The sequence below is a fragment of the Georgenia sp. Z1491 genome (assembly GCF_049856175.1).
Classification (GTDB): Bacteria; Actinomycetota; Actinomycetes; order Actinomycetales; family Actinomycetaceae; genus JB111.
This window is the reverse complement of record NZ_JBNDNA010000007.1, coordinates 114,491-205,283: the sequence shown is the minus strand read 5'-3', so window position 1 is coordinate 205,283 and position 90,793 is coordinate 114,491. Positions and strand designations below refer to the sequence as shown.

Sequence of the window (90,793 nt, the reverse complement as noted above, 5' to 3'; positions counted from 1 at the left end):
CATCCCGCCTGCGTAGAGGCTGATGATCATGCCGTCCAGGCCATCGAGACGGCGCTGCCCCTTGGGCACCAGCATCGGCGTGAACGTCCCGTCCCGGTCCCGGGGGACGGCCAGATCGACGTCCCCGATCTGGGTCGCCACGGTCTTCGGGCTGGTCCCGTTACGCGAGTTCGGGTGCTCGGCAGCGTCCGCGTCGCCACGGTCGTAGCCCACGTGCTCGGTCAGCTCGGCACCCAGACCCCGCTCGAGCGCGGCCTTGAGCATCCCGCCGAGCAGGCCCTGCTCACCCGTGAGCGGCTCGCCGGCATCGATCTTGGCGAAGATGTCGTCCAACGCTCCAGAGCCCTTCAGACCGTCCGCGATCTCCTTCTGCCGCCGTCTGCGTTCCGCACGCTCCGGACTCTCCTTGGTCATGGTCACAGCATGTTCTCCTTCGAACGCTGACCCCACCCCTTACACAAACCATCTGACACGCCCGCGGGCCTGGAGGCAAAGATCGCGGCCCTGACCGAACAACGCGATCGGCTGGCCCGGGCACGCGCCGGACACCACGTCGGGCTCTCGAGGACAGCAGCAGCTCTGAGCCTGACGCCCGCCGACATCCCGGTGACCGTCGTGGTCGCCCATCTCCTCCGGGAGCATCCGCAGACCGAGGTTCTCACCGATGCACTGCTCGACCCGCAGGTGCGGTCGGAGCTGGTGGCCCTGCAGGAGCGCTTCGACGCCATCGACGAGGCCACCTCCGACGGCGAGCTCCGCGAGCTCATGTCGCAGGCACAGTCACTGGTCGGCGAGGTCGCCGCCGGACTGCCGTCGCTGACCGAGGAGCAGCTGCAGGTCATCCTCGACCTGGCCGAACGCGACCTGAACGACCGGCAGAAGGACTTCCTGCGCAGTGAGATCAGGCCGCCGTCATAGCGGCGGAGGTCGGGTCGCCCACGACCCCTCCGGGAGATCCGGCGTCGGCCCCTCCCGCGGAGGCTACGGATCAGCGCCGACACCGTTGTGCCGCGGGCGCGACGGGTGGAGGCTGACCGCATGAGCATCCCGGCCAACTTCGTCATCGTCACCCTCGGTGTCGCCGACCTCGCGCGGAGCATCGCGTTCTACCGCGCACTCGGGTGGGAGCAGCGCGGGGACAACGATGCGGTCATCACCTGGTTCCGTACATCGGGCACGTGGGTGGGCCTGTTCGGCTACGAGGACCTCGCCGCCGACGTCGGCATCCCCGCCGGTCCGCCCCCGCCCTACCGCGGTGTCACCCTCGCGATCAACGTCAACTCTGCCGAGGAGGTGGACGCCGCGCTCGCGCACGCGACCGGCGTCGGCGCCCGCCTCGTCAAGGAGCCCGAGCTGGTGGAGTGGGGCGGCTACTCGGGCTACTTCGCGGACCCGGACGGGCACCTGTGGGAGGTCGCGTTCAACCCGTTCTTCCCGGTGACGGACGACGGCACGATCGAGGTTCCGGCCCGACGGTGAGGCGTCGGGTCCGGTCTGCCAGACATGCGTAGACAAGTACGGACATGAGGCGATACGGTCCACCCACGATTCGCTGACGAATCAGCACTCACCGTGGAGGGCACATGTCCAGATACCTGCTCGGCATCGATGCCGGGACGTCTGTCATCAAGGCTGCCGTGTTCAACGAGACCGGGACGGAGATGAGCCGAGGTGCGGGCAACGTCCCGATCATCTCGCCGGACCCGGACAGGGCCGAGGAGGACATGGACACGGTCTGGGCGGCCGCCGCCAAGGCCATCCGGGACGCCATCACCGGCTCGTCCGTCCGTCCGCAGGAGATCGTGGCCGTGTCGGTCACCGGTCAGGGGGACGGCAGCTGGCTGATCGGCAAGGACGGCAGGCCGGCCGGCAACGCCATCCTCTGGACGGACGGGCGCACGGGCAAGGTCATCGACACCTGGTACGAGGACGGCACGGTCAGCAGGCAGTTCGACACGAGCGGGCTCGGCCCGTACGCCGGTACCGCATCGGCGATCCTGCGCTGGCGACTGGAGAACGAGCCGGAGATCCTCGAGGGAGCCACGCAGCTGTGGTGCAAGGACTGGGTCGAGTACAACCTCACGGGAGACGTGTCGACCGACGCCTCCGACGCGAGCCTCGCCGGCATCGACGTCCGCACGCGGACGTGGTCCGACCACGTGCTGCGGACGTGGGGCATCGACGGCATCAAGGACGTCCTGCCCCCGATCAAGGCCGCGACCGACCTCGCGGGTGAGGTGACGACGCAGGCCGCCGGCCAGACCGGGCTCGTCGCGGGCACCCCCGTCTACAAGGGCCAGATGGACATCACCGCCTCGTCGCTCGGGGTCGGCGTGGCCCGGCCCGGTGACTGCATGGCCGTCATCGGGACCGCCGGCATCGTCACCGTCGCCACCGACTCCCTCGAGAACGGGTTCGCACCGGCCGACTCCGGCTGGGTGATCCCGCACAGCCCGGACACGTGGATCCGGTCGATGGGCATGAACTTCTGCACCCCGAACCTCGACTGGTTCCTCGACGAGCCCGGCAACGTCCTCCGGCTCGAGGCGCGCACCCGCGGCATGGAGCTGTTCGAGTACCTCGACGACGTCCTCGCCGACACCCCCGTCGGGGCGCGCGGCCTCATCTTCCACGGGTACCTCGCGCCGGGCGGTGAGCGGGCGCCGTTCGTCAAGCCCAGCGCACGCGGCTCCTTCTTCGGGCTGCGCGGCTCGCACACCCGGCACGACATGCTCCGTGCCGTCTACGAGGGCGTCGCCTACGGCATCCGCGACTGTCTTGACTCGATCCCCACCACCGTCGAGACGGTGCGGATGGCCGGAGGCGGGGCGAACTCCGAGTCCTGGTGCCAGATCTTCGCCGACGTCCTCGGTCGCCGGATCGTGGTCCCCGCGGGCACGGAGTTCGGCGCCAAGGGGGCGGCGATCGTCGCCGGCGTCGGGTCCGGTGTCTTCGAGAGCTATGCGGCGGGAGTCGACGCCACGGTGACGATCGTCCGGACCTACGAGCCCGACCGCGCGAAGACCGCGGTGTACGACCGGTACTTCGCCCTCTACCGGCGCACCCGCGAGGCGCTCCAGCCACTGTGGGACGACCTGCAGGACGTCACCGCCCTCGAGGTCTCGTGACGGCACAGCACAGGCGAGAGGTCGCGGCCGCCGCCTCGGGCGGCGAGCTCGAGCACCTCGAGTACGGGGTCGACGCGGGTGCCCGGGCCGGCGAGGTGCTCGCCGCGCTCGGGGCCCGGGGCACGGTGGCGGTGCTGGCCGACACGGTGCCCAAACCCACCGGCGACGGCGACCTCCTGGAGATCGCGGTGGCAGCCGTCCGCCGCGCCGGGTACGACGTCGCGCGGGCGACGCCGTGCACGGGGCCGCACGGCGTCGTCCTCGACGAGTCCACCGTCGACGAGGCGGCTGCCGCGCTCGCCGGTGCCGGCGCCGTGGTGTCGGTCGGCTCCGGCACCGTCACCGATCTCGCGAAGGCCGCGACGCCGACCGGGGTCCCGCTCGTCGCCGTGCAGTCGGCGCCGTCCGTCAACGGATACGCCGACCCGCTGAGCGTGCTCGTGCGCGGCGGGGCGAAGTCGACGGTGCCGACCCGGTGGCCGAACGCGCTGCTCGTCGATGCCGGCGCGCTCGAACACTCGCCCGACCTGCTCGTCGGGGCCGGCGTCGGCGACGCCGTGGCCGTGGCCTCCTCGGTCGCCGACTGGGTGCTCGCCGCCCGGCTCGGCGCCGGCGGGCCCGCCGACCCGGCGGTGCTCGCGGACCTGCTCGGCGCCGTCGCGGACCTCCGCACGGGCCGGTCGGCCGACGGGTCGATGACCGCGCTCGTCGACGCCCTGACCTACGGGGGCCTGTCGATCGGGGTCGTCGGCAGCACCGCACCGCTCTCGGGCTGCGAGCACCTGACGAGCCACATCCTCGACATGGCGGCGATGGCCGCCGACGCCCCGCACGACCTGCACGGCCGGCAGGTCGGTGTCGCCACGGTCCTGTCCACGGCCCTGTGGCAGGAGGCCCTCGAGCGCGACCTCGTGCGGATCGACGACGCGACGGCCTTCCCCGACGACGTCGAGCACCGGGTCGAGCGCACGTGGCGCGTGGTCGACCCGACGGGCCGCCTGGGTGCGACCTGCCGGGCCTCGGTGGGGGAGAAGGTCGCGGCCTGGGAGCAGGGCCGGGCGACGCGACGCCCGCTCGACGACGCGTTCCTCGATCGGCTCCGCGCGCTGCTGCGACCGCCGGAGGAGGTGGCGGCCACACTGCGCGCGTGGGGCGCGCCCACCCGGTTCGGCGAGCTCGAGCCGGCCGTCGCGCCCGAGCGCGCCCGCTGGGTCCTCTCCGCCCTGCCGTTCATGCGCAACCGCGTCACGCTCGCGGACCTGCTCGTCATGAACGACGCGTGGGACGACGACCTTCTCGACGCCGTCCTCGACCGCGCCGCACGGGCCGGGGGTGGTGCGTAGCCCGACCGTCCGTTCCCACCCGCTGCACCGCGCCCCCGCCGCGCAGCCTCCAGGACCCAGCTTCCACGACCCGGCCCTCGGGCATCGACGCCCGGCCACCCCTCACCGAAGGACTGACGATGACGAAGCTTGTGAACAACCCCGACGACTTCCCCCGCGAGCTGGTCTCCGGGTTCGTCTCCGCGAACAGCCGCCACGTGCGCGCGGTCCCCGGCGGCGTCGCCCGCGCCACGCGGTCGACCCCCGGCAAGGTCTCCGTGCTCGTCGGCGGCGGCACCGGCCACTACCCGGCCTTCATGGGCTGGGTCGGCCCGGGCATGGCCGACGGTGCCGTGACCGGCAACATCTTCTCCTCCCCGTCCGCCTCCCAGGCCGTGAGCGTCGCCAAGGCCGCCGACCACGGCGGCGGGACGGTGATCTGCTTCGGCAACTACGCCGGCGACGTCCTGCACTTCGGGGCGGCCGTCGAGCAGCTCAAGGCCGAGGGGCACCAGGCCAGCGTGCTCGTGCTCACCGACGACGTCGCCTCGGCCGGGCCCGACGAGAAGTCCAGGCGCCGGGGCATCTCCGGCTTCGTCCCCGTCTTCAAGATCACCGGAGCCGCGGCCGAGGCGGGCCTGGACTTCGACGGCGTGTGCCGCGTGTTCGACAAGGCCAACGAGGCGACGCGCACGCTCGGCGTCGCCTACTCGGGCTGCACCCTGCCCGGCTCGAAGGAACCCCTGTTCAGCGTCCCCGAGGGGCGCCTGTCCCTCGGCCTCGGCGTCCACGGCGAGCCCGGCATCGACGAGATGGACATGGGCACCGCCGACGAGGTCGCCCGCCTGCTCGTCACCGAGCTGCTCAAGGAACGCCCCGAGGGGGCGGACGGCCGGGTCGTCGCCCTGCTCAACGGGCTCGGGACGGCGAAGTACGAGGAGCTGTTCGTCACCTACAACGGGGTGCGCGACGCCCTGGAGGAGGCCGGCGTGACGATCGTCGACCAGGTGGTCGGCGAGCTCGTCACCTCGCTGGACATGGGCGGCGTCTCGCTCACCCTCGTCTGGCTCGACGACGAGCTCGAGAAGTTCTGGCTCGCCCCCGTCGACACCCCCGCGCTCAAGCTCGGGTCGATGGCGCAGCACGAGGTGCTCAGCGAGGAGGAGCGCGCCGTCGCCGAGGACGAGGTGGCCGCGATCCCCGAGTCCGACGACGCCTCCCGCGCCGCCGGGGCGGTCGCCGTCGACGCCATCTCGGCCATCGCCGATCGCCTGCGACGGGAGTCCGACGAGCTCGGCCGTCTCGACGCCGTCGCCGGGGACGGCGACCACGGCATCGGCATGTCGCGCGGCGCGACCTCGGCCCTCGCCGCCGCCCGGGCCGCGTCCGAGGCCGGCGCCGGCCTGAGCACGGTGATCACCCGCGCCGGGCAGGCGTGGTCCGACGACGCGGGCGGCACCTCCGGCGCCCTGTGGGGTGCGATGATCCTCGCCGCCGGCGGCAGCCTGAGCGACACCGGCGCGCCCGCCTCGGACGACGCCGTCGCCGCCCTGCGCGCCGCCTCCGACGCGCTCCTGCGGGTCGGCGGGGCCGAGCTCGGCGACAAGACGATGGTCGACGTCGTCGTGCCCGTCGTCGATGCCTTCGAGAAGGCCGTCGCCGACGGCGCCAACCCGGGATCCGCCTGGTCCCGGGCCGCCGTCCAGGCCCGGCAGCTCGCCGAGCAGACCGCGCCGATGCGGCCGAGGATCGGCCGCGCACGCCCGCTCGCCGACCGCTCCGTGGGCACGCCGGACCCCGGCGCCGTCTCCGCGGGCATCGTCGTCGACGTCATCGCCGAGGCGCTCGTCAGCTGACCGAGGCCCCTTCCTCCCACCCGTCGTCCCGCCCGAAAGGACCCGACCCGTGCTTCCCGAGAGACTGACCGGTTTCAGCTCGAAGAGCTACCTCACGCTCGAGCAGGCCGAGGCATGGATCGAGACCGTGGCACGGGGCCTGGGGATACGTCGGGGTGCGGGGGAGGGGACCTACATCTGCGTGCCGTTCCCGCTCGTCGAGCGTTTCCGGGACGCGCTCGGACCGCTGGGCACCGAGATCGGCACCCAGGACGTCTCGGCCTTCCCCGCCGGGCCGTACACGGGCGAGGTCACTGCGGAGCTCCTCGCGGCGCTCGGTTCGCGCTACACGATGGTCGGCCACCCCGAACGGCGCCGTCACCTGGGGGAGTCCGAGCAGGTCGTGCGGGCGAAGATCGAGGCGGCCGTCGACGCCGGCATCGTCCCGATCCTCGTGTGCGGGGAGACCACCCGCGACGACGACCCGGTCCCCGCACTCACCGAGCAGGTCGCCACCTACTTCGGCGGCCTGCCCGACGGCGCCGAGGTGATCGCCGCCTACGAGCCCACGTGGGCGATCGGCCAGCCCGAGCCGGCCCCCGCGCAGCACGTCGCCGCCACGGTCGAGGCGCTGCGCGGGGTCCTGGAGGCGACCGTGTCCTCGTTCCGGATCGTCTACGGGGGTTCGGCCGTGCCCGGGACGTACGCCGACATCGTCGCCGCGGCCCGGAACCGCGCGCAGGAGCCGGACGGGATCTTCCTGGGGCGCGGGGGGCTCGACCCCGCCCAGTTCCTCGCGAGCGTGGACGAGGTGCGGGCGAGCGCCCCGAGCCCCTGACCCGGCGGTGCGAAACGGTGCCACAGAGTTGTATGGACATGTATAGTCCAAGAGGTCGGGCAACGTTCGGGTCGGCTCGACGCCGCGCCGGCACCGGCGCCATCGGGAAGGAACTCCAATGACCATCGCCAAGACGCTCGATCTCGTGCGGGCCGCCCGCGAGGGCGGGTACGCGGTCCCCGCGGTCAACATCGTCGACGACCACTCGATCCGCGCCGTGGTCGACGCGGCCGAGTCCGTCGGCTCGCCCGTCATCCTCCAGACGTCGGTGAAGACCGTGAAGCTCATCGGCGCCGAGCAGCTCGCCTTCGCCGCGCACGCCGCGGCGCGCAACGTGTCGGTCCCGGTCTCCCTGCACCTCGATCACTGCCCGGACCGCGCGGTCATCACCGAGTGCATCCGGCACGGCTGGGACTCCGTCCTGTTCGACGCCTCGGACCGCCCCCTGGAGACCGCCTGGGCGGAGACGACGGAGGTCGTCGCCGAGGCGCACGCGGCCGGCGTCGCCGTCGAGTCGGAGATCGAGAACATCATCGGGGTCGAGGACGGCGTCGGCTCCGACGAGGCCGTGCACGCCTACACGGTCGACCAGCTGATCGAGGTCGCCGAGGACACCGGGGTCGACACCCTGGCCCCGCAGCTCGGCACCGCCCACGGCCTGTACACGGCGTCCCCGGAGCTGCGCGTCGACCGGGCCGCCGAGCTCGTCTCGAAGACCGAGGTGCCGATCGTCCTGCACGGCGGCACGGGCCTGACCGAGGCGGACTTCCACGCGTTCATCGACGCCGGCGTGGCCAAGATCAACATCTCCACGGCGCTCAAGCTCGCCTACATGAAGGGCGCGCAGGCGCACCTCGCCGAGTGCGAGCGCACGGGCAAGTGGGAGCCGGTCAAGCTCTTCGCCGCGATCGCCGAGGACGTGGCGAAGGTCCTCACCGAGCACGCCGAGATCTTCCGCTCCGCGGGGAGGGCCGCGTGATGGCCCGCGCGCTGATCCTGGACTGCGACGGCGTCCTCGCCGACACCGAGCTCGACGGTCACCTCGTCGCCTTCAACCAGACCTTCGAGGAGCTGGGCCTGCCCTTCCGCTGGAGCGCCGAGGAGTACGCGCGGCTGCTCAAGGTCGGCGGCGGCAAGGAGCGCATGCGCGCCTACCTCGCCGAGCACCCCGAGCTGGACGTCGCGTCCGCGCCGGACGTCGACGAGACGGTCGCCGCCGCGCACCGGCGCAAGAGCGAGATCTACGTCGAGCTCGTCGAGGCCGGGGCGCTGCCCGGCCGGCCGGGCGTGCGCCGCCTCATCGGGGAGGCGCTCGACGCCGGTTGGAAGGTCGCCGTCGCCTCGACCTCGGCCGAGAAGAGCGTGCGCGCCGTCCTGCGGTCCGTCGTCGGGGAGGACCTCTACGCGCGCGTCGACGGCGTGTGGGCCGGGGACGTCGTGCCCGCGAAGAAGCCCGCGCCGGACATCTACGAGCTCGCCGTGCGCGAGCTCGGGGTCGAGCGCGGCGAGGCCGTCGTCGTCGAGGACTCCGAGGCGGGCGCCAAGGCCGCCGCAGCCGCGGGACTCACCCACGTCGTCACGCTCAGCCACTTCACGCGCGACGACGACTTCCCCGCGGCCTCTGTCGTCGTCGACCACCTGGGCGAGCCGGACGACGCGACCGCCGTGCGTGCGGGCGCGGACGTGCTCAACCTCGGGGTCGTCGACGTCGCCTCCCTCGAGGCGCTGCTCCTCGCCCCCTGAGGCGGTCGGGCGAGATGGGGGTCAGATCTCGTACTCGAAGGTGAGCCGCACCTTGTCGCCGCGGAACGTGACCTTGGAGTACTCGAACCGCTGGCCCGACGGCGTGGAGATCTCCTGGCGCAGCACGAGCAGGGGAGCGTTGCGCCCCACGCCGAGCAGCTTCGCGTCGGCCGGGCTCGGCGTCCCGGACTCCAGCGTCTCGACGATGCGCCCCATGACCAGGTCGTAGTGCTGCTCGAGGATGACGCACAGCTGCTGCTGGGCGGCGTCGTGCTCGAGGAGGTCCTCGGCCAGGCGCTGGGGGATGTAGGACTCGTGGAGGCTGATGGGCTCGTCGTCGACCGTGCGCAGCCGGCGGATCTTGTGCACCGGGGCGCCGTCGGGCAGGGCGAGCCGCTCGGCGAGGTGGCGGTCGGCGACGACGAGCTCCTCGCTGAGCAGGCGGGTGCTGGTCGTGTACCCCATCTGCTCGAGCTGTTCGCGGATGCCCTTGTAGGACGGCGAGCGCGTGGCGATCTTGCTCGGCGCCACGAACGTCCCCTTGCCCTGGACGCGGAAGAGCAGGCCCTCGTTGACGAGCTGGGCGAGCACCTGGCGGGCCGTCATCCGGGAGATCCCGTACAGCCTGTTGAGCTCGTTCTCCGACGGGATCTTCTCGTTGGACTGCCACTCGCCGGCCTCGATCTTCTCGCGCAGGATGTTCGTCAGCTGCACGTACATCGGGATGGGGCCGGTACGGCTGAGGGTCTCGGTCATCTCTCGGTTCCAGTTCTACGGCCCACGACGGCCGGGCAGGACGTGTCCTTACAGGTCAAGCGTCACGCACTCCTTACAACTTGTCTAGAGATGTATAGTGAAGGTAATGTCGCGCTCGCGACCGAGGCGGCCGCGGTGCCGGGGCGACCCGGTTCCACGGGCCTCCTCGGAACGCCATGCTACGGCCAGGCGGCGGCGTGCGACCGGCCAACGACGGCACCACGAGCAGATCGAGAAGAGTGCACCATGCCAAAGAAGACAGCTCTCGAGCCTTCGGTCGACTGGGTCGAGCTGACCAGCACGGACGACGACTGGGACGCGATCGACCCGGACGTCCTGGTCGCGATGGCGACCCAGCTCCACCTCGTGCGGGCCTTCGAGGAGGAGGTGCTGGACCTCGCGGGGCAGAAGCTCATCAACGGTCCGGCGCACTCCAGCATCGGCCAGGAGGGCGGGGCCGTCGGCTCGATCTTCCCGCTCGTGGGCGCCGACCACATCAACGGCTCGCACCGGGGCCACCACCAGTTCCTCGCCAAGGCGTTCGGTTTCGTGCGTCCCGACGGGTTCGACCTGCGCGACGGCGTCCCGGACGACATCCGCACCGTGCTGCGCCGCAGCCTCGCCGAGATCGCCGGCCTCGCGCAGGGCTACTGCCGCGGGCGCGGCGGGTCGATGCACCTGCAGTGGAAGGAGGCCGGCGCGATGGGCACCAACGCCATCGTCGGCGGCGCCGTCCCCTTCGCCTCCGGGTTCGCCTGGGCGAACAAGCACGCGGGCTCCGACAACGTGTCCGTCACCTACTTCGGCGACGGCGCAGTCAACATCGGCTCCGTGCTCGAGACGCTCAACCTGGCCGCCGCGTGGAAGCTCCCGGTGTGCTTCTTCATCGAGAACAACCAGTACGCCGTCTCGACCACGGCCGAGGAGGCCACCGGCGAGCCCCGGCTCTCCGGGCGCGGCCCCGGCTTCGGCATCCCCAGCTGGAAGGTCGACGGCATGGACACCGTCGCCGTCTACCTGGCCATGCAGGAGGCCCTCGAGGTCATGCGCTCCGGCGGCGGCCCCACGGTCATCGAGGTCGACACCTACCGGCACTTCCACCAGAACGGCCCGTTCCCGGGCAGCGCCTTCGGGTATCGCTCGAAGGAGGAGGAGACCCACTGGAAGGACCGCGACCCGATCCGGCAGATGGACGCCCAGCTGCTGCGCCGCGGCATCCTCACCGAGGACGAGACCGCGGCCCTCCGGTCGAGCGCCAAGAGCACGATGGCCGAGATCTCCGCCGAGCTCGTCGAGCCCGACCCGGACGGCAAGCCGGGCACGCAGCGCATCCGGCCCGAGCTGTGGCCGGACACGGACTTCATCGACGTCGGCATCCGCGGCCCGGAGGACCTCGGGTCGGCCAAGGTGCGCGAGACCGCCGACTTCGGCCCCGACGAGGTCGAGGACCGCAAGTTCGTCGAGGTCGTCGCCGAGGTCATGCACCGGCGGATGTCCGAGGACGAGTCGATCATGGTGCTCGGCGAGGACGTCCACAAGCTCAACGGAGGGTCCCGCGGCGCCACGAAGGGCCTGGCCACCGACTTCCCCGACCGCGTGCTCGGGACCCCGATCAGCGAGGCCGCCTTCACGGGCCTCGGCGGCGGCGTTGCGCTGGACGGTCGCTACTACCCGGTCGTCGAGCTCATGTACGCCGACTTCATCTGGGTCGCGGCCGACCAGATCTTCAACCAGATCGGCAAGGCCCGCCACATGTTCGGCGGCGACCACGACATGCCGCTGCTCATGCGCATCAAGATCGGCACGGGCACCGGCTACGGGTCGCAGCACTCGATGGACCCCGCCGGCATTCTCGCCACGTCGGTCGGCTGGCGGATCATCGCGCCGTCGACTCCGCTGGAGTACGTCGGGCTGCTCAACAGCGCGATGCGCCTCAAGGATCCGGTCGCGGTGCTCGAGCACGACGCCGACCTGTACAAGACCGAGGGGCCCGCGCCCGTCGACGACCTCGACTTCTGCCTCCCGGTGGGCCAGGCCGCCGTGCGGCGCACCGGGTCCGACGTCACGGTCATCAGCTACCTGTCGATGGTCCGCCGGGCGCTCGAGGCCGTCGAGACCGCCGGGGTCGACGGCGAGGTCATCGACCTGCGCTGGCTCGACATGGCGAGCATCGACTGGAGCACGATCGGCGAGTCGATCCGCAAGACCAACCGCGTCGTCATCGTGGAGCAGGGGCCGATCGGCACCTCCTACGGGGGCTGGCTGAGCGACGAGATCCAGCGCCGCTTCTTCGACTGGCTCGACGCCCCGGTCACCCGCGTGCACGGCAGCGAGTCCTCGCCGAGCATCTCCAAGATCCTCGAGCGGGCCGCGCTGGCGTCCACGGACGCCATCGTGTCCGCACTCAGGTCCGTCTGACCCGCCACCGACGAGAGAGGGCGAGAACTCATGGCGAAGTTCCTCCGGATGCCCGGCGTCTCCGCCGACGCCGACGCCGCGATACTCAGTCAGTGGTCGATCGAGGCCGGGGCCACCGTCGCCGCCGGCGACGTCGTGGCCGAGGTCGAGACCGAGAAGGCCGTGGTCGACATCGAGGCCGACGACGCCGCGGTCGTCCACACGCTCCTGGTCGACGGCGGTGCCACGGTCGGGGTCAGCGACCCCATCGCGGTCCTCCTCGACGTCGGCGAGGACGCCTCCGCGGCCGAGGACCTGCTCGCGCAGCTCGGCGGCGCGCCGGCCGGTGGCGCAGCGCAGGGCGACGACGCGAGCCCGGGGGCCGCGAACGAGGCCGCCCCGAGCGGTTCCGCCCCGACGGACGTCGAGGTGCCCGCCGAGGCGATCGCCCCCGAGACCGACGCCGACGGGGCCGAGCCCGCCGCGCTGCCCGCGGCGGCGGACGCGCAGGCCGCGTCGGGGCAACCGGCGCCGGCCGAGGCGGCTCCCACGGCCCCGGCCACTGGGCGGGGGACCGGCGGCAACGAGCACGGGCGGATCTTCTCCAGCCCGATCGCCCGGAAGATCGCCCGGGAGAACGACCTGGACATCCGTGCGCTCACCGGGACCGGTCCGGGCGGCCGTATCGTCCGCAAGGACGTCGAGGCCGCGCTGTCGCAGGCGAGACAGCAGGCGGAGGCACCCGCCGCCGCAGCTCCGTCGGCAGCAGCGGCACCGGCGGGACCCGCCGCGGCGGGTGCGCAGGGGTACACGGATGTCCCGCACAGCCGGCTGCGCCGGTTCGTGGCCGCCCGCCTGCAGGAGAGCAAGCAGGTCGCCCCGCACTTCTACCTGCGCGGCGACGTGCGCGTGGACCGGCTGCTCGCGCTCCGCGCGGAGATCAACGAGGGCGCACCGGTGCGGGTCTCGGTCAACGACTTCTTCGTCAAGGCCGTCGCCCGCGCGCTGCAGGACGTCCCGGACGTCAACGTCACGTGGGCGGACGACTACGTCCGGTCCTACGAGCGCTCCGACGTCGGCGTCGCGATCGCGAGCGACAAGGGCCTCGTCACCCCGGTGATCCGCGGGGCCGACCAGCTCCCGCTCACGACCGTCTCCGCCCGGGTCAAGGACTTCGCGCAGCGGGCGAACGAGGGTCGTCTCAAGCAGGACGAGCTCGAGGGCGGGTCGTTCACCGTGACGAACCTCGGGATGTTCGGCGTCGACGAGTTCTCCGCGATCATCAACCCGCCCCAGGCGGGGATCCTCGCGGTCGGCGCCGCGCGGAAGATCGCGGCCGTCACCGACGAGGGTGGGCTCGAGCCGGCGACCGTCGTCGGACTCACCCTGTCGGTCGACCACCGGCCCGTGGACGGGGCGTTGGCCGCCACCTGGTTCGCCCGGCTCCGCGAGCTCCTCGAGAATCCGCTGACCATGCTGGTGTGACGGGTGGACATGGCGAGGGGCCCGACCGACCGGTCGGGCCCCTCGCCATGCTGCCGTGTGCCGGGCGGTCCGCTCAGCGGACCTGGAGCACCACCTTGGCTCCCCGTCCGACGAGCTCCATCCCGCGCTCCCACTCCTCGAGCGGGAGCACCTCCTCGACGACCGCACCCGGGTCGACCGCGCCTGAGGCCATGAGGCGGAGCGCCGTGCGGAAGCTCGAGGCGCGCTTGCCGCGGGACCCCACGACCTCCAGCTCGTGGTTGGTCACCCGGTCGATGTCGAGCGTCGGCGGGGTCCGGTAGAAGGCGAGCAGGACGATCCGGCCCCCGCGGCGCAGCAGCGGCGGCAACGACTCGATCACGCCCTCGCCGCCGCTGCACTCGAAGACGCTGTGCGCGCCGTAGCCGCCGGTGAGCCGGGAGACGAGCTCCGGGAGGTCGGTGGTGTCGGCGTCGACGGCGTGCTGGATACCCGTCCGACTCGCCGCGGCGAGCTTGTCCGCGTGCCGCGCTCGGCCCACGAGGACGACCGTGGCGCCGACCGCCCGGGCCACCTGGGCGGTGAGCATGCCGACCGCCCCCGGGCCGACGACGACCACCACCTCGCCGGCCAGGGAGGGGCTCTGCTCGACGACCCCGTGCACGGCGACCGCCGTCGGCTCGGTGAGCGCCCCCACGACCTGCGAGACGTTCTCGGGCAGCGCATGCAGCGCCCGGGACGGCATGACGAGCTGCTCGGCGAGCCCGCCGTCGGTGGTGGTGCCGATACCGAGCCGGTGCGGGCACCGGTTGTACTGCTCGGCCCGGCAGTACGCGCAGCGCATGCACAGGTATGCGTCGGTCTCGACCGTCACCCGGTCGCCCACCGCGAGGTCCGGACGGTCCGCGCCGGCACCGATCTCCGCGACGGTGCCGGCGACCTCGTGGCCGAGGATGCGCGGCACACGGAAGTCGTGACCGCCCTCGATCGCCGCCCGGTCGGTGCCGCAGACCGCGACGGCGTCGACGTCGAGCAGGACCGTGCCCGGGGCGAGGGTCGGTGCTGGCACGTCGCGCAGCTCGACGTTCCCGGGGCCGGACGCGTACTTGACCAGTGCGCGCATCTGAGTGCCTTCCTGCTGAGTGCCTTCCTGGTCAGGACCGGGGGCGGTTCCAGCCCTTGGTGAGCTCGACCGCCCGCTGCCAGCCTTCGTAGAGCGAGTCGGCCTGGTCGCGGGACATGGTCGGCTCGAAGACCTGGTCGACCTCCCACTTCGACTCCAGCTCCTCGAGGTCGGCGTAGATGCCCGTCGAGAGGCCGGCGAGGAGCATGGCGCCGAAGATCGTCGCCTCGGCGTTCTTCGGGCGCACCACCGGGATGCCGAGGATGTTCGCCTGCATCTGGCACAGCAGGTTGTTGCGTACCGCGCCGCCGTCGACGCGCAGCTCGGAGATGCTCACCCCGAGCTCGCCCTTGGCGGCCGCCTCGACGACGTCGCGGGTCTGGAAGACCATCGACTCCACGGCGGCGCGGATGACGTGCAGCCGCGTGGTTGCGTTGCTCATGCCGATGATCGCGGCGCGGGCGTGCGGGTCCCAGTTGGGGGCGGCGAGTCCGGTGAACGCCGGGACCAGGTAGACGCCCTCGGTGCTCTGCACCTGGCCGGCGTACCACTCCGAGTCCGGTGCCGAGTGGATGAGCTGCAGGTCGTCGCGCAGCCACTGCATCGTCTTGCCCATGGCGAACAGGACGCCCTCGATCTCGTAGGTCGTCTCCCCGCCGATCGTCCAGCCCACGGACGGGGTGAGCCCCTCGATCGGGCGCGGCTTCGAGCCGGAGTTGATGTTGAGCACGCCGGCCGTGCCGTAGGTCATCTTCGACAGGCCCTCGCGGTAGGCGGCCTGACCGAACAGTCCGGCCTGCTGGTCGCCGAGGTTGGAGCCGATCGGCACCGGCGCGCCGAAGGTGGCGCTGATGTCGCCGAAGACCTCGCCGCTGGAGGCGATGCGGGCGAGCATGTGGCGGGGGATCCCGTAGTGGCCGAGGAGCTCGTCGTCCCAGTCGAGCGTCTCGAGGTTCATCATCATGGTCCGCGACGCGTTCGACGTCTCGGTGACGAACTCCTTGCGGCCGGTGAGGTTCCAGATCAGCCAGGTGTCGACCGTTCCGGCGAGCAGCTCGCCCGCCTCGGCGCGCGCCTGGGCGCCGGGCACCTGGTCGAGGATCCAGCGGATCTTCGACGCCGTGTAGTAGGCGTCCGGGATGAGGCCGGTGCGCTGCTGGATGAGGTCGCCGAGGCCGTCGGCGACCCACCTCTCCACGACCTCCACCGAGTGGCGGGAGGCCCACACGATGGCGTTGTAGATCGGCTCCCCGGTCTCCTTGTCCCAGACGATGCCGGTCTCGCGCTGGTTGGTCAGCCCGACCGCGCTGAGGTCGGAGGGCTGCAGGTTCGCGTCCCGGAGCGCCGCACGGATCGACTCGAGCTGCGTACTGAGGATCTCCTTGGGGTTGTGCTCGATCCAGCCCGGTCGTGGGTACTGCTGGGTGATCTCCGCCTGGGCGAATCCCACCACGTTGGTGTCGTCGTCGATGACGAACGCCCGTGCACTGGTGGTGCCCTCGTCGATCCCGAGAATGTACCTGGCCATGCTCACTCACCTCATTGTCGATGGCGGTCGCCTCGTTGCGTCCGAACGCAAGGTAGGTGCGTCCGACCTGGCATGTCAACGCCTGTCTATGGTTGTCTAGGCGCAGGAGCGACGGCCTAGCCTGTCGTCGTGGGAGTGACCAAGGAGGTTCACATGCTCGCCCCAGAGACCCTGGCCGGCGTCCGCGCCGTCGGGCTCGACGTCGACGGCACGATCTCGCGGGACGACCACACCGTCTCGGCCCGGACCGCGGCGGCGATCTCCCGGGTCGCCGAGCTGGGCGTGCCGGTGTTCCTGCTGACCGGTCGCGCGCGGCGCAACACCCTCGAGCTCGCCACGCGGCTGGGCCTGACCAACCTCGTGGCGAGCAACAACGGCTCCATCACGTTCGACCCGGTCACCAACGCCGACGTCGCGCTGCGCCCCATGGACCGCGGCGAGGTGCGCGACCTGCTCGACCTCGGCACCGAGCTCGGCCTCGAGGTCACGTGGTGGACGACGACGGACATCTACGTCAGCCGCGAGGGCGACTGCGCGGACATGCTCCGGATGCTCGGGGAGGACGGCGTCGTCGTCGGTGACACGAGCTCGGTCCCGCCGGTGGTCACCAAGACGATGCTCTTCGGCACCGCCGCGCAGCTCGACGCCGCGACCCCCGTGATCCTTGCCAGGAACCCCCGCGGCACACGATCGATGGACGAGTTCTTCGAGTTCGTCGCCGAGGACGCGAACAAGTGGCACGCCCTCGAGGACCTGCTCGGGCGGTACGGCATCGCGGCCGGGGCGGTCCTCGGCATGGGCGACGGCGGCAACGACGTCCCCTGGCTCACGCGCATCGGCATCCCGGTCGCGGTCGGCAACGCCCGCGAGGAGGTCAAGGTAGTAGCGTCCGCGGTCGCCCCCGCCAACAGCGAGGACGGGGTGGCCGTGGTGCTCGAGGCGCTCGCGGACCAGCTGAGCGGCGAGCTGACGGCGAGGAGCCCGCGATGAGCGACGTCGGCGCGTCCTACGTCCTGTGGATCGACGCCGGCACGGACCCGTACGAGGTGGTGCGTCGGTTCGCCGTCGGGCAGTCCACCGGCACCTGGCTGCCGGTGCCCGGCCTGACCGACGAGCTCCGAGCGGCGCACGAGGCCCGCGTGCTCGACCTTCAGCCGGTCCCCGCCGCCGACCTCGTCGACAACGGGTCGGCCGGCAGCTGGTACCTGGCCACCATCGCCGTGCCGTCGGTCAACGTCGGCGACTCGATCCCGCAGCTGCTCACCACGGTCATCGGCAACGACGCGTCGACGTCGGTCCAGGCCAAGCTCGTCGGGCTCGACCTGCCGCCCGACCTGCTCGCCCGGTTCGCCGGCCCGCGCCACGGGATCGACGGTCTGCGCGAGCGCGTCGGCATCCACGACCGCCCGCTCCTGCTCAACATGGTCAAGCCGTGCACCGGGCTGACCCCGGAGGCCGGGGCGGAGATCGTCCACCGCACCGCGCTCGGCGGCGTCGACCTCATCAAGGACGACGAGCTGCTCGGGAACACCGAGTTCTCCCCGGTCGTCGACCGCGTCCGCGCCTACACCGCGGCCATCGACCGGGCCGCCGACGAGACCGGTCGGCGCGCCCTGTACTTCGTCAACGTCACCGACCGGCCCGACCGGATGCTCGACACCGCCCGGCGGGCCGTCGACGCCGGCGCCGAGGGCGTGATGGTGGCCTACGCGAACGCCGGCTACGGCTCGATGCAGGCGCTCGCCGAGGCCGTCGAGGTCCCGGTGCTGGGCCACTTCGCCGGCTCTGCGCCGTACTACGAGAACCCGACGACGGGCATGTCCTCGGACCTCGCCAACGGCCTGCTGCCACGACTGGCCGGGGCCGACCTCTCGCTCGTCAACACCCCGTACGGCGGCTACCCGATCTCACCCGTGGCCTACCGGCGCACCGCGGCCGAGCTGACGTCCGACCGCCCGGGACTGCGCCGCACCGCGCCGATCATCGGCGGTGGCGTTCACCCGGGGACGGTCCGACGCTACGTCGACGAGGTCGGCGCCGACGTGGTTCTCGGCGTCGGGGGTGCCATCCAGGGCCACCCCGGCGGAGCGGCGGCCGGGGTGCGGGCGATGCACGCCGCGATCGAGGCCGCCGTCGCCGGGCTGGACGTCCACGAGGCGGCGGCCGAGGACGACGACCTGCGGGTCGCGATCGAGCGCTGGGGCACGCTCGAGCCGTAACCCCTTGCCGCTTCCGCTGCCCAAACTGCGAGTACGGGCTGCGGCGGGAGAGCCGCCGAGGACCTGCCGCTGGTCAGTGCGTGACGGTCGTCTGCTGGTAGAGCGCCAGCCGCGTCTCACCGTCGACCACGCAGTAGTGGCTCGCCATGAGGGCGACGAAGGGCGTCTCGTCGCCCTGACGGGACGCCGTCGCCGTGTAGACCAGGGCGGCCGACCGCTCGCCCGTCGGCACGACGCGCGCCCCCGTGAGGGAGTAGGAGGACCACGGAGGTGACTCGTCGAGGGACCGCGCGACGGTCGCCCGGTCGAGCACCATGCCGTTGACGAGGATCATCACGGCCTCGGGAGTCATCAGCTCGCCGTAGAAGCTCCCGCCGGTCGAGCTGCACAGGGCGTCCCAGCCCCGATGCTCGAGGGCGAGCAGGTGGTCTGTCGTGAGAGTGCTCATGGTCAAGGTTAGGCCTGTACGAGACCACATCCACCCCTGAGGTGCCGTTCAAGACGACGGGAAAGCAGGAGTGCGCGTGTCCTCCACCCGGCGCCGGCGTGGCCAGAGATACCTCGGCCGGCACGTCGTCGAGCCGACGCCCTCCGGAAGGGGGCGCGACGTAGTCGTGCAGCACGTTCCAGGAGGTCAGGCCCGCGATGTCGGTCCGGTGAAGGTTCGAGAGAACCCCGAGAGCTCGCGCGTCGAGATCGTAGGCAAGGTTCGCACAGTGCTCGACCTCCGACGGGTCTGGCTTCTGAAGCATCGTCGACCGGATGCTGCGCGATCAGCGCCATTACGCTCGGCGAGAGCACGGCGGCCCGCTGTGCCGAATACGCAAGGGAGACAGATGACGCCGAACGACGGGGTGGACGGTGTGCGCAGCGGTTCGCGTGCCTCGACGGGTTCGGTCGGTAGCGCGCTGCGCCTTCTCGAGATGTTCCGGGGCCAGCAGGTCGTACGGGTGACTGATGCCGCGGCCGAGCTCGGCGTCGCGCGGTCGACCGCCCATCGGCTCCTTCAGGTGCTCAGCGCACACGACTTCGCCGTCCAGGACGAGGGACGCGCATACCGCCCGGGGCCCGCCCTTGTCGGTCTTGCCGTCACGCTCGTGGACGGTCTCGACCTGCGGTCCGTAGCAGCCCCGATCATGGTCGACCTCGCTCAAGAGCTGGGCGAGACCGTGCACCTCTCGGTGCTGCAGGGCACGCAGATCCTCTTCGTCCACTCCGTGGAGAGCTCGCGCACCCTCCGAGTCGGCATACGCACGGGCGGCACCCTGCCGGCCTACGCGACGGCCGCCGGACGCGTCGCGCTTGCGTTCCTTCCCGACGACGACGATCGACGTCGTCCGCCCCGATCCGGTTGGACGGCTGTGACGAGCCGGACCATCACCGACGCTACACGTATCGAGCACCTGCTCGACGAGGCTCGCGACCGTGGTTACGCGACGAGCTTCGGAGAGACGGAGGAGGACGTCGCGTCCGTGGCGGTCCCGGTGCTGGACGCTGCTGGCGCTCCGCTCGCTGCCCTTGCCCTGTCGGCGCCGCCCGCGCGTCTCCGCGAGGACATGGCGCCCACTCGAGCCGCAGTCCTCGCAACAGCCGCCCGGCGCATCGGCGAGTTGCTGCCCGCCGGACGCTGACCTACACCCGGAACGTTTCCAGTAGCGACGCCGGGAACAGGTCCTCCACCGCGAGCCGCCGTTCCGTCAGCCGCTGCTCGTGGGTGTATGAGAGAAAGGCCTCGAGAGTGGTGCGGTTGGCTGCCACGCCGTAGGGCCAGAAGTCATCCCCGACGACGGAGGCAGCCTGTCTCGCCCTGTCGGCGCCCCACGGCAGCGGGAACTGCGGTGCGGTCGGGTCGAGCAGCCGAGCGAGGCTGTTGTTCTTCGCCCTCGTGAAGGCCGACACGAGGTTGCCCGCCACCCATGGGTGGCGCTCGTGGACGGTGGCGTCGAGGACTGCCACGTGCATGATCGGGAAGATCCCGGTGCGAGTGAAGTACTCGGCCTCCACGGTCGCGCTGTCGCTGAACAGCTGCACGAGCTTCCCACTTCCGTCGGTGGCGCCCTCCGGCGGGTGCGGCACGATGATCGCGTCGAGCTCGCCGTCGATCAGTAGGTCGTTGAGCGTGCGTTCCCGCTCCGGGCGGATGCGGATTCCCTCGGGCACCTGGACCGGAAGGGTCTCGATCCGTCCAGGTGCGTTGATCCCGCCCTGCACCCAGTCGATCACCGTGAGGTCCAGGCCGAACTCGTGCTGGAGCAGCGCGCGCTGATAGATCGTGGCGGTGACGGTCCACTCGGGGAACCCGATCCTCGCGCCGGCAAGCCGTTCGGGCGCGTCCACCGGGCCGTCGGCTGCCACGAAGATGCCCGAGTGGCGGAACGCGCGCGACGGAAACACGGGCAGCCCGACGAGCGAGTCGTCCCCGCGACTGCGTAGGGCGACGAACTTACCCATCGAGAGCTCGGAGACGTCCCATTCCCGATGCCGGGTGTGCCGGAAGAAGATCTCCTCGACGGGGTGGTGGACCGTGCGCAGCGAGACGCCCTCGACGCGCACCCGTCCGGTCGCCAGGTCGCGGATCTGGTCGGAGTCGTTGATGGCCAGGGTGAGCTCGACCGGCCCGGCGACGGCGCTCACACGAAGCTCGATCCTGCGTCGAGGACGAGGCTCTGGCCGGTCATGGCGCGAGCCGCGTCGCTCGCGAGGAAGACCGCAGTGCCGGTGATGTCGTCCGGTCCAAGCCGCCACTTGAGCGACTGTGCGGCGAGGATCCCCTCGTTCGGGCCCGGCGGGGCGGAGGCGCGTTCGATCCCGGTGTCGACCGAGCCCGGCAAGATCGAGTTGACCGTCACGCCGTGGGTCCCGAGCTCGCGGGCGAGCGACCGGGTCATGCCGATGACGCCGGCCTTCGACGTCACGTAGTGCAGGTAGAGCGGCCGTCCGTTCAGCACGGTCCCGGACGACACGTTGATGATCGATCCGCGCCGCTGCGCGCGCATGACCGGTGCGACCGCGCGGGTCGTGAGGAACATTCCGGTGAGGTTGACGTCGAGCACCCGACGCCACTCGTCGGCGGCAATCTCCTCGAACGGCTTCATCGTCAGGCTCGAGAACACCGCGGCGTTGTTGATGAGGGTGTCGATCCGGCCGAACTCATCGAGCACCCGGCGAAGGGCGATCGCGACGGCCTCCTCGTCGGTGACGTCGACCTGTATGGCGAGGGAGCCGTTCCCGAGGCCGGCGAGCTCCGCGGCCACGGAACGCGCCGCCCGCTCGTCGACGTCCGCCACGGCCACGGCTGAGCCGGCGTTCGCGAGCGCATGGGCGAACGCGCGGCCGATGCCCTGCCCGCCACCGGTGACGATCGCTGCCTGCCCCTCGAGGGGCAAGGGCGGTGGCGCGCCCGTGCGAGCGTCGCCGCCCGATGCGGCGTCGTGCGTCGTCGCGGTCATGGTGTCTCCCGTCGTTGAGCGGTGCTGTGGCGGCGTCGCTCAGATGTGGTTGACGTCGCTGTTCTCGATGCGTACGGTAACGCATGTTCGTTCAAGCGGTACAAGGTTCGGTCTAGCCGAACAGATCGCGTTCGATGAACCGGAGGTGGGTCGATGACGACCCTGGAGGAAGCGCGGGCACTGGTGCGGCGCCGTTGGGGGATGGTGATCGACGGGCGTGTGACGCCGTCGGAGTCCGGGCGAGAGCTCGACGTCGTCGCGCCGGCGACCGGCGAGATCGTCGCGACGTTCCCCCACGGGACGAGCATCGACGTCGACCGCGCCGTCGAGTCTGCGCACGCGTCCTTCGCCGCGTGGCGCAGGGTGCCCGCGATCGAACGCGGCCGGCTGGTCTCCAGGCTGGCCGACGCCGTCGAGGCCGCGGGGGAGGAGCTCGCGGCGATCGACGCCCTGGAGAACGGCACCCCGCTCCACCTCCTACGCAAGGACGTCGGTCTCGCCGTCCAGCGCCTGCGCTACTACGCGGGACTCGCCCTCCAGCTGCGTGGCGAGTCCATCCCCGCCGACGGCGGGATCGACTTCACCCGGATGGAGCCGTACGGCGTCGTCGCCCGACTCGTCCCCTTCAACCACCCGCTGATGTTCGCGGCGAGCGGCGTCGGTGCCCCGCTCGTAGCCGGCAACACCGTCGTGCTCAAGCCGTCGGAGCACACCTCGCTCTCCGCGCTCCGGATCGGCGAGCTGGCCGCGGAGATCCTGCCCGCGGGCGTGGTCAACGTCGTCACCGGTCTTGGCGCCGACGTCGGTGCCCGCCTCACCGCGCATCCGCGCGTACCGCGTGTGGCCTTCACCGGCAGCGTCGAGACGGGCCTGCAGATCCAGCGGCAGGCGGCGTCGGAGGTCGTCAAGGTCGTCACCCTTGAACTCGGCGGCAAGAACCCGCTCATCGTCTTCCCCGATGCCGACGTCCACGAGGCCGTCCGCGGCGCGATCAATGGCATGAACTTCACCTGGCAGGGCCAGTCCTGCGGCTCGACCTCCCGCCTGTTCGTCCACCGCTCTCTGGTGGAGCAGGTCGAGGCGGGGCTCAGCGAGGCGCTCAACAGTTTCGTAGTCGGCGACCCGTTCGACCCGAACTCGCAGATGGGTGCCCTTGTCAGTCGGTCGCACCACGAGCGCGTGAGCCGGTTCATCTCGGAGGGGCGGGAGGACCCCGCCGCCAGGGTCATCGCCGGAGACGGGGAACTGCCGGAGTCCGGTCTGTTCGTCCGACCCACGGTGCTCTCGTTCCCGGATGCGGCCCACGACTCCCGCATCCTCGACACGGAGATCTTCGGCCCCGTCCTCGCCGTCGTCCCCTTCGACACCTACGAAGACGTGATCGCCCACGCCAACGCGCTCCCGCTCGGACTGACCGCCAGCGTATGGACGTCCTCGCTGGACATCGCGACCGCGGCAGTGCGCGACCTCGAGGCCGGCTACGTGTGGGTGAACGCGAGCTCGCAGCACATCCCCGGTGCGCCGTTCGGGGGCGCCAAGAACAGCGGCGTGGGGCGCGAGGAGGACCTCGGCGAGCTCTACTCCTACGCCCAGACCAAGAACATCTTCATCCGGACGGAGAACTGACCGACATGACGGACATGTACGACGGACTCATCATCGGCTCGGGTCAGCACGGCCTCATCTTAGGGACCTACATGGCCAGGCTCGGGCTCAAGGTCGCTGTGCTCGAGCGGCGCAACATGTTCGGCGGCGGCCTGAGCACGGTCGAGCCGGGGCCGCCGGGCTTCTACCAGAATCCGCACTCGATCAACCACTTCAACATCACGGACAGCCCCTGGTTCACGGACCTCGGACTTGCGGACACGGTCCGCTACGTGACGCCGCGCTACGAGTTCGCCCAACCCCACCTCGACGGCACATCGCTCGTCATCTCCCGCGACGCCGAGGAGACCATCGCGTCCCTAGCCCAGATGTCCAAGAAGGACGCCGAGACCTTCCGCGACTGGAACCGACGCGCCGACGCCATCAGTAACATGGTGTTCCTCGCTGAACGCTACTCCGAGCCGCTGGCCGAGGCGGAGCGCAACGAGCTCCTCTCCCGCACCGCGATCGGCCGGGACTTCCTCGAGATCATCGACCACCAGCCGCTCGACCTCGTCAAGGAGCTGTTCGACAACGAGCGGATCCAGCTCCTCATGCTGTTCAAGCTCTCTCTGTTCGGCACCGTGCTCTACGACGCCGTCTCGGAGAAGAGCCCGATGGGCTCGGCTGTCCGAGGGTTCGACCTCAGCGCCGGCTACCAGGTGTGCGTCGGCGGGAGCTGGAACCTCGCGCGCGGCCTGCACGAGCGATTCCTCCAGGCCGGCGGCACGTTCATCAACCACGCCGAGGTCTCGCGCATCGTGGTCGATGGCGGACGCGCGACCGGCGTCGAGCTCTCGGACGGGCGCTCCTTCAAGGCCCGCCAGTTCGTGGCCAGCACGATCGACGTCCCCCAGACGTTCACGAAGCTCGTCGGCCAGGACCAGCTTCCGCAGGCGTACCGCACCAAGGTCGACAATTTCAAGCAGACCGCCTGGACCTTGTTCGGCGTTCACCTCGCGCTCAAGGAGGCTCCGCAGTACGTCGGAGCAGACTTCAACCCCAACATCAACAAGTCGCTGAAGTACAACGTGGGCGCCGAGACGATGGAGGACCTGTTCGGCCTGCACAGTCAGGTGGCCGCCGGCCAGATCCCAGACCTGGTCTCGTTCGGAACCGGGCACATCACCCAGTTCGACCCGAGCCAGGCACCCCCCGGCAATCACACTGCCTACGCCTGGTACCCGATGCCGTTCGCACCCGGCGGGGACCCGAACAACATCGAGGCCGTCAAGGCAGACATCGCGCAGAAGGTGCTCGACGAATGGCGGAAGTACGCGCCAAACCTGACGCCTGACAACATCCTGCACGTTTACACCTACACCGCGAACGACTACCACCGCGAGTTCACGAACATGGTGAACGGCGACATCTTCGTCGGCTCCTTCGCCGGCGAGCAGTCCATGTGGAACCACTTCGGCTACCGCACGCCCATCGAGAACCTCTATATGGCCGGGTCTCCCACCCACCCCGGTGGCGGTATCTCCGGAGGTGGTGGCTACATCGCCTCGCGCGTCATCGCCGAGGACCTCGGCCTCACGCCCTGGTGGACCCCGATGGACGTCCGATCCGTCCTCAAGGCCGCCACCGACTGAACTCAAGCCACTCTTTCTCCCGTTCATCTCCCCCTGACAAGGAAGTCACTCCATGAACACACGAATGCGTATGCGAATCCTCCCCGTCGCGACGGCCGCCGCCCTGCTGCTCGGGGCCTGCGGGGGAGGCGATGACGACGCCACGACTGACGACGCCGACGAAGGCGGCGGCGAGGGCGAGGGTGGCAGCGAGGGTGGCGACGGCGCCTCGGAGGCGCTCACCGAGATCACCGTGGGAGTCCTGCCGATCGTCGACGTCGCCCCGATCTACCTCGGGGTCGAGCAGGGGTTCTTCGAGGAGCAAGGGCTCGACGTCGAGCTCGTCACCGGGCAGGGAGGCGCGGCACTCATCCCGGCAGTGATCTCGGGCGAGAACGAGTTCGGATTCTCCAACTTCACCTCGCAGGTGAACGCCGTCAGCCAGGATCTCCCGCTGCTCTCCGTCAGTCCGGGCGTCTTCACCACGGGCGAGCAGGGCGACGACGCAGCCGGGGTCGTCGCCCTGCCCGAAGCCAACATTGAACGTGCCGCCGACCTGGAGGGCCTGACGATCGCCACCAACACTTTGGCGAACAACTTCGTCATGACGATCAGCCACGCGGTCGAGGAGGACGGGGGCGATCCGGACCTTATCGAGTGGGTCGAGATCCCGTGGCCCGAGATGCCGGCAGCCGTGGCGAACGGGCAGGTCGATGCAGGCGTCGTCGTCGAGCCATTCGTCACCTTCGCCGAGGACGAGGGTGCCGAGGTCGTCCTATGGCACTGGGTCGAGACCGACCCGAACTTCCTCGTCGCGGGCTACTTCACCACGGAGCAGTACCAGGCAGACAACCCCGAGACCGTCGAGGCGTTCGTCGCCGCGCTCGACGAGTCCCGGACCTACGCCGACGAGAACCCCGACGAGGTTCGACGCATAACTGGCACCTACACGGAGATCGATGAGGACGTGCTCAACCGGATGCACCTACCCCGGTTCGGCGGCGAGTTCGTCATCGAGGAGCTGCAGTGGCAGGCCGACCTGGCCAACGACTTCGGCATCACCAACGGTGCGGTCGACGTGGCGGAAATGCTGTTCAACGAGTGAGAACCGGGTCCGGGTGCCCACGTCCGCGATGAGCGCGGGTGTGGGCACCCGCAACCTCGGTCACGCTCGTCCCGCAGCGGGCGGCACGAGATCGCGCGATGCGGCGACGATCACGGTGCGCAGCCAGTCGATCCCCGGTGGCACCAAGAAGTGGGTGAGAACAGTCTCGGCACGGCGTGTCGTCATTATCCGGCGACGCGCGCCTTGTCCCGCGGAGCCCGGTCTTGGACCCTGGCGTCATGACCACTCCAGCCCAGTTCGCAATCGTCACGCTCGGAGTCGCCGACCTCGACCTGAGTGTCGACTTCTACAGGGCGCTCGGCTGGGAGCAGCGCGGCGACAAGTCCGCGGGCATCACCTGGTTCCGCACGTCGGGCACGTGGATCGGCCTGCTCGACCACGACGCACTGGCCGATGACGTCGGCCTCCCCGCGGATCCGCCGACCACCTACCGCGGCATCACGCTGGCGATCAACGTCGACTCGGTCGACGAGGCGGCCGCGGCGTTCGCCCATGCAGTCGGCGTCGGCGCACGACCCGTCAAGGTGCCCGAGCCCACGGAGTGGGGCGGATACTCCGGCTACTTCGCCGACCCGGACGGCCACCTCTGGGAGGTCGCGCACAACCCGTTCTTTCCAATACCCGACGACGGGACCATTGACATCCCCGTCTGACAACGGGCTCCCTACGGCGTCGGCGACTTCCGTGGCCGGAAGGCACCCGTCGAGCTCGACGCTCGCACCGCGCGTCAGCAGGGGATCCGCCTCGTCGACGTAACGCCAGATCGCGACCCGGTGCTTCGGCGACTGGCGGTAGGTGTTGGCGGTCACCTCACAACCACCGTGGGTCGTGTCCACCATGCGGTGCCCTCGCCGCGACATCTCGGCCAAGTGAGTCGACTTCCCGGCGCCGGACATCCCGGTGAGCAGGATCCGCACCATCAGTCGTCCGTTCAGGCGTACACGGCGGCGAGCCAGTCCTCCCACTTCTTCGTCTCTGCCTCCGCGTCGGCGTCCGTGAAGAGGTAGTGCCCGAACGCGACCGGCATGCCCATCACCGTGTTGTTGTGGAAGCGGTAGAGGCCGTCCGCGGCGCGGACGCCGACGAAGTCGTCGGTGGGGACGACCCAGTCGACGACGCCCACGATCGGCTCGAGACCCGCGGGCGTGAGTGTCACCTCGTCACCGACGGCGAGGGTGCCGGTGACACCGAGCGCGGCCGCGACCGGCGCCCAGGCCGCGGGGGAGGTCTGCGACTGCGGGCCCTGCCCGGTGACGAACGTGCCGTCCCGGCCGGCGAAGTGGGTGAGGTACTGGGCGAGGTTGACCATGTACAGGTCCCACCCGTACCCGGTCATCGTCTCGAAGTCGTACTCGCCGCCCCAGTCGTCGCCGAGGAAGCCGCTGTGCACGAACGTGAGGACCGTCGTCGCGTCGTCGCGCGCCTCGATGAGGTACTCGTAGGCATGGAACGCCCCGTCGGGGCCGTCGGGCGTACGGACGAAGAGACGCTCGTTCTCCTGCCGCTCGACCTGCATCCCCTCGGCCTCCATGGCGTCGGGGTCGGGGGACCAGGAGCGTTGCCCTTCGCGCGTGGCGACGGCGTGCCACACCTGGGCCGGGGTCGCCGGGAGGACGACCTCCTTGCGGATCTCGAACCGGTCGGACATGACGTTCTCCTCAGGTGGTGGGGACGTGGGGGTGGACGGCGACGACGAGGCGGTGGGTGCGCGCCCCGTCGGAGTCGGGACAGTGGTAGCGCCGCACGAGGTCGGTGACGGCGTGCTCGAGCTCGCGGGAGAACGCGGCCCGGTCGGCGGCCGAGGCGAACCGGACCTCGCCGTCGACGGCCCAGGTCGCCACCCGGGTGCCCGTCCGGCGCGCACCGGTGACCAGCGCGCCGACGTCGCGGACCAGCCGGGCGGCCAGCGCGAGCAGCCACGCGGCCGAGACCCGGTCCGGGTGCCGGTCGGGGTTGGGCTGCACCTCGGCCAGCGTCTCGGGCGAGATGACGAACGACCCGGCCCGCGAGCGCACGACGCGCTCGGTGAAGTTGCCGCGTCGGCGCTCCTCGACGAGCTCGACGAGGCCGCGCTCCTCGAGCACGCGCAGGTGGTAGTTGACCTTCTGGCGCGGCAGGCCGAGGTGGGCGGCGAGCGTCGTCGCCGATCCGGGCTCCACCAGGGCGGCAAGGACCCGGGAGCGCACCGGGTCCAGGGCGGCCGCGGCGGTGGCCGCGTCGTCGATGAGGTCGATGTCGAGCACGGGAGCGATCGTGCGCTTGACAAAAAGATCTGTCAAGAGCGACGTCGACGAGGTTGTCCATCCGTGGAACCGGGCGTCCCGGTACCGGGGGCGCTGCCTAGACTGACGCCGCCCGCCATCTTCGAGGAGGCCCCATGGTCGCGCCCGCGATCCTTCGTACCGTCCGCGCCGTCAGTCTCGACGTCGACGGCACGATCTCCGGCGACGACCACGCCGTCGCGCCCCGCACCGCGGCCGCCGTCACCCGCATCGTCGAGCTCGGCCTGCCGGTCTTCCTCCTCACCGGGCGGGCGCGCGCCAACACCCTCGGCCTGGCGCGGGACCTGAGGATCCCCAACATCGTCACCAGTGACAACGGCGCAGTCCTGCTCGACCCCGTGCGCGGCGAGGACGTCGCCGTGCGACCGATGGCCCGCGAGCACGTCCGCAGCCTCGTCGAGCTTGCCGCCGAGCTCGACCTCGACATCACGTGGTGGACGACGGAGGCGATCTACGTCGAGCACGAGGGCGCCGCGGCCGACCTCCTGCGCCGGCTCAACGGCGACCTCGTCGAGGTCGGCGACACGCAGGACCTCCCGGAGAAGGTCACGAAGGTCATGCTGTTCGGCACACGCGAGCAGCTTGACGACGCGGCGGACACGATTCGTTCCCGCTTCCCCGACGCGACCCGGTCGATGGACACCTTCTTCGAGTTCGTCGACGACGCGGCCACCAAGTGGAACGCGCTGACGGAGATGCTCGCCCGCCACGGCGTCGACCCGGAGCACTGCCTCGGGATGGGCGACGGCGGCAACGACGTCGAGTGGCTCGGCCGCATCGGCGTCCCGATCGCCATGGGCAACGCGCGTCCCGAGGTCAAGGAGGTGGCCGTCGACGAGACGGCGACGAACGTCGAGCACGGCGTCGCGCTCGTCCTCGAGGCGCTGGCCGACGAGCTCACCCGCACGAACGAGCCGGATACCGCGACGACGGACGACTGACCTCGGCGTCCGTCTCGTCGTCCGCCCCGGTCCCCGAGCTCGCCAGCAGCGCGGCGATCGCCGTCGTCACGGGGATGGCCAGGACGAGGCCGATCGACGACACGAGCGTGCGCACGACCTCCTCGGCGATCTCGCCGGACAGCAGGGTGTCGGCCACGGGCCGTTCGACGAGCGACGCGAGCATGATGAGCGGCAGCGCCGTCCCCACGTAGGCGAACGCGAGCGTGTAGACCGTCGAGGCGATGTGGTCCCGCCCGATGCGCATCGTCCGGACGAACAGGCGACGCCGGGAGACCCCCGGGTCGGCCGCCGCGATCTCCCACGCGGCCGACGCCTGCGTGATCGTCACGTCGTTGAGCGCGCCGAGCCCCGCGATGACGATGCCGCACATGAGCAGGTCGCCCAGGGAGATCCCGGGGAACTGCTGGAACAGCATGAGACCCGTCTCGGCGGCCCCCGTGAGGTTCGCCGCCCCGGTGCCCCACATCGCGAGCAGCACCGTGACGGCGAGCCCGACGAACGTGCCGAGCAGCGCCGTCGTCGTGCGGATCGATACCCCGTGCGCGAGGTAGACGGCGAGGAACATCATCGCCGAGGAGCCCACCAGCGCGGTGAGGACCGGCGAGGACCCGAGCATGAGCACGGGCAGGATGAACAGCGCCACGACGGCGAGGGAGCCGAGCAGGCCGACGACGGCGGCGAGCCCCTTCCAGCGCGCCACGGCGAGGACCGCGGCGAGGTAGAGCACCGTCAGCCAGGCCACGGGGACCGTGCGCTCGAACTCCCAGAACGAGTACAGCGTTCCCGTCCCGATGTTGCTCGGGACGTAGAGCAGCTGGACCCGGTCGCCGACGTCGATGTGCGCGGCCACCGACGGGTGCGGCGGGGCCACGGCGGTCTCGTGCCCGTCGTGTCCGCCCTCCGTGACCCGGGCGAGCATCTCGCTCGCGGGGTCGTCCGGGTCGGGCGCCTCGATCACCTCGGCCGAGACGATCTGCGTCCCGTCCTGGAGCAACGGGAGCGAACCCATCGGGCTCTCGCCGCGCGGCCACAGCGCGACCAGCCCCACGATCGTTGCCACCAGCAGGGGCAGGACGAGTGCGGCGAGCAGCCTGCGTACGCGCCTGCGGCGGCCCTCGGGCAGCTCCGACGTGACAGTGGAGTGGGAGTGCGACACGTGGGACATGGTCGTACAGGCCAGGCGCACGCCTCGACGGGCGCGCCGCGTCAGGCGTGGTCGCGCGGGTCACCGCTCCGGGTCGAGGGGGATCCGGGTCGAGGGGGAGCCGAGCGACCGTGCGCTATCTGGGGCCGCGAGCCACGCGCACGGCCTGTGCGACGAGGACCGCCTGCAGCGGAAGGCGCCCGTCGGCGACGGCGCGCCACGGCGGGGACCGGCGCCGCCAGTCCGCGGCCATCTGGACGTTCGCCGGAAAGACCGCGACGAACAGGGCGGCGGCCGCGGCGCCGCCGAGCCGGCGTGTCCGGGGGAGCGTGATCAGCCCGGCGACGGCCAGCTCGGCCACGCCGGAGGCATAGGTGTAGGCCCGGGGGCTGCCCGGCAGCCGGGGCGGAACGATCTGGTCGAACGTGCCGGGAACCGCGAAGTGCATCGTCCCCGCTCCGGCGAGGAGCACCGTGAGGAAGCGGGCGGTCCGGCGACTCATCCGGACACGCTACCCGCGCCGCGGCACGGACGAACCGTGCCGCGGCTGCGTGCGTGCTCAGATCGAGTAACGGGCCTCGGTGGACATGTCGAACAGGTCCTCCACCGTGAGTCTCCCGCTGACCAGTCCCTGTTCGCTGGAGTATCGCAGGAAGGTCTCCAGCACGTGCCGGTTCGCCTCGACGCCGTAGCTCCAGTAGTTCTCGCCGAGCAGTGCGACCGTCCGGTCGAGCTCGGCGGCGAGCCAGGGGAGCGCGACGAGCAGGGCGGATCGGTAGCGCAGGTCGTCCATCGCGGCGTCGCGGGAAGCGAGGCACGCGTCGACGAGCGAGGTGGCCACCCACGGGTTCCGCTCCAGGATCTCCCGGCGCACGACGAGCACGTGCATGATCGGGAAGATCCCGGTGGCGCGGAAGTAGGCGACCTCGACGTCCCGGTGGCCAGGGAACAGCGGCTCGACGAGGCCGTCCGCGAGCGCCCCGGGGGAGTGCGCCGTGATCAGCCCGTCGAGCTCCCCGGTGGCGAGCAGGTCGGTCAGCGAACGGTCGGGCGGAGCCGTCTCCAGCTGCACCCGGTCCGGGAGGTCGAGCGCGATCTTCTCCGTGCGGCCGGGGCTCTCGGCCCCACCGGTGACCCAGGTGATCGAGTCGAGGTCGACCCCATGGTGCTCGCCGAGGATCCCGCGTTGCCACACGGGTGCGGTCATCTGATATTCGGGGACCCCGACCCGCCGGCCGTCGAGCTGCTCCGGCCGAGTGATCCCTGATCCCGTGCGCACGTAGATGTTCTGGTGCCGGAAGTACCTCGACGGGTAGACCGGCAGCGCGACGAACCGGTCGTCGCCCCCGTCCCGCCCGAGGGTGTAGGAGGACAGCGACATCTCGCTCACATCGAACTCGGCGTGCCCGAGCTGGCGGAAGAAGACCTCCTCGACCGGCATGGACAGCATCGTGAGCTCGATGCCCTCGGGTCGGACTCGTTCGTCGCGCAGCGCGGCGAACCGGTCGCAGCGCGTGGCGGCGAAGGACAGGTGCAGCCGGCTCACGGCAGCAGCAGGTCGAGGTCGGGCTGCTCGGACATCGTGCCGAACTCGATCGCCTTCTCGGCGAGGAACTCGGCGGCCTCGCGGCTCATCTCGGGAACGAATCGTGGCAGCACCATCCGCTCGAGGACATCCTCGTCGATCTCGGTGTAGGTGCCGGTGATGCGCCGCACCTCGTCCGGGTTCTCCTCGGAGAACTCGAGCGACCGGTCGACGGCTCGAGCGAAGGCGTCGACCAGCTCGGGGTCGTCCTCGATGAGGGCGCCGGAGGTGAACACGCAGCTGACGTCGAGATCCGGGTGCATCTCCGCGAACGGCCACGAGATCACCGTCGCGCCCATGTCCAGCGCCTCGGTGACGAACGGCTCGACCGCCCAGACCGCGTCGACCTGACCGGTCTCCAGCGCGGCGGGCGCCTCGGGGAACGGGACCTCGATGAACTCCACCGTCGACTCGTCGCCGCCGTCGCGCTGGATCGCGGTGCGGATGATGGTGTCGCCGATGTTGTTCAGCGTGTTGACGGAGACGGTCCGCCCCTCGAGGTCGGCCGGCGACTCGATGCCCGAGTCCGGCATGACGAGCACCGCCGAGAAGTCCGGGTCGCCCTGCGCGGTGTTGGCGTTGGCGATGCACTGGATGTCCAGGCCCTGTTCGCGAGCGATCATCGACGACAGGAGATTGCCGCGGCCGAACTCGTGCTCGCCGGAGACGACCGAGGGGATGACCGCGGCGCCGCCCGCGGCGGACTCGATCGTCAGGTCGATGCCTTCCTCCTCGAAGAAGCCCTGCTCGAGGCCCAGGTGGAGCGGTGCGGAGTCGACGATCGGCTGCGTCGAGATGGTCACCGGTGTCGGCCCGTCCTGGCCGTCGGGCGAATCGGACTCATCGTTGCTCCCGCAGGCGGAGAGGACGAGCAGGCAGGCCAGGGCGATGCCGGTGGCCCGGACGCGTCGTGGAGTGGTCATGTCATGTCCTTGATCGGTGTGGAGAGTGGATTCAGCTCTGGATCTGGGCGCACCAGACGTCCCAGGCACGGCGGATCTGGCCGCCGATCGAGGTCGTGGCGGTGGCCGCCTCGGAGCGGGTGAGGTGGACGGGCGAGCCGAGCGGCAGAGCGGCGAGCAGCACGGAGGCGTTGACCTCGGCGTAGATCGCCCGATAGGTGACCTCCGGGACCGAGCCGCCGACCGCCGTCGACCCGTGCCCCCGCATGAGCACGAGCGGCCGATCGCCGAGCACGTGCGCGAGGGCAGCCCCCCGGTCCCCATCGGTGACGAGCAGATCGGTTCCGTCGGCCACCTCGTTGCGCTGGTCGTAGACCGGAGCGCGAGAGCCGAGGAAACCGGCCATGTGCATGACCGGCACGAACGGGACGTCCGTGAGCCCGAACGGCAGGATCGCGGCCGAGTGCGAGTGCACGACCGCGGCGACGTCGGGACGGGCACGGTAGATCTCCGTGTGGATGTGGCTCTCGAGGTACGGGGCACGGTCGTCGTCGACGGTGCCGTCGAGGTGATGGACCTGAAGGTCGTCGGTGGAGACCTGCCCCGGCGCAAGGTTGCGGGACAGGAGGAACGAGTCCCCGCTCAGGCGGGCCGAGACGTGCCCGAAGGCATCCAGCACGGAGTGCCGTACGAGGATGTGGTTCGCCTGGACGATCTGCCTACGCAGCTCGTTCGCGCTCGGGTCGGTCCTGGTCACGGCGCTCCCTCGTATCGGTCACACGTCGATGTGTGATGAGGACGCTAGGGCTGGGACAGGCAACGGCCAACCGACGTATTCTCCTCAGAGGAATCTCAAGGAGGTGAGCCCCGACCGTGACTCATGAACCGGGCCATCACGTCCCCGGCTACCCCGTAGCCGGCGTGTCGCGCACGCTCGGCGCACTCGAGGTCCTCGCCGCCGCCGAGAGCGTCTCGGTCGCCGAGCTCAGGGAGGCCCTGGGGATCGGGGCGTCGACGGCGCACCGTCTGCTCGCGATGCTCGTCTTCCACGGCTATGCCCTCCATCTCGACGACCGCCGATACGCGCAGGGCCCCGCGCTGTCGGCGCTCGCGCGCGGAACGGTGCTGAGGCGAGACACCCCGGAACCGGTACGGACGGCGATGGCGGCAGTCGCGGCGAGGTGCGGGGAGACCGTGCACGTCGGGTCTCTCATCGGCACCGACATCCTCTACACGGACGCGATCGACTCGCCTGCGGTGCTCCGCGTGACCACGCGCGTCGGCATCAGGCAGCCGGCGCACGGCACCTCGATGGGGCGATCGATGCTCGCCGAGCTCGACCCGGACGATCTTGATGCGATGTACCCCGGCACCGGGCCACCGGCACTCCCGAGCGGTGTCCACTACTCCCGCAGCGAGCTCGACGCCATGCTTGCAGCCATACGTGCGCGCGGCTGGGCGGAGAACCATGGCGACGTCGAGGAGGGGGTCTCCTCGGTCGCCGTGGCCGTCCACGGGTCGGCCGGCCGGCTCGGCCTGTCGATCTCGGGGCCGAGCACCCGGATGCCGGCTGAGCGGGTCGCCGACCTCGCGCACGTGCTGGTTGAGGAGTGCGCCGCCCTCGAGGGCACTCTCGCCGGGTGAGGAAATGTCGTGGTGGCGCCGGGGTGGCGCCCCTACGGTTCGCCGCATGACACTTCGAGTGACGACGTCGTCACCCCACCGGTTCAGCCGCCTTGGCCCTGACCCGGAGGCGGATCTCGCCCGCGTGCGGCGGGTCATCGACTCCGGCCGGGTCACGCCGGACGATCTGTTCGTCGTCACGGACGATGCGGCAGACGTCGGCCGGGCGTTCCTCATGACGCTCGAGGACGGCACGCGCGTCATGCAGGCCGTCCGTCTGGACGCCGCTCACCCGGACGTCGTCGAGCTCGTCCGGCTCCTGCTCGACGCCGTCGCGGCGCGGGCAACCGCCACCGGGGCCGTGCGCGTGCACGCGGTCGTCACCGACGACGACTCTGCGCCGGACGCCCGACGCACCGCGCTTGCCGCGGCCGGCTGGCTGCCGGACGGCGACCGGCTCGAGCTCTCCGCAGTCCCGGTGCTGCGCGACCTGCCGGCCGGGGTGGTGGAGGTCGACCCGTCCGACCCTGCTGTGCTCGAGGTGCTCGGCGCTGCCATGGCGGACAGCCTCGACGACTACGACCGGGTCCAGGTCGCCGAGCTCGGCCCCGTCGCGGCAGCCCTCGCGTACCGCGACATGCTCGCCTCCTCCGGACGTCGCCCCGTGCCCTGGTTCGGCCACAGCACCGGATCCGGCCTCGACGGCGTGGCCGCGCTCGAGGGCTTCGACACTGACTGGTGCCTCGGCTACCTCGGCGTCGTCCCGGCCGGCCGCCGCAGGGGAGTCGGGGCGGCGCTGACCTCCGCGATGCTGTCCGCGACGGCGCAGGCAGAGGTGCCGCTGGCGACGGCCAGCGTCGCGGTCGGTAACGCGCCCGTGCGCGCCACGCTGGGGCGACAGGGCTTCACGGTGCGATCACGTCGCGCGGACTTCGTCCGGTACCTCGACCCGGCTGGGCGGACGGCTGACCGGACCTAGGCTCACGGGCATGCGCACCGACGGGTACGGCCGCCTCCAGGTCGTCGCCGGCCCCATGTTCTCCGGCAAGTCCGAGGAGCTGCTCCGCCGGGTCCGGCGTGCACGGCTCGCCGGTCTCGAGGTCGCCCTGGTCAACCACGCCTGGGACGAGCGATACGGCACGGGCGAGGTCACCTCCCACGCGGGACTCTCGCTCGGGTCGACGTCGGCTACCGACGTAGCGGCCCTGCTCGCGGCCGTCGGGGACCGTGAGCTCGACCTGCTCGCCGTCGACGAGGCCCAGTTCTTCGGCCCCGATCTCGTCCCGGCCGTCGAGACCCTGGTGCGCCGGGGGACCACCGTGGTCGTCGCGGGCCTGAGCGTGACGTTCGACGGCCGCCCGTTCGAGCCCCTGCCCACGCTCATGGCCATCGCCGAGGACGTCACCCGTCTGACGGCGGTGTGCGCGGTCTGCGGCGCGGACGCGGTCTTCCACCAACGGCTCCGCGGCGGCACGGGCGCGGATCCGCTCGAGGGCACGCCGGCCCACGTCGGCGGGACCGAGACCTACGTGGCGCGCTGCCGGCGCCACCACGAGCCCTGACCCGACCCGGCCCACCCGGCCGTCCCGAGTAGTCTCGGCCCATGCCCTCCACGCTCGCCGACGTCGTCGACGCCGTCCATCGGCGCTACCCGCCGGGGACCGCGGAGGCGTGGGACGCCGTCGGGCTCGTCGTCGGCGACACCGCCGCGCCGGTGCGTCGCGTCCACCTCGCCGTCGACCCGACCGAGGAGGTCGTCGACGAGGCACTCGCCCTCGGCGCGGACCTGCTGTGGGTCCACCACCCCCTGTTCCTCAAGGGCACGACGACGATGGCCACCACGAGCGACAAGGGTCGCCTCGTGCACCGGCTCATCACCGGCGGCTGCGCGCTCCTCACCTCGCACACGAACGCGGACATCGCCGTCGCCGGCGTCTCGCACGCGCTCGCCGACCTCCTCGGGCTCGTCGACCAGCGGCCCCTCGTGCCGACCGACGGACCGGCCGCGACCCTCGTCGTCCACGTGCCGGCCACGCACACGCGCCTCCTGCTCGACGCGCTCGCCCGCGCCGGCGCGGGGCGGCAGGGCGACTACGAGCGGGCGGCGTTCACCTCCCGGGGCACCGGGACCTTCCGGCCGCTGCCGGGTGCGCACCCGACGATCGGCGCCGTCGGAGACGTGGAGGAGGTCGAGGAGGACCGCCTCGAGATCCTCGTGCCCGCCGGTCGCGAGGGCGACGTGCTGCGGGCGCTGCGCGAGGCGCACCCCTACGAGGAGCCTTCCTACGCGCTGTTCCGCCACGACGGGGCGTCACCCGCCCCGACGACCGGCCACGGACGCGTCGGACGACTGCCCGCACCTCTCACGCTGGACGAGTTCGCCGACCTCGCCGCCGAGCGGCTGCCCGGTACGCCTGCCGGCCTCACCGTCGGTGGTGACCTGGCCGCCGAGGTGAGCACGGTCGCCGTCTCGGGCGGCTCGGGCGATGCGTTCCTCGCTGACGCCCGGCGGTCCGGGGCCGACGTCTACCTCACCGCCGACCTGCGCCACCACCCGGCCTCCGAGCACCTGGCGGGCGGCCGGCCGTACCTCGTCTCCGCGACCCACTGGGCGACCGAACGTCCGTGGCTCGACGTCGCCGCCCGCCTGCTGCGCGAGGACATGGGGCGCGAGGACGCGGGGCTCGAGATCACGGTCTCCGACCTCGTCACCGACCCGTGGGCGGCGCGCCACGGGGCCGACCGAACCGAAGGGAGCTGACATGCCTACCGCACCACTCGTCGACCAGTTGAGGCTGCTCGACCTGCAGGACCTCGACACGACGATCGCTCGGCTCGGCCACGAGCGGCGCTCGCTCCCGGTTCTCACCCAGATCGCCGAGCTCACCGGCCGCGCGGACGACCTGCACGACGAGCTCGTGCTCGCCGCCTCCGCCGCCGGCGACGCACGCCGTGCGCTGACCAAGGCCGAGGCCGACGTCGAGCAGGTCCGGTCGCGGGCCAGGCGCAACCAGGAGCGGCTCGACTCCGGCCAGGGGCTCTCCCGCGAGCTCGTTGCCCTCCAGGAGGAGCTCGAGCACCTCGCCGGCCGCCAGGCCACCCTCGAGGAGGCCGAGCTCGAGGCCATGGAGGTTGCGGAGGAGACCGACGCCCGGGTAACGGCGCTCAAGGAGCAGTCCGCTTCCGTGGCGACCGACCTCGAGTCGCTCGGCGCCGAGCGCGACGCGGCGTTCACCCGGATCGACGCCGACGTCGCCGCCCGGCGGTCCGAGCGCGACGAGCTCGCCGGCACGCTGCCCGGGCCGCTGCTCGACGAGTACGAGGCGGCGCGCCGCCAGACCGGGGGGCTCGGGGCGGTGGCCGTCCGCGGGCACCGGGCGGAGGGGGTCGCGGTCGACTTCACCCTCGCCGAGCAGTCGATGATCGACCGGGCCGCCGAGGACGAGATCCTCGTCAGCGAGGACCACGGCTTCATCCTCGTGCGGGTGGGGGACCGCCGGTGACCCGCCGGATCGTCCTTCACACCGACGGCGGCGCCCGCGGCAACCCCGGGCCCGCCGGCTACGGGGCCGTGCTCACCGACGCCGGGACGGGCGAGCGGCTCGCGAGCCGCAGCGGCTGGCTCGGGGAGACGACGAACAACGTCGCCGAGTACACCGCGGTCGTCGAGGGCCTGCGCGCCGCGGCGCGCATCGACCCCGACGCCGAGGTCGAGGTGCGGGCGGACTCCAAGCTCGTGGTCGAGCAGATGTCCGGCCGGTGGAAGATCAAGCACGAGGACATGCGCAGGCTCGCCCTCGAGGCGCGCGACGCCTTCCCGGCCCCCCGGGTCCGCTACACGTGGATCCCGCGCGCGCAGAACTCCGCCGCCGACGCCCTGGCGAACAAGGCGATGGACGCGCGCGAGGACGCGGACACCGACGAGTGGCTCACGAGCCGCACCCCGACGGCCGAGCTCGGCTCGGAGTCCGACGAACCGGCGACCGCACTGTTCGAGATCAGCGAGCCGGCGCCTACCGACGGCACACGTGCCGCGCCCGCCGCGGCGCCGGCTTCCGCGACCCGCCCCGCCGGCGTCGACCGGTCAGGCGGGGCCACGCGCGTGTACCTCGTCCGGCACGGCGTCACCGAGTGGACCGTCGGCGGCCGGCAGTCCGGCTCGGACACCCCCGGGCCGGACCTGCTCGACCTGGGCCGGCAGCAGGCCCGCCGTGCGGGCGCGCTCCTGCGCGCACTCGCGACGGACGACGACGCCGACCTGTCCTCGGCCGAGGTCCGCGTCTCGCCGATGGTGCGCACGCGGCAGACGGCGCAGGAGGTGGCGGCCGCGGCCGGCCTCGGCGAGGCCGTCGTCGACGACCGGCTCCGCGAGGTCGAGTTCGGCCGGTGGCACGGACTGACCACCGCGGAGATCGAGGACGGCTGGCCGGGCGAGTGGGCGCGGTGGCGGGCCGACATCGACGTCACGGCCCCGGACGGGGAGTCCCACCGCCAGGTCGGGGCCCGCGTGGCGAGGGTGCTCAAAGAGGTGGCGGGCACCGAGCGGCGCACGGTCGTGCTCGTCGCGCACGCCGTCGTCGTCCGCGCGGCCGTCGCGCTCGTGGCCGGCATCGAGCCCCGCGCCTGGGGGCGGGTGCGTGTGCGCCCGGGGTCGGTGACGATGCTGGGCGTGAGCGGCATCGACCCCGACGGCCGGTTCGAGGGACAGATCAACTACGTCGGCGCCCCGAGCGAGGGCGTCGGTTGACGGCTCACGGCCGCTGGGTGAGCACCATGGTCAGGTCCGTCGGTCCGCCCGTGCGGGCCGGGGGCGTCAGCTCGACGTCGGTGAGCGTCCAGGTCGTGCGCTCCGCCCCCTTGCGGGGCGGTGCGGCGGCCTCGCGGACGGTCCCCACCAGCTCTCCCGCCGCGGCCGCGAGCTCGTCCGGTGTGGCCGGGGCGGCGCCGCCCCGGCGCAGGAGGTGACCGACGAGCAGGCCGCGGAACCACTTCGCGTCGTGCGAGACCACCGAGCGGCGGCCCCCGCGCACCGTGACCGCTCCCACCTCGACGTGTTGCGCCGTCGGCGGGACCTTCCACATCGCCCGGTAGCCGCCCGAGCGGCAGTCCACGACGAGTGTGCCGGCCGCCCGATCGTCGAGCTCGGCCGCGAGCGGCCCGCGCCAGAAGGCGCCCAGCCCGCCGAGGTCGGGGAGCGTGGCGGTCGCCCCGAGGCGGTGGGCGGGGATCCGGTCGGCCGGGGAGAGCGCGCCGAACGCGGCCGACATGACGAGGACGTCGCGGTCCGCCCGCTCGCGTGCGGCCCCGTCGAGGTCGGCGATCCCGGCACGGTCGAACAGCACGCCCGTGAAGACTCGGTCGGCGCGCGCCGTCGGCAGCTCGTGGATCCGCCGTTGCGCCGCCACCTCCTCGCCGGCCGATGCCGGTGCCCGAAGGACCTCGAGCGCGTCGGGCCGGTTGCTGACGGCGACGAGGGCGTCGAGCACGGTGGAGCGCGCACGGGTCAGCCCGGGCAACGCGAGGGCGGTCAGGTCGAGCGGGGGTCCGTCGTCGGGGGCGGTCTTGCCCTCGGAGGGGGGAAGCAGCACGAGCACCACGGGAGCCTAACCGGGCACGATGCTCGTCCCCGCGGAGGTCCGACGGGTAGACTCACCTGTTGCGGAAGAGTCGGTCGGGCGGCCGCGTGGCCCTCGCGCCCCGAGGAACGTCCGGGCTCCGAAGGGCAAGGTGGTGGGTAACGCCCACCCGGGGTGACCCGCGGGACAGTGCCACAGAGAACAGACCGCCCCGCAAGGGGCAAGGGTGAAACGGTGGGGTAAGAGCCCACCAGCGCCACGGGTGACCGTGGCGGCTCGGCAAACCCCACCTGGAGCAAGACCAGACAGCAGGCGTTCGAGGACGGCCCGTCCGATGCCTGCGGGTAGGTCGCTGGAGGCGTACGGCAACGTGCGTCGTAGATGGATGGTCGCCACCGGCGGGGCAACCCGTCGGGACAGAACCCGGCGTACAGGCCGACTCTTCCGCCCCCGCGAGCCGGCTCGCGGCAACGTTGCTATCGTCATGTTCGACCAGGTCAGGGCATGTGCAGCCACGGCGAGGAGAAGGCGATCGTGACGAGCGACGACAGTACCGGCGGGAAGCGCCCGGGACCGATCCAGCAGTCGTTGGCGGTGATGGGCGCCTCGACCGGCGTGGCGATAGTGCTGGGGCTCCTCACCTGGTTGGTGCTGGAGCTCGCGGTCGGCCAGGAGCGCTCGAGCGCCGTGGGTACCGCCGCCTGGGTGGCTGTCGCGGTCCTCGCTGCCGGCGTCGTCTACAGCATGTTCCGCGCCCTGGGCGGCGAGATGTCGGACCGCTGACCCGCGGCACGGGCGGTCAGGGCGTGAGCACGTACCCGTTGGACGAGTGGTTCAACGCGATGATCCAGTTGCCGTCCTCCACGACCCGTTCCGGCAGGCACAGCACGAGGTTGCCCTCGACCGACTCGCCGCCGCTGATCGCCTCGGCGTGGAAAAGATCGTCGGGGGCGACCGCGGAGGTGGCGCCGTACACATCGCCGGATCTCGTCGTCCAGTAGACGAGCAGGGAGGCGAACGGCACGAACGGGTCCGCGGTCTCCGCCGTCACGCGGACGCGCTGGGTGACGTAGACGTGCCCGTCCGGGGGCGGGGGGTTACCGGCTTCGTGGGCCATGACCTCGTCGGTCGCGTCCCAGTCGGTGGGGCCCACGAGCTGTGCGTCGATCCGCTCACCGGTGTCGTCGAACGTCCACGGCATGACCGAGGAGCGGCCGAACGGCGTCGCGTTCTCGAGCTCGAGCTCCCCGAGCATGGCGAGTGGCTCGGTGTTGGTGGGGACGCCGTCGGGACCGGTGTGCGCGCTCTGGTCCTGCCCGCGCGGGAATGTGTCCTCGGGCCGGAGCCCGGCCAGTGTACCGGCGTCGTCCGTGCCGGTCTCGTCGGGTAGGTCGGACGGGTCCGTCGGCTGCCCGTCGGCGTGGCCGCCCCCGGCCTGGTCGCCTCCGGGCTCCGGCGGGGGCTCGACGTCGAACTTCCCCGGACCGTCCTCCTCGCGCGCGGCGGGCTCGCGCAGAACGAACGCCCAGATCGCCACCGCCACGAGCGCCACGCAGGTGGAGGCCGCGACCGCCGCGGGTGCGGCCCGCGTGTACCAGGGTCCGCGGCGCTCGGGAGCGGGCGGAGGTGAGGACGTGGCTGTCGGCGGCGTGGCGGAGTGGCCCGACGGCGCGTAGGGCGATGGCTCGTAGGGGGCGGCGGGGTGAGCCGGCGGAGCAGGGGGAGACGGTCCGTACGGCGCCGCCGCGTGTGGTGCGGAGGGCGAGAAGGGCGCGGACGGTGCGTGCGGCGGGGAGGCCATCGGTGGCCCGGAGGGCGCGGACGGTGGGGAGGCCATCGGTGGCCCGGAGGGCGCGGACGGCGCGTGCGGCGGGGAGGCCGTGGGGTGGCCGGCCGCGGCCTGCATCCCGAAGGCGGCCGAGGAGGACGTACCGACGAACGAGCGTCCCTGGTCCGGCGACCAGGCGTGGGTCTCGCGCAGGTCGTCCTGCTCGAGCCGGGCGGAGCGTCGGGTCGTGTCCTCGGGGTCGTCGTCGGCGCCGACGGGCTCCACCGGGTCCACGATCCACATCTGCCAGTCCCGAGGAGCCGGGGGCCAGCGTGGGTCAGGGCGCCAGCCGACCGGCGGCGCGAAGCCCGGAGGCACGTGCCAGCCAGGGGGCGGGTTGAACCGCGGCACGGCGCCTCCTCTGCCTCGGTGCGGAGCGCGGAACCTGGAACGGCCGGGCGGGCGCCCGGCCGATCACGAGGTTACAAGTGACGGGCGCGCAGGGGCCAGGAACCGGCGGGGACAGGTCCCCTGACCACGGCGTGACGCTTCGGCCGGGCCCGGATGCCCTGTCCTGATGCCGGCACCGGCGATGGGACGTCAGCGAGTGAGCTCGGCGGCCCGGTAGGCGGCCCCGACGATCCCCGCGTTGTTCCGGAGCTTCGCGGGGACCATGGGCGCCCGGGTCGTCAGGAGCGGCAGGAACTTCTCGTGCTTCCGGCTCACGCCGCCGCCCACCACGATGAGGTCCGGGGAGAACAGCTTCTCGACGACCTCGTAGTAGCGCTGCAACCGCTTCGCCCACTTCGGGTAGGACAGGTCCTCGCGCTCGCGGACCGCCGACGAGGCGTGCGACTCGGCGTCGCGGCCGTCGATCTCCAGGTGGCCGAGCTCGGTGTTGGGCACGAGCGTGCCGTCCACGAGCAGTGCTGAGCCGATCCCGGTCCCGAGCGTGGTGAGCAGGACGACGCCGGGCACGCCCTTCGCGGCGCCGTAGTGGGCCTCCGCGACGCCGGCGGCGTCGGCGTCGTTCATCGCGACCACCTCGCGGCCCAGTTCCCTGCGCACCTCGTCCTCGATGTTCATGCCGACCCAGCTCTGGTCGAGGTTCGCCACGAACGGGAACCCGCCGTGCAGCACGGGCGCGGGGAAGGTGAGCCCGACGGGCGCGTCGTCGTCCTCGTCGAACTCCGCGAGCAGGCGCCCGAGGACCTCGATGACGGCGGCCGGCGTGGAGGGCTGCGGGGTCGGGATCTTCACGCGGTCGGTCGTCAGCTCACCGGTGGTGAGATCGACCGGGGCACCCTTGATGCCGGAGCCGCCGATGTCGATGCCGAAGGCGAGGTGGTCAGTGGTGGGCATGGACTTCCTTCGTCGTCGAAAAGAAGGGGGACGTGCAGGACTCTAGACGACCGTGAGGATCTCCGGGCCGTCGCTCGTGATGAGGATGGTGTGCTCCCACTGGGCCGAGCGCGAGCGGTCCTTCGTCACCACGGTCCAGCCGTCGTCCCACTGCTCGCCGTCGGGGTCACCGAGCGTGAGCATAGGCTCGACGGTGAAGACCATGCCGGGCACGATCTCGTCGTCGAAGTGGGGCGCAGAGTCGTAGTGCGGGATGATGAGCCCCGAGTGGAACGCCTCGCCGACGCCGTGCCCCGTGTAGTCGCGGACCACGCCGTACTCGTACCGCCTGGCGTAGGACTCGATGACGCGGCCGATGACGTTGACCTGGCGGCCCGGCCGCGCCGCCCTGACGCCGCGGAGCATGGCCTCCTTCGTGCGCTCGACCAGCAGGCGGGACTCCTCGTCGACCTCGCCGACGAGCGCCATCACCGAGGCGTCGCCGTGGACGCCGCCGATGTAGGCGGTGATGTCGATGTTGACGATGTCGCCCTCGGTCAGGACAGTCGAGTCCGGGATGCCGTGGCAGATGGTCTCGTTGATCGACGTGCACAGCGACTTCGGGAAGCCCTGGTAGTGCAGCGAGGACGGGTAAGCACCCTGCGAGATCAGGAACTCGTGGCCGATCCGGTCGATCTCCTCGGTGGTGACGCCCGGTCGGACGGCCTCGGCGGTGAGCTCGAGCGCCTGCGCCGCGATCCTGGCGGCCCGGCGGATCCGCAGAATCGTCTCCGGGCTCTTGACCTCGCCCGCCGTCACGCGCTCGGGTCCGGTGCGCCCCACGTACTCGGGGCGCTCGATCGAGGCGGGGACCTCGCGGACGGGGGAGACGGTGCCCTTGGTCAGGGTGCCCCGCGGGGCGCGATCGGCGAGCATGGTGCCCCAGTCTACGGATCGTGGACGAGAGTCCGAGCCCCGAGGAGCAGACATGAGCACCGGCGACTACTGGTTCAACCTGCGCACCAAGCAGGTCGAGAGGGGACAGGTCTCGCCCGTCGCGGACCGGATGGGCCCCTACGACACGCCCGCGGCCGCCGCGGCCGCCCTGCAGAGCGCCGCGGAGCGCAACGAGGAGGTCGACGAGGCGGAGGAGGAGTGGCGCACCTGGGGCGAGGGCGACGACGCCGGCTGACGGACGGTGCGTCGGGGAGTCCGGCGGGGGCGTCGCACGGCCGAGCCTCCTGAAAGTCGGCGTCGAGCGCACCAGGGAGTCGTGGGCGCGCGGCGGCCTACGAGTCGAACGTGTGCTCCGTGCCGGGGAAGGTGCGGTCCTTGACGGCGGCCACGTACTCGCCCGTGGCGCGACCGAGGGCCTCGCCGAGCTCGGCGAAGCGGCGGGCGAAGCTCGGCGACCAGTCGGACATGCCGGCCATGTCGATCCACACGAGCACCTGCCCGTCGGTCCCGGAGCCGGCCCCGATGCCGATCGTCGGTACCGCGACCGAGCGGGTGACCTGCTCGGCGACAGGTCCGGGCACCATCTCCAGGACGACGGCCACGGCGCCCGCCTCCTCGAGCGCACGGACGTCCGCGACGAGTCGCTCCGCCGCGCCCTCGCCGCGCCCCTGGATGCGCTTGCCGCCCAGCAGGTGCTCCGCCTGGGGGGTGAAGCCGACGTGTCCCACCACGGGGATGCCCGCCTGCGTGAGCAGGTGGACGTGGGGGGCGCGGTGGGCTCCACCCTCGAGCTTCACCGCGTGCGCTCCGCCCTCCTTCATCAGCCGCACGCCCGTGGCCAGCGCCTGCTCGGGCGAGGACTCGTAGCTCCCGAACGGCAGGTCGGCCACCACGAGCGCGCGCGTGACGGAGCGCGCGACCGCCCGGGTCGCCACGACCATCTCGTCCACGGTCACCGGCAGAGTCGTCGGGTGACCCAACATGTTGTCGCCGATCGAGTCGCCCACCAGCAGCACGTCGATCCCCGAGGCGTCGAGGACGCGGGCCGTCATGGCGTCGTACGCGGTGAGCATCGTGATCGGCTCGCCGCGCTCCTTCATCTGCGCGAGGTGGTGGACGCGGACCCGCTTCGGTCGGCTCGGGCTGTCGTTCACTGCTCGTCTCCTTGTCGCTCGTCCTGCTCCCGCCAGCGCGAGGTGACCGGCAGGCGGCGGTCGCGGCCGAACGCCAGCGCCGTCACCTTGGGCCCCAACGGGTACTGCCGACGCTTCCACTCGGCGCGGTCGACGAGACCGAGGACCCGGTCGACCACCTCGGGCGCGTGACCCGCCACCAGGAGCTCGGCCCGGCCGAGGTTCCGCTCGACGTAGTCCTGGATGACCGGGTCGAGCTCGTCGTAGGGCGGCAGCGAGTCCGAGTCCTGCTGACCCGGCCGCAGCTCGGCCGACGGGGGCTTCTCGATGGAGCTCCACGGGACCGGCACCGGCTCGCCGGCGTCGAGCGCGACCTGGTTGCGGGCCCGCGCCAGCTCCCACACCTTCGTCTTCGGCACGTCCTTGATCGGTGCGAACCCGCCCACGGCGTCGCCGTAGATCGTCGAGTAGCCCACGGCGAGCTCGGACTTGTTGCCCGTGGCGAGCACGAGGTGCCCCTCCATGTTGGACAGGCCCATGAGGATGACCCCGCGCACGCGCGCCTGCAGGTTCTCCTCGGCTACGCCGGTGAGCTCGACGTTCGTCAGGAACGTCTCGACCATCGGCGCGATCGGCTGCACCCGGTAGTCGAGCCCGATCGCGTCGGCGGAGGCAGCGGCGTCGTCCTTGGAGTGCTCCGAGGAATAGCTCGACGGCATCGAGACGCCCACGACGTTCTTCGGGCCCAGGGCATCGGCCGCCATCGCGGCGACCAGCGCCGAGTCGATGCCGCCGGACAGGCCGAGCACGACCGACCGGAAGCCGTTCTTCCGCGCGTAGTCGCGCAGCCCGAGGACGCACGCGGCGTACATCTGCGCGGCGTCCGGGGCCTCCTCGGCGGGTGCGCCGGACGCGACCACGCCGGATTGGCCGGCCCCGCCCGTGAGCTCCACCTGCACGGTCCCGGGCTCGAACCCCGGGGCGCGGGCCACCACGGCGCCGCCGGCGTCGACGACGAACGAGTGCCCGTCGAACACGAGGTCGTCCTGGGCGCCGACGAGGTTCGCGTAGAGCACGGGGCAGCCGAGCCGGCCCGCGAGCGTCTGCACGATCCCGAGCCGCACCGCGCCCTTGCCGTACTCGTACGGCGAGCCGTTGAGGACGAGCAGCGCGTCGAGGCCGGCGCCCGTGTACGCGTCGACCGCCCCGCCGTCGACCCAGATGTCCTCGCAGATCGCGAGCCCGAGCCGGCGGCCATCGACCTCGAGGACGACCGGATCCGCGCCGGGTTCGAAGATGCGGATCTCGTCGAACACCCCGTAGGTCGGCAGGTGCTGCTTGACGTAGGTCGGTCCCACCTCGCCGCCGGCCAGCACGGCGGCGCAGTTCGTCGGACGGCCCTGGGCCGAGGTGCCGAGCGTGCCGAGCACGACGACGACGTCGCCCAGGCCGTCGTCCGCGAGGTCCCGGGCGAGCGTCTCGAGCGACCGCTCGGTGGCGCTACGGAACGAGGCGCGCAGCGCGAGGTCCTCCACCGGGTAGCCGGGCAGCGTCATCTCCGGCAGGAGCACGAGACGCGCGCCGCTCCCGGCCGCTCCCCGCACCGCGTCACGGACGAGGGCGGAGTTCCCGGCGAGGTCCCCGGCGCACGGGTCCACCTGGGCGATCGCGATCGGCAGCGGCATGCTGTCAGGGTAGTCGGGCGTCGTGGGTGACAATGTGGGAGCACTGATCCGACCGGGAGGAGGCGGGATGGACCGCCAGCAGGAGTTCGTGCTGCGAACCGTCGAGGAACGCGACATCCGGTTCATCCGGCTGTGGTTCACCGACGTCCTCGGCACGCTGAAGTCGGTCGCCATCGCGCCGGCCGAGCTCGAGAGCGCGTTCGAGGAGGGCATCGGGTTCGACGGCTCCGCCATCGAGGGCCTCACCCGCGTGTTCGAGTCCGACATGCTCGTGCGGCCCGACCCGACGACCTTCCAGGTCCTGCCGTGGCGTAGCGAGCACCACGGCGTGGCGCGCATGTTCTGCGACGTCCTCACCCCCGGAGGCGAGCCCGCCCGATCGGACCCGCGCAACGTCCTGGCCCGCGCCGTCGAGCACGCGGCCAAGGCCGGCTTCACGCCCTACGTGCACCCCGAGATCGAGTTCTACCTGTTCGACGAGATCAACGACCCCCGGCAGCCGCTCGTCCCGGCCGACCGCGCGGGCTACTTCGACCACGTCGCCCGCGGGTCCAGCCACGACTTCCGCCGCGAGGCCATCACCACCCTCGAGGAGATGGGCATCCCGGTGGAGTTCTCCCACCACGAGGGCGGCCCGGGGCAGAACGAGATCGACCTGCGCTTCGCCGACGCCCTGTCGATGGCGGACAACGTGATGACGTTCCGCACCGTGGTCAAGGAGGTCGCCATGCGGCAGGGGCTGACCGCGACCTTCATGCCCAAGCCGATGCCCGGCCACCCGGGCTCGGGGATGCACACCCACTTCTCGCTGTTCGAGGGCGACTCCAACGCGTTCTACGACCCGGCGGGGGAGTACCAGCTCTCCACGACGGGACGCAGGTTCATCGCCGGCGTCCTCACGCACGCCCGGGAGTTCGCCGCCATCACCAACCAGTACGTTAACTCCTACAAGCGCCTGTGGGGCGGCGGCGAGGCGCCCAGCTACGTCAGCTGGGGCCACAACAACCGCTCCGCGCTCGTGCGGGTCCCCGGCTACAAGCCGGGCAAGCCGCAGTCCAGCCGCGTGGAGTTCCGCGCGCTGGACGCCGCCGCGAACCCCTACCTCGCGTTCGCGATCATCCTGCGGGCCGGGCTCAAGGGCATCGAGGAGGGCTACGACCTGCCCGACCCGGCGGACACCGACGTCTCGACGCTGTCCCGCGGCGAGCGCCGCGCGCTCGGCATCGTCTCGCTGCCGGCCTCCCTGGCCGACGCGATCGACGCGATGGAGGGCTCCGAGCTGGTTGCGGAGACGCTGGGGGAGGAGACCTTCGACTTCGTCGTGCGCAACAAGCACGAGGAGTGGGAGGCCTACCGCGACCAGGTCACGGACTTTGAGCTGGCCCAGTTCATCCCCTCGCACTGATGGCCGGCGGACGGGTCGTCTCCCGGCTCACCCAGCTGCGGCGCGTCGGCATCCACGAGCCGCGCCGCGCCGAGGCGCTGCTCGACGACCCGGCCCTGGCCCCGTACCTGGCCGCCGAGGGCGTGGCGGAGCGGCTGCTCGGCCACCTCGCCTCGGCCGGGAACCCCGACCACGCGCTGCTCACCCTCGTGCGGATCGCCGAGAGCGCGCAGGAGAGCGGGGACGACGCCGCCCTGCGCACGGCCCTCACCGGCGACGACGTCGCGATGCGTCGGCTCGTCGCCGTGGTCGGAGCCTCCCGGCCGCTCGGTGACTCGCTGGTCGCGCGGCCGGGGGACGTCGCCCATCTCCACGACCGGCACGGCGAGGTCCCGGTGCTCCACCTCGAGCCGCGCGACGAGCGGGCCAAGGCGCTCGAGGCCGTCGGCGCCGACCCGGCGCAGACCAACCCCGTCGCCACGGTCACCGGCGAGGAGGGCATCGCGGCGCTGCGGCGCACCTACCGCCGCCGCCTCCTGGAGATCGCTGCCGCGGACCTCACGGGTAAGGACTCCCTGGAGAGCTTCCCGCTGGTGGCTGCGTCGATCGCCGACATCGTCGCCGGTGCGCTCGACGCCGCCCTCGCGGTGGCCCGCGCCGGCCTGCCCGACCACGGTGCGGGTGTGCGGCTCGCGGTGATCGGGATGGGGAAGACGGGCGGGCGGGAGATCAACTACATCTCCGACGTCGACGTCGTCTACGTGGCCGATCCCGAGCTCGACGCCGACGGCGCCCCCGTCCGCGACGAGGACGAGACCATCGAGGTGGCGACCCGGTTGGCCGGCACGCTCGCGGACGCGGTCGGCGGCGTCGGCCCCGAGCCGGCCCTGTGGCCGCTGGACGCGAACCTGCGGCCGGAGGGGCAGGACGGACCGCTCGTGCGCACGCTCGCCAGCCACGTCAGCTACTACGAGAGCTGGGCCAAGGGCTGGGAGTTCCAGGCCCTGCTCAAGGCGCGCCCGGTCGCGGGGGACCTCGCGCTCGGTGAGGAGTACTGCGCCGCCGTCGCGCCGTTCGTCTGGAGCGCGGCCTCGAGGGAGAACTTCGTCGAGGAGACCCAGAAGATGCGCCGCCGCGTGGAGGCGCACGTGCCGGCCCGCCACGCGGAGCGGCAGCTCAAGCTCGGCAAGGGCGGGCTGCGGGACGTCGAGTTCACCGTCCAGCTGCTCCAGCTCGTCCACGGCCGCACCGACGAGACCCTACGGTCGCGGACCACCCTCGAGGCGTTGGAGGCCCTCGCCGAGGGCGGGTACGTCGCGCGCACCGACGCCGCGACCCTGGACCACCACTACCGGTTCCTGCGCGTCCTCGAGCACCGCATGCAGCTGTGGCGCCTCCACCGCATCCAGGTGGTGCCGAGCTCGGCGGGCGACCTCGAGATCCTCGGCCGTGCCTTCGGCGCGGAGGGCATCACGGACGGTGACGCCCTGGAGAAGGCCTGGCGCGCGGTGAGCCGCGAGGTCCGCCGGCTGCACGAGGAGATCTACTACCGACCGCTGCTGCCCGCGACCGCGCGCCTGTCGCCGGCCGAGGCCTCCCTGGCCCCCGACGCGGCCGCGGCACGGATGGAGGTCATCGGCTTTGCCGACCCGAAGGGCTCCCTGCGTCACATCGCGGCCCTCACCGAAGGCGTGTCCCGGCGCGCGACGATCCAGCGCCAGCTCCTGCCCGTCATGCTCGGCTGGTTCGCCGACGCGCCCATGCCCGACGTCGGCCTGCTCGCCTTCCGGCGGCTGTCGGAGACGATCGGCACGACCCACTGGTACCTGGCCCTCCTGCGCGACTCCTCCGCTGCCGCCGAGGCGCTGGCCACGGTGCTCGCCACGTCGCGGTACGTCGGCGACCTGCTGCTCCAGCTGCCCGAGGCGGTGAAGTGGCTCGACGGCGATCAGGGCCTGGCCCCGCGCCGCCGCGAGGACCTCGAGGGCGAGATCGACGCGATGCTGCGTCGCCGCGAGGACGCGACCGACGCCGTCGGGCAGGCCCGCTACCTGCGTCGGCGCGAGACCACGCGCGCTGCGATCGCCCACGTGCTCGAGCAGGCCCCGCGGTCGCGGCGCCGGGAGCTGGCCGACGTCGCGGACCTCGCCCTCGAGGCGGCGGTGAGGGTAGCCGCCCGCGACGCCACGGCCCGTGCCGGCCTCGACGAGCCGCCGGGGGAGTTCCTCGTCGTCGCCATGGGCCGCCTGGGCGGCCGCGAGGTCGGCTACTCCTCCGACGCCGATGTCCTCTTCGTCCACGACCCCGCCGAGGGGGTCGACGAGAAGGTGGCTGCGGACTGGGCCCGCGACGTCGCGACGTCGGTCCAGGAGCTGCTCGGCGCCACGAGCGACGAGCCCGCGCTCCCGGTCGACGCCGACCTGCGGCCCGAGGGGCGCTCCGGCCCGCTCGTACGCACCCTCGCCTCCTACGCCGAGTACTACGAGCGGTGGGTGGAGGTGTGGGAGCGGCAGGCGCTCCTGCGGGCCCGCCCCGCCGCGGGCTCGCGTGCGCTCGGGGAGCGGTTCATGGCGCTCGTCGACGCGGTGCGGTACGTGCCCGGCGGCATCGGTGCGGCCGCCGAGCGGGAGATCCGCCGGGTCAAGGGCCGGGTCGAGCAGGAGCGCATGCCACGCGGCGTGCCACCCAACCGGCACCTCAAGCTCGGCCCCGGCGCGCTGACGGACGTGGAGTGGACCGTCCAGCTGTGGCAGCTGCGGCACGCCGGCGACGTGCCCGCGCTGCGGGTGACCTCGACCGAGGAGGCCCTCGAGGCGCTGCGCGCCGAGGGGCTGGTCGGCGACGCTGATGCGGCGACCCTCCTGCACGCCTGGACGCTGGCCGGGCAGGTGCGCGACGCCGTCGTGCAGGTCTCCGGGCGCACGACGGGGCCGAAGACCGACGTCCTGCCCCACGGGGTCGAACGGCTGGAGACGGTGGCGCGCATGCTCGGCTACCCGTCCGGACACCGCCAGGAGCTCGAGGAGGACTACCTGCGGGCGGCGCGGCGCTCCCGGGCGGTCGTCGAGCGGCTCTTCTGGGAGTAGGCCCTCACGGGCGCAGGGAGCAGATGCTCAGGAGTCGAAGGCGAGGTCGACCAGCCAGACGACCACGGCGAAGACGACCGCCGCGACCAGGAGGGTGACGACGAACCGCCAGCGGCTCGGCGGCCTGGGGCTGGGGTCCTGCTCGTCGGTCGTCGTCGGGACGTCCTCGTCGGGCGGCATCCGTGCAATGTACGTGACGCGTCACAGCGCCCGCACGGCACACCTGGGACACTGGACGATATGCGGCTCATTCTCGTCCGGCACGGTCAGACCGACTCCAACGTCATCCACGCGATCGACACCGAGGCGCCCGGCGCCGATCTCACCGAGCTCGGCCGCCGGCAGGCGGAGGCCCTCGTGCCCGAGCTCGCGTACGAGGACGTGGAGTCCATCTGGGTGTCCAACCTCGTGCGCACGCACCAGACCGCGGAGCCGCTCGCCCAGGCCACGGGGCTCACCCCGATCGAGCGCGAGGGGCTGCGCGAGATCCGCGCCGGCGACCTCGAGATGGCCACCAGCGAGGCGGCCGTGCGCACGTACCTCGCGGGCATCATGGGCTGGGTAGCGGACCCGGACTCGCGCATCCCCGGAGGCGAGACGGGCCGCGAGGTCAAGGACCGCTACGACGCGGTCGTGGCCGAGATCGCCGCGACGGGCCACGAGACGGCGGTCATCGTCTCGCACGGGGCCGTCATCGTCTCGTGGGCCGCCACGACCGTCGAGGTGCCGCGCGAGTTCCTCGGCCGCTCGATCTCGAACACCGGGGTCGTCATCATCGAGGGGAACCCGGACGACGGCTGGCAGCTCGTGCGCTGGGAGTCCCACGCGCTGGGCGGACCGTCGGTGTCCGACGTCGAGCACGACGGGCCGACGGGGTACCCGGACGCGAACCACCCGGAGGCGCTCGGCGTGGCGGGACGCGCCGCCCAGGAGTGAGGACGCGCCGCCCTGGAGTGGGAGAGACCACGTCCACGCGGGCATGGCGCGTCGTGATCATCGCCACCTCGGTGGTGGTCCTCGTGCTGCTGTCGATGCCCGTTCTCGGACGCGTGGGGGTGCACGGTGTGCGGTGCGAGGTGGTCGGCGCGTCCGCTGCGCAGGGAGAGCGGGTGCACAGCGCGGGATGGCGCGTGCTCGTCGAGACCGAGGACTGCCGCACCGTCGTCTACACCGGCGGCGTCACGGCCGACACCGCAGCGCGGGTGGCGGACGGTTTCACGCCCGGGGCGTACGAGTTCGAGATGAGTGCTCTCGACCGGATCGCGGCCACGGGATGGGCCCCGGGGCTGAGCCCGAGCGCCGAGGAGTTCCGCCGCGTGCGATGAGCCACCCGCGGCGGATTGCGTTCGTTCATCGTCGGGAATACCTCACTGCCCAGGACGTTGGTGACGCAGGGAGCGCGTGCCACTCCCTCCGCGTGCGCGCGCCGTATCCGCCCGCGCCCGGACCAGCTGACGAAGAAGGGTGGGCGGCATGGTCGTCTACAACGAGCTCATCGCCATCACGGCGGGGGCCGGTCTCATCGGGTTTGCCCAGTTCCTGGGTGTCCTCCTCCGCCGCAAGGCGGTCGACAGCGAGGGGTGGGCCGCGTTCTTCGGCGTCACCGGGCTCCTGCTGCTCGCGCTCGGCCTGCACCTCACCGTGACCTGGCCCTACCAGGAGCCCGGGTTCGAGTACTACAACATCGCGTTCGGCCAGCCGGCCGCCGCCTTCGGCGCGCTGCTCCTGGTCGCCGCCGTCTACCTGTGGCGCAGCCGCAGCCTGTTCGCCGGCGATCAGGAGATCGCCCGCGAGACCGCGCTGCGCGCCTTCCGCCCGGTGAGCATCTTCGTCGGTGCGGTCGGCCTCGCGATGGGCGTGCTGGCGATCACGTTCGTCCGCTTCCAGCTCGGTGCGGCCCCGCCGGAGGAGCCGATCACCGGTCGGTTCGGCCACCTTCCCTGGATCGAAGCACTGTTCCTCGGCGGGCTCTGGGGCGTCATCGCCCTCGGCGCGCTGCTCTTCGCGATCTCCTACCTGGCAGGCCGGCCCGGCCTGCTGAGGTGGTCGGCCTGGGCGTTCCTGCTCGGTGGCGTGGCGCTCCTGCTGTTCGGTGCGATCAACTTCTACACCCACATCGGGATGTACACGAACTTCGCGTACGACACGAACTACCGCTGGTGATCCAGACCTGACGACGGCGGGCACCCGGACCGGGTGCCCGCCGCCGTCGGTGGTGCGTCGCTGCGCGAGGTCGCTACGGGACGAGGATCCCGCGACCGACCAGCCGGCCGTTGTCGAGGTCGTCGATCGCGGTGGCGTAGTCGGCGAGGTCGTAGACCGACGTGTGCAGCGAGATCTTGCCCTGGGCGGTGAGGATCATCAGCTGGTCGAGGTCCTCGTAGGTGCCCACGAGGTTGCCGATGACGTTGATCTCGCGGGAGATGATCCCGATGGTCTCGAGCTGGACCATGCCGCCGTAGCCGATGACGTAGTAGTCGCCCTGGTTGCGGATGAGGTTGGGCCCGAGGAGCTCCATGCCCTGCTCGCCGACGAAGTCGAGCACGACGTGCGCGCCTCCGCCGGTGATGTCGTGGATCTGCTTGGTGACGGCGTCGGTGTCGTCGGTGGCGAGGGCCGTGTGGTGGGCGCCGATCGACGTCGCGAGCTCGAGGGCCTGCTCGGAGCGGTCGAGGACCGTGATCTCCGCAGGGGTGAGAGCCACGAGGGACTGGATGCCAATGTGCCCCAGCCCGCCGGAGCCGATGACGACGACGTGCGTGCCCGGGTGCAGCCGCGGGGCCGCCTTGCGGACCGCGTGGTAGGCGGTGAGGCCCGCGTCAGCGAGGGCGGCGATGTCCCTGGGCTGGAGAGAGGGGTCGAGCTTGACGACGGCCCGCGCGTTCGTCTTCATGTACTCGGCCATCCCGCCCTCGGCGTTGAGGCCCGGGAAGGAGGCGTTCGAGCAGTGCGAGTCGTTGCCTCGCCGGCACTCGGTACACAGCCCGCAGGTGACGAGCGGGTGCATGATCACCGTGTCGCCCACCGCCACGTTCGACACGGCCGAGCCGACGGCGTGCACCCAGCCCGAGTTCTCGTGCCCGATCGTGTACGGCAGCGTGGGGTTCTGGATCGGGTCCCACTGACCCTCGATGATGTGCAGGTCGGTGCGGCACAGGCCGGCCGCCCCGATCTTGACGATGACGTCCCACGGGCCCGTGATCTCGGGTTCCGGGACGTCATCGAGCTTCGGCATCTCCTCGTACGCGTGCACGCGCACTGCCTTCATGGCGATCACCCTTCGTCGACGTTGACGGGACAGCGTGCGCTAACCGTATGACCGGGTGATGCGGGGCACAAGGGGCCCGAGCGTGGCGCCTGCGCAGGTGAAGCCTACGGCCGATAGTCGAGTCCTGGGTCGTGGTAGCGCACGGTGGCCGGAATCGTCCTCGTCGAGGTGCTCTTTCGCGTTTGGAAGGCTCAGTGCCCTGTCAGTCAGTCGCTGGCCCGATAGTTACTCGAAGAAGTCTTCGTCGATCTCGACTACCTCGACGCGCGTTTTCACCTGCACACCGACTCCGTACTGGATCATCAGCCGGGTCAGACGTTCACCGTCGACGAGGATGACGCGGGTAGCGACGCGGACTCGGCGTACGCGGTCGCTGTACGCGCAAACTGGCTAGTGGTGATGAAGACACCCTGGTTCGCCTGATTACCTGCCAGCGCGCCGACGAATGCTTGGATCGCCTCTCTGCCGACAGTATTCTCGCGCGCGTAGCGTTTGGCTTGCACGTAGATGCGGGAGAGGCCGAGGGCGTCCTGGTCGATGATGCCGTCGATCCCTCCGTCGCTGGAGAGCTGCGTGCGAGTCGCGTTTCCTTCGGCACCCCCATATCCCATCGCCATGAGCAGGTCGAGCACCGCTTGTTCGAAGAACACCGGTTCGCGGGCAAGAATTAACGTCAGGAGCTGGTCGGCGACATCCTCGTTGATTCTCGCGACGCCTGCTGCGATCTGCTCCTCGGGATCCAGTGCTGACACCTCTTCGATGGCAGTTGCTGTTCGTGACGAGGGTGTCGGGAACGCCTTCCAGGTGTGCGGTGCGTCAGGATTGCCCGAGAGAGCGCGGAGATGCCTCTCCGTCACACCTTCCGGGTGATCGGACAGGAGTCGGCGTCCGACTTCGGTGATCCGATAGTTGCCGCGGCTCGGGCGTTCGACCGCGCCTACTCGCGCCAGGTAGGACAGCGCCCAGGCACCACGGTTGCGGAACTGCTCCTGACCGGAAGGGATGAGGACCTGGCGCTGCTCCTGGGTGAGACCTAGCAGGTCAGCAGCGGCCGCGATGATGTTCCGAGACCGGTGGGTCCCGCCGTCGAGGAGAACACGGAGGGACGGTGCCATGTACTGGTCCCACGTCGGGACGGTCATCATCCGCCTCCACGGGGTAGCCAGCGAGTGCCACGAGAGGATCGCCATCGTTCGCGAGCCGATCGTCGCTCTCCAGGTTAGGTGGGGAATCAGTGGGTGGGCGCCAACCGGGAGGTCGTCATTCGAACGGACTGATGTGTGGGTCGTCCTGCCACGACCAAAAGAGCCTCCCTAGGAAGCTGACCTCCCAACAGTGTCTTCTCGCGGGGGACGCGGGCAGCCGAAAGGCCCCTGATCCTGCAGACATGCAGGTCAGGGGCCTTTCGTTTGAGAGCGAATCGGCTCAGATGTCGTAGTACAGCTCGAACTCGTGCGGGTGCGGGCGCAGGCGGATCGGGTCGATCTCGTGCGTGCGCTTGTAGTCGACCCACGTCTCGATGAGCTCGGGGGAGAAGACGTCGCCCTCAGTGAGGTAGTCGTTGTCCTCCTCGAGCGCGCGCAGCGCCGCACCGAGCGACTCGGGGACCTGGGCGATCTGCGCGTGCTCCTCGGGCGGGAGCTCGTAGAGGTCCTTGTCGATGGGCTCCGGCGGCTCGATGCGGTTCTTCACGCCGTCGATGCCGGCCATGAGCATCGCCGAGAAGGCGAGGTAGGGGTTCGAGCTCGGGTCCGGCACGCGGAACTCCACGCGCTTGGCCTTCGGCGAGGATCCCGTGACGGGGATGCGGATGCAGGCCGAGCGGTTGCGCGCCGAGTAGACGAGGTTGACCGGCGCCTCGTAGCCGGGCACGAGGCGGTGGTACGAGTTGAGCGAGGGGTTGGTGAAGGCCAGCAGCGAGGGCGCATGGTGGAGGAGACCACCGATGTACCACCGGGCGATGTCCGAGAGCCCGCCGTAGCCCTGCTCGTCGTAGAACAGCGGCTCGCCGTCCTTCCACAGGGACTGGTGGCAGTGCATGCCCGAGCCATTGTCGCCGAACAGCGGCTTGGGCATGAAGGTCGCCGACCGGCCGTGCTCCCACGCGACGTTCTTGACGATGTACTTGAACTTCATGACGTCGTCGGCGGCGGCGCGCAGGGAGTCGAAGCGGTAGTTGATCTCCTGCTGGCCGGCGGTGCCGACCTCGTGGTGGGCGCGCTCGACCTTGAGGCCGACGTCGGTCATCACCCGCACCATCTCGTCGCGCAGGTCGGCGAAGTGGTCGTTCGGCGGGACGGGGAAGTAGCCGCCCTTGAACCGGGTCTTGTACCCCAGGTTGCCGCCCTCCTCCCGGCGGCCGGTGTTCCACGCGGCCTCCTCGGAGTCGATGTGGTAGAAGCTCGACTGGGCCGAGGTCTGGAACCGCACGTCGTCGAAGAGGTAGAACTCCGCCTCGGCGCCGAAGAAGGCGGTGTCGGCGATGCCGGTCGAGCGGAGATAGGCCTCGGCCTTCGAGGCGACGGTGCGCGGGTCGCGGTCGTAGGCCTGTGAGGTGAAGGGGTCGACGATCGCGAAGTTGAGCACGAGCGTCTTCTGCGCGCGGAACGGGTCGATGAAGGCCGACCCGATGTCCGGCACGAGCTTCATGTCGGACTCGTGGATGGCGGTGAACCCGCGGATAGAGGAGCCGTCGAACATGAGGCCGTCGGTGAAGGCGTCCTCGTCGAACGTCTCGACCGGGATGTTGAAGTGCTGCATCACCCCTGGCAGGTCGCAGAACCTGACGTCGACGAACTTGACGTCCTCGTTGCGGGTGTAGGCGATCGCCTCTTCGGGGGTTGAGAACATCCGTGGCTCCTCGTTCGCGTGCACCGGCGGTGCCGGCTGGACGGGTGTGACGCTAGACCCGCGGAGTTTCCCTGCCGTCTCCCGGGCGTGTCGGTCATGTTACGGGGCGAGTGCTACGCCGGATGCGACGCCACCTAGACTGGACCGGTGCCCGACGTCGATCCCGCCCCCGCGAGCTCCGCGGCCGCGCGGGCGGGCGGACCCCGATCGGGGGGACGGCCCGGTGCCACGCGACCTGGTGCCGCGCGACCGGGCTCGGCGGGCGGTCCCGTCCGGGCCTCGGAGCTCGCCCCGTTCGGGCGGCGCCTCGGCGCGCTCCTCATCGACTGGGCGATCGCGATGGCCATCGCCTACGGGTTCGCCGGCGGGGACGCGATGGCGATCCTCGGGATCTTCGCCGCGGAGCGCGCCCTGGTGGGAGGCCTGGCCGGCGCGTCGATCGGCCACCGCCTGACCGGCCTGCGCCTCGTCCACGTGAGCCGCGGCCGCGCCCCGTTCGTGGCAGTCGTCGTGCGCACGATCCTGCTGTGCCTGGTCCTGCCGGCGCTCTGGCGCACGGTCGAGGGCGTGCCGCTGCACGACGACCTGGCGCGCACGAGGCTCGTGCGTGCCTAGGACGCGCGTCCTGCCGCTGCTAGGCGGAGGTCACCGGCTCGGTCGCCGTCATGTGCTCCTCGTTGCCCGGCAGTGCGTCGACGGGGGAGTCGGCGTCGCCGATCGAGATGCGCGCGAAGGCCATGGGCACTCCGGCGGCGGTCCACAGCGAGCGGCGGTCCATGAGCTGGGCGTGGACGTGCGGCTCGGAGCTGTTGCCGGAGTTCCCGCACCGGCCGACGACGTCGCCCGCGCGGACGGTGTCGCCCCGCCGCACGGTGGCCGAGCCTTGCCTCAGGTGGGCGACGAGGGCGTACGTCCCGTCGTCGGCCCTGATCGTCACGTGGTTGCCGACGACGTTGCCCGGCCCGCCGAGCTCGCGGACCATCCCCTCGAGCAGCATGTAGTACAGCGCCCACGCCCTCGAGCGCGAGAGGTGGTCTCGGCGCCGGTCCGTGGCGGCCACGACGACGCCGTCGACCATCGCCCGGACCGGCTCGTCGAAGGCGGGGTAGTCGGCGTTGGGGCGCATCCCGGGTCCGTCGCCGAACTGCGGGCGGAGCGCCCCCTCCGGCTCGGCCACGAGATCGATCGCGTACGCCTGCCCGTAGCCGCGCACCCCGTGGCTCGGCACCTTCGACGCCGGGCTGTTGATCGCCAGCCAGCGCCCGGTCACGGGGGAGTGCACGACGCGCAGGCCGCGCTCGGTGCGGACGCGTCCGCCGAGCACGACGACGAGGAGCCAGACCGCCATCACCGCCAGGCCGGCACGGATGATCCAGGCGAGCGCGGGATCGGCCGGCCCCTCGGGGAGCAGGCGTCGCAGCAGGACGGTGCCGGTGGTCGTGAGGACGGCGGCGTAGAACAACGGGACGCGCACGCGGTACAGGGCGCGCAGGAGTGCGGTCATCGCTCGGCCCCCACCACGGTGGCGAGCAGCGGCACCACGCGTGCGGCCGGGACCGTGTAGCGGCCCCGGCCCGCCTGACGCACCCACCCGGCCGAGACGAGCTGGCGCAGGTGGTGGTGGAGCTGTCCGGTGGTGCCGAGCCCGTCGGCCTCGGCGAGCTCGGCCGTGGTGGCGGTGCCGCCGAGGATGAGTCGGAGCAGCTCGAGGCGGACCGGGTGGCCGAGCGCACCGAGCGTCTCGGCAACCTCGGACCAGTCCGACTCCAGCAGGGCGTCGGTGGCCCCGGCCTGCTGCCACTCGACAGGGGCTCCGTCCGGCAGCGTGAGCGACCCGACGAGCATGACGGCGCCGGACTCGGTCACGGGATGCGCGGCGCGCCGCTCGCGCAGGCCGGTGAGGGCCCAGAAGGTCTCGGGGTCCGGTCCCTGGGGGTTCGTGGAGGCGGAGGCGTCAGGGGTGGCAGGTGGCTCGGTCGAAGCGGATGCCTCGAGGGCGACCACCCGGGCCTCGAGCGCCTCCACCGTGGCGCGGAGCTCGTCGATGACGTTCATACGTCGATCATACGGAAGAACGTAAATGCGTCCAACAGAATAGTCGTCGTTCCGTGGGCGGGGCCGTGGCCCTGGCGTCATGCACGAGGGCCCCGTCGACGACGGGGCCCTCGGAGCGAGGTGCGGAGCGCGGTGGCTGGCGGTGGCGTGGTCAGCGGCCGCGCATGCCCTTGCGGTCGGGGCGCGCCTTGTTGGGGTCGATGCCCTTCGGTACGGACTGCCGGATGCCGCCCAGGGCGTTGAGGCGCTTGGTGACGGCGGCGATCTCGGCCGACGTGAGCTTGGCGCCACCCAGCTTCTTGATCGTGGGGACGAGGTCGGGCAGGGGCACCTGCCCCTCGGCACGGCCGGCCTGGACGAGGTGGACCTGGACGCCGGGAGCCACGCGGGTGACCTTCTTGCGCTCCTCCTCCAGCAGGCGCGTCACGCGGTGCGGTGGTCCCTCGGAGACGAGCACGATGCCCGGCTTGCCGATCGACCGGAACACGAGGTCCTGGTGCTTCGGCGTGAAGGCGACGGGCTCCTCCTCGACGTACCAGCCGCGTCCCAGCTGGCCGAGTGCGGCGGACGCGGCCCCCAGCTGGCCCTCGACCCGCGCGTAGGCGGCGACTCGGGTGAGCCTGCCGAGCACGATGAGCACGGCGATGATGCCGATGAGCACCCCGAGGATCCCGAGGTAGATCGGGTGGCCGATGACGAAGCCGATGCCGACCATGACGCCGAGCACGGCGACGAACACACCGAGGAGGATGACCGGCGTCGCCGGACGGTGCTCGGCGGTGATCCGGTACGCCTCGGCGAAGCTGTGGTACCAGCGCTTCTTCTTGGGCTTCGGGGTCGTGGGTGCGCCGTCGTCGGCGGTCTTCTTGGTGCGGGCCATGATGGGGTCAGGGTACCGGCCGGTGTGGCCCGCCTAGGTCCCGCCGCGCGTGCGACGGATCATCGTCAGCAGCAGTCGACGCAGCGCGGCCTCCTCCTCGGCGTCGAGAGTGGCCTCGATCGGCGTCGGCTCGCTCAGGGACTCGACGACGGACGCGATGGCGCCCAGGCCCTCCGGCGTCAGCGCGACGACGCGGCGCCGGCCGTCGTGCGGGTCCGCGCGTCGGACGAGCAGGCCCTGACGCTCGAGCGTGACGAGGTGCCGGGCGAGCGTCTGCTCGGTGACCCCGACGAGCTGCGCCGTCTGCCGCTGGCTGCGCGGACCCGGTGCGAGGACGGCGAGAACCGGCATCGTCGCGTGGCTGAGGTCGAACACGGCGAGCCGTTCGTCGAGCTCGCGCTCCGCCTGGCGGGCGACCGAGGAGAGGAGCCGACCCGTCGGCCACCTGGAGGGATCCTCGGCGACTCCGGGGCCCTGCCCGGACGCGCCGCTCAGGGCCCTGTGGTTCTCCTCGGCCTCGGACACCCCCTCATGGTGGCAGAGCACCACGATCCTTCTTGCGGCTCGCAGGACGAGCCCCCATACTGACCCAGTTACTCAGCATGCTGAGTACTTTCTCGAGGACGGGGTATCGCATGGCAGGGCACGGCAGTCGCACGGCGTACCGGGGACGCGGCCTCGTGACCGCCGTGGTCGTTCTCCTCTGGGTGGCCATCGGTGGGATCGGCGGACCGTTCCTGGGTCGACTCTCCGAGGTCCAGGAGAACGACGCGTCGATGTTCCTGCCGACCTCGGCCGAGTCCGTCCGGGCGTCCGACGCCGTCGCCGGGTTCACCGACACCTCGACCCTTCCCGTGCTGCTCGTGCTGCGACCCGCCGACGGCGGACCGATGAGCCCCGAGGACCTCGAGGCGGCCGACGAGCTCGCCCGGTCCGCGGGCTCCGCCACACTGAGCGACGGCCGCGCGGTCGAGGAGGTGCTCACGGCCCCGACCGCCGTCGTGCCCTCGGAGGACGGCGAGGCCGCCATGGTGGTGCTGGGGATCGACACCTCGCTCACCGACGAACTGCTGCCCGACGGCGAGAACCTCGTCGGATCCGTGGTCACCGAGGTACGGGCCGCCGTCGGCGACGGGCTCCAGGCGGCCGGGCTGCAGGGCTGGGTGACCGGTCCCGGCGGGTTCGCGGCCGACCTCAGCTCGGCGTTCGGGTCCGTCGACCTGGTCCTCCTGGCGACGGCGCTCGTCGTGGTCCTCGTCATCCTGCTGCTCGTCTACCGCTCGCCGCTGCTGCCGCTGACCGTCCTGCTCACCGCCGTGCTCGCGCTGGCGCTGGCGGGCCTGGTCGTCTACCTCCTCGCGGACGCCGGCGTCGTCCAGCTGAGCGGCCAGACGCAGGGCATCATGTCGATCCTCGTCATCGGTGCAGCGACCGACTACTGCCTGCTGCTGGTCGCCCGGCACCGTGAGGAGCTCGGCCGCCACCGCGACCCGTTCGACGCGATGCGGATCGCGTGGCGGGCCTCGCTCGCGCCCATCTCGGCCTCCGCCGGAACCGTGGCCCTCGGCCTGCTGTGCCTCCTGCTCTCGGACCTGGGGTCCAACGCCGCGCTCGGACCGGTCGCCGCGGTCGGGATCGCCGCCGCATTCGTCGCCGCGCTCACCCTGCTGCCCGCGCTCCTGCTCCTCGGCGGCCGCCGCTCCCGGGCGGTGTTCTGGCCGCGCATCCCCCGCGTGCCCGACGAGGAGGTGGAGGCCGGCGGGGCCGAGGACGTGCGGCGGGCGCCCGAGGACGCGTCCGGGATCTGGGGCCGGATCGCGCGGCTCGTGGGACGGCGGGACCGGCGCACCTGGGTGATCACGTCTGTCGCCCTGCTCGCCGCGGCCGGGCTCGTCACCACCCTCGACGCCGATGGCACCTCCGACTCCGAGGTCTTCCTCGCGCAGTCCGACGCCGTGGACGGCGAGGAGGTGCTCACGCAGCACTTCCCCGCGGGCGCGGTCCAGCCGCTGGACGTCGTGGCCGATGCCGACCTGGCCGAGGACGTCGTGGCCGCCGCGGAGGCGACCGACGGCATCGCGTCCGCCACCGTGGTCACGGAGGCTGCGCAGGGGGGCCAGGAGCCGGGTGGCCCGCCTGCCGAGGACGGGTCGCAGCAGGGCGGGCCGGGCGACGGCGGCCGGAGCGAGGACGGAAACGGTGCGGGGGGACCGCCCGCCGAGGACGCACCGCCGCTCGTGGTCGACGGCCGTGTCCACGTCGAGGCGACCACCGAGGCGTCGGCGGACACCGAGGAGGCCGTCCGCGCGGCCGCCGACCTGAGGACAGCGGTGCACGAGGTGGACCCGGCCGCGCTCGTCGGCGGCGCCGCGGCCGAGACGCTCGACACCCGGGACACGGCCGAGCGCGACCTGCGGGTCATCATCCCCGCCGTCCTGCTCGTCATCCTGCTCACGCTCGTCGTGCTGCTGCGCTCGGTCCTCGCACCGCTGCTGCTGCTCGCCGCGAACGTGCTCAGCTTCGCCACCGCGATGGGGATCGTGGCGGTGGTGTTCAACCACGTCCTCGACCTGCCCGGGGCCGATCCGACCGTTCCGCTGTTCGGCTTCGTCTTCCTCGTGGCGCTGGGGATCGACTACACGATCTTCCTCATGACCCGCGCCCGTGAGGAGTCGCTGCGCATCGGGACCCGGAGGGGTGTGCGCCGGGCCCTGTCCGTCACCGGCGGGGTCATCACGTCGGCCGGCGTGGTGCTGGCCGCGACGTTCGCCGCGCTCGGCGTGGTCCCGCTGCTGTTCCTCCTCCAGCTCGCGATCATCGTGGCGCTCGGCGTACTCATCGACACCCTCGTCGTCCGCACCCTCCTCGTGCCGGCGCTCGTCCACGACATCGGGAAGACCGTCTGGTGGCCGCGCCACGGACGGTTCCCCGACGACGACGAGGAGCGCGGTGAGGCCACGCCCGACCCCGCGACCACCGCCGTGGCCGCACCTGTGGAGAACTCCGCGACGGGCTGAGGGGACCTGGTTCGCTCGGTCCATGGGGCGGGCAGACGACGACGGACGCGTGCGGGTGCCGGGCTACCGGATCTCTCGGTCGCTGGGCGGCGGATCGGGACGGGTGTACAGCGCGACGTCCGACGAGCGCGGCTCGCCGGTCATCGTCTCGGTCGTCGACCTGCCCGAGGGGCGCTCCGGCGACGCGATGCGCCGGCGCCTGGCGGGCCTGCGCACGTCCCCGCACCCTCACCTGCCGCGGGTGCTCGACGTCGTCGACCTGACCGACGGGCGGGCGGCGCTCGTCACCGAGGTCGTGCCGGGGGCGTCCCTCGCGGCCGTGCGGGTGGCCCGCGGCGCGCTCTCGGTGCCGGAGGTGGCGGGGGTCCTCACCGACATCGGCTCCGCGCTGGCCCACCTGGCGGCCGCCGGCATCGTGCACGGCGACGTCTCTCCGGCCAACGTCGTGGTGGACACCACGGGGACCGTCGTCCTCGTCGACCTCGTCGGGGATGTGCGGCACGAGGAGGGGACGCCGGGGCACGTGGCGCCCGAGCGCATCGCCGGGGGTCCGGCGTCGACGGCGTCCGACGTCTACGCCCTCGGCATGCTCGTGCGCGGCCTGGCCCCCGGCGACCTCGAGGTCGAGGAGCTGACCACCCAGGCGTGCAGCGACGAGCCGGCCGTGCGGCCCACCGCCCGCGCGCTCGCGGCGCGTGCCGCCGAGCTGGGCGGGCGCTCGGGCGTGCGGCTGCCCGCGGGTGCGGACATGGCGGGCGCCCTCCTTCGCGAGGGTGCGCTGCGCGAGGCCACGGCGCACGTGCCGGCGGGCAGGTCCCGGGTCCGTCCGGGCTCGGGAGGCCGGGCCGGCCGGCGGGCGCGAGGCGGACCTGGTGCCCGGGGCGGGCGTCGAGCTCGGTCCGTGCGGCCCGAGCAGCGGGCACGCGGTGCGGGCCGGCTCCCCGCGCTGACGGCTGGGGGGAAGGTCGCCGTGCTCGGCGTCGCGGCCGTCGTCCTCGTACTGGGCGGGTTCGTCACGACGCGGACGATCCTCTCCCAGGCCGAGGCGCCCGACGCGACGGGCGCAGGGACACCCGCAGCGACGCAGGAGCCCTCCGCGGGTCAGTCGCAGGCCCCGGCGCCCTCGGGGTCGACGACGGGGACATCGCCGGAGGTCACGACCGAGAGCGCGCGCGGCACCGCGGCGGACGCGTTCGACGTCGTCTCCGAGGTCGTCGACGCCCGGGAGCGGGCGCTGCTCGCCGGGGACGCGGCCGCCCTCGCCGACGCCACCGTCGACGGCTCGCCCGCGCGGGCCGCCGACGCCGCTCTGACCCGTGCCCTGGGAACGACGACGATCGCCGACCTGTCGACCGACGTGACGTCCGTCGTCCTCACCGAGGGCGGGGCGACGGACGACAGGTTCGTGGCGGAGGTCTCGCTGCGTCAGGAGGAGTGGCGCGCCTCGGACGCCACGGGGGAACGCGTCTATCCCTCTGCCGAGACGTGCCGGCTCCTCACGCTCGAGCGGGTCGACGACCGCTGGGCGGTGGCCGATGCGGACAGGTGCGGCCCCGCCGACCAGGGCGGATAGCCTGCCACGGTGACGAGAGGACGACTGGCGCCGCCGAGCGGCGGAGGTGTCGTCGCGGTCCTCGCCCTGGCGGGCATGACGGCCTCGTTCATGCAGACGCTGCTCATCCCCATCCAGTCGGAGCTGCCGGAGCTGCTCGGCGCCACCCGCGACGACACCGCCTGGGCCATCACGAGCACGCTCCTCGCCGGGGCGATCTGCACGCCGATCTCGGGACGGCTCGGCGACATGTACGGCAAGCGGCGCGTCCTCCTGCTCCTCGTGGGTGCGCTCGTGGCGGGCTCGGTCGTCGCCGCGCTGGCCTACTCGGTCGTCCCCCTCATCGTCGGTCGCGCGCTCCAGGGGGCGGGTCTCGGCGTCATTCCCCTCGGCATCTCCGTCCTCCGCGACGTCCTGCACCCCGACCGTCTGCCGTCGGCCATCGCCCTCGTCAGCGCCACCCTCGGCGTCGGTGCCGCGCTCGGCCTGCCGATCAGCGCGGCCGTCACCCAGTACGCCGACTGGCACGTGCTGTTCTGGGGAGCCTCCGCACTCGGTCTCGTCCTGCTCGTACTGGTGGCGTGGGTCGTTCCGCCGAGCACGCTGCGCACGGGCGGCCGGCTCGACGTCGTGGGCATCGTCGGGCTCACCGCCGGGCTGACCGGTGTACTGCTCGCTGTCTCACGCGGGAACGACTGGGGCTGGACGTCCCCGCTCACGATCTGGCTCACGCTCGGTGGCGTCGCCGTCCTGCTTGCCTGGGGCGTGTTCGAGCTACGGGTCCCCAACCCGCTCGTCGACCTTCGGGTGTCGGCCCGCGGGACCGTGCTCGTGACCAACCTGGCGTCCGTCGCGATGGGGTTCGCCCTGTTCACCGCCAACGTCGTCTTCCCCCAGCTGCTCGAGCTGCCCCGGGAGCGCGGCGGACTCGGGCTGTCGTTGATCCAGTCGGGGCTGGTCCTCATGCCCCTGGGTCTGGCCATGCTCGTCATGTCACCCGTCGCAGGACGCCTCATGGGCCGCTTCGGCCCCAAGCCGCTGCTGGTCTCCGGGGCCCTCGTCATCGCGCTCGGCTACGGCCTCTCCGTCGTGGCGCCCCTGGACGTCGGCCTCGTGCTGCTCGTCAATCTGCTCGCCGGTGTCGGGATCGGCCTCGGTTTCGCGGCGATGCCCTCGCTCGTCATGAGCGCGGTGCCGTCGACGGAGACCGGCGCGGCCAACGGCCTCAACCAGTTCATGCGCAGCCTCGGCACCACCTCGGCCGCCACCGTCGTGGCGGCGGTCCTGGCCCGGTCCACGACCAGCGTGGACGGCGTGGAGGCGCCCGGCATCGACGGCTTCCGTGCGGCCCTGGTGCTCGGGCTGGTCAGCGCCCTGGTCTCCGCCGTTCTCGCGAGCCTCGTCCCGCCCCCGCGCCGCCACGCCGGCGAGCACGCGTCCATGCCGGAGGGCCGGTAGGTCGCCGGGGTCAGCTCGTTCGCGAGCCGCCCGGACCGACCAGCCACCGCGCGGCGGAGGCCACGTCCGGGTGCGCGAACTCGAAGCCGTCAGCGACGAGCGTCTCGGGGCGCATGCGCTGGGAGGCGAGGACGTCGGCAGCGAACTCGCCGAGCACGGCGCGCAGCGCGAGGCCCGGCACCGGGAGCCCGAACGGCCGGCGGAGCTCGTGCGCGAGGGCAGCGAGCACCTCGCGCTGGCGCGCCTCGCCGGGCGCCGCGAGGTTGATCGGGCCGACCCGCGCGGAGCCTGCGAGATGGAGCTGGGCCCGGACGTGGTCCTCCAGCGTGATCCACGGCCACCACTGCTGCCCGCCGCCGAGCGGCCCGCCCAGGCCGGCCCTGAGCAGGGGCAGCATCCGGCCGAGCGCGCCGCCGCGGGGGGCCAGCACGATCCCGGTGCGCAGGAACGCGGTCGGCACCCCGGCCTTGACGGCGGGCGCCGCCGCGGCCTCCCAGGCGGCCGACAGGTCGGCCGTGAACCCGCGTCCGGCGGGGGAGTCCTCCGTGAGGACCTCCTCACCGCGGTCCCCGTACCAGCCGACCGCGCTGCCCTGCAGGTAGCGCACCCCCGGGGCCGTCCGACCGGCCTCGAGGGCGCGGGCGAGCGTCGTCGCCAGCAGCGAGGTGCTCGACGTGCGGGACAGCAGGGCCGTGCCCTTGTAGGCCTCGGTCCACCGTTTGTCGCCGAGCCCCGCCCCCGCGAGATTGACGACGAGGTCCGCGCCGTCCAGCGCCGCCACATCCAGGAGGGCGTTCGCCGGGTCCCACGTGGCGTCGTCCCGTCCGGCGCGTCCCGACGACGGCCGCAGCAGCCGACGTACCCGCCAGCCGCGCCGGTCCAGCGCATCGACGAGGGCGCTCCCCACGAGCCCGGACGAACCGGCGACGACGGCGAGCCGGCCGTCCTGGTCCTCCCGGCGGGTGGTCACGTCAGCCCAGCCGCGCGAGCAGGGAGGATGCCTCCTGGCGGGAGCTGCCCTCCTCGGTGAGGTGGCGGAGCTGCTCGGGGACCTCCTCGCCGCGGCTCGTCATCGCCTGGCCCCACAGGCGCCCGGCCCGGTAGCTCGAGCGGACCAGCGGTCCGGCCATGACGCCGAGGTAGCCCAGCTCGGTGGCGATGTCGGACAGCTCGACGAACTCCTGCGGCTTGACCCAGCGGTCGACCGGGTGGTGCCGCAGGGAGGGCCGCATGTACTGGTTGATGGTGATGAGGTCGGTGCCTGCCTCGCGGATGAGGCGCAGGGCCTCGACGACCTCGTCGAACGTCTCACCCATGCCGAGCATGATGTTGGACTTGGTGACGAAGCCGTCGTCGCGTGCGGCGCGCAGGACCGAGAGCGAGCGGTCGTAGCGGAAGCCGGGACGGATGCGCCGGAAGATGCGCGGCACGGTCTCGACGTTGTGCGCGAGCACCTCCGGGCGCGAGGAGAAGACCTCGGCGAGCTGGTCGGGGTCCGCGTCGAAGTCGGGGATGAGCAGCTCGACGCCGGTGCCCGGGTTGAGACGGTGGATCTGCCGCACGGTCTCGGCGTAGAGCCAGGCGCCGCCGTCGTCGAGGTCGTCGCGGGCCACGCCGGTGATAGTCGAGTACCTCAGGCCCATCCGGCGCACCGAGCTCGCCACCTTGAGCGGCTCCGCGCGGTCGAACAGGGCCGGCTTGCCGGTGTCGATCTGGCAGAAGTCGCAGCGGCGCGTGCACTGGGACCCGCCGATGAGGAACGTCGCCTCGCGGTCCTCCCAGCACTCGTAGATGTTGGGGCAGCCCGCCTCCTCGCAGACCGTGTTGAGTCCTTGGCCGTGCACGAGGTCCTTGAGCTCGTTGTACTCCGGTCCCATCGTCGCGCGCGTCTTGATCCACGCCGGCTTCGCACCGATGGGCGTCTCGGCGTTGCGCTTCTCGACGCGCAGCATCTTGCGCTCGCCCGGCGCGGTCCTTCGCGGGCGCACCGGCGGGGCCGAGGCGGCCGGGGCCGGCTGGGCGTCGACCTTCGCGTCGCCGTGCCCGCCGCAGCCGCACGACCCGCCGCCCCCGCAGCCGCACGAGCCGCCACCCGAGCCGCACGGGCCCCCGGTGGCGCCGACGGCCTGCAGGCCGAGGTCGACCTTGACGTACTCCCCGTTCCCGCCGGACCGGGACGCGGCCGGGGCCGGTGCGGGCGGGGCGGTGACGGCGTCGGCCGCGACGTCGGGCAGGGTGTGGGCGGCCGTCATCGGCAGCAGGTGCCGGACGAGCGCACGTTCCACGACGTCGGCGACCTCGGCGAGGGTCAACGACCGGCCGAGGGCCTCGCTCAGCGAGGTGACGCCGGCGTCCGGGATGCCGCAGGGGACGATCCGGTCGTAGGAGGTGAGATCGGGGGCGACGTTGAGGGCGATGCCGTGCATCGTCGTGGCCCGGGCCACGCGCACGCCGATCGCACAGATCTTCGCGTCGACGCCACCGTCCGTGCCCGGCACCCACACGCCGGTGCGGCCCGGCACGCGCGTGGTGCTCAGCCCGAGCTCGGCGCACGCCTCGACGACGGCGTCCTCGAGGGCCCGCACGTAGGCCACGACGTCGACGGGCTCGGCGAGGCGGACGATCGGGTAGACGACGAGCTGGCCGGGCCCGTGCCAGGTGATGCGGCCCCCGCGGTCGACGTCGACGACCGGGGTGCCGTCGGTGGGCCGGTCCGACCGAGCCGTGCGCCGGCCGGCGGTGTAGACGGGGGCGTGCTCGAGCAGGAGCAGCGTGTCGCGGGACTCGCCCGCTGCGACCCGGGCGTGCACCTCGCGCTGCAGGTCCCACGCCGTGCCGTAGTCGGTCAGGGTGGTGCCGAGATCGAGCCTGCGCAGATCCATACCCTCGATGCTAACCGTGCGGCGAAGCTCCGCGTCCACCTGGACAGACCGTGGCCGCAGGGCGGACGACGGCGGGCCCCGTCACCCCCTGCGCAGGGGTGACGGGGCCCGCCGGTGCTGCCGGTGTCAGAGACCGAGGTCGCCCTCGAAGGAGCCCTCCTCGAGGCGTGCCTTCATGGTCTGGAGGAACCGGGCGGCGTCGGCGCCGTCGACCAGCTGGTGGTCGTAGCTGATCGCCAGGTACATCATCGAGCGGATGGCGATCGCCTCGTTGCCGTCGGTGTCCTTCACGACCACGGGGCGGCGCGTGATGGTCCCCGTGCCGAGGATGGCGACGCCGGGCTGGTTGACGATCGGCGTGTCGAACAGCGCGCCGCCGGAGCCGGTGTTGGTGACCGTGAAGGTCGCTCCGCTCACGTCGTCCGGTGTGACCTTGCCGGTGCGGGCCCGGTCGGCCTGCTCGGCGATGCGCTTGGCGATGCCGCCGAGCGTGAGGTCGCCGGCGTCCTTGACGACCGTGACCATGAGGCCCTTCTCGGTGTCCACCGCGATGCCGACGTTCTCCACGTCGTGGTAGATCACGTTCTCGCCGTCGATCTGCGCGTTGAGCTTCGGGTGCGCCTTGAGCGCCTCCGTCGCGGACTTGACGAGGAACGGCAGGTACGTGAGCTTGACGCCCTCGTTGGCCTGGAACGTCGACTTCGCCCGCGTGCGCAGGTCGGCGATGCGGGTGAGGTCCACCTCGACGACCGTCGTCAGCTGCGCGGTCGTCTGCATCGACTCCATCATCCGCTTGGCGATGACCTTGCGGGTGCGGGACATCTTCTCCGTGGTGCCGCGCAGGGTCGACGCCGGCGGGACCGTCGTCGGGGCCTTGGCGGCGGGCGCACCGGCCGGAGCGGCGGACGCGGCCGCGGGTGCCTTGGCCGCCTCGGCGGCGGCCTCGACGTCCTGCTTGCGGATGCGGCCGCCGACGCCGGACCCGGAGACCGTGTCGAGGTCGACGCCGAGGTCGCGGGCGAGCTTGCGCACCAGCGGCGTCACGTAGGAGGTCGCGCCGGCGGCGTCCGCGGGCGGGGCTGGCTTCTCCGTCGGGGGCTCGGGCTTGTCCTCCGGCGGGGCCGGGGGAGCGGCCTTCTCCTTCGGGGGCTCCGGCTTGTCCTCCGGCGGGGCCGGCGGAGCGGCCTTCTCCTTCGGGGGCTCGGGCTCGTCCTCCGGCTGCTCGGCGGGCTTGTCCTCGGCCGGCTTCGACGGTGCCGGGGCGGCCTCCTCGGCCGGCGCGGCGGCGGACGAGTCGGCGTCGCCTCCGATGATCGCGAGCACGGCCCCGACCTCGACCGTCTCGTCCTCGCCGACCTTGATGTCGGTGAGCGTGCCCGAGAACGGGGACGGGACCTCGGTGTCGACCTTGTCGGTGGAGACCTCGAGCAGGGGCTCGTCGACGGCGACCTCGTCCCCGACGGCCTTGAGCCACTGGGTGACGGTTCCCTCGCTGACCGACTCGCCCAGCGCGGGCATCGTCACCTCCTGGCCCCCACCACCACCGGTGGACGCGGACGCCGGAGCGGACTCCGAGGCCTCCTCGGCCTCCTGCTCGGCGGGCGCCTCCTCAGCGGGCTCCTCGGCAGGCTCCTCGGACTCCGGCTCGGCAGGCTCCTCAGCCTCGGCGGGGGCCTCGTCGGTCTCGGCGGGGGCCTCGTCGGCGGGTGCGTCGTCCGACCCGCCGCCGGAGCCGTCGCCGATCATCACGAGGTCGGTCCCGACCTCGACGGTCTCGTCCTCCTCGACGAGGATCTTCTCGATCGTGCCGGCCACGGGGGAGGGCACCTCGGTGTCGACCTTGTCGGTGGAGACCTCGAGCAGCGGCTCGTCGACCTCGACGGTGTCCCCGACGGCCTTGAGCCACTGGGTGACCGTTCCCTCGCTGACCGACTCGCCCAGGGCGGGCATCTTCACGGCTTCAGACATGATGTGTGCTTTCTCCTAGGGCGCGGGCTCAGTTGTGCGAGTGGAGCGGCTTGCCGGCCAGCGCGAGCGCTGCCTCGCCGACCGCCTCGTTCTGGGTGGGGTGGGCGTGCACGAGCGCGGCGACGTCCTCCGGGTAGGCCTCCCAGTTGACCAAGAGCTGGCCCTCGGCGACGAGCTCACCGACCCGGGTGCCGACCGCGTGGTAGCCGACGATCGGCCCGTCCTTCTCGCGGACCAGCTTGATGAACCCGGTGGTGCGCAGGATCTGTGACTTGCCGTTGCCCGCGAGGTTGAACTCGACGATCTCGACGTTGTCCTTGCCGTAGGTCTCCTCGGCCTGCGGCTGGGTGAGCCCCACGGAGGCGACCTCCGGCTCGCAGTAGGTGACCTTGGGGATGCCCGCCTCGTCGATGACGACCGGGTCGAGCCCGGCGATCTCCTCGGCCACGAAGATGCCCTGCTGGAATCCGCGGTGGGCCAGCTGCAGACCGGGGACGATGTCGCCGACGGCGTACACGTTCGGCAGGTTCGTGGCGAGGCGCTCGTTCGTGAGGACGAAACCACGGTCCATCTCCACGCCCTGCTCCTCGTAGCCGAGGTTCGAGGTGGCCGGGCCGCGGCCGACGGCGACGAGCAGGTAGTCGGCCTCGATCGACTTCCCGTCCTCGGTGGTCACCGTGACGCCGGAGTCGGTCTGCGTGACGCCGGAGAAGCGGGCGCCGGTGTGGAACGCGATCTTGCGCTTGCGGAAGGCGCGCTCGAGGGCCTTGGAGACCGCGGGGTCCTCGTTGGGCACGAGGTTGGGCAGCCCCTCGATGATGGTGACGTCCGCGCCGAACGACTTCCAGACCGACGCGAACTCGACGCCGATGACGCCGCCGCCGAGGACGACCACCGAGCTCGGCACGTGGTCGAGCGTGAGGGCCTGCTCGGAGGTGATGACGCGGCCGCCGAGCTCCAGGCCCGGGAGGGACTTCGAGTACGAGCCCGAGGCGAGGATGACGTTGCGGCCGACCAGGCGACGCCCGTCGACCTCGACGGTGTTGGGCGCGACCAGCGTGCCCCAGCCGGTGACGTACTCGATCGACGACGCCGAGACCAGGCCCTGCAGGCCCTTGTAGAGCTTCCCGACGACCCCGTCCCGGTAGCCGTTGACGCCGGGCATGTCGATGCCCTCGAAGGAGGCCTTCACGCCCACGTGCTCGGAGCCGTGGATCTCGTCCGCGACCTCCGCCGCGTGGAGCAGCGCCTTGGTCGGGATGCAGCCGCGGTGCAGGCAGGTGCCCCCGAGCTTGTCCGCCTCGACGAGCGCGACGCTCAGCCCCAGCTGCGCCCCGCGCAGGGCTGCGGCGTAACCGCCGCTGCCCGCTCCGAGGATGACGATGTCGTACTCCTGGTCTGCCACGTGCCTCTCCTTGCCGCAGGCTCGGCGGTCCACCTGACGGGACCGCCATGTCAACAGGTCCAACCGTAGTCGCCCGGCGCGGCCCGCCTCGCACGCGGGAGCCGGGCCTCGGGGCGCCTTCGGGTCGATCGTGTCACGGAGCGGGCCCCCGACGCTCGGCGAGGGCCCGCTGCGTCGGAGTCAGGCGGCCGAGCGGGCCTCGAGGTAGGACAGCATCGTGCGCACCCCGTACCCCGTACCGCCCACGTGCGTGTAGCCGTACGCGGCGGCGGAGTTGTAGCTGGGGCCCGCGATGTCGATGTGCGCCCACGGGGTCTCGCCGACGAACTGCTGGAGGAACACGCCCGCGGTGAGCATGCCCCCGGCGCGCTCGCCGGAGTTCTTGAGGTCGGCGACCGGGGACTTCAGCCCGTCCAGCTGCTCCGGCGGCAGGGGCATCGCCCAGGCGTCCTCGCCGGCCGCCCGGGCCGCGGCGACGACCTGCTCGCGCGCGGCGTCGGTCCCCATGACCCCCGCGGTGCGGTCGCCGAGCGCGACGACCTGGGCGCCGGTGAGCGTGGCGATGTCGAGCACCGCGTCCGGGGAGGCCGCCACGGCGTCAACGAGGGCGTCGGCCAGCACGAGACGGCCCTCGGCGTCGGTGTTCGTCACCTCGACCGTCGTCCCGTCGCGCTGGGTGAGCACGTCGGAGGGACGCTGCGCGGTACCGCTCGGCATGTTCTCGGCGAGCGGCAGGTAGCCGGTGACGGCGACGGGCAGCCCGAGCTCGGCGGCAGCCAGCACCGTGTGCAGCACCGCGGCCGCCCCGGCCATGTCGGACTTCATCGTCTCCATCGACTTCGGCGGCTTGAGCGACAGACCGCCGGAGTCGAAGGTGATGCCCTTGCCCACCAGCGCGTAGCGGCCCTTCGGACGCCTCGGCGAGTACGTGAGGGTGACGAGGCGCGGCCCGCGGGGCGACCCCTTGCCGACGCCGACCAGGCCGCCGTAGCCGCCCGCCTCGAGCGCGGCCTCGTCGAGGACCTGGACCTTGATCGAGGTCTTCCTCGCGAGCTCCTTGGCGCGGTCCGCGAACGAGGCCGGGAACAGCTCGCCCGGCGAGGCGTTGACGAGCTCGCGGGTGGCGTTGACGTGGGCGGCGACCACGCCGGCGCGGGACACGGCGGCGTCGACCTCCTTGCCCTTGCCCGCGACGAGCGTCAGGCGGGCCACCGGGGCCTCCGGCTCAGAGCGGTACGAACCGACGGCGAACGCCCCCAGCAGCGCCCCCTCGGCGACGGCGCCCGCGCGGGACGGCTCGTCGGCGGGCAGGGCGAGCACGGCGTGCGCGACGCCGGTCAGCGAGCGGGCGGCGGCACCCGCCGCGCGGCGCAGCGCCTCGGCGTCGAGGTCGTCGACCGGACCGACGCCGGTCAGGGCGACCGCGGGCGCCTTCCACGCGTCGGGCGCGGCGACGCGCACGACCTGGTCGGTTCGGCCGGTCACGCCGAGCGCGGCGAGCCGGCCGGTCAGCGCCCCGGCGTGCCTGCCGAGCGCGTCGCCCCCGACGAGGGCGGGTCCGTCGGCGGTGGTGCCGACCCCGACGACGACGACGTCGGCCGTGATCGAGGTCGCGGACTTGTGGCTGAGATCGAGTGTGGTCACCGCCCCAGGGTAGGACGCCGATGCGCCCCCGGTGACGTGGCGCCTACGCTGCGCGCGTGCCCCTGCCCGACCCGTACCCCGCGGCCTACCGCCACCTCATCTCCCGCATCGACGCCGAGGACGCCCACGTCGCCGCGGTGCGGGCGATCGGACTCGCCGGTCGCCTCGAGCCCGCCCGACGACTGCTCGCTGCGACGCTCGGGCGCCGGCCCGCGGTCCCGGTCGCCCCGGCACCGCACGGCCCGCTCGCGCGCCAGGTCCCCTCCGTCGTGGGACTGGCCGCCGGCATGGACAAGGACGGTCGCGCGGTGCTCGGCCTCGACGCGCTCGGCTTCGGCTTCGTCGAGGTCGGCACCGTCACCGCGCACCCGCAGCCGGGCAACCCGCGGCCCCGCGCCTGGCGCCACCCCGAGCTGCACGCGCTGCGCAACGCCATGGGCTTCAACAACCTCGGGGCCGACGCGCTCGCCGCCCGGCTGCGCGAGCTGCGGTCGACCCGCCGGGGGCGTGGCGTCGTCGTCGGGGTGAACATCGGCAAGTCCAAGGTGGTGCCCGTCGACGACGCGGCCCACGACTACGAGCGCTCCGCCCGGGTGCTCGCGCGCTGGGCCGACTACCTGGTCGTCAACGTGTCCTCGCCGAACACGCCGGGCCTGCGGAGCCTGCAGTCCGTCGAGCAGCTGCGCCCGATCCTGCGCGGCGTCCGGGCGGTGGCCGACGACGCGGCGGACCGGCGGGTGCCGCTCCTGGTGAAGATCGCCCCCGACCTCGCGGACCAGGACGTCGACGCCGTCGCCGACCTCGCCGGGGACCTCGACCTCGCGGGCGTCTCGGCCACGAACACCACCATCGACCACGACCTCGGCCCCGGCGGGCTGTCGGGAGCGCCGCTCACGCTCCGGTCGCGCGCGGTCGTCGCGCGGCTGCGCGACCGCCTGGGACCGGGGCCCACGATCATCGGCACGGGCGGCATCGGCTCGGTCGACGACGCCCGCGCGATGCTCGGCGCCGGGGCGGACCTCATCCAGGTCTACTCCGCGTTCGTCGAGCAGGGACCGCTGCTGCCGGGACGGCTCTCCCGACTCGTATGACCGGGGTCCTCAACGCCTTCGGCACGATCGGCGTCATCATCGGCGCGGGCTTCCTGCTCGCGCACCTGCGGATCGTCGACGTCTCCGTCCAGCGTGCGCTGGGCAAGGTCGTGTTCTGGGTGGCGGCCCCTGCACTGCTCGTGGGGGTCGTCGGGGACTCGGACCTTGCCGACATCGTCTCGGTCGGCGCGCTCGCGCAGCTGCTGGCCGTCGTCATCGGCATGGCCCTCGTGGCGGTTCCTGCACGGCTCGTGTGGGGTCACGGCCTCGTGGGCACCACCGTGGCCTCCTCGCTCGTGGGGTTCGTCAACGCCCTCAACCTCGGGCTCCCGCTCGCGATCCTCGCGCTCGGTGACGCGTCCGCGATCGTGCCGATGGTGCTGATCCAGCTGCTGTTCGTGCAGCCGTTGATGATCGCCGTCCTCGAGCGGTCCCGGCCGGGGACCGGGGGAGGTCCGGTGCGTGCGGCGGCGCGCACCCTCGTCCAGCCGCTCCTGCTGGGGACGGCCCTCGGGGTGGTGCTGTCCGCCACCGGCTGGGACCTGCCCACGGTCCTGGCCACCCCGCTCGAGATGATCGGGTCGATGACGATCCCGGCGATCCTCATCGGGTTCGGCGTCTCGCTGCGGCTCGGCCCGTCGATCGGTGCGGGCCGCTGGCGCGAGGTGGCCTGGATCACGGTCGTCAAGCTCGTGGCCATGCCCGCGGTGGCGGTCGGGGTCGCTCTCGCCCTCGGTCTGGACCGCTCGGCCACGCTCGCCGTCGCGGTCGTCAGTGCTCTGCCCTCGGCGCAGAACGTCTTCGTCATCGCCGGCGAGTACGGCCGCGGCGAGGACCTCGCGCGCGACGGGATCGTCGTGACGACCCTGCTCTCGTTCCCGGCGATCGTCGGGATCGCCGCGATCCTGGGCTGAGCCCGCCCGCTACTGCCTGGGCTGCACCGGCCCGCCGCCGATGCGCACCTGCGGCTTGGGCTGGCGCAGGAAGCGCGGGTACATCGAGCGGATGAAGGCGTACCAGACCGTGCCCTTGACGTACCGGTCGCCGTGCTCGGCGACGAGCCGCCGCTTGAGGATGAGCACCGCGATGACGGACGTGATGATCGACAGGACGAGCAGGAGGTACATCGCCATGACGATGGCGGCCTCGTACCCGGGCAGGAACTGCCCGACGACGAGCATCGCGAGCATGATGACGAACGCGCCGGGCAGGAAGATCTGCGAGGGCAGGAAGCGGGAGTCGATCCAGTCGCGCGCGGCGCGGCGCACGGGGCCGCGGTCACGGGCGGGCAGGTAGCGCTCGTCGCCGGTGCGCATCGCCTGCTGCTGGAGCGCGAAGTTCTTGTTGCGCTGCTCCTTGGCGCGCTTGCGGGCCGCCTTGCGGTCGTTGACGACCAGCGGCTGGCGGTTGCGCGCGGCGGCCTCGGCCTTCGTCGGGGTGGGGCGGCCCTTGCGTGGCGTGGCGCCCGGCGCCGACCGCTCGTCCGCGGCCAGGTCGTCGGCGCCCTCGCTGTGCTCGGGTGCCTCGGGGGACGCGTCGGTGCGGCGGACTCTCACCCCAGCAGGATAGTGGACGCCCGCCGGCGCCGGGCCGGGCGGCCCGGTGGCCCGAGGCACAGCTCGGGGCGGGAGGGACGGATCGAGCGGGGAGGGCAGGTCGCAGCTCGAGGAACGGATCGAGCGGGGAGGGCAGGTCGCAGCTCGAGGGACGGATCGAGCGGGGAGGGTACGTCTCTGCTCGAGGCACGGCGCGTGGGGGACCGGCGCTGGGTCGCTAACCTCGAGGGGTGAACATCGACGACCTCATCGCCCGCGCCGAGCAGGACTACCCCCGGGTGCTCGCCGAGCTACAGGAGCTCGTGACCATCCCTTCGGTCTCCAACCCCGCGTTCGACCAGTCGGCCGTGCGCGTGAGCGCCGAGGCGGTGGCGGGCCTGCTGCGCGGTGCCGGGATGCAGGACGTGCGGATCGCCGAGGCGACCACGCCCGGTGGCGCGGTCTCCCGCCCCGCCGTCCTCGGGCACAAGGTGGGCGTCCCCGGGGCACCGACCGTGCTGCTGTACGCGCACCACGACGTGCAGCCCCCCGGCGACGCGGCCGCCTGGTCGACGGAGGACCCGTTCGTCCCCGAGGTCCGCGGCGACCGCCTCTACGGCCGGGGCGCGGCCGACGACAAGGCAGGGATCATGGCCCACGTCGGGGCGCTGCGGATCCTCGGCGACGACCTGCCGGTCAACGTCACCGTGTTCGTCGAGGGCGAGGAGGAGATCGGCTCCCCGACCTTCCGTGACTTCCTCGAGCAGCACCGCGACGCGCTCGCCGCCGACGTCATCGCCGTGGCCGACTCGTCGAACTGGGCGATCGGTACACCGGCGCTGACGACCAGCCTGCGCGGCGTCGTCCAGGTCGAGGTCGAGGTCCGCGTGGCGCACCACGCGGTCCACTCCGGTCTCTTCGGCGGACCGTCGCTCGACGCCGTCACCTCCCTGGCCCGCCTGATCGCCACGCTCCACGACGACGACGGCAACGTCGCCGTCACCGGGCTGCAGACCTCGGACGCGGAGCTCGTCGACTACCCGGAGGCGGACTTCCGGGCCTCGTCCGGCATGCTCGACGAGGTGCGGCTCGCCGGCTCAGGACCGCTCGCCGGCCGGCTGTGGAACATGCCGGCGATCGCCGTCATCGGCCTCGACGCCACGCCCGTCGCGACGTCGTCGAACACCCTCATCCCGGCGGCGCGCGCCGCGATCTCGTTGCGGGTGGCACCCGGTCAGGCCCCCGCCGAGGCGGCCCGCGCCCTCACCGACCACCTGCAGTCCCACGCCACGCTCGGCGCTCAGGTGACGACGACCGTGGTGGAGGCGGGACCCGGGTTCGACGGCGCGGGCGACGGTCCGGCGCTGCAGGCCGCCGAGTGGGCGCTCGCCCGCGCCTGGGGTACCCGTCCCGTCCACCAGGGCATGGGTGGGTCGATCCCCTTCATCGCCGACCTCAAGGAGGTCTTCCCGCAGGCGCAGATCCTCGTCACCGGCGTGGAGGACCCGCAGTCCCGCGCCCACTCGGAGGACGAGTCGCTGCACGTGGGCGAGCACGCGCGGGCGGTCCTCGCCGAGGCGCTCCTGCTCGCGCGGCTCGGCGGGGTCGTCTAGCCGTGCGGGTGCTGCTCGCCGTCGACCGGGTCGGGGCGCTGCCGGCCGTGCAGGTGGCGGCCGCGCTGACGCAGGGCTGGGCGGCGGAGCGCCCGGACGACGAGCTCGAGGAGCTGGCCCTGTCCGACGGCTCCGCCGGTGTCCTGGACGTGCTGCCGCCGGGTGGGCGGGAGATCGTCGTGGTTCCGGGCCCCCTCGGCGAGCCCGTCCCCGCGAGCCTGGTCCGTGCCGGGCGGACCGTCTGGATCGACGCCGACGACGTCCTCGGCGCCCGCCTCGCCCCCGGCCGGGTCGCGGAGTGCCTGGAGGAGGGGACGAGCGCGGGGCTCGGGGCACTGCTCGCGCACGCCGCACACTCGGGAGCGGGCCGGGTCGTCGTCGGGCTCGGCGTGGCCGGGGTGCACGACGCCGGTGCCGGGCTGCTCACCGAGCTCGGCGGCGGCCCTGACGACGTGCCGCGGGCGGCCGAGCGGCTCGAGGGGCTCGACGTCGTCCTCGCCCTCGCCGTGGACGAGCCCCTGACCGGACTGCACGGCACAGGAGCGCAGCTGGCCGAGCGGCACGGCATCGATCCCGCCCGGGCGCAGGAGCTCGACGGACGCACCGGTCGCACGGCCGACCGCATCCTCCGGTCCGCCGGTGATCGTCGCGGGCGCACCGCCCTGCCGCTGCTCGGGCACGGCCATGCGGGCCACGAACACGCGGGCGGCGGCCACGCGGGCCACGGGACCACGGGGGAGGGGGCGCCCGCGAGCCGGCTGACCACGCGCACAGACGGAGGCGGCGCGGGCGGGGGCACCGCGCTCGCGCTCCTCGCTCTCGGTGCGCGGGCGTTCGACGGCGCCGACGTCGTGGCGAGCGAGCTCGGCCTCGGCGTGGCGCTCGACCGGCTGGCGGGCGTCGGTCTCGTGGTGACCTCGGCCGGCGAGGTCGGCCCCGACGAGGCTCGGCGGTCGGTCATGGCCACCGTCGGACGCGCCGCCGCGACCCGGGCGCTCCCGGTCGTGGCCGTCGGGCGCACCGTCACGTCCTCGCGTCGGGAGCTCGCGCCTGCCGGCGTGTCCGCGAGCGCCGCCCTGGTCCCGGGCCGGCACCCGGACGAGCCGCCCGCCGCGGACGACCCGGCGGCCCTGCGGTCGGCGCTCGTCGACCGGGGCACCCGCCTTGCTCGGACGTGGTCGCGGCCCTGAGGCCCGCGGCGCGCGGGGGCTGCCGCGCGCGACGTGACGGATCCGCCTCTCCCGGAGGAGGCAGGCGTGGACGTACCCTGGGACCGCGGGAACAGCGCGGGACCGATCCGCGTTGACCCTGCCACGCCCCGGTGGGCCCGGGACGAGAACCTGAGGAAGGACGTGCCATGACGGACACGACGATCGACGCCACCCACGGGGTCATCCTGACCGACGGCGCCGCCGCCAAGGTCAAGAGCCTGCTCGACCAGGAGGGCCGGGACGACCTGCGCCTGCGCGTGGCGGTGCAGCCGGGCGGCTGCTCCGGACTGATCTACCAGCTGCACTTCGACGAGCGTGTCCTCGACGGGGACCTGCTCCGCGACTTCGACGGTGTCGAGGTGGTCGTCGACAAGATGTCGTCCCCGTACCTCGACGGCGCATCGATCGACTTCGCCGACAGCATCGAGCGCCAGGGCTTCACCATCGACAACCCCAACGCGGGCGGCTCCTGCGCCTGCGGCGACTCCTTCCACTGACAACGGCCACGGCGCGCCGACGCACAGGTCGGCGCGCCGTCGTGCTGCCCGGACGACCCCACGACACCGAACCCGACGGAGACCTTGTGCGCCGACCCACCCGACTCGTGACCGCAGCCCTGCTCGGGGCGTCCCTCGTGCTCGCCGGCTGCTCCGGCTCCGACGAGGGCTCCGACGAGTCCGGGTCGGAGCAGGCGAGCGACGGCGAGGCGGCGACACCGCCCGGCGAGGACCTGCCGACCGTGAGCACCGAGATCGGCGAGACCCCGGTCGTGGAGTTCCCGGGCAGCGGTGCTCCCGCGACCCTCCAGTCCGAGGTGATCGTCGAGGGCGACGGCGCAGAGGTCGGTACGGACGACGTCGTCGTCGCGCACTACCAGGGCCAGATCTGGGACGGCGAGGTGTTCGACTCCTCCTACGAGCGGGGCGCGCCCAGCGCGTTCTCCCTCAACCAGGTCGTGCCCGGCTGGAAGGAGGGCCTGACCGGCACCCACGTCGGCGACCGGGTGGTCCTCTCCCTCCCGCCGGAGGACGGCTACGGGGAGCAGGGCCAGCCCGGCGCGGGCATCGAGGGTGACGACACGCTGCTCTTCGTCGTCGACGTCGTCGACACGTTCGCCCCCGACGCGCAGGGGCAGGCCGACGCGACGCCCGTGGAGCCGGCGCCCGACCTGCCGGTGACGATCGACGGCGAGCTCGGCGGCCCCGCCACGATCACGGTCGAGGAGGGCGCCGAGGAGCCCTCCGAGATGACCACGCACGTCATCGCCGAGGGCACGGGGGAGCCCGTCCCGGAGACACCGGGCAGCACGGTGGTCATGCAGTACGCGGCCGCCTCGTGGGACGGCACCACCACCGAGTCCACCTGGGAGCTGGGCTCCGTCATGTCCCAGGCCGTCGGCGCGGGCAGCGTCGCGGACCAGCTCACCGGCGTCCCGGTCGGTTCGCGCGTCGTCGTCCTCGCCCCGGCGCTGGCCGAGCAGGGCGTCCCGGCCTCGGCCTTCGTCTTCGACGTCGTCGGCGCGGTCGAGGGTCCCCCGATCGAGGGGATGCCCGGCGAGTCGGGCTCGGAGTCGGGGTCCGGCGAGAGCCCGTCCGAGAGCGCCTCCTGACGCGAGCGTCGCGGAGCCGGGCGGCCCCTCCCACCGGGTGCAACACGCGGGAACGGACCATTCGGTCGATGGCGACGCGCCGTCGTGACGGCGGGGTAAGGTGGCGGCTACGGGCCGAGGTTTCACGCGCCGAAGGGCTGCCCAGCCCACCTGCGCGTGGACGGCCGGCCCAGCTGTCAAGACGTCGGGAAAGGTCCACCGTGCGCAGTACTCAGTCCCACAAGCGGCGCACGCCGCTCCTCGCCGCCGCCGTGCTCGTGAGCGTGCTGCTCGCCGGCTGTGCGGGCGACCGCGGGCCCTCGGAGGAGGGGATGGGTCTCGACGTCGGCTTCCTGCCGTCCACACGGGACATGACGGACAAGACCGACCAGCTCATCAGCCTCTGGAACGGGACGTGGCTGGCCGCGCTCGCCGTCGGCGCCGCCGTCTGGATCATGACGCTGGTCTGCATCGTCGTGTACCGCAAGCGCAAGAACGACGACCGCCTCCCGGTGCAGACCCGGTACCACGTGCCGCTCGAGATGATGTTCACGGTCATCCCGGTGTTCCTGGTCGGGACGCTCTTCTACTTCTCGCAGGCCTCGACGGCGACGATGCAGGACACGGACGGCGAGGAGGACCTCGTCGTCAACATCTACGGCAAGCAGTGGAGCTGGGACTTCGTCTACACGACCGACGGCGTCTACTTCTCCGGGGACCGGATGAGCCTCACGGGGGAGGAGGGGGTCGAGGAGACGCTCCCGACCCTGTACCTGCCCGAGGGCCAGACGGCCGAGATCGTCGTCCACTCGCGCGACGTCGCGCACTCGATCTGGATCCCGGCCTTCCTCTACAAGGTCGACATGATCCCGGGCCGTACCGCCAGCTTCGAGGTCACCCCCACCCGTGAGGGCGTGTACTCGGGCAAGTGCGCCGAGCTGTGCGGCGAGTTCCACAGCGAGATGCTGTTCAACGTCGCGGTCGTGCCCCAGGAGGAGTACGACGCGATGATGCAGGAGTACCGGGACAACGGGTGGGAGGGCGACCTGCCCCCGGAGCTGGGACGTAACTACGACCTGCCCCGGTACCCGGTCGAGAGCGCGAGCGAGGGCAACTGATGGCAACGACGATCGAGCAGCCGGCCCACGCCGGCGAGGGTGAGGGTGTCCCCGGCCTGAGGCCGCGGAAGCAGTCGATGGGGAAGCTCTTCGTCTCCTGGATCACGTCGACCGACCACAAGGTCATCGGCTACATGTACCTCGTCACGTCGTTCGCGTTCTTCGCGATCGGCGGACTGCTGGCACTGGTGATGCGGCTCGAGCTGTTCTCGCCGGGCCTCATGCTGCAGTCGGCCGAGCAGTACAACCAGTTCTTCACCATGCACGGCACGATCATGCTGTTCCTGTTCGCGACGCCGTTGTTCACGGCGTTCGGCAACATCATGGTGCCGCTGCAGATCGGTGCCGCGGACGTCGCGTTCCCCAAGCTCAACATGTTCGCCTACTGGCTCTTCCTGTTCGGGGGGCTCCTCGCGATCGGTGGCTTCCTCACCCCGCAGGGCGCCGCGAGCTTCGGCTGGACCGCCTACACGCCGTTGTCCACGGAGGCCTTCTCGCCCGGCCTGGGCGGTGACCTGTGGGTCGTCGGCATCGCGATGACCGGTTTCGGCACGATCTTCGGGTCGGTCAACTTCATCGCGACGATCATCTGCTACCGCGCGCCGGGTATGACGATGATGCGCGTCCCCATCTTCACGTGGACGACGCTGGTGACCTCGCTGCTCGTGCTCATGGCGTTCCCGGTGCTCGCCTCCGCACTGTTCGGCCTCGGCTTCGACCGCGTGCTCGGCGGCCAGATCTTCAACCCGGAGGCAGGCGGCGCGCTCCTGTGGCAGCACCTGTTCTGGTTCTTCGGCCACCCCGAGGTCTACGTCATCGCGTTGCCGTTCTTCGGCATCATCTCCGAGGTCATCCCCGTCTTCTCCCGCAAGCCGGTGTTCGGGTACCAGACCCTCGTCTACGCGACGATCGCGATCGCCGCCCTGTCGATGACCGTGTGGGCGCACCACATGTTCACGACCGGCGGCGTCATGCTCGACTTCTTCTCACTGATGACGATGCTCATCGCCGTGCCCACGGGCGTGAAGTTCGTCAACTGGGTCGGCACGATGTGGCGCGGGAAGCTCACCTTCGAGACGCCGATGCTGTGGGCGCTCGGGTTCATGACGACCTTCGTCTTCGGCGGCGTCACCGGCGTCATCCTCGCCTCCCCGGCGCTGGACTTCATCCTCCACGACACGTACTTCGTGGTCGCGCACTTCCACTACACCGTGTTCGGCACGGTCGTGTTCTCGATGTACGCGGGCATCCACTTCTGGTTCCCCAAGTGGACCGGCAAGATGCTCAACGAGACGCTCGGGAAGATCACGTTCTGGCTGACGTTCATCGGCTTCCACACGACGTTCCTCGTGCAGCACTGGCTGGGCGCGCAGGGCATGCCGCGTCGCTACGCGGACTACATGGTCGAGGACGGCTACCAGCTCTACAACCAGATCTCGACCGTGGGCGCGTTCATCCTCGCCAGCTCGACGATCTTCTTCTTCATCAACGTGTACGTGACGATGCGCGGGCCGCGCACCGTCTTCGTCGACGACCCGTGGGGCTTCGGCAACTCCCTCGAGTGGGCCACCGGCTCGCCCGTGCCGCGGCACAACTTCACGTCCCTGCCCCGTATCCGCTCCGAGCGGCCGGCGTTCGACCTCCACCACCCCGAGGTCACGGCGATGGAGCACACCGCTCCCGACGAGGCCGTGCTGGCGGCCGCCGGCAGGGGCGGGCCGTCCACCACCCGACTGGAGGAGCGGCGATGACCGCACAGATGCCCGACGGCAGCGACACGCATCCGATCGGTGTCGAGGAGCAGCAGACGAGGATCCGGCCCATGCGGGTCGAGATCGTCATGTTCGCCGCGCTCACGGTGTTCTTCACGCTCTGCGGTGTGGTCTACGCGGCGGTCGCGGACTTCGAGTCGGTCGGCACCGTCGGGTTCCTGCTGCTCGGTGGGATGAACGGCTTCATCGCCTTCTACCTGTGGCTCACCGCCCGTACGACCGACGCCGCCGCGCGGTGGGAGGACGACCCGCACGCCGAGATCGCCGACCGTGCCGGGGACATCGGCCAGTTCGCGCCGCAGTCGTGGTGGCCGCTGGTGCTGGGTGTCGCCGCGACCCTGGGTTTCCTCGGGATCGCCGCGGGATGGTGGATCACCGGGCTCGGGCTCGTCGTCGCGCTGGTGGGCGTGGCCGGTCAGATGTACGAGTTCAACCGGGGCATCCACGCGCACTGACACCGCGGGGCGACCGCCGGACCGGGCCCGTGCTCCGTCGAGGGGCACGGGCCCGAGCCGTCTCCGGGCCCCCGGGAGCCCCAGGAACGGCCGACGGGCCCGCACCCCCTGCCCAGGGGAACGGGCCCGTCACGCTGTCGTACGCGGCCGTCAGGCGACGACGAGGCCGCTCGCGTTGGCCGTGGCCTTCGCGAGGCGCTCCGAGGCGTCCTGCCAGTTGGCGATGTTCCAGAACGCCTTGACGTAGTCCGCCTTGACGTTGAGGTAGTCGAGGTAGAACGCGTGCTCCCACATGTCGAGCATCAGCAGCGGCAGCGTGCCGACGGGCACGTTGTTCTGCTGGTCGAACATCTGGAAGACCACGAGGCGGCCCGAGACCGAGTCGTACGCGAGCACGGCCCAGCCGGAGCCCTGGATCGAGGTCGCCGCGGCGGTGAAGTGCGCCTGGAACTTCTCGAACGAGCCGAACGAGTCCTTGATCGCCTCGGCGAGCTCGCCCTCGGGCTGCCCGCCGCCCTCGGGGGAGAGGTTCTTCCAGAAGATCGAGTGGTTGATGTGTCCGCCGAGGTTGAACGCGAGGTCCTTCTCGAGCTTCGGCGCCGCGGCGAGGTCACCGGACTCCCGGGCCTCGGCGAGCTTCTCGAGCGCGGTGTTGGCACCCGTCACGTACGTGTTGTGGTGCTTGGAGTGGTGGAGCTCCATGATCTTGCCGCTGATGTGGGGCTCGAGCGCCGCGTAGTCGTAGGGCAGCTCGGGAAGCGTGTACGTCATGCGTGTCCTCCATCGTCTCTCCGGCCGTTCGCCGGGGGGTTGTCGTGCTCACGGGCCGCCGGCCCGCTCACTGGGTGCAACAGCACGTGCTCCCTATTGTTCCCCGTTCCGTGATCCGGCGCACGCGCGTGTCAGGGCCCGACGACGAACGGCGCCACCCGCTCGGGGTGACGCCGTTCGTCGTCGGGTTGTGGCCGGCTCAGTCGCGGATGAGCCGCGCGCTGGACTCCGAGCGCGGGGGCTCCTCGTAGTGCTCCTCGGCGGGGTCGGTGCCCTCGACGAGCCCGTGGCGGTGCTGCTCGGCCTCGGCCAGCTCGGCCGGGGTGACGGGCTCGACACGGTCCTCGTAGAACCACCGGGACAGGGCGATCCGCATCCTGCCGGGGCCCTTCTGACCCGCGGGACGGTCCACGCCGTTCTCGTCGACCTCGGGCTCCGCCACGAGCGGGCGGCCGGCCTCGTAGCCGACCAGCGTCCAGCGCTCGTGCTCGTCGAGCGGCCGGTGCCAGCTGTGCATCGAGCCGTCCGGGAGCTGCACGAGCCGACCGGTGTTGTGCCCCTCGAGCACGAGCTCGCGGTCGCGGCGCTGCAGCGAGAGACAGATCCGCTTCACCAGCGGGAACAGGATGAACGGCAGCACGATGAAGCCGATCCGGAACGCCCAGGTGATCTGGTTGATGGACAGGTCGAAGTGCGTCGCGATGATGTCGTTCGAGCCGGCCGCGTTGAGCAGGAAGAACTCGGCGATGATAATCACGCCGACCGCGGTCCGCACCGGCACGTTGCGCGGCCGGTCGAGCACGTGGTGCTCGCGCGTGTCCTTCGTGGCCAGCTGCTCGATGAACGGCCACAGCGCGAGGATCCCGAACATCAGCCCCGGGATGATCACACCGGGCACGAGCACGTTGAACGGGATCGTGAAGCCGCCGATGACCACCTCGGTCTCGCCCGGCATGAGGCGCAGGGAGCCCTCGAGGAAGAGCATGTACCAGTCGGGCTGGGCGCCGGCGCCCACGGGGGAGGGGTCGTACGGCCCGTAGTTCCACACGTTGTTGATCGACATGAGCGAGCCCATGAGCGCGAGCACGCCGAACACGATGAAGAAGAACCCGCCGGCCTTGGCCATGTACACCGGGAAGAGGGGGTAGCCGACGACGTTGTTGTCGGTGCGGCCCGGGCCGGGGTACTGGGTGTGCTTGTGCACCACCACGAGCATGAGGTGCACCGCGACGAGCGCGAGGATCAGGCCCGGGATGAGCAGGATGTGCACGGTGAACAGGCGCGGGATGATGTCGGTGCCGGGGAACTCGCCGCCGAACAGCCCGTAGCTCGCGTAGGAGCCGATGATGGGGATCGACTTCGCGACGCCGTCGGCGATCCGCAGGCCGTTGCCGGACAGGACGTCGTCGGGCAGGGAGTAGCCGGAGAAGCCGGCGAGCAGGCCCAGGATCATCAGGCTGAAGCCCACGACCCAGTTGATCTCGCGAGGCTTGCGGAACGCGCCCGTGAAGAAGATGCGGAACATGTGCGTGACGATCGCGGCCATGAACAGCAGGGCGGCCCAGTGGTGGATCTGCCGCATGAGCAGACCACCCTTGACCTCGAACGAGGTGTAGACGGTCGAGGCGTACGCCTCGGACATCTCCAGACCCTGGTGGGACACCGGCAGGGCGTCCAGGGGGTAGGTCGTGTGCCCCATCGAGGGGACGAAGAACATCGTGAGGAAGATGCCCGAGATGATGAGCGTGATGAAGCTGTAGAGCGCGATCTCGCCCAGGAGGAACGACCAGTGGTCGGGGAAGATCTTCCGCGCGAACTCCTTGACGAGCTTCGCGGCGCCGATCCGCTCGTCGAGGACCACGCCGGTCTTGCCGGCCAGGGTCGTCGGCGCGGGCGCGCGCCGTGCGTCGGGGGTGGCGGTCGTGGTCACTTGAGACGCTCCCAGTAGCTCGCCCCGATGGGCTCGTCGAAGTCGGCGGTCGCGATGAGGTAGCCCTCGGTGTCGACGGCGATCGGCAGCTGCGGGAGCGCCCGCTTCGCCGGGCCGAAGACGACCTTGGCGCCGTCGGTCATGTCGAAGGTCGACTGGTGGCAGGGGCACAGCAGCTCGTGGGTGGTCTGCTCGTAGAGCGCGACCGGGCAGCCGACGTGCGTGCAGATCTTGGAGTAGGCGACGATCCCGTCGTAGCTCCAGTCCTGCCGCTCGGGCGTCTCGACGAGGAGCTCGGGATCCATCCGGACGAGGATGACGACGGCCTTGGCCTTCTCCTCGTAGTAGTGCTCCTCGGCCTCCATGCCGTGGGGGACGATGTGGAAGACCGATCCGCGCGTGACGGAGGCGGCCGGCAGCGGGTCGCCGGTCGGGTCGATCGCGAGGCGGCGCCCGACGCGTCCGTCGGCGGTCTCGCCGAAGAAGGAGGGGTCGGCCTCCTCGGGCGTGTCGCCCCAGATCGTGTGGCGGAACTTGTCGACGTCCCAGTCGCGGCCGAGGTTGCCGACCAGCGGGACCACGAACGGCAGCGGCGCGAGGGCCAGCGCCCCGGCGAGCGCACCCTTGAGCAGCGGGCGACGAGCGATGTTGGAGTCGGCGGCGCCACGGCGGAGGATCTCCTGGGCCTCGGCGCGGCCCGCCGCGTCGGAGGCCTGCATGTGGCGCTCCTCGACCTGCTCCTCGTCGTTCATCAGCGACTTGGCCCAGTGGACGGCCGCGAGGCCGATCCCGAGCGCACCGATGCCCAGGCCGAGACCGAGGGCGAGGTTGGAGGTCCGGACGCTCATCATCTCGGCGTTCAGCGGCAGCACGACGTACAGGACGACGCCGGCGATCGAGGCGATGACGGACAGGACCAGCAGGATGACGACGATGGCCTCGGACCGCTTCGCGGCGGCCGGGTCGGAGTCGCCGAGGCGGTGCCGGTGCGGCTCGAGACCGGGATTCTCGAACCGGTCGTCCACCGCGACGTCCCCCGAGCGGTGCTCCGCGCGCGCCACGTCGTGGTTGCCGTTGTCGTTGGGCGGGGTGGTGCTCACGAGGACCTCGCTCCGATCCAGACCGAGGCGGCCACGAGGACGCCCATGCCGACGATCCACACCCACACGCCCTCGGTGACGGGGCCGACCGAGCCCAGCGACAGTCCGCCGACCGACACGTCGCGCTGGGCGACGAGGTAGGAGATGACGTCGCGCTTGCCCTCGGGAGTGATGTTCGCGTCGTTGAACACCGGCATCGACTGCGGGCCGGTCTGCATCGCCTCGTAGATCTCCGTCGGCGTCGAGCCGGACAGGTCGGGCGCGTAGCGGCCCTCCGAGAGGGCGCCGCCGGCGCCGACGGCGTTGTGGCACATCGCGCAGTTCGTGCGGAACAGCTCCATGCCGTTGGCGGCGTTGCCCAGCTCCGGGTCGACCTGCTCCGCGCTGGGGATCGCGGGGCCGGGGCCGAGGCCCGCGACGAAGGCCGCGACCTGGTTGATCTGCTCGGGCGTGAAGCTCGGGTTGCCCTCCGCCGCCTGGGGGCCGTTCATGCGCATCGGCATGCGGCCGGTCGCCATCTGGAAGTCCACGCTGGCCGCGCCCACGCCCACGAGCGAGGGGCCGATGTCCGTGCCGGTCGCGTCGAGGCCGTGGCAGGTGGCGCAGTTGGCCTGGAACAAGCGCTCGCCGGCCTCCGCGTCCTCCGAGGCGCTCTCGGCTGAGGTGGCGTCGGCGGTGCCCGCGTCGACGAGGGCGAGGACGCCGCCCGTCATGATCAGCGCGAGCAGGAGCAGGATCACCGGTGCGTACCGGCTCCTCCTGCGTGCGGCGAGTGCCTTCACGATTCTCGACCTCTCGGTGGTGATTTCGGTGGTGGGGGCCGTGGGATGTCGGGGCAGGTCCGGACCGTTCCGTGCCGCGCCCCGGCGACGCTATCTGATGATGTAGATGATGATGAACAGGCCGATCCAGACGACGTCGACGAAGTGCCAGTAGTACGACACGGCGACGGCCGATCCGGCCTCGAGGTGGCCGAACGTCTTGGCCTGGTAGGACCGGCCGAGGACGTAGAGGAAGGCGATGAGCCCGCCGAGCACGTGCAGGGCGTGGAAGCCGGTGGTGATGAAGAAGACCGAGGAGTACGAGCTGGCCTGGATCGTCACGCCGTGGTGCATGAGCTCGATGTACTCGGTGGTCTGCCCGGCGACGAAGATCGCGCCGAGCACGTAGGTGAGGAAGTACCACTCGTTCATGCCCCACCGGCGGACGTCGAGCAGGCCGCCGGTGCGGCGCTGCTGGAACCGCTCCGCGGCCCACACACCCATCTGGCAGGTGAACGAGCTGGCCACGAGGATGATGGTGATGCTCAGGGCCCAGGGGAAGTTGAGGACGGACGCCTCGTCCGCCCAGGCCTCGGGGCCGGCGACCGACCGGTGCGTGAAGTACATCGCGAACAGGCCGGCGAAGAACATCAGCTCCGAGGCGAGCCAGACGATGACGCCGACCGACAGCGGGTTCGGCCGGTTCACCGTTCCCGGTGCGTGCGCGGGTGCAGAGGTAGACGACACCTGGTCATTATGGCCCACGTCAGGGGTGGTGCGGACCTCTCCCGTCGGCGCGCCTGCCGGTCAGGACGGTCACATCCGCGCCGGGCCTACGATGTGGTGGGCGTGCGGCCGGGCCGCCGTGCCGAGCATCGGACGCGTGAGGAGCAGGACATGACCGTGACCAGGACCGACCAGGGCGCCGAGTCGACCGGGGAGGTCGGCGAGGCGCGGATGACCGTCCTCGTCTTCTCCGACGACTCCGCCACACGCAGTCAGATCGTCTCCTCGGTGGGGCGCCGTCCGGCACGGGACCTCCCGCTCGTGGACCTGGTCGAGACCGCGACCGCCGACGCGGTCGTCTCGCGCGTGGAGGCCGGCGGCGTGGACGCGCTCGTGCTCGACGCAGAGTCGCCGAAGGAGGGCGGCATGTCGTTGTCCCGCCGGCTGAAGACGAGCGTCTACCGCTGCCCGCCGGTGCTGCTGATGATCGCGCGGCCCGAGGACCGGTGGCTCGCCACGTGGTCGGAGGCGGACGCGGTCGCGACCTACCCCGTGGACCCCCGCGCGCT

84 protein-coding genes, 1 other RNA gene and 1 pseudogene (1 of these 86 only partly in view) are annotated in these 90,793 nt (G+C 71.9%); 46 read left to right on the top strand and 40 right to left on the bottom strand.

Features of this window, described 5'->3' with window-relative positions; genetic code table 11:
* Positions 1–414: transposase (locus ACPYO4_RS09410; protein ID WP_425708967.1), on the bottom strand; the 414-nt coding region annotated here is incomplete at its 3' end.
* 192 nt (positions 415–606) lie between these two features.
* Here ACPYO4_RS09410 and ACPYO4_RS09405 point away from each other — a divergent pair.
* The 8 genes from ACPYO4_RS09405 to ACPYO4_RS09370 all read left to right on the top strand — a co-directional run bounded on the left by ACPYO4_RS09405 (position 607) and on the right by ACPYO4_RS09370 (position 8,866).
* Positions 607–918, top strand: coding sequence for a hypothetical protein (locus tag ACPYO4_RS09405; RefSeq protein WP_425708966.1), 312 nt, complete (start codon positions 607–609; stop codon positions 916–918).
* Between the two features lie 120 nt (positions 919–1,038).
* The gene (locus tag ACPYO4_RS09400; RefSeq protein WP_425708965.1) at positions 1,039–1,479 is read left to right on the top strand and encodes a VOC family protein; all 441 of its coding nucleotides are present in this window, start codon (positions 1,039–1,041) and stop codon (positions 1,477–1,479) included.
* A 104-nt stretch (positions 1,480–1,583) separates the two neighbouring features.
* The gene (locus ACPYO4_RS09395; RefSeq protein ID WP_425708964.1) at positions 1,584–3,128 is read left to right on the top strand and encodes an FGGY family carbohydrate kinase; all 1,545 of its coding nucleotides are present in this window, start codon (positions 1,584–1,586) and stop codon (positions 3,126–3,128) included.
* The gene (locus ACPYO4_RS09390) at positions 3,125–4,471 is read left to right on the top strand and encodes an iron-containing alcohol dehydrogenase (RefSeq protein WP_425708963.1); all 1,347 of its coding nucleotides are present in this window, start codon (positions 3,125–3,127) and stop codon (positions 4,469–4,471) included. The genes ACPYO4_RS09395 and ACPYO4_RS09390 overlap by 4 nt, the downstream gene beginning before the upstream one ends.
* Positions 4,472–4,590: 119 nt before the next feature.
* Positions 4,591–6,306 carry a dihydroxyacetone kinase family protein gene (locus ACPYO4_RS09385; protein WP_425708962.1) on the top strand — a complete coding sequence of 572 codons (1,716 nt, stop codon included), beginning with the start codon at positions 4,591–4,593 and terminating at the stop codon, positions 6,304–6,306.
* 49 nt (positions 6,307–6,355) lie between these two features.
* Complete coding sequence (locus ACPYO4_RS09380; RefSeq protein ID WP_425708961.1) at positions 6,356–7,123, top strand: triose-phosphate isomerase family protein; 768 nt, start codon at positions 6,356–6,358, stop codon at positions 7,121–7,123.
* A gap of 118 nt (positions 7,124–7,241) precedes the next feature.
* A complete protein-coding gene (locus tag ACPYO4_RS09375) occupies positions 7,242–8,102 on the top strand; it encodes a class II fructose-bisphosphate aldolase (RefSeq protein ID WP_425708960.1) in 861 nt (286 codons plus the stop codon).
* Positions 8,102–8,866: an HAD-IA family hydrolase gene (locus ACPYO4_RS09370; protein WP_425708959.1), complete on the top strand. Its 765-nt coding sequence runs from the start codon at positions 8,102–8,104 to the stop codon at positions 8,864–8,866. The genes ACPYO4_RS09375 and ACPYO4_RS09370 overlap by 1 nt, the downstream gene beginning before the upstream one ends.
* A 21-nt stretch (positions 8,867–8,887) precedes the next feature.
* Here the strand turns inward: ACPYO4_RS09370 and ACPYO4_RS09365 are convergent, their stop codons facing one another.
* Positions 8,888–9,622, bottom strand: a complete 735-nt coding sequence (locus ACPYO4_RS09365; protein ID WP_425708958.1) for a GntR family transcriptional regulator — start codon at positions 9,620–9,622, stop codon at positions 8,888–8,890.
* Between the two features lie 246 nt (positions 9,623–9,868).
* On the opposite strand from ACPYO4_RS09365, the gene ACPYO4_RS09360 reads away from it, so the two are divergent.
* The gene (locus ACPYO4_RS09360; RefSeq protein WP_425708957.1) at positions 9,869–12,040 is read left to right on the top strand and encodes an alpha-ketoacid dehydrogenase subunit alpha/beta; all 2,172 of its coding nucleotides are present in this window, start codon (positions 9,869–9,871) and stop codon (positions 12,038–12,040) included.
* A gap of 30 nt (positions 12,041–12,070) precedes the next feature.
* Positions 12,071–13,504 carry a 2-oxo acid dehydrogenase subunit E2 gene (locus tag ACPYO4_RS09355; protein ID WP_425708956.1) on the top strand — a complete coding sequence of 478 codons (1,434 nt, stop codon included), beginning with the start codon at positions 12,071–12,073 and terminating at the stop codon, positions 13,502–13,504.
* 73 nt (positions 13,505–13,577) lie between these two features.
* Here the strand turns inward: ACPYO4_RS09355 and ACPYO4_RS09350 are convergent, their stop codons facing one another.
* Positions 13,578–14,606, bottom strand: a complete 1,029-nt coding sequence (locus ACPYO4_RS09350) for a zinc-binding dehydrogenase (protein ID WP_425708955.1) — start codon at positions 14,604–14,606, stop codon at positions 13,578–13,580.
* Positions 14,607–14,637: 31 nt separating this feature from the next.
* Complete coding sequence (gene glpK / locus ACPYO4_RS09345; protein WP_425708954.1) at positions 14,638–16,134, bottom strand: glycerol kinase GlpK; 1,497 nt, start codon at positions 16,132–16,134, stop codon at positions 14,638–14,640.
* Positions 16,135–16,287: 153 nt separating this feature from the next.
* On the opposite strand from glpK, the gene ACPYO4_RS09340 reads away from it, so the two are divergent.
* Both ACPYO4_RS09340 and ACPYO4_RS09335 read left to right on the top strand, forming a co-directional pair.
* Positions 16,288–17,124, top strand: a complete 837-nt coding sequence (locus ACPYO4_RS09340) for an HAD hydrolase family protein (RefSeq protein WP_425708953.1) — start codon at positions 16,288–16,290, stop codon at positions 17,122–17,124.
* Positions 17,121–18,353, top strand: coding sequence for a RuBisCO large subunit C-terminal-like domain-containing protein (locus tag ACPYO4_RS09335; RefSeq protein WP_425708952.1), 1,233 nt, complete (start codon positions 17,121–17,123; stop codon positions 18,351–18,353). Before ACPYO4_RS09340 ends, ACPYO4_RS09335 begins: the two co-directional genes overlap by 4 nt.
* 73 nt (positions 18,354–18,426) lie before the next feature.
* Here ACPYO4_RS09335 and ACPYO4_RS09330 read toward each other — a convergent pair whose 3' ends face one another.
* Positions 18,427–18,801: a nuclear transport factor 2 family protein gene (locus ACPYO4_RS09330; protein WP_425708951.1), complete on the bottom strand. Its 375-nt coding sequence runs from the start codon at positions 18,799–18,801 to the stop codon at positions 18,427–18,429.
* A gap of 388 nt (positions 18,802–19,189) precedes the next feature.
* Here ACPYO4_RS09330 and ACPYO4_RS09325 point away from each other — a divergent pair, with 388 nt between their 5' ends.
* Complete coding sequence (locus tag ACPYO4_RS09325; protein WP_425708950.1) at positions 19,190–19,984, top strand: IclR family transcriptional regulator; 795 nt, start codon at positions 19,190–19,192, stop codon at positions 19,982–19,984.
* Position 19,985: 1 nt separating this feature from the next.
* Here ACPYO4_RS09325 and ACPYO4_RS09320 read toward each other — a convergent pair whose 3' ends face one another.
* Both ACPYO4_RS09320 and ACPYO4_RS09315 read right to left on the bottom strand, forming a co-directional pair.
* The gene (locus ACPYO4_RS09320) at positions 19,986–20,987 is read right to left on the bottom strand and encodes a hypothetical protein (protein ID WP_425708949.1); all 1,002 of its coding nucleotides are present in this window, start codon (positions 20,985–20,987) and stop codon (positions 19,986–19,988) included.
* On the bottom strand, positions 20,984–21,802 hold the full coding sequence (locus ACPYO4_RS09315) for an SDR family NAD(P)-dependent oxidoreductase (protein ID WP_425708948.1): 819 nt from the start codon (positions 21,800–21,802) through the stop codon (positions 20,984–20,986). The genes ACPYO4_RS09320 and ACPYO4_RS09315 overlap by 4 nt, the downstream gene beginning before the upstream one ends.
* Positions 21,803–21,955: 153 nt before the next feature.
* On the opposite strand from ACPYO4_RS09315, the gene ACPYO4_RS09310 reads away from it, so the two are divergent.
* From ACPYO4_RS09310 to ACPYO4_RS09295, 4 genes are all read left to right on the top strand, one after another.
* Positions 21,956–23,428 (top strand): aldehyde dehydrogenase family protein, encoded by a 1,473-nt coding sequence (locus ACPYO4_RS09310; protein WP_425708947.1) that lies wholly within the window; start codon positions 21,956–21,958, stop codon positions 23,426–23,428.
* A gap of 5 nt (positions 23,429–23,433) precedes the next feature.
* A complete protein-coding gene (locus ACPYO4_RS09305) occupies positions 23,434–25,041 on the top strand; it encodes a phytoene desaturase family protein (RefSeq protein ID WP_425708946.1) in 1,608 nt (535 codons plus the stop codon).
* A gap of 70 nt (positions 25,042–25,111) precedes the next feature.
* Positions 25,112–26,125, top strand: coding sequence for an ABC transporter substrate-binding protein (locus tag ACPYO4_RS09300; RefSeq protein ID WP_425708945.1), 1,014 nt, complete (start codon positions 25,112–25,114; stop codon positions 26,123–26,125).
* A gap of 239 nt (positions 26,126–26,364) precedes the next feature.
* Positions 26,365–26,799, top strand: a complete 435-nt coding sequence (locus ACPYO4_RS09295) for a VOC family protein (RefSeq protein ID WP_425708944.1) — start codon at positions 26,365–26,367, stop codon at positions 26,797–26,799.
* A gap of 278 nt (positions 26,800–27,077) precedes the next feature.
* On the opposite strand, the gene ACPYO4_RS09290 is transcribed toward ACPYO4_RS09295, so the two are convergent.
* Both ACPYO4_RS09290 and ACPYO4_RS09285 read right to left on the bottom strand, forming a co-directional pair.
* Positions 27,078–27,794 carry an SRPBCC family protein gene (locus tag ACPYO4_RS09290; RefSeq protein WP_425708943.1) on the bottom strand — a complete coding sequence of 239 codons (717 nt, stop codon included), beginning with the start codon at positions 27,792–27,794 and terminating at the stop codon, positions 27,078–27,080.
* Positions 27,795–27,804: 10 nt separating this feature from the next.
* Positions 27,805–28,389: an ArsR/SmtB family transcription factor gene (locus ACPYO4_RS09285; protein ID WP_425708942.1), complete on the bottom strand. Its 585-nt coding sequence runs from the start codon at positions 28,387–28,389 to the stop codon at positions 27,805–27,807.
* A 134-nt stretch (positions 28,390–28,523) separates the two neighbouring features.
* Between ACPYO4_RS09285 and ACPYO4_RS09280 the strand changes: the two genes are divergently transcribed.
* Complete coding sequence (locus tag ACPYO4_RS09280; protein ID WP_425708941.1) at positions 28,524–29,369, top strand: HAD-IIB family hydrolase; 846 nt, start codon at positions 28,524–28,526, stop codon at positions 29,367–29,369.
* Here ACPYO4_RS09280 and ACPYO4_RS09275 read toward each other — a convergent pair.
* The 5 genes from ACPYO4_RS09275 to ACPYO4_RS09255 form a co-directional block, all read right to left on the bottom strand.
* Positions 29,326–30,546 carry a YibE/F family protein gene (locus tag ACPYO4_RS09275; protein WP_425708940.1) on the bottom strand — a complete coding sequence of 407 codons (1,221 nt, stop codon included), beginning with the start codon at positions 30,544–30,546 and terminating at the stop codon, positions 29,326–29,328. The genes ACPYO4_RS09280 and ACPYO4_RS09275 overlap by 44 nt on opposite strands.
* 124 nt (positions 30,547–30,670) lie before the next feature.
* A complete protein-coding gene (locus ACPYO4_RS09270; protein WP_425708939.1) occupies positions 30,671–31,036 on the bottom strand; it encodes a DoxX family protein in 366 nt (121 codons plus the stop codon).
* 57 nt (positions 31,037–31,093) lie between these two features.
* Positions 31,094–32,080 carry a hypothetical protein gene (locus ACPYO4_RS09265; RefSeq protein WP_425708938.1) on the bottom strand — a complete coding sequence of 329 codons (987 nt, stop codon included), beginning with the start codon at positions 32,078–32,080 and terminating at the stop codon, positions 31,094–31,096.
* Positions 32,077–33,042, bottom strand: a complete 966-nt coding sequence (locus tag ACPYO4_RS09260; protein WP_425708937.1) for an ABC transporter substrate-binding protein — start codon at positions 33,040–33,042, stop codon at positions 32,077–32,079. The genes ACPYO4_RS09265 and ACPYO4_RS09260 overlap by 4 nt, the downstream gene beginning before the upstream one ends.
* A gap of 31 nt (positions 33,043–33,073) precedes the next feature.
* Positions 33,074–33,778: a class II aldolase/adducin family protein gene (locus ACPYO4_RS09255; protein ID WP_425708936.1), complete on the bottom strand. Its 705-nt coding sequence runs from the start codon at positions 33,776–33,778 to the stop codon at positions 33,074–33,076.
* A 116-nt stretch (positions 33,779–33,894) separates the two neighbouring features.
* Here ACPYO4_RS09255 and ACPYO4_RS09250 point away from each other — a divergent pair, with 116 nt between their 5' ends.
* Genes ACPYO4_RS09250 through ACPYO4_RS09225 form a run of 6 tightly spaced genes read left to right on the top strand, consistent with a single transcriptional unit; the run spans position 33,895 to position 39,391 of the window.
* On the top strand, positions 33,895–34,665 hold the full coding sequence (locus ACPYO4_RS09250; RefSeq protein ID WP_425708935.1) for an IclR family transcriptional regulator: 771 nt from the start codon (positions 33,895–33,897) through the stop codon (positions 34,663–34,665).
* Positions 34,666–34,711: 46 nt separating this feature from the next.
* A complete protein-coding gene (locus ACPYO4_RS09245; RefSeq protein WP_425708934.1) occupies positions 34,712–35,623 on the top strand; it encodes a GNAT family N-acetyltransferase in 912 nt (303 codons plus the stop codon).
* Between the two features lie 10 nt (positions 35,624–35,633).
* Entirely contained in the window at positions 35,634–36,206 is a 573-nt protein-coding gene (locus tag ACPYO4_RS09240; protein ID WP_425708933.1) for a thymidine kinase, read from the top strand.
* A gap of 41 nt (positions 36,207–36,247) precedes the next feature.
* Positions 36,248–37,405: a Nif3-like dinuclear metal center hexameric protein gene (locus tag ACPYO4_RS09235; RefSeq protein ID WP_425708932.1), complete on the top strand. Its 1,158-nt coding sequence runs from the start codon at positions 36,248–36,250 to the stop codon at positions 37,403–37,405.
* Between the two features lies 1 nt (position 37,406).
* On the top strand, positions 37,407–38,147 hold the full coding sequence (locus tag ACPYO4_RS09230; protein ID WP_425708931.1) for a zinc ribbon domain-containing protein: 741 nt from the start codon (positions 37,407–37,409) through the stop codon (positions 38,145–38,147).
* Positions 38,144–39,391 carry a histidine phosphatase family protein gene (locus tag ACPYO4_RS09225; protein ID WP_425708930.1) on the top strand — a complete coding sequence of 416 codons (1,248 nt, stop codon included), beginning with the start codon at positions 38,144–38,146 and terminating at the stop codon, positions 39,389–39,391. The genes ACPYO4_RS09230 and ACPYO4_RS09225 overlap by 4 nt, the downstream gene beginning before the upstream one ends.
* Positions 39,392–39,395: 4 nt before the next feature.
* Here ACPYO4_RS09225 and ACPYO4_RS09220 read toward each other — a convergent pair whose 3' ends face one another.
* Complete coding sequence (locus ACPYO4_RS09220) at positions 39,396–40,238, bottom strand: YaaA family protein (protein WP_425708929.1); 843 nt, start codon at positions 40,236–40,238, stop codon at positions 39,396–39,398.
* A gap of 69 nt (positions 40,239–40,307) precedes the next feature.
* On the opposite strand from ACPYO4_RS09220, the gene rnpB reads away from it, so the two are divergent.
* Positions 40,308–40,667: RNase P RNA component class A (gene rnpB, locus ACPYO4_RS09215), an RNA gene on the top strand.
* A gap of 57 nt (positions 40,668–40,724) precedes the next feature.
* On the top strand, positions 40,725–41,003 hold the full coding sequence (locus ACPYO4_RS09210) for a hypothetical protein (protein WP_425708928.1): 279 nt from the start codon (positions 40,725–40,727) through the stop codon (positions 41,001–41,003).
* Positions 41,004–41,019: 16 nt separating this feature from the next.
* Here the strand turns inward: ACPYO4_RS09210 and ACPYO4_RS09205 are convergent, their stop codons facing one another.
* The 3 genes from ACPYO4_RS09205 to map all read right to left on the bottom strand — a co-directional run bounded on the left by ACPYO4_RS09205 (position 41,020) and on the right by map (position 44,265).
* A complete protein-coding gene (locus ACPYO4_RS09205; protein WP_425708927.1) occupies positions 41,020–42,291 on the bottom strand; it encodes a hypothetical protein in 1,272 nt (423 codons plus the stop codon).
* 297 nt (positions 42,292–42,588) lie between these two features.
* Positions 42,589–43,350 (bottom strand): polyphosphate--glucose phosphotransferase, encoded by a 762-nt coding sequence (gene ppgK / locus ACPYO4_RS09200; protein WP_425708926.1) that lies wholly within the window; start codon positions 43,348–43,350, stop codon positions 42,589–42,591.
* A gap of 42 nt (positions 43,351–43,392) precedes the next feature.
* Positions 43,393–44,265, bottom strand: a complete 873-nt coding sequence (gene map / locus ACPYO4_RS09195; RefSeq protein ID WP_425708925.1) for a type I methionyl aminopeptidase — start codon at positions 44,263–44,265, stop codon at positions 43,393–43,395.
* Between the two features lie 52 nt (positions 44,266–44,317).
* On the opposite strand from map, the gene ACPYO4_RS09190 reads away from it, so the two are divergent.
* The gene (locus ACPYO4_RS09190) at positions 44,318–44,521 is read left to right on the top strand and encodes a hypothetical protein (protein ID WP_425708924.1); all 204 of its coding nucleotides are present in this window, start codon (positions 44,318–44,320) and stop codon (positions 44,519–44,521) included.
* Positions 44,522–44,618: 97 nt separating this feature from the next.
* Here ACPYO4_RS09190 and panB read toward each other — a convergent pair whose 3' ends face one another.
* Both panB and ACPYO4_RS09180 read right to left on the bottom strand, forming a co-directional pair.
* The gene (gene panB, locus ACPYO4_RS09185) at positions 44,619–45,386 is read right to left on the bottom strand and encodes a 3-methyl-2-oxobutanoate hydroxymethyltransferase (RefSeq protein ID WP_425708972.1); all 768 of its coding nucleotides are present in this window, start codon (positions 45,384–45,386) and stop codon (positions 44,619–44,621) included.
* Between the two features lie 50 nt (positions 45,387–45,436).
* Positions 45,437–47,104: an NAD+ synthase gene (locus ACPYO4_RS09180; RefSeq protein ID WP_425708923.1), complete on the bottom strand. Its 1,668-nt coding sequence runs from the start codon at positions 47,102–47,104 to the stop codon at positions 45,437–45,439.
* 67 nt (positions 47,105–47,171) lie between these two features.
* Here ACPYO4_RS09180 and glnA (ACPYO4_RS09175) point away from each other — a divergent pair, with 67 nt between their 5' ends.
* Both glnA (ACPYO4_RS09175) and ACPYO4_RS09170 read left to right on the top strand, forming a co-directional pair.
* On the top strand, positions 47,172–48,509 hold the full coding sequence (glnA, locus tag ACPYO4_RS09175; RefSeq protein ID WP_425708922.1) for a type I glutamate--ammonia ligase: 1,338 nt from the start codon (positions 47,172–47,174) through the stop codon (positions 48,507–48,509).
* Complete coding sequence (locus ACPYO4_RS09170) at positions 48,509–51,574, top strand: bifunctional [glutamine synthetase] adenylyltransferase/[glutamine synthetase]-adenylyl-L-tyrosine phosphorylase (protein WP_425708921.1); 3,066 nt, start codon at positions 48,509–48,511, stop codon at positions 51,572–51,574. The genes glnA (ACPYO4_RS09175) and ACPYO4_RS09170 overlap by 1 nt, the downstream gene beginning before the upstream one ends.
* A gap of 27 nt (positions 51,575–51,601) precedes the next feature.
* Here the strand turns inward: ACPYO4_RS09170 and ACPYO4_RS09165 are convergent, their stop codons facing one another.
* Positions 51,602–51,754, bottom strand: coding sequence for a hypothetical protein (locus tag ACPYO4_RS09165; RefSeq protein WP_425708920.1), 153 nt, complete (start codon positions 51,752–51,754; stop codon positions 51,602–51,604).
* 60 nt (positions 51,755–51,814) lie between these two features.
* Here ACPYO4_RS09165 and ACPYO4_RS09160 point away from each other — a divergent pair, with 60 nt between their 5' ends.
* The 3 genes from ACPYO4_RS09160 to ACPYO4_RS09150 all read left to right on the top strand — a co-directional run bounded on the left by ACPYO4_RS09160 (position 51,815) and on the right by ACPYO4_RS09150 (position 53,737).
* A complete protein-coding gene (locus ACPYO4_RS09160; RefSeq protein ID WP_425708919.1) occupies positions 51,815–52,510 on the top strand; it encodes a histidine phosphatase family protein in 696 nt (231 codons plus the stop codon).
* A gap of 53 nt (positions 52,511–52,563) precedes the next feature.
* The gene (locus ACPYO4_RS09155) at positions 52,564–52,899 is read left to right on the top strand and encodes a hypothetical protein (RefSeq protein ID WP_425708918.1); all 336 of its coding nucleotides are present in this window, start codon (positions 52,564–52,566) and stop codon (positions 52,897–52,899) included.
* A gap of 148 nt (positions 52,900–53,047) precedes the next feature.
* Positions 53,048–53,737, top strand: a complete 690-nt coding sequence (locus ACPYO4_RS09150; protein ID WP_425708917.1) for a DUF981 family protein — start codon at positions 53,048–53,050, stop codon at positions 53,735–53,737.
* Between the two features lie 73 nt (positions 53,738–53,810).
* On the opposite strand, the gene ACPYO4_RS09145 is transcribed toward ACPYO4_RS09150, so the two are convergent.
* From ACPYO4_RS09145 to glnA (ACPYO4_RS09135), 3 genes are all read right to left on the bottom strand, one after another.
* Positions 53,811–54,842 (bottom strand): NAD(P)-dependent alcohol dehydrogenase, encoded by a 1,032-nt coding sequence (locus ACPYO4_RS09145; RefSeq protein ID WP_425708916.1) that lies wholly within the window; start codon positions 54,840–54,842, stop codon positions 53,811–53,813.
* A 311-nt stretch (positions 54,843–55,153) separates the two neighbouring features.
* Positions 55,154–55,984: a restriction endonuclease gene (locus ACPYO4_RS09140; protein WP_425708915.1), complete on the bottom strand. Its 831-nt coding sequence runs from the start codon at positions 55,982–55,984 to the stop codon at positions 55,154–55,156.
* Between the two features lie 283 nt (positions 55,985–56,267).
* On the bottom strand, positions 56,268–57,692 hold the full coding sequence (gene glnA, locus ACPYO4_RS09135; RefSeq protein WP_425708914.1) for a type I glutamate--ammonia ligase: 1,425 nt from the start codon (positions 57,690–57,692) through the stop codon (positions 56,268–56,270).
* Between the two features lie 147 nt (positions 57,693–57,839).
* Here glnA (ACPYO4_RS09135) and ACPYO4_RS09130 point away from each other — a divergent pair, with 147 nt between their 5' ends.
* Positions 57,840–58,307, top strand: a complete 468-nt coding sequence (locus ACPYO4_RS09130) for a hypothetical protein (protein ID WP_425708913.1) — start codon at positions 57,840–57,842, stop codon at positions 58,305–58,307.
* A gap of 19 nt (positions 58,308–58,326) precedes the next feature.
* Here the strand turns inward: ACPYO4_RS09130 and ACPYO4_RS09125 are convergent, their stop codons facing one another.
* The 4 genes from ACPYO4_RS09125 to ACPYO4_RS09110 form a co-directional block, all read right to left on the bottom strand.
* Positions 58,327–59,196 carry a M23 family metallopeptidase gene (locus ACPYO4_RS09125; protein WP_425708912.1) on the bottom strand — a complete coding sequence of 290 codons (870 nt, stop codon included), beginning with the start codon at positions 59,194–59,196 and terminating at the stop codon, positions 58,327–58,329.
* Positions 59,193–59,747, bottom strand: coding sequence for an ArsR/SmtB family transcription factor (locus ACPYO4_RS09120; protein WP_425708911.1), 555 nt, complete (start codon positions 59,745–59,747; stop codon positions 59,193–59,195). Before ACPYO4_RS09120 ends, ACPYO4_RS09125 begins: the two co-directional genes overlap by 4 nt.
* 151 nt (positions 59,748–59,898) lie before the next feature.
* Entirely contained in the window at positions 59,899–60,627 is a 729-nt protein-coding gene (locus tag ACPYO4_RS09115) for a DUF4191 domain-containing protein (RefSeq protein ID WP_425708910.1), read from the bottom strand.
* A gap of 33 nt (positions 60,628–60,660) precedes the next feature.
* Positions 60,661–61,152: a MarR family winged helix-turn-helix transcriptional regulator gene (locus ACPYO4_RS09110; protein WP_425708909.1), complete on the bottom strand. Its 492-nt coding sequence runs from the start codon at positions 61,150–61,152 to the stop codon at positions 60,661–60,663.
* Between the two features lie 155 nt (positions 61,153–61,307).
* Between ACPYO4_RS09110 and ACPYO4_RS09105 the strand changes: the two genes are divergently transcribed.
* The 3 genes from ACPYO4_RS09105 to ACPYO4_RS09095 are packed head-to-tail and all read left to right on the top strand — an operon-like array spanning position 61,308 to position 66,654.
* Positions 61,308–63,644 (top strand): MMPL family transporter, encoded by a 2,337-nt coding sequence (locus ACPYO4_RS09105; RefSeq protein ID WP_425708908.1) that lies wholly within the window; start codon positions 61,308–61,310, stop codon positions 63,642–63,644.
* A 22-nt stretch (positions 63,645–63,666) separates the two neighbouring features.
* The gene (locus ACPYO4_RS09100) at positions 63,667–65,217 is read left to right on the top strand and encodes a protein kinase domain-containing protein (protein WP_425708907.1); all 1,551 of its coding nucleotides are present in this window, start codon (positions 63,667–63,669) and stop codon (positions 65,215–65,217) included.
* A 9-nt stretch (positions 65,218–65,226) separates the two neighbouring features.
* Positions 65,227–66,654: an MFS transporter gene (locus tag ACPYO4_RS09095; protein ID WP_425708906.1), complete on the top strand. Its 1,428-nt coding sequence runs from the start codon at positions 65,227–65,229 to the stop codon at positions 66,652–66,654.
* 10 nt (positions 66,655–66,664) lie between these two features.
* Here ACPYO4_RS09095 and ACPYO4_RS09090 read toward each other — a convergent pair whose 3' ends face one another.
* From ACPYO4_RS09090 to ACPYO4_RS09065, 6 genes and pseudogenes are all read right to left on the bottom strand, one after another.
* Positions 66,665–67,624, bottom strand: coding sequence for a TIGR01777 family oxidoreductase (locus tag ACPYO4_RS09090; protein WP_425708905.1), 960 nt, complete (start codon positions 67,622–67,624; stop codon positions 66,665–66,667).
* A gap of 1 nt (position 67,625) precedes the next feature.
* Positions 67,626–68,606, bottom strand: a complete 981-nt coding sequence (locus tag ACPYO4_RS09085) for a lipoyl synthase (RefSeq protein ID WP_425708971.1) — start codon at positions 68,604–68,606, stop codon at positions 67,626–67,628.
* 309 nt (positions 68,607–68,915) lie between these two features.
* Positions 68,916–69,536, bottom strand: a pseudogene (gene lipB, locus ACPYO4_RS09080) (lipoyl(octanoyl) transferase LipB); the annotation flags it as partial.
* A 126-nt stretch (positions 69,537–69,662) separates the two neighbouring features.
* Positions 69,663–71,504, bottom strand: a complete 1,842-nt coding sequence (gene sucB / locus ACPYO4_RS09075) for a 2-oxoglutarate dehydrogenase, E2 component, dihydrolipoamide succinyltransferase (RefSeq protein WP_425708904.1) — start codon at positions 71,502–71,504, stop codon at positions 69,663–69,665.
* A gap of 28 nt (positions 71,505–71,532) precedes the next feature.
* Complete coding sequence (lpdA, locus tag ACPYO4_RS09070; RefSeq protein ID WP_425708903.1) at positions 71,533–72,909, bottom strand: dihydrolipoyl dehydrogenase; 1,377 nt, start codon at positions 72,907–72,909, stop codon at positions 71,533–71,535.
* Between the two features lie 180 nt (positions 72,910–73,089).
* Positions 73,090–74,553 (bottom strand): leucyl aminopeptidase, encoded by a 1,464-nt coding sequence (locus ACPYO4_RS09065; protein ID WP_425708902.1) that lies wholly within the window; start codon positions 74,551–74,553, stop codon positions 73,090–73,092.
* Positions 74,554–74,615: 62 nt separating this feature from the next.
* Here ACPYO4_RS09065 and ACPYO4_RS09060 point away from each other — a divergent pair, with 62 nt between their 5' ends.
* Positions 74,616–75,644 carry a quinone-dependent dihydroorotate dehydrogenase gene (locus ACPYO4_RS09060; protein ID WP_425708970.1) on the top strand — a complete coding sequence of 343 codons (1,029 nt, stop codon included), beginning with the start codon at positions 74,616–74,618 and terminating at the stop codon, positions 75,642–75,644.
* Positions 75,641–76,558: an AEC family transporter gene (locus ACPYO4_RS09055; RefSeq protein ID WP_425708901.1), complete on the top strand. Its 918-nt coding sequence runs from the start codon at positions 75,641–75,643 to the stop codon at positions 76,556–76,558. Before ACPYO4_RS09060 ends, ACPYO4_RS09055 begins: the two co-directional genes overlap by 4 nt.
* Positions 76,559–76,567: 9 nt before the next feature.
* Here the strand turns inward: ACPYO4_RS09055 and ACPYO4_RS09050 are convergent, their stop codons facing one another.
* Positions 76,568–77,200: a DUF3043 domain-containing protein gene (locus ACPYO4_RS09050; RefSeq protein WP_425708900.1), complete on the bottom strand. Its 633-nt coding sequence runs from the start codon at positions 77,198–77,200 to the stop codon at positions 76,568–76,570.
* Positions 77,201–77,430: 230 nt separating this feature from the next.
* Here ACPYO4_RS09050 and ACPYO4_RS09045 point away from each other — a divergent pair, with 230 nt between their 5' ends.
* The 7 genes from ACPYO4_RS09045 to ACPYO4_RS09015 all read left to right on the top strand — a co-directional run bounded on the left by ACPYO4_RS09045 (position 77,431) and on the right by ACPYO4_RS09015 (position 84,936).
* Positions 77,431–78,792: a dipeptidase gene (locus ACPYO4_RS09045; protein ID WP_425708899.1), complete on the top strand. Its 1,362-nt coding sequence runs from the start codon at positions 77,431–77,433 to the stop codon at positions 78,790–78,792.
* Positions 78,793–78,794: 2 nt separating this feature from the next.
* Complete coding sequence (locus ACPYO4_RS09040; RefSeq protein WP_425708898.1) at positions 78,795–79,982, top strand: glycerate kinase; 1,188 nt, start codon at positions 78,795–78,797, stop codon at positions 79,980–79,982.
* A 167-nt stretch (positions 79,983–80,149) separates the two neighbouring features.
* Entirely contained in the window at positions 80,150–80,500 is a 351-nt protein-coding gene (locus ACPYO4_RS09035; RefSeq protein ID WP_425708897.1) for a HesB/IscA family protein, read from the top strand.
* Between the two features lie 86 nt (positions 80,501–80,586).
* Positions 80,587–81,612 carry an FKBP-type peptidyl-prolyl cis-trans isomerase gene (locus ACPYO4_RS09030; RefSeq protein ID WP_425708896.1) on the top strand — a complete coding sequence of 342 codons (1,026 nt, stop codon included), beginning with the start codon at positions 80,587–80,589 and terminating at the stop codon, positions 81,610–81,612.
* A gap of 200 nt (positions 81,613–81,812) precedes the next feature.
* A complete protein-coding gene (coxB, locus tag ACPYO4_RS09025; RefSeq protein WP_425708895.1) occupies positions 81,813–82,709 on the top strand; it encodes a cytochrome c oxidase subunit II in 897 nt (298 codons plus the stop codon).
* Positions 82,709–84,460, top strand: coding sequence for a cytochrome c oxidase subunit I (gene ctaD / locus ACPYO4_RS09020; RefSeq protein WP_425708894.1), 1,752 nt, complete (start codon positions 82,709–82,711; stop codon positions 84,458–84,460). The genes coxB and ctaD overlap by 1 nt, the downstream gene beginning before the upstream one ends.
* Entirely contained in the window at positions 84,457–84,936 is a 480-nt protein-coding gene (locus ACPYO4_RS09015; protein ID WP_425708893.1) for a cytochrome c oxidase subunit 4, read from the top strand. The genes ctaD and ACPYO4_RS09015 overlap by 4 nt, the downstream gene beginning before the upstream one ends.
* Positions 84,937–85,086: 150 nt before the next feature.
* On the opposite strand, the gene ACPYO4_RS09010 is transcribed toward ACPYO4_RS09015, so the two are convergent.
* From ACPYO4_RS09010 to ACPYO4_RS08990, 5 genes are all read right to left on the bottom strand, one after another.
* Entirely contained in the window at positions 85,087–85,707 is a 621-nt protein-coding gene (locus ACPYO4_RS09010; RefSeq protein ID WP_425708892.1) for a superoxide dismutase, read from the bottom strand.
* Positions 85,708–85,906: 199 nt separating this feature from the next.
* The gene (locus ACPYO4_RS09005; protein ID WP_425708891.1) at positions 85,907–87,637 is read right to left on the bottom strand and encodes a cytochrome b; all 1,731 of its coding nucleotides are present in this window, start codon (positions 87,635–87,637) and stop codon (positions 85,907–85,909) included.
* Entirely contained in the window at positions 87,634–88,737 is a 1,104-nt protein-coding gene (locus tag ACPYO4_RS09000; protein WP_425708890.1) for a ubiquinol-cytochrome c reductase iron-sulfur subunit, read from the bottom strand. Before ACPYO4_RS09000 ends, ACPYO4_RS09005 begins: the two co-directional genes overlap by 4 nt.
* The gene (locus tag ACPYO4_RS08995) at positions 88,734–89,519 is read right to left on the bottom strand and encodes a c-type cytochrome (protein ID WP_425708889.1); all 786 of its coding nucleotides are present in this window, start codon (positions 89,517–89,519) and stop codon (positions 88,734–88,736) included. The genes ACPYO4_RS09000 and ACPYO4_RS08995 overlap by 4 nt, the downstream gene beginning before the upstream one ends.
* A 90-nt stretch (positions 89,520–89,609) precedes the next feature.
* Positions 89,610–90,245: a cytochrome c oxidase subunit 3 gene (locus ACPYO4_RS08990; protein WP_425708888.1), complete on the bottom strand. Its 636-nt coding sequence runs from the start codon at positions 90,243–90,245 to the stop codon at positions 89,610–89,612.
* 150 nt (positions 90,246–90,395) lie between these two features.
* On the opposite strand from ACPYO4_RS08990, the gene ACPYO4_RS08985 reads away from it, so the two are divergent.
* Positions 90,396–90,793: the 5' portion of a hypothetical protein gene (locus ACPYO4_RS08985; RefSeq protein ID WP_425708887.1), read on the top strand. It continues 43 nt past the right edge of the window; 398 of the gene's 441 nt are visible here — the first part of the coding sequence; the start codon lies at positions 90,396–90,398; the stop codon falls past the right edge of the window.

Excerpts from the sequence above, each read along its gene's own strand:
- ACPYO4_RS09400 (WP_425708965.1), top strand. The coding sequence starts at position 1,039 with ATGAGCATCCCGGCCAACTTCGTCATCGTCACCCTCGGTGTCGCCGAC.
- ACPYO4_RS09395 (WP_425708964.1), top strand. The coding sequence starts at position 1,584 with ATGTCCAGATACCTGCTCGGCATCGATGCCGGGACGTCTGTCATCAAG.
- ACPYO4_RS09385 (WP_425708962.1), top strand. The coding sequence starts at position 4,591 with ATGACGAAGCTTGTGAACAACCCCGACGACTTCCCCCGCGAGCTGGTC.
- ACPYO4_RS09375 (WP_425708960.1), top strand. The coding sequence starts at position 7,242 with ATGACCATCGCCAAGACGCTCGATCTCGTGCGGGCCGCCCGCGAGGGC.
- ACPYO4_RS09370 (WP_425708959.1), top strand. The coding sequence starts at position 8,102 with ATGGCCCGCGCGCTGATCCTGGACTGCGACGGCGTCCTCGCCGACACC.
- ACPYO4_RS09365 (WP_425708958.1), bottom strand. The coding sequence starts at position 9,622 with ATGACCGAGACCCTCAGCCGTACCGGCCCCATCCCGATGTACGTGCAG.
- ACPYO4_RS09360 (WP_425708957.1), top strand. The coding sequence starts at position 9,869 with ATGCCAAAGAAGACAGCTCTCGAGCCTTCGGTCGACTGGGTCGAGCTG.
- ACPYO4_RS09355 (WP_425708956.1), top strand. The coding sequence starts at position 12,071 with ATGGCGAAGTTCCTCCGGATGCCCGGCGTCTCCGCCGACGCCGACGCC.
- ACPYO4_RS09350 (WP_425708955.1), bottom strand. The coding sequence starts at position 14,606 with ATGCGCGCACTGGTCAAGTACGCGTCCGGCCCCGGGAACGTCGAGCTG.
- glpK (WP_425708954.1), bottom strand. The coding sequence starts at position 16,134 with ATGGCCAGGTACATTCTCGGGATCGACGAGGGCACCACCAGTGCACGG.
- ACPYO4_RS09340 (WP_425708953.1), top strand. The coding sequence starts at position 16,288 with ATGCTCGCCCCAGAGACCCTGGCCGGCGTCCGCGCCGTCGGGCTCGAC.
- ACPYO4_RS09335 (WP_425708952.1), top strand. The coding sequence starts at position 17,121 with ATGAGCGACGTCGGCGCGTCCTACGTCCTGTGGATCGACGCCGGCACG.
- ACPYO4_RS09330 (WP_425708951.1), bottom strand. The coding sequence starts at position 18,801 with ATGAGCACTCTCACGACAGACCACCTGCTCGCCCTCGAGCATCGGGGC.
- ACPYO4_RS09325 (WP_425708950.1), top strand. The coding sequence starts at position 19,190 with ATGACGCCGAACGACGGGGTGGACGGTGTGCGCAGCGGTTCGCGTGCC.
- ACPYO4_RS09315 (WP_425708948.1), bottom strand. The coding sequence starts at position 21,802 with ATGACCGCGACGACGCACGACGCCGCATCGGGCGGCGACGCTCGCACG.
- ACPYO4_RS09310 (WP_425708947.1), top strand. The coding sequence starts at position 21,956 with ATGACGACCCTGGAGGAAGCGCGGGCACTGGTGCGGCGCCGTTGGGGG.
- ACPYO4_RS09305 (WP_425708946.1), top strand. The coding sequence starts at position 23,434 with ATGACGGACATGTACGACGGACTCATCATCGGCTCGGGTCAGCACGGC.
- ACPYO4_RS09300 (WP_425708945.1), top strand. The coding sequence starts at position 25,112 with ATGCGAATCCTCCCCGTCGCGACGGCCGCCGCCCTGCTGCTCGGGGCC.
- ACPYO4_RS09295 (WP_425708944.1), top strand. The coding sequence starts at position 26,365 with ATGACCACTCCAGCCCAGTTCGCAATCGTCACGCTCGGAGTCGCCGAC.
- ACPYO4_RS09290 (WP_425708943.1), bottom strand. The coding sequence starts at position 27,794 with ATGTCCGACCGGTTCGAGATCCGCAAGGAGGTCGTCCTCCCGGCGACC.
- ACPYO4_RS09280 (WP_425708941.1), top strand. The coding sequence starts at position 28,524 with ATGGTCGCGCCCGCGATCCTTCGTACCGTCCGCGCCGTCAGTCTCGAC.
- ACPYO4_RS09270 (WP_425708939.1), bottom strand. The coding sequence starts at position 31,036 with ATGAGTCGCCGGACCGCCCGCTTCCTCACGGTGCTCCTCGCCGGAGCG.
- ACPYO4_RS09260 (WP_425708937.1), bottom strand. The coding sequence starts at position 33,042 with ATGACCACTCCACGACGCGTCCGGGCCACCGGCATCGCCCTGGCCTGC.
- ACPYO4_RS09245 (WP_425708934.1), top strand. The coding sequence starts at position 34,712 with ATGACACTTCGAGTGACGACGTCGTCACCCCACCGGTTCAGCCGCCTT.
- ACPYO4_RS09240 (WP_425708933.1), top strand. The coding sequence starts at position 35,634 with ATGCGCACCGACGGGTACGGCCGCCTCCAGGTCGTCGCCGGCCCCATG.
- ACPYO4_RS09235 (WP_425708932.1), top strand. The coding sequence starts at position 36,248 with ATGCCCTCCACGCTCGCCGACGTCGTCGACGCCGTCCATCGGCGCTAC.
- ACPYO4_RS09230 (WP_425708931.1), top strand. The coding sequence starts at position 37,407 with ATGCCTACCGCACCACTCGTCGACCAGTTGAGGCTGCTCGACCTGCAG.
- ACPYO4_RS09210 (WP_425708928.1), top strand. The coding sequence starts at position 40,725 with ATGTGCAGCCACGGCGAGGAGAAGGCGATCGTGACGAGCGACGACAGT.
- ACPYO4_RS09205 (WP_425708927.1), bottom strand. The coding sequence starts at position 42,291 with ATGTGGATCGTGGACCCGGTGGAGCCCGTCGGCGCCGACGACGACCCC.
- ppgK (WP_425708926.1), bottom strand. The coding sequence starts at position 43,350 with ATGCCCACCACTGACCACCTCGCCTTCGGCATCGACATCGGCGGCTCC.
- map (WP_425708925.1), bottom strand. The coding sequence starts at position 44,265 with ATGCTCGCCGATCGCGCCCCGCGGGGCACCCTGACCAAGGGCACCGTC.
- ACPYO4_RS09190 (WP_425708924.1), top strand. The coding sequence starts at position 44,318 with ATGAGCACCGGCGACTACTGGTTCAACCTGCGCACCAAGCAGGTCGAG.
- panB (WP_425708972.1), bottom strand. The coding sequence starts at position 45,386 with ATGAAGGAGCGCGGCGAGCCGATCACGATGCTCACCGCGTACGACGCC.
- ACPYO4_RS09180 (WP_425708923.1), bottom strand. The coding sequence starts at position 47,104 with ATGCCGCTGCCGATCGCGATCGCCCAGGTGGACCCGTGCGCCGGGGAC.
- glnA (WP_425708922.1), top strand. The coding sequence starts at position 47,172 with ATGGACCGCCAGCAGGAGTTCGTGCTGCGAACCGTCGAGGAACGCGAC.
- ACPYO4_RS09170 (WP_425708921.1), top strand. The coding sequence starts at position 48,509 with ATGGCCGGCGGACGGGTCGTCTCCCGGCTCACCCAGCTGCGGCGCGTC.
- ACPYO4_RS09165 (WP_425708920.1), bottom strand. The coding sequence starts at position 51,754 with ATGCCGCCCGACGAGGACGTCCCGACGACGACCGACGAGCAGGACCCC.
- ACPYO4_RS09160 (WP_425708919.1), top strand. The coding sequence starts at position 51,815 with ATGCGGCTCATTCTCGTCCGGCACGGTCAGACCGACTCCAACGTCATC.
- ACPYO4_RS09150 (WP_425708917.1), top strand. The coding sequence starts at position 53,048 with ATGGTCGTCTACAACGAGCTCATCGCCATCACGGCGGGGGCCGGTCTC.
- ACPYO4_RS09145 (WP_425708916.1), bottom strand. The coding sequence starts at position 54,842 with ATGAAGGCAGTGCGCGTGCACGCGTACGAGGAGATGCCGAAGCTCGAT.
- ACPYO4_RS09140 (WP_425708915.1), bottom strand. The coding sequence starts at position 55,984 with ATGACCGTCCCGACGTGGGACCAGTACATGGCACCGTCCCTCCGTGTT.
- glnA (WP_425708914.1), bottom strand. The coding sequence starts at position 57,692 with ATGTTCTCAACCCCCGAAGAGGCGATCGCCTACACCCGCAACGAGGAC.
- ACPYO4_RS09125 (WP_425708912.1), bottom strand. The coding sequence starts at position 59,196 with ATGACCGCACTCCTGCGCGCCCTGTACCGCGTGCGCGTCCCGTTGTTC.
- ACPYO4_RS09120 (WP_425708911.1), bottom strand. The coding sequence starts at position 59,747 with ATGAACGTCATCGACGAGCTCCGCGCCACGGTGGAGGCGCTCGAGGCC.
- ACPYO4_RS09115 (WP_425708910.1), bottom strand. The coding sequence starts at position 60,627 with ATGGCCCGCACCAAGAAGACCGCCGACGACGGCGCACCCACGACCCCG.
- ACPYO4_RS09100 (WP_425708907.1), top strand. The coding sequence starts at position 63,667 with ATGGGGCGGGCAGACGACGACGGACGCGTGCGGGTGCCGGGCTACCGG.
- ACPYO4_RS09085 (WP_425708971.1), bottom strand. The coding sequence starts at position 68,606 with ATGCTGCGCGTCGAGAAGCGCAACGCCGAGACGCCCATCGGTGCGAAG.
- sucB (WP_425708904.1), bottom strand. The coding sequence starts at position 71,504 with ATGTCTGAAGCCGTGAAGATGCCCGCCCTGGGCGAGTCGGTCAGCGAG.
- ACPYO4_RS09055 (WP_425708901.1), top strand. The coding sequence starts at position 75,641 with ATGACCGGGGTCCTCAACGCCTTCGGCACGATCGGCGTCATCATCGGC.
- ACPYO4_RS09035 (WP_425708897.1), top strand. The coding sequence starts at position 80,150 with ATGACGGACACGACGATCGACGCCACCCACGGGGTCATCCTGACCGAC.
- ctaD (WP_425708894.1), top strand. The coding sequence starts at position 82,709 with ATGGCAACGACGATCGAGCAGCCGGCCCACGCCGGCGAGGGTGAGGGT.
- ACPYO4_RS09015 (WP_425708893.1), top strand. The coding sequence starts at position 84,457 with ATGACCGCACAGATGCCCGACGGCAGCGACACGCATCCGATCGGTGTC.
- ACPYO4_RS09010 (WP_425708892.1), bottom strand. The coding sequence starts at position 85,707 with ATGACGTACACGCTTCCCGAGCTGCCCTACGACTACGCGGCGCTCGAG.